Annotated in this window: 101 protein-coding genes and 3 pseudogenes (2 of these 104 cut by a window edge); 60 read left to right on the forward strand and 44 right to left on the reverse strand. The window is 72.3% G+C overall.

Annotated features, from left to right (window positions below; genetic code table 11):
- On the forward strand, positions 1 to 43 hold the 3' portion of the coding sequence (locus ACP7TJ_RS16900; RefSeq protein WP_167741242.1) for a phosphoribosyltransferase. The gene continues 455 nt to the left of window position 1, outside the view; 43 of the gene's 498 nt are visible here — the last part of the coding sequence; its start codon lies off the left edge, out of view; it ends in the stop codon at positions 41 to 43.
- 79 nt (positions 44 to 122) lie between these two features.
- Here the strand turns inward: ACP7TJ_RS16900 and ACP7TJ_RS16905 are convergent, their stop codons facing one another.
- The 14 genes from ACP7TJ_RS16905 to ACP7TJ_RS16970 form a co-directional block, all read right to left on the reverse strand.
- On the reverse strand, positions 123 to 3,362 hold the full coding sequence (locus ACP7TJ_RS16905) for an FG-GAP-like repeat-containing protein (RefSeq protein WP_427763696.1): 3,240 nt from the start codon (positions 3,360 to 3,362) through the stop codon (positions 123 to 125).
- A 155-nt stretch (positions 3,363 to 3,517) separates the two neighbouring features.
- On the reverse strand, positions 3,518 to 4,525 hold the full coding sequence (locus tag ACP7TJ_RS16910) for a Yip1 family protein (protein ID WP_367549016.1): 1,008 nt from the start codon (positions 4,523 to 4,525) through the stop codon (positions 3,518 to 3,520).
- 75 nt (positions 4,526 to 4,600) lie between these two features.
- Positions 4,601 to 5,551, reverse strand: a complete 951-nt coding sequence (locus ACP7TJ_RS16915) for an NADase-type glycan-binding domain-containing protein (protein ID WP_427763698.1) — start codon at positions 5,549 to 5,551, stop codon at positions 4,601 to 4,603.
- A gap of 581 nt (positions 5,552 to 6,132) precedes the next feature.
- The gene (locus tag ACP7TJ_RS16920; RefSeq protein WP_093764432.1) at positions 6,133 to 6,729 is read right to left on the reverse strand and encodes a phage tail protein; all 597 of its coding nucleotides are present in this window, start codon (positions 6,727 to 6,729) and stop codon (positions 6,133 to 6,135) included.
- Positions 6,726 to 8,684 (reverse strand): putative baseplate assembly protein, encoded by a 1,959-nt coding sequence (locus ACP7TJ_RS16925; protein WP_193457782.1) that lies wholly within the window; start codon positions 8,682 to 8,684, stop codon positions 6,726 to 6,728. The genes ACP7TJ_RS16920 and ACP7TJ_RS16925 overlap by 4 nt, the downstream gene beginning before the upstream one ends.
- Positions 8,684 to 9,142, reverse strand: coding sequence for a GPW/gp25 family protein (locus ACP7TJ_RS16930; protein WP_093764434.1), 459 nt, complete (start codon positions 9,140 to 9,142; stop codon positions 8,684 to 8,686). The genes ACP7TJ_RS16925 and ACP7TJ_RS16930 overlap by 1 nt, the downstream gene beginning before the upstream one ends.
- On the reverse strand, positions 9,142 to 11,052 hold the full coding sequence (locus tag ACP7TJ_RS16935) for a VgrG-related protein (RefSeq protein WP_189910144.1): 1,911 nt from the start codon (positions 11,050 to 11,052) through the stop codon (positions 9,142 to 9,144). Before ACP7TJ_RS16935 ends, ACP7TJ_RS16930 begins: the two co-directional genes overlap by 1 nt.
- Positions 11,052 to 11,789 carry a LysM peptidoglycan-binding domain-containing protein gene (locus ACP7TJ_RS16940; RefSeq protein ID WP_093764436.1) on the reverse strand — a complete coding sequence of 246 codons (738 nt, stop codon included), beginning with the start codon at positions 11,787 to 11,789 and terminating at the stop codon, positions 11,052 to 11,054. Before ACP7TJ_RS16940 ends, ACP7TJ_RS16935 begins: the two co-directional genes overlap by 1 nt.
- A gap of 58 nt (positions 11,790 to 11,847) precedes the next feature.
- A complete protein-coding gene (locus ACP7TJ_RS16945; protein WP_024886434.1) occupies positions 11,848 to 12,273 on the reverse strand; it encodes a phage tail protein in 426 nt (141 codons plus the stop codon).
- Positions 12,274 to 12,311: 38 nt separating this feature from the next.
- A complete protein-coding gene (locus ACP7TJ_RS16950; protein WP_427763702.1) occupies positions 12,312 to 13,073 on the reverse strand; it encodes an extensin in 762 nt (253 codons plus the stop codon).
- Positions 13,074 to 15,533: 2,460 nt separating this feature from the next.
- Positions 15,534 to 15,692: a DUF6760 family protein gene (locus ACP7TJ_RS16955; RefSeq protein ID WP_093764438.1), complete on the reverse strand. Its 159-nt coding sequence runs from the start codon at positions 15,690 to 15,692 to the stop codon at positions 15,534 to 15,536.
- Complete coding sequence (locus ACP7TJ_RS16960; protein ID WP_427763704.1) at positions 15,689 to 16,189, reverse strand: hypothetical protein; 501 nt, start codon at positions 16,187 to 16,189, stop codon at positions 15,689 to 15,691. The genes ACP7TJ_RS16955 and ACP7TJ_RS16960 overlap by 4 nt, the downstream gene beginning before the upstream one ends.
- On the reverse strand, positions 16,189 to 16,632 hold the full coding sequence (locus ACP7TJ_RS16965; protein ID WP_093764440.1) for a phage tail protein: 444 nt from the start codon (positions 16,630 to 16,632) through the stop codon (positions 16,189 to 16,191). The genes ACP7TJ_RS16960 and ACP7TJ_RS16965 overlap by 1 nt, the downstream gene beginning before the upstream one ends.
- Positions 16,633 to 16,707: 75 nt before the next feature.
- Positions 16,708 to 18,303 (reverse strand): phage tail sheath subtilisin-like domain-containing protein, encoded by a 1,596-nt coding sequence (locus ACP7TJ_RS16970; RefSeq protein WP_167741231.1) that lies wholly within the window; start codon positions 18,301 to 18,303, stop codon positions 16,708 to 16,710.
- Between the two features lie 311 nt (positions 18,304 to 18,614).
- On the opposite strand from ACP7TJ_RS16970, the gene ACP7TJ_RS16975 reads away from it, so the two are divergent.
- Positions 18,615 to 20,009 (forward strand): RICIN domain-containing protein, encoded by a 1,395-nt coding sequence (locus ACP7TJ_RS16975; protein ID WP_093764442.1) that lies wholly within the window; start codon positions 18,615 to 18,617, stop codon positions 20,007 to 20,009.
- Positions 20,010 to 20,027: 18 nt separating this feature from the next.
- Here ACP7TJ_RS16975 and ACP7TJ_RS16980 read toward each other — a convergent pair whose 3' ends face one another.
- The 3 genes from ACP7TJ_RS16980 to ACP7TJ_RS16990 all read right to left on the reverse strand — a co-directional run bounded on the left by ACP7TJ_RS16980 (position 20,028) and on the right by ACP7TJ_RS16990 (position 23,531).
- Positions 20,028 to 22,046, reverse strand: coding sequence for an ATP-binding protein (locus ACP7TJ_RS16980; protein WP_427763707.1), 2,019 nt, complete (start codon positions 22,044 to 22,046; stop codon positions 20,028 to 20,030).
- Positions 22,043 to 22,687, reverse strand: coding sequence for a DUF4255 domain-containing protein (locus ACP7TJ_RS16985; RefSeq protein ID WP_093764444.1), 645 nt, complete (start codon positions 22,685 to 22,687; stop codon positions 22,043 to 22,045). The genes ACP7TJ_RS16980 and ACP7TJ_RS16985 overlap by 4 nt, the downstream gene beginning before the upstream one ends.
- A 157-nt stretch (positions 22,688 to 22,844) precedes the next feature.
- Positions 22,845 to 23,531 (reverse strand): helix-turn-helix transcriptional regulator, encoded by a 687-nt coding sequence (locus tag ACP7TJ_RS16990; RefSeq protein WP_093764445.1) that lies wholly within the window; start codon positions 23,529 to 23,531, stop codon positions 22,845 to 22,847.
- Positions 23,532 to 23,890: 359 nt separating this feature from the next.
- Here ACP7TJ_RS16990 and ACP7TJ_RS16995 point away from each other — a divergent pair, with 359 nt between their 5' ends.
- Positions 23,891 to 26,779, forward strand: coding sequence for an AAA family ATPase (locus ACP7TJ_RS16995; protein WP_427763709.1), 2,889 nt, complete (start codon positions 23,891 to 23,893; stop codon positions 26,777 to 26,779).
- 51 nt (positions 26,780 to 26,830) lie between these two features.
- On the opposite strand, the gene ACP7TJ_RS17000 is transcribed toward ACP7TJ_RS16995, so the two are convergent.
- Positions 26,831 to 29,113 carry a (Fe-S)-binding protein gene (locus tag ACP7TJ_RS17000; RefSeq protein WP_093764446.1) on the reverse strand — a complete coding sequence of 761 codons (2,283 nt, stop codon included), beginning with the start codon at positions 29,111 to 29,113 and terminating at the stop codon, positions 26,831 to 26,833.
- Between the two features lie 283 nt (positions 29,114 to 29,396).
- Here ACP7TJ_RS17000 and ACP7TJ_RS17005 point away from each other — a divergent pair, with 283 nt between their 5' ends.
- The 7 genes from ACP7TJ_RS17005 to ACP7TJ_RS17035 all read left to right on the forward strand — a co-directional run bounded on the left by ACP7TJ_RS17005 (position 29,397) and on the right by ACP7TJ_RS17035 (position 37,256).
- Positions 29,397 to 30,434 (forward strand): undecaprenyl/decaprenyl-phosphate alpha-N-acetylglucosaminyl 1-phosphate transferase, encoded by a 1,038-nt coding sequence (locus ACP7TJ_RS17005; RefSeq protein ID WP_427763711.1) that lies wholly within the window; start codon positions 29,397 to 29,399, stop codon positions 30,432 to 30,434.
- 93 nt (positions 30,435 to 30,527) lie between these two features.
- Entirely contained in the window at positions 30,528 to 32,372 is a 1,845-nt protein-coding gene (gene dnaK / locus ACP7TJ_RS17010; protein WP_006134637.1) for a molecular chaperone DnaK, read from the forward strand.
- Positions 32,369 to 33,040 (forward strand): nucleotide exchange factor GrpE, encoded by a 672-nt coding sequence (grpE, locus tag ACP7TJ_RS17015; protein ID WP_093764448.1) that lies wholly within the window; start codon positions 32,369 to 32,371, stop codon positions 33,038 to 33,040. Before dnaK ends, grpE begins: the two co-directional genes overlap by 4 nt.
- Positions 33,041 to 33,076: 36 nt before the next feature.
- Entirely contained in the window at positions 33,077 to 34,249 is a 1,173-nt protein-coding gene (gene dnaJ / locus ACP7TJ_RS17020) for a molecular chaperone DnaJ (protein WP_093764449.1), read from the forward strand.
- Between the two features lie 4 nt (positions 34,250 to 34,253).
- The gene (locus ACP7TJ_RS17025) at positions 34,254 to 34,706 is read left to right on the forward strand and encodes a heat shock protein transcriptional repressor HspR (RefSeq protein WP_006134641.1); all 453 of its coding nucleotides are present in this window, start codon (positions 34,254 to 34,256) and stop codon (positions 34,704 to 34,706) included.
- A 283-nt stretch (positions 34,707 to 34,989) separates the two neighbouring features.
- The gene (locus ACP7TJ_RS17030; RefSeq protein WP_427763715.1) at positions 34,990 to 36,096 is read left to right on the forward strand and encodes a sugar ABC transporter substrate-binding protein; all 1,107 of its coding nucleotides are present in this window, start codon (positions 34,990 to 34,992) and stop codon (positions 36,094 to 36,096) included.
- 128 nt (positions 36,097 to 36,224) lie between these two features.
- Positions 36,225 to 37,256: a helix-turn-helix transcriptional regulator gene (locus ACP7TJ_RS17035; protein ID WP_093764451.1), complete on the forward strand. Its 1,032-nt coding sequence runs from the start codon at positions 36,225 to 36,227 to the stop codon at positions 37,254 to 37,256.
- On the opposite strand, the gene ACP7TJ_RS17040 is transcribed toward ACP7TJ_RS17035, so the two are convergent.
- The gene (locus tag ACP7TJ_RS17040) at positions 37,219 to 38,217 is read right to left on the reverse strand and encodes a helix-turn-helix domain-containing protein (protein WP_093764452.1); all 999 of its coding nucleotides are present in this window, start codon (positions 38,215 to 38,217) and stop codon (positions 37,219 to 37,221) included. The two genes, ACP7TJ_RS17035 and ACP7TJ_RS17040, sit on opposite strands and share 38 nt — an antisense overlap.
- Entirely contained in the window at positions 38,214 to 39,233 is a 1,020-nt protein-coding gene (locus ACP7TJ_RS17045) for a helix-turn-helix domain-containing protein (RefSeq protein ID WP_246532103.1), read from the reverse strand. The genes ACP7TJ_RS17040 and ACP7TJ_RS17045 overlap by 4 nt, the downstream gene beginning before the upstream one ends.
- Positions 39,234 to 39,546: 313 nt before the next feature.
- On the opposite strand from ACP7TJ_RS17045, the gene ACP7TJ_RS17050 reads away from it, so the two are divergent.
- Positions 39,547 to 39,882 (forward strand): hypothetical protein, encoded by a 336-nt coding sequence (locus tag ACP7TJ_RS17050; RefSeq protein ID WP_093764454.1) that lies wholly within the window; start codon positions 39,547 to 39,549, stop codon positions 39,880 to 39,882.
- A 189-nt stretch (positions 39,883 to 40,071) separates the two neighbouring features.
- On the opposite strand, the gene ACP7TJ_RS17055 is transcribed toward ACP7TJ_RS17050, so the two are convergent.
- The gene (locus tag ACP7TJ_RS17055; RefSeq protein WP_093764455.1) at positions 40,072 to 40,488 is read right to left on the reverse strand and encodes a pyridoxamine 5'-phosphate oxidase family protein; all 417 of its coding nucleotides are present in this window, start codon (positions 40,486 to 40,488) and stop codon (positions 40,072 to 40,074) included.
- A 132-nt stretch (positions 40,489 to 40,620) separates the two neighbouring features.
- Here ACP7TJ_RS17055 and clpB point away from each other — a divergent pair, with 132 nt between their 5' ends.
- From clpB to ACP7TJ_RS17070, 3 genes are all read left to right on the forward strand, one after another.
- Positions 40,621 to 43,218 (forward strand): ATP-dependent chaperone ClpB, encoded by a 2,598-nt coding sequence (gene clpB / locus ACP7TJ_RS17060; protein WP_189911133.1) that lies wholly within the window; start codon positions 40,621 to 40,623, stop codon positions 43,216 to 43,218.
- A gap of 190 nt (positions 43,219 to 43,408) precedes the next feature.
- Complete coding sequence (locus ACP7TJ_RS17065) at positions 43,409 to 43,939, forward strand: YbjN domain-containing protein (protein WP_048457056.1); 531 nt, start codon at positions 43,409 to 43,411, stop codon at positions 43,937 to 43,939.
- Positions 43,940 to 44,087: 148 nt separating this feature from the next.
- On the forward strand, positions 44,088 to 44,696 hold the full coding sequence (locus ACP7TJ_RS17070; RefSeq protein WP_189911132.1) for a DUF1707 SHOCT-like domain-containing protein: 609 nt from the start codon (positions 44,088 to 44,090) through the stop codon (positions 44,694 to 44,696).
- Here ACP7TJ_RS17070 and ACP7TJ_RS17075 read toward each other — a convergent pair.
- Positions 44,693 to 45,343: an SCO4225 family membrane protein gene (locus ACP7TJ_RS17075; protein WP_367495625.1), complete on the reverse strand. Its 651-nt coding sequence runs from the start codon at positions 45,341 to 45,343 to the stop codon at positions 44,693 to 44,695. The two genes, ACP7TJ_RS17070 and ACP7TJ_RS17075, sit on opposite strands and share 4 nt — an antisense overlap.
- 139 nt (positions 45,344 to 45,482) lie before the next feature.
- Positions 45,483 to 45,950, reverse strand: a complete 468-nt coding sequence (locus ACP7TJ_RS17080; RefSeq protein WP_427763719.1) for an ATP-binding protein — start codon at positions 45,948 to 45,950, stop codon at positions 45,483 to 45,485.
- Positions 45,951 to 46,104: 154 nt separating this feature from the next.
- Here ACP7TJ_RS17080 and ACP7TJ_RS17085 point away from each other — a divergent pair, with 154 nt between their 5' ends.
- Both ACP7TJ_RS17085 and ACP7TJ_RS17090 read left to right on the forward strand, forming a co-directional pair.
- Complete coding sequence (locus tag ACP7TJ_RS17085) at positions 46,105 to 47,019, forward strand: helix-turn-helix domain-containing protein (protein ID WP_167741221.1); 915 nt, start codon at positions 46,105 to 46,107, stop codon at positions 47,017 to 47,019.
- Entirely contained in the window at positions 46,982 to 47,107 is a 126-nt protein-coding gene (locus tag ACP7TJ_RS17090) for a DUF397 domain-containing protein (RefSeq protein ID WP_255303707.1), read from the forward strand. The genes ACP7TJ_RS17085 and ACP7TJ_RS17090 overlap by 38 nt, the downstream gene beginning before the upstream one ends.
- Before the next feature lie 73 nt (positions 47,108 to 47,180).
- Here ACP7TJ_RS17090 and ACP7TJ_RS17095 read toward each other — a convergent pair whose 3' ends face one another.
- Entirely contained in the window at positions 47,181 to 48,374 is a 1,194-nt protein-coding gene (locus ACP7TJ_RS17095; protein ID WP_093764461.1) for a pyridoxal phosphate-dependent aminotransferase, read from the reverse strand.
- Positions 48,375 to 49,187: 813 nt separating this feature from the next.
- Between ACP7TJ_RS17095 and ACP7TJ_RS17100 the strand changes: the two genes are divergently transcribed.
- The 19 genes from ACP7TJ_RS17100 (at position 49,188) to ACP7TJ_RS17190 (ending at position 68,509) form a co-directional block, all read left to right on the forward strand.
- Complete coding sequence (locus ACP7TJ_RS17100) at positions 49,188 to 49,721, forward strand: DUF2617 family protein (protein ID WP_167741218.1); 534 nt, start codon at positions 49,188 to 49,190, stop codon at positions 49,719 to 49,721.
- A 59-nt stretch (positions 49,722 to 49,780) separates the two neighbouring features.
- Positions 49,781 to 51,481 carry a polyamine aminopropyltransferase gene (locus tag ACP7TJ_RS17105; RefSeq protein ID WP_266399063.1) on the forward strand — a complete coding sequence of 567 codons (1,701 nt, stop codon included), beginning with the start codon at positions 49,781 to 49,783 and terminating at the stop codon, positions 51,479 to 51,481.
- Positions 51,482 to 51,543: 62 nt separating this feature from the next.
- Positions 51,544 to 52,464: an SRPBCC domain-containing protein gene (locus ACP7TJ_RS17110; RefSeq protein ID WP_387584170.1), complete on the forward strand. Its 921-nt coding sequence runs from the start codon at positions 51,544 to 51,546 to the stop codon at positions 52,462 to 52,464.
- A 47-nt stretch (positions 52,465 to 52,511) separates the two neighbouring features.
- Positions 52,512 to 53,300: an aldose 1-epimerase gene (locus ACP7TJ_RS17115; RefSeq protein ID WP_425935322.1), complete on the forward strand. Its 789-nt coding sequence runs from the start codon at positions 52,512 to 52,514 to the stop codon at positions 53,298 to 53,300.
- Between the two features lie 10 nt (positions 53,301 to 53,310).
- The gene (gene pyrE, locus ACP7TJ_RS17120) at positions 53,311 to 53,859 is read left to right on the forward strand and encodes an orotate phosphoribosyltransferase (RefSeq protein ID WP_093764466.1); all 549 of its coding nucleotides are present in this window, start codon (positions 53,311 to 53,313) and stop codon (positions 53,857 to 53,859) included.
- Positions 53,860 to 54,007: 148 nt separating this feature from the next.
- On the forward strand, positions 54,008 to 55,039 hold the full coding sequence (gene fbaA, locus ACP7TJ_RS17125; protein WP_093764467.1) for a class II fructose-bisphosphate aldolase: 1,032 nt from the start codon (positions 54,008 to 54,010) through the stop codon (positions 55,037 to 55,039).
- Between the two features lie 72 nt (positions 55,040 to 55,111).
- On the forward strand, positions 55,112 to 56,581 hold the full coding sequence (locus ACP7TJ_RS17130) for an MFS transporter (RefSeq protein ID WP_167741216.1): 1,470 nt from the start codon (positions 55,112 to 55,114) through the stop codon (positions 56,579 to 56,581).
- Between the two features lie 17 nt (positions 56,582 to 56,598).
- Positions 56,599 to 57,012, forward strand: coding sequence for a DUF3151 domain-containing protein (locus tag ACP7TJ_RS17135; protein WP_086704046.1), 414 nt, complete (start codon positions 56,599 to 56,601; stop codon positions 57,010 to 57,012).
- 165 nt (positions 57,013 to 57,177) lie between these two features.
- A complete protein-coding gene (locus tag ACP7TJ_RS17140) occupies positions 57,178 to 58,008 on the forward strand; it encodes a tryptophan 2,3-dioxygenase family protein (RefSeq protein WP_266399074.1) in 831 nt (276 codons plus the stop codon).
- Positions 58,001 to 59,230, forward strand: a complete 1,230-nt coding sequence (kynU, locus tag ACP7TJ_RS17145) for a kynureninase (RefSeq protein WP_367490682.1) — start codon at positions 58,001 to 58,003, stop codon at positions 59,228 to 59,230. Before ACP7TJ_RS17140 ends, kynU begins: the two co-directional genes overlap by 8 nt.
- Positions 59,231 to 59,391: 161 nt before the next feature.
- Positions 59,392 to 60,261 (forward strand): alpha/beta hydrolase, encoded by an 870-nt coding sequence (locus ACP7TJ_RS17150; RefSeq protein ID WP_093764471.1) that lies wholly within the window; start codon positions 59,392 to 59,394, stop codon positions 60,259 to 60,261.
- A 167-nt stretch (positions 60,262 to 60,428) separates the two neighbouring features.
- Positions 60,429 to 61,445 carry an alpha/beta hydrolase gene (locus ACP7TJ_RS17155; RefSeq protein WP_266547795.1) on the forward strand — a complete coding sequence of 339 codons (1,017 nt, stop codon included), beginning with the start codon at positions 60,429 to 60,431 and terminating at the stop codon, positions 61,443 to 61,445.
- Positions 61,442 to 62,635, forward strand: a complete 1,194-nt coding sequence (locus ACP7TJ_RS17160; protein ID WP_425822472.1) for an acyltransferase family protein — start codon at positions 61,442 to 61,444, stop codon at positions 62,633 to 62,635. Before ACP7TJ_RS17155 ends, ACP7TJ_RS17160 begins: the two co-directional genes overlap by 4 nt.
- Positions 62,628 to 63,968 (forward strand): sensor histidine kinase, encoded by a 1,341-nt coding sequence (locus tag ACP7TJ_RS17165; protein ID WP_367448899.1) that lies wholly within the window; start codon positions 62,628 to 62,630, stop codon positions 63,966 to 63,968. Before ACP7TJ_RS17160 ends, ACP7TJ_RS17165 begins: the two co-directional genes overlap by 8 nt.
- Positions 63,965 to 64,627: a response regulator gene (locus tag ACP7TJ_RS17170; RefSeq protein ID WP_266399086.1), complete on the forward strand. Its 663-nt coding sequence runs from the start codon at positions 63,965 to 63,967 to the stop codon at positions 64,625 to 64,627. Before ACP7TJ_RS17165 ends, ACP7TJ_RS17170 begins: the two co-directional genes overlap by 4 nt.
- A 116-nt stretch (positions 64,628 to 64,743) precedes the next feature.
- Entirely contained in the window at positions 64,744 to 66,099 is a 1,356-nt protein-coding gene (locus ACP7TJ_RS17175) for a sensor histidine kinase (protein WP_427763727.1), read from the forward strand.
- Entirely contained in the window at positions 66,096 to 66,761 is a 666-nt protein-coding gene (locus ACP7TJ_RS17180) for a response regulator (RefSeq protein WP_093764477.1), read from the forward strand. The genes ACP7TJ_RS17175 and ACP7TJ_RS17180 overlap by 4 nt, the downstream gene beginning before the upstream one ends.
- Positions 66,762 to 66,800: 39 nt before the next feature.
- Positions 66,801 to 67,235: a VOC family protein gene (locus ACP7TJ_RS17185; RefSeq protein WP_401627683.1), complete on the forward strand. Its 435-nt coding sequence runs from the start codon at positions 66,801 to 66,803 to the stop codon at positions 67,233 to 67,235.
- A gap of 53 nt (positions 67,236 to 67,288) precedes the next feature.
- Positions 67,289 to 68,509, forward strand: coding sequence for a cytochrome P450 (locus ACP7TJ_RS17190; protein WP_189911115.1), 1,221 nt, complete (start codon positions 67,289 to 67,291; stop codon positions 68,507 to 68,509).
- A gap of 31 nt (positions 68,510 to 68,540) precedes the next feature.
- Here the strand turns inward: ACP7TJ_RS17190 and ACP7TJ_RS17195 are convergent, their stop codons facing one another.
- Together ACP7TJ_RS17195 and ACP7TJ_RS17200 are read right to left on the reverse strand one after the other, a co-directional pair.
- Positions 68,541 to 70,202, reverse strand: coding sequence for an ABC transporter permease (locus ACP7TJ_RS17195; RefSeq protein ID WP_401627687.1), 1,662 nt, complete (start codon positions 70,200 to 70,202; stop codon positions 68,541 to 68,543).
- Entirely contained in the window at positions 70,199 to 71,164 is a 966-nt protein-coding gene (locus ACP7TJ_RS17200) for an ATP-binding cassette domain-containing protein (protein WP_427763729.1), read from the reverse strand. The genes ACP7TJ_RS17195 and ACP7TJ_RS17200 overlap by 4 nt, the downstream gene beginning before the upstream one ends.
- Before the next feature lie 103 nt (positions 71,165 to 71,267).
- On the opposite strand from ACP7TJ_RS17200, the gene ACP7TJ_RS17205 reads away from it, so the two are divergent.
- Complete coding sequence (locus ACP7TJ_RS17205; RefSeq protein WP_167741206.1) at positions 71,268 to 71,795, forward strand: GbsR/MarR family transcriptional regulator; 528 nt, start codon at positions 71,268 to 71,270, stop codon at positions 71,793 to 71,795.
- Between the two features lie 35 nt (positions 71,796 to 71,830).
- On the opposite strand, the gene ACP7TJ_RS17210 is transcribed toward ACP7TJ_RS17205, so the two are convergent.
- A complete protein-coding gene (locus ACP7TJ_RS17210; protein WP_093764483.1) occupies positions 71,831 to 72,691 on the reverse strand; it encodes a diacylglycerol kinase in 861 nt (286 codons plus the stop codon).
- 186 nt (positions 72,692 to 72,877) lie between these two features.
- On the opposite strand from ACP7TJ_RS17210, the gene ACP7TJ_RS17215 reads away from it, so the two are divergent.
- Positions 72,878 to 74,161, forward strand: coding sequence for an adenylosuccinate synthase (locus ACP7TJ_RS17215; protein ID WP_093764484.1), 1,284 nt, complete (start codon positions 72,878 to 72,880; stop codon positions 74,159 to 74,161).
- Between the two features lie 68 nt (positions 74,162 to 74,229).
- On the opposite strand, the gene ACP7TJ_RS17220 is transcribed toward ACP7TJ_RS17215, so the two are convergent.
- The 3 genes from ACP7TJ_RS17220 to ACP7TJ_RS17230 all read right to left on the reverse strand — a co-directional run bounded on the left by ACP7TJ_RS17220 (position 74,230) and on the right by ACP7TJ_RS17230 (position 77,161).
- Positions 74,230 to 74,880 (reverse strand): hypothetical protein, encoded by a 651-nt coding sequence (locus tag ACP7TJ_RS17220; protein ID WP_093764485.1) that lies wholly within the window; start codon positions 74,878 to 74,880, stop codon positions 74,230 to 74,232.
- 71 nt (positions 74,881 to 74,951) lie between these two features.
- Complete coding sequence (locus tag ACP7TJ_RS17225; protein ID WP_093764486.1) at positions 74,952 to 75,722, reverse strand: GntR family transcriptional regulator; 771 nt, start codon at positions 75,720 to 75,722, stop codon at positions 74,952 to 74,954.
- Positions 75,723 to 75,805: 83 nt separating this feature from the next.
- Positions 75,806 to 77,161, reverse strand: a complete 1,356-nt coding sequence (locus ACP7TJ_RS17230; RefSeq protein ID WP_266399112.1) for an aspartate aminotransferase family protein — start codon at positions 77,159 to 77,161, stop codon at positions 75,806 to 75,808.
- Between the two features lie 184 nt (positions 77,162 to 77,345).
- Here ACP7TJ_RS17230 and ACP7TJ_RS17235 point away from each other — a divergent pair, with 184 nt between their 5' ends.
- The 3 genes from ACP7TJ_RS17235 (at position 77,346) to ACP7TJ_RS17245 (ending at position 80,398) form a co-directional block, all read left to right on the forward strand.
- Positions 77,346 to 77,951, forward strand: coding sequence for a DJ-1/PfpI family protein (locus ACP7TJ_RS17235; protein WP_266547819.1), 606 nt, complete (start codon positions 77,346 to 77,348; stop codon positions 77,949 to 77,951).
- Complete coding sequence (locus tag ACP7TJ_RS17240) at positions 77,948 to 78,418, forward strand: MarR family winged helix-turn-helix transcriptional regulator (protein WP_093764660.1); 471 nt, start codon at positions 77,948 to 77,950, stop codon at positions 78,416 to 78,418. Before ACP7TJ_RS17235 ends, ACP7TJ_RS17240 begins: the two co-directional genes overlap by 4 nt.
- Before the next feature lie 78 nt (positions 78,419 to 78,496).
- Complete coding sequence (locus ACP7TJ_RS17245; protein WP_427763734.1) at positions 78,497 to 80,398, forward strand: serine/threonine-protein kinase; 1,902 nt, start codon at positions 78,497 to 78,499, stop codon at positions 80,396 to 80,398.
- A 39-nt stretch (positions 80,399 to 80,437) separates the two neighbouring features.
- Here the strand turns inward: ACP7TJ_RS17245 and ACP7TJ_RS17250 are convergent, their stop codons facing one another.
- A complete protein-coding gene (locus tag ACP7TJ_RS17250) occupies positions 80,438 to 81,184 on the reverse strand; it encodes an SLATT domain-containing protein (protein ID WP_093764490.1) in 747 nt (248 codons plus the stop codon).
- Positions 81,185 to 81,487: 303 nt separating this feature from the next.
- Between ACP7TJ_RS17250 and ACP7TJ_RS17255 the strand changes: the two genes are divergently transcribed.
- The 3 genes from ACP7TJ_RS17255 to ACP7TJ_RS17265 are packed head-to-tail and all read left to right on the forward strand — an operon-like array spanning position 81,488 to position 83,141.
- Entirely contained in the window at positions 81,488 to 81,829 is a 342-nt protein-coding gene (locus ACP7TJ_RS17255) for a YbaB/EbfC family nucleoid-associated protein (protein ID WP_078492938.1), read from the forward strand.
- 60 nt (positions 81,830 to 81,889) lie between these two features.
- Positions 81,890 to 82,489, forward strand: a complete 600-nt coding sequence (recR, locus tag ACP7TJ_RS17260) for a recombination mediator RecR (protein ID WP_093764491.1) — start codon at positions 81,890 to 81,892, stop codon at positions 82,487 to 82,489.
- Entirely contained in the window at positions 82,482 to 83,141 is a 660-nt protein-coding gene (locus ACP7TJ_RS17265) for a DUF5063 domain-containing protein (protein ID WP_093764492.1), read from the forward strand. The genes recR and ACP7TJ_RS17265 overlap by 8 nt, the downstream gene beginning before the upstream one ends.
- A 6-nt stretch (positions 83,142 to 83,147) precedes the next feature.
- Here the strand turns inward: ACP7TJ_RS17265 and ACP7TJ_RS17270 are convergent, their stop codons facing one another.
- Both ACP7TJ_RS17270 and ACP7TJ_RS17275 read right to left on the reverse strand, forming a co-directional pair.
- Complete coding sequence (locus tag ACP7TJ_RS17270) at positions 83,148 to 83,420, reverse strand: hypothetical protein (RefSeq protein WP_093764493.1); 273 nt, start codon at positions 83,418 to 83,420, stop codon at positions 83,148 to 83,150.
- A 67-nt stretch (positions 83,421 to 83,487) separates the two neighbouring features.
- Positions 83,488 to 83,940: a hypothetical protein gene (locus ACP7TJ_RS17275; RefSeq protein ID WP_367548974.1), complete on the reverse strand. Its 453-nt coding sequence runs from the start codon at positions 83,938 to 83,940 to the stop codon at positions 83,488 to 83,490.
- Between the two features lie 261 nt (positions 83,941 to 84,201).
- On the opposite strand from ACP7TJ_RS17275, the gene ACP7TJ_RS17280 reads away from it, so the two are divergent.
- The 7 genes from ACP7TJ_RS17280 to ACP7TJ_RS17310 all read left to right on the forward strand — a co-directional run bounded on the left by ACP7TJ_RS17280 (position 84,202) and on the right by ACP7TJ_RS17310 (position 90,982).
- Positions 84,202 to 84,438: a Scr1 family TA system antitoxin-like transcriptional regulator gene (locus ACP7TJ_RS17280; protein WP_266547834.1), complete on the forward strand. Its 237-nt coding sequence runs from the start codon at positions 84,202 to 84,204 to the stop codon at positions 84,436 to 84,438.
- Between the two features lie 227 nt (positions 84,439 to 84,665).
- Positions 84,666 to 85,640, forward strand: coding sequence for a hypothetical protein (locus ACP7TJ_RS17285; RefSeq protein WP_427763736.1), 975 nt, complete (start codon positions 84,666 to 84,668; stop codon positions 85,638 to 85,640).
- Positions 85,625 to 85,882: a Uma2 family endonuclease gene (locus ACP7TJ_RS17290; RefSeq protein WP_427763738.1), complete on the forward strand. Its 258-nt coding sequence runs from the start codon at positions 85,625 to 85,627 to the stop codon at positions 85,880 to 85,882. Before ACP7TJ_RS17285 ends, ACP7TJ_RS17290 begins: the two co-directional genes overlap by 16 nt.
- 196 nt (positions 85,883 to 86,078) lie before the next feature.
- On the forward strand, positions 86,079 to 87,356 hold the full coding sequence (locus ACP7TJ_RS17295) for an aspartate kinase (protein WP_093764498.1): 1,278 nt from the start codon (positions 86,079 to 86,081) through the stop codon (positions 87,354 to 87,356).
- Entirely contained in the window at positions 87,356 to 88,438 is a 1,083-nt protein-coding gene (locus ACP7TJ_RS17300) for an aspartate-semialdehyde dehydrogenase (protein ID WP_376725358.1), read from the forward strand. The genes ACP7TJ_RS17295 and ACP7TJ_RS17300 overlap by 1 nt, the downstream gene beginning before the upstream one ends.
- A gap of 544 nt (positions 88,439 to 88,982) precedes the next feature.
- The gene (locus ACP7TJ_RS17305) at positions 88,983 to 89,558 is read left to right on the forward strand and encodes a SigE family RNA polymerase sigma factor (RefSeq protein ID WP_093764500.1); all 576 of its coding nucleotides are present in this window, start codon (positions 88,983 to 88,985) and stop codon (positions 89,556 to 89,558) included.
- On the forward strand, positions 89,555 to 90,982 hold the full coding sequence (locus ACP7TJ_RS17310; RefSeq protein ID WP_380883124.1) for a hypothetical protein: 1,428 nt from the start codon (positions 89,555 to 89,557) through the stop codon (positions 90,980 to 90,982). Before ACP7TJ_RS17305 ends, ACP7TJ_RS17310 begins: the two co-directional genes overlap by 4 nt.
- Here ACP7TJ_RS17310 and ACP7TJ_RS17315 read toward each other — a convergent pair.
- The gene (locus tag ACP7TJ_RS17315) at positions 90,949 to 91,791 is read right to left on the reverse strand and encodes an SURF1 family protein (RefSeq protein ID WP_387792174.1); all 843 of its coding nucleotides are present in this window, start codon (positions 91,789 to 91,791) and stop codon (positions 90,949 to 90,951) included. The genes ACP7TJ_RS17310 and ACP7TJ_RS17315 overlap by 34 nt on opposite strands.
- A 180-nt stretch (positions 91,792 to 91,971) precedes the next feature.
- On the opposite strand from ACP7TJ_RS17315, the gene ACP7TJ_RS17320 reads away from it, so the two are divergent.
- Positions 91,972 to 93,819, forward strand: a complete 1,848-nt coding sequence (locus ACP7TJ_RS17320) for a S9 family peptidase (protein ID WP_093764502.1) — start codon at positions 91,972 to 91,974, stop codon at positions 93,817 to 93,819.
- Positions 93,820 to 93,900: 81 nt separating this feature from the next.
- Here ACP7TJ_RS17320 and ACP7TJ_RS17325 read toward each other — a convergent pair whose 3' ends face one another.
- Positions 93,901 to 95,787 carry an NAD-binding protein gene (locus tag ACP7TJ_RS17325; protein ID WP_093764662.1) on the reverse strand — a complete coding sequence of 629 codons (1,887 nt, stop codon included), beginning with the start codon at positions 95,785 to 95,787 and terminating at the stop codon, positions 93,901 to 93,903.
- Between the two features lie 240 nt (positions 95,788 to 96,027).
- On the opposite strand from ACP7TJ_RS17325, the pseudogene ACP7TJ_RS17330 reads away from it, so the two are divergent.
- Both ACP7TJ_RS17330 and ACP7TJ_RS17335 read left to right on the forward strand, forming a co-directional pair.
- Positions 96,028 to 96,180: pseudogene (locus tag ACP7TJ_RS17330) on the forward strand (TetR/AcrR family transcriptional regulator); the annotation flags it as partial.
- Between the two features lie 573 nt (positions 96,181 to 96,753).
- Complete coding sequence (locus ACP7TJ_RS17335) at positions 96,754 to 97,956, forward strand: cation:proton antiporter (RefSeq protein ID WP_367448848.1); 1,203 nt, start codon at positions 96,754 to 96,756, stop codon at positions 97,954 to 97,956.
- Between the two features lie 18 nt (positions 97,957 to 97,974).
- Here ACP7TJ_RS17335 and ACP7TJ_RS17340 read toward each other — a convergent pair whose 3' ends face one another.
- On the reverse strand, positions 97,975 to 98,463 hold the full coding sequence (locus ACP7TJ_RS17340) for a cation:proton antiporter regulatory subunit (protein ID WP_093764504.1): 489 nt from the start codon (positions 98,461 to 98,463) through the stop codon (positions 97,975 to 97,977).
- Positions 98,464 to 98,757: 294 nt separating this feature from the next.
- Here ACP7TJ_RS17340 and ACP7TJ_RS17345 point away from each other — a divergent pair, with 294 nt between their 5' ends.
- Positions 98,758 to 99,192 (forward strand): hypothetical protein, encoded by a 435-nt coding sequence (locus ACP7TJ_RS17345; protein ID WP_193457737.1) that lies wholly within the window; start codon positions 98,758 to 98,760, stop codon positions 99,190 to 99,192.
- 60 nt (positions 99,193 to 99,252) lie between these two features.
- Here ACP7TJ_RS17345 and ACP7TJ_RS17350 read toward each other — a convergent pair whose 3' ends face one another.
- From ACP7TJ_RS17350 to ACP7TJ_RS17365, 4 genes and pseudogenes are all read right to left on the reverse strand, one after another.
- A complete protein-coding gene (locus ACP7TJ_RS17350) occupies positions 99,253 to 99,831 on the reverse strand; it encodes a DM13 domain-containing protein (protein WP_427763741.1) in 579 nt (192 codons plus the stop codon).
- Positions 99,832 to 99,998: 167 nt separating this feature from the next.
- The gene (locus ACP7TJ_RS17355) at positions 99,999 to 100,424 is read right to left on the reverse strand and encodes a PIN domain-containing protein (RefSeq protein ID WP_427763742.1); all 426 of its coding nucleotides are present in this window, start codon (positions 100,422 to 100,424) and stop codon (positions 99,999 to 100,001) included.
- Complete coding sequence (locus tag ACP7TJ_RS17360) at positions 100,421 to 100,699, reverse strand: CopG family transcriptional regulator (RefSeq protein ID WP_093764508.1); 279 nt, start codon at positions 100,697 to 100,699, stop codon at positions 100,421 to 100,423. The genes ACP7TJ_RS17355 and ACP7TJ_RS17360 overlap by 4 nt, the downstream gene beginning before the upstream one ends.
- Positions 100,700 to 100,777: 78 nt before the next feature.
- Positions 100,778 to 101,251: pseudogene (locus ACP7TJ_RS17365) on the reverse strand (HNH endonuclease); the annotation flags it as partial.
- Here ACP7TJ_RS17365 and ACP7TJ_RS17370 point away from each other — a divergent pair.
- A pseudogene (locus ACP7TJ_RS17370) lies at positions 101,252 to 101,941 on the forward strand (LacI family DNA-binding transcriptional regulator); the annotation flags it as partial.
- A 104-nt stretch (positions 101,942 to 102,045) separates the two neighbouring features.
- Here ACP7TJ_RS17370 and ACP7TJ_RS17375 read toward each other — a convergent pair.
- Together ACP7TJ_RS17375 and ACP7TJ_RS17380 are read right to left on the reverse strand one after the other, a co-directional pair.
- Positions 102,046 to 104,697 (reverse strand): tyrosine-protein kinase family protein, encoded by a 2,652-nt coding sequence (locus ACP7TJ_RS17375; protein WP_427763744.1) that lies wholly within the window; start codon positions 104,695 to 104,697, stop codon positions 102,046 to 102,048.
- Positions 104,694 to 105,092, reverse strand: coding sequence for a hypothetical protein (locus ACP7TJ_RS17380; RefSeq protein WP_367490641.1), 399 nt, complete (start codon positions 105,090 to 105,092; stop codon positions 104,694 to 104,696). Before ACP7TJ_RS17380 ends, ACP7TJ_RS17375 begins: the two co-directional genes overlap by 4 nt.
- Before the next feature lie 565 nt (positions 105,093 to 105,657).
- Between ACP7TJ_RS17380 and ACP7TJ_RS17385 the strand changes: the two genes are divergently transcribed.
- Together ACP7TJ_RS17385 and ACP7TJ_RS17390 are read left to right on the forward strand one after the other, a co-directional pair.
- Complete coding sequence (locus tag ACP7TJ_RS17385) at positions 105,658 to 106,035, forward strand: DUF5958 family protein (RefSeq protein WP_427763746.1); 378 nt, start codon at positions 105,658 to 105,660, stop codon at positions 106,033 to 106,035.
- A gap of 576 nt (positions 106,036 to 106,611) precedes the next feature.
- Positions 106,612 to 108,336, forward strand: a complete 1,725-nt coding sequence (locus tag ACP7TJ_RS17390; RefSeq protein ID WP_427763748.1) for an AIPR family protein — start codon at positions 106,612 to 106,614, stop codon at positions 108,334 to 108,336.
- A 230-nt stretch (positions 108,337 to 108,566) separates the two neighbouring features.
- On the opposite strand, the gene ACP7TJ_RS17395 is transcribed toward ACP7TJ_RS17390, so the two are convergent.
- Positions 108,567 to 109,340 (reverse strand): hypothetical protein, encoded by a 774-nt coding sequence (locus tag ACP7TJ_RS17395; protein ID WP_427763749.1) that lies wholly within the window; start codon positions 109,338 to 109,340, stop codon positions 108,567 to 108,569.
- On the reverse strand, positions 109,337 to 110,422 hold the full coding sequence (locus ACP7TJ_RS17400) for a DUF1152 domain-containing protein (protein WP_078504672.1): 1,086 nt from the start codon (positions 110,420 to 110,422) through the stop codon (positions 109,337 to 109,339). Before ACP7TJ_RS17400 ends, ACP7TJ_RS17395 begins: the two co-directional genes overlap by 4 nt.
- An 85-nt stretch (positions 110,423 to 110,507) precedes the next feature.
- Between ACP7TJ_RS17400 and ACP7TJ_RS17405 the strand changes: the two genes are divergently transcribed.
- From ACP7TJ_RS17405 to ACP7TJ_RS17415, 3 genes are all read left to right on the forward strand, one after another.
- A complete protein-coding gene (locus tag ACP7TJ_RS17405) occupies positions 110,508 to 111,248 on the forward strand; it encodes a GntR family transcriptional regulator (protein ID WP_427763751.1) in 741 nt (246 codons plus the stop codon).
- Between the two features lie 280 nt (positions 111,249 to 111,528).
- Positions 111,529 to 111,966: an ATP-binding protein gene (locus ACP7TJ_RS17410; RefSeq protein ID WP_019527048.1), complete on the forward strand. Its 438-nt coding sequence runs from the start codon at positions 111,529 to 111,531 to the stop codon at positions 111,964 to 111,966.
- Positions 111,967 to 112,055: 89 nt separating this feature from the next.
- A protein-coding gene (locus ACP7TJ_RS17415) for a UTRA domain-containing protein (RefSeq protein ID WP_020700213.1) crosses the window boundary here: on the forward strand, positions 112,056 to 112,500 show its 5' portion. The gene runs 284 nt beyond the window's last position; only the first 445 of its 729 coding nucleotides appear in the window; it begins with the start codon at positions 112,056 to 112,058; its stop codon lies beyond the right edge, outside the window.

A 112,500-nucleotide genomic window follows, 5' to 3' on the forward strand; every position in this document is an offset into this window, starting at 1 on the left:
GCCGCCCGTCGTGCGCCGGGACGGGCAGGTGCTCGACGCCTGAGGTGTGAGGCGGCGGGAACAGGGGTGGCCCCCGGCGTGATGTGCACGCCGGGGGCCACCCCCGTCTTTCCGCGCTCGGGTCAGTGCAGGCCCTTGAACGTGTTCCAGCCGCCCGAGCCGACCAGCACCCGGCTGCTGTACGTGCCGGTTCCCGTGGACGCGTACCGCCACAGCCTCCCGGCGGTGTCGCGGGCCAGCAGGTCGGTGCGGCCGTCGCCGGAGAGGTCGCCGGTGCCGACGAGGGCGGAGTAGGCGTTCCAGCCGCTGCCGACCTTCTCCCGCCTGGTCACGCTGCCGGCGGCGGTGCCGTAGTACCGCCACAGGACACCGGCGGAGTCCTGGCCGAGCAGGTCGCCGCGTCCGTCGCCGTTCAGGTCACCGGCGCCGGTGATCCACTTGTACAGCTTCCAGTTCGCCTGGATCCGCACCCGGGTCTTCAGGCGGTGGTCCGCCGTGCCCGCGTAGAAGTAGATGTCGCCGGTCGTGGTCTGGCGGGCGATCAGGTCGACGCGGCCGTCGCCGTTGAGGTCGCCGGGTGACGTCAGCTGGTCGTACTGGCCCCAGCCCTGGCCGATCACCGTGTACGGCGACGAGGCGCCGACGACCTTGCCGCAGCCGGGGCGGTAGGCCCGCAGCTCGTTGCCCACCCGGACCAGTACGTCGGCGCACCGGTCGCCGTCCACGTCGCCGACGGGCACGAGCACCGAGCCGGCGGGAAACGCCCCGGCGGTCCCGGCGGTGCGGGAGTTCACTCCGCCGGTCCCGGTACCCCGGTACATCCACACGGCCCCGGCGGAGTCCGTCGCCAGCAGGTCGCCGAAGCCGTCGTCGCCCGCCATGTCCCGCCACACGGCGGCGCCTCCGGTGACCGGCACGGTCCCGGAGACCGACAGGTCGGCGCCGGCGCCGTCGGCGGGCTTCGCGGTCAGGGTCCAGGTGTAGGCGCCGTTCGGGACGTACCGCCCGGCCGCGTCCTTGCCGTCCCAGGAGGCCGGCAGGAGGCCGCGGGCCTCGCCGCCGGACAGGGTGCGCACGGCCTTGCCGCTCGCCTTGTTCCTCAGGGTCAGCGTCCAGGAGGCGGCGGGCTTGGACAGCCACCAGCGCGACGTCCAGGTCTTCCCGGCCCTGATGTCCAGGGCGGTCGACGTCTCGGCGTCGATGACGGCGATGCGGGAGGCCGGGACGCCCGAGGGGACGATCCGCACCCGGCGGTCCGCGCCCGCGTAGGCGACGTGTCCGCCGAAGCGGTCCACGGTCCATCCGGCCCGGGGCACGGTCCGGTCGCCCAGCTCCGCCGCGGTGACGATGACGCGCTGGGGCAGGTCCGCCTCGGTGGCGCCGGCCTGGAGGCCCTCGTGCAGGTCGACGAGGGTGAGGCCGGTCGTGTCCGACTGGCGGACCAGGTAGCCGTCCCCGAGGAGCGCCTTGCCGGTGCCGACCTTCAGGGAGCGCTTGGCCTGCCGGTCGTAGACGCCGCCGCCCCGGTAGTTGGGCCAGGAGTCGTCGCACTGCCAGTACACCCAGCGCCCCACGGCCTGGAGTTCGCGGGGGACGCACCCGGCGTCGAAGGTCTCGCCCGCGGCGCCCGTCGACAGGTTCTTCGCCGTCACCGTGGTCGGGAGGTTCTGATCGGGGTCGTCCCAGCTGCTGGTGGCGCTCCACAGCTGGTTGCCCCAGACGGCCGACGCGACGACCTCCCGCTTCTCGAGGACGCTGCCGGTGTCGCCGTCCCCGAAGCGCAGGACGGCCTGCGAGCCGCCCCAGGCCTGGTCGACCACGCCGTACCGGCCGGACAGGTCGACGAGTTCGGGGCTGCCGAGTCCGGAGGTCACCCGCGGGCCCCAGGCGGAGTCGCCGTTGCGGTAGAGCATGGTGACGTCCTGCTCGGTCCCGGCCTCGCGGCCGTGGTGCCCGTCGCCGGAGGCGAACATGGTCACGCAGGGGCCGCTCTCGGAGTCGCCGCAGTCGATGTCACGGCCGCTGACGAGGCCGTCGACGGTCGAGTTCAGCTCCTCGGGGCGCCCGGCGGTCTTCAGCCAGGTGCTGCGGTAGCCGCCGACGTAGGTGCCCGGCATGTACAGCTTGGAGTCGTCGGCGGTGGTGAGGATGCCGCTGCCCAGCGAGATGCCGAACGGTTCGGCCTCCCGGTCCTCGATGTCCGCGACGCGCTTGCGGGTGACGGTGCCGTCGGCGGCGGGCGTGAGGAGGTAGTACCCCCAGTCGAGCGGGCCGTAGTCGGTGTCCTTCTCGGCGCCGGTCACCAGCAGGGAGCCGTCGGGCGTGCGGTGCAGCGAGGGGGAGGCGACGGTCAGCAGGGTCGTCGAGCGGCCCTCGGCGTCCCTGAGGGACAGCGGGTTGCCGCGGTACTGGTTGTTGCCGGGGTTGGGCGGGGACACGGTGGCGAAGCCGTCGGCGAAGGGCAGGATCGTGTCGTCGTACGCGCCGACGTCCCGCAGGTCGAGGGTGACCGGCTCCGCGTCCAGGTCGTCGCGGCGGTACACCTGGGCGGCGTAGGACTCCGGGGCGCCGAGGTGGAAGACGGTGTCCTGGTCGAAGGTGACGCTCTCGCCGTGGGGGGAGAGCGTCTTCACCTTGCCGGTGGCGAGGTCGACGACCCACCACCCCTGGTACATCGTGGTGTCCTCCCACTTGATCGCGCGGACGGCCACGGACCGGGAGTCGCCGGTGCTGATGGTGAGGTTCCAGCCTTCCGGCAGGCCCTCCAGCTTCTGGTCCCGCACCTGGCCGTTCTCCGTGCGCAGCAGGTGCAGGCTCGTTTCGGCGTTCTCGGCGCCGGTGCGGGTGATGACGGTGTCGCCGTAGGTGGCGACGTAGGACTGGCCCTCCGGGATCGGGACCGTGACCGTGACCGTCGGTCCGTCGCCCGCCCGCTGCTGGAGCGTCACGTGTGGGGACGGGGACGCCGCGTAGAGGGCGACGGTGTCGGAGCCGTGACCGAAGTCCCCGGGGTGCTGCGCGAAGCGGAAGTCGTCCACGTCGTAGGCGAGTGGCTTGGGCAGCCGGTGGTCGAGGACGGTCGTGGCGCCGGTGGCGTAGTCGATCCAGCGCAGGCGGTCGTCGCCCTCCTGCGCGGTGAGGAAGCCGGTCTCGCCGGTGTTGAGGACGAGGGTGGCGCGGGGCACGAAGCGGGCGCCGGGGCTGATGACGACGGGTTCGGCGGACGCCGTGGCCGGGTCGGCGGCGGTGGCCGTCCCCGTGGCGGCGCCGAGGCCGGCGGTCACGGCGAGCGTGACGGTGAGAGCTGTACGGCCGAGCGCACGCCGACGGCGCACGGCCCGCTTGTCCAGCGGACGATTCACGTGTGAAGTCCCTCCCCAGGGCGCTGCGCAGGGGGGCGTATCACGATGTCGCCGCTCGTCCTGCGCGAGCAGGGCGACAGTAGCAGGAGGTGATCACGGCGCGGCAGAGGCGGGCCCCCGGCGTGACGTGCACACCGGGGGCCGGCCGGGCAGGTCTAGAACGTGCCGAGCTTCACGATCGACAGCAGCGCGATCAGCTGGATGGACGACGCGCCCAGGGCCTTCGGCCAGGGCAGGTCGTGGGAGCGGCTCACCATTGCGGTGAGCAGCGCGCCGCCCGCCACCCAGGTGGCCCAGCCGAGGAGCTGCACGAACGTCGCGTCGCCGCCCGCGAACGTGGCGAACACCAGACGCGGGGCGTCGCTGATGGACATGATCAGCATGGACAGGCCGACCGTGGGCTGCCAGGCGCCGTTGCCGCCGAGCTGGCGGGCCAGCGTGTGGGTGACCACGCCGAGGACGAACGCGCTGAGCACCATCGCCACGGCCGTCGTCAGCACGATCGGGATCGCGTTGGACAGCGTCGCGTTGATGGCGTCCTCGCGGGCGCCGTCGAAGCCGAAGACGGCGAGCAGGCCGTAGAGGAAGGTCACGACGAGGGCGGGGCCCCACATCGTGTAGTCGCGCATCCGCAGGAACGTCTGCGGCGGCGACAGGACGATGCCCTTCAGCAGGGCCTTCCAGTGCAGCCGGGGGCCGACCGGGCCGGCGGGCGGCTGGTAGGCGTCGTCCTGCTGGTACGGGTCGTCGATGGAGAAGGCCTGGGTGTGACCGGGGTTGTTGGCCGCGTACGGGTCGTGCGGGGCGCCGTGCGGTCCGGCGGGGTAGCCGCCGTCGCCAAAGTACTCCGGCTCGCCGTGACCGCCGTGACCGCCGTAGCCGCCCGGGCCGCCCTGGCCGGCGTGCGGCTGCGGCCACGGGCTTGTGCCGCCCGCGCCCTGCCCGTAGGCGGGCGGCTGCGGCGCCGGGGGGTAGCCGTACGACGGCGCCGGCGGTGTCCGCCGCCCGTGCGGGGGGTGGGGCGGTCGCCCCTGGGGCGCACCGTCGTTGTTCCGTCCGCGTCCGATCCTGAATCCAGCCACGTCCTCGAACGTACCTGGTCCCGGGCGGCCGTGTGCCGGGCCCCGGCCACGCGGACGGGCATTGCTGCCGAGCTGTGACATCACCTAGGGGGAGTACCCGGAGCCGTGCCCGGGTCCGGCCCCGGACCCACCCCGAGGCGGGTCCGGGCGGGGGTGTCAGGAGGTGGTGTTCGACCGGCCGAAGAACTCGATCTCGGCGATCGCCACCTGCTTCTCCGGGCCCGCGTTGTAGGCCGACCGCAGGACGAAGCGCACGGTCGTCACCTCGCCGACCCGGAACGGGCGGCGCTGGCCGCCCGCGCTCTGGTCCAGGGTGAGGGTACGGGTGATCTTCTCGCCGTCGGCGAGGGTGATCTGCGCGTCGATACGGCGCGGGAGGGCCGACTCCGACAGCTGGTCCGCGCGGGTGGAGGTGCCGGGGGTGATCACCAGGTCCAGCAGGCGGGTCGGCTGGTCGAAGGTGACCTCCAGCCACTCGCCCTCGGCCGCCTGCGAGATGCCGGGCCCCCACCAGGTGTTGTTCAGCTTGTCGAAGGCGAGACCCGCGCCGTGCCCGGTGTACGAGCGGGACGCCTTCACGGCGGACGGGCCGACGGGGGCGCGCTTGGCGAAGTGGTCGCGGGTGGCCTGGATCATCGTGCTGAGGTTCATCACCAGGGCGACGACCAGACCGATCACCACGGCGCCGACCACCCAGTTCCACACCCGGCCGAACCCCCGGCGCAGGCGCGGGCGTTCGCCCGCCCACGCCGACTCGGCGCTGCGGTCGGCGAACATACGGCGCCACCACGGGAGGCGCCCCGGGGCGTCCTCGCCGCGCGTCATCGACATGGCGCAGCGCGCGCAGAAGTGCCGTTCGGGGCGGTTGGGGGTGGAGCACCAGGGGCACGGGACGCCGCCCTCCGCGTCCGCCTGCGGGCCCACGGCGCGGACCTGGGGGCGGCGGGCGGCCGTGCGGCCGGGAAGGACGGGGGCGACGGCGGGGTCCTCGGGGCCTTCGCGGGGTTCGCTGTCGGCGACGGGGACGAGGAGGGAGCGGGCCCGCTCGGACGCGTCGCTGTCGGCATCCCCCTGGGCGCGCGGCGGTTCGGCGGCTGCGGACGGCACGGAGGGAAGGGGTTCCGTGTCGTCCTCGGGGGCCGTGACCTGGTCCCGGTCGTCCCGGTGACCGGCGGCCGAGGCCCGGCCCCGGTCGTCCGCGGAGGGGACGGCGCCTCCCGGCGCCGCGCCGGCCGCGGCGACCGAGGCGGCTTCGGCGTCACCGATGGCCGCTCCGGGCGCACCGGGCGCACCGGGCGCACCGGCCCTTCCGGCCGCACCGGTCGCCCCGGTTGTACCGGCGTCACCGGAGGCTCCGGCCGACCCGGAGGCCCTGGCTGGCCCGTCGGCACCGGACGCTCCGGCCGACCCGGAGCCTCCCGTGGAACCGGAGCCTCCCCTGGAACCGGAGCCCCCCGTGGAACCGGAGCCCCCGGTCGCCGCGGTCCGGGCCGCGGGCTCCGTCGTCCGGGCCGCGGGCTCCGGCCGCGCCGGCTCCGTGCGGGTCCGCTCGGAGCGGCCCGCGCGACCCCCGTCGGCCCACCCCAGCACCGCTCCGCAGGAGTCGCAGAAGGACTGGCCGGGCTCCGCCGGGGTGCCGCACTCGGCGCAGCGGGAGGCGGTCCGGCCGGGGCCGGAGGACGGGCTGGTCATCGGTCGGTGGTCCTTTCGGCGACGGTCGCGGCGATGACCTCGACCGTGTACGGCATGTGGGCGGGGCGGGCGGCCGCGACGAGTGCGTCCAGCCGGTGGTGGTCGGCGGGGGTCGGGTCGGGCAGCCTGAGGGAGACGTGCAGGTGCGGGCGGCGGTCGCCGGGGACCGGGCCGAGCGGGCGGGCGTGCCAGGCGGCGCCGCCGCTCTCCCGGATCTCGGGCGGTACGCCGAAGACCAGGCGTACGGCCTCGGACAGGCCGCGCCGGGTGCCCCGTACGCGGTGCAGGCGGGCGGCGGCGGCGACGGCGGCCCGCAGGCGGAGTTCCGCCGAGGGGGCGCCCGCCGGGCCGGTGTCGTGTTCGATGCCGTCGGTCTCGGCGCCCACCCAGTCGGCCAGCCAGCGGGTGAAGTCCAGCGGGGCGAGCGCCGGGTCGAAGTACGCGTCCAGGTTGTCGAGGACGACCAGGAAGGGCGCGAGGACCTCGTCCAGGCCGGCGACGAAACGCTGGGCCAGGTCGTCGTCGGCGAAGATCGCGGGCAGCATCGCGCCGATCGGCGCGGACGAGCCCAGCCCGTCGACGGAGCCCCTCATACGGTGTCCCCGATCACGCGGACCCGGTGGTCGAAGGAGAACACCAGGGACGGGGCGGACAGGTCGATGCGGTCGGTGGCCTCGCCGCGCTTGCCGGTGATCGGGTCGGCGGGGTGCAGGAGGACCTGGTCGACGAGTTCGACGCCGGGGACGCGCTGGAGCACGGCGAAGATCTCCCCGGCCTGCACGGGCCGCCCGAAGGGCCAGCCGGTGCCCTCGGCGCCCCCGGTGAGCGGGTCGAGGTGGCGGTAGAGGGCGTCGTGGGCCTGGCGGCGGACCCGGTCGGTGTCGGTGCCGCGGAAGGCGTGCACGGTGGCGACGACGGTGACGCCCTGGTAGTACGGCGGGCCGACGGCCAGCCGGGTGCCGATCAGGCGGCGTTCGTCGAGGTGGCGGGTGATGCGGGAGAGCAGCGCGTCGCCGGGGACCAGTTGCTCGAACCGCAGCCGCCCGCCCGGGTCGGGGACGGCCTGGGGGACCACCAGCACCCGGACCGCGTAGGCGCCGTGCTCGCTCTCGTCGCCCTCCAGGCAGGTGATGCGGGCGGTGTCGGGGGCGGCGCGGCGGGCGAGCTCCTCGTAGTCGCGCAGGGTCACCGCGCGTTCCTGGGCGCGCAGGGTGACGGGCGCCCGGGTCTTCGCCTCCTCGACGGTCTCGCCGTCGACGCCGCCGCGCGCGGCCTCCCGGTTGACGACCTCGGAGACGTACGGCACGGAGCGGCGCAGGACGCGGACGGCGCCGCGGGCGACGTTGCCGGCCCTGCCGCCGCCGGTGCGGTAGCGGCGGGCGCGGATGACGGCGCCCTTCGGGGGGACGGCGCCGTACTGGCGGAGGGTGCCGTCGGGTTCGCGGACGGCGGGGCCGAAGGCGATCTCGCCGGTGGTGGCGTCCAGGGTGATGTGCCGGTCGTGCGGGCGGGAGCCGGCGAAGTGCGGGACGACCTCCCAGTCGGTCCAGCCGCCGTGCTCGGCGGTCTGCAGCAGGAGGGGCGGGGTGTCGCCGACGACCGGCGCGTGCGCGAGACGCAGCCGCTGCCCGGGCAGGCCGGTGGACTCGCCGAGCGCCTCGTCGTGGACGGTCTCGGCGTGCACGGCGGAGGCGGTGCCGCCGAGGGTGTACGCCTCGGCGGCCCGCACGGACGGGGAGGTGGTGTAGAAGGGCTGGCCGGGGAGGGGTTCGGTGACCCGGCAGCGCAGCCAGCCGCCTTCGTGGCCGCCGCTGCGGGACAGCACGTGGCCGCCGGGGACGTGCAGGACGACCTCGCCGGGCCGGTTGAGACCGCCGGTGACGTCCCGTTCGACCTCGCACTCCGCCCAGCCGTCCTCGGTCCACGCCTCCCACACCAGCGGCGGCTGGCGCGGGTCGACGCCGACGCCGTCGACGCGGCTGTCGAGCTCCAGGGCGACGGCGCAGTGCGGGACGGCGGCGCTCAGCCCGAACAGCATGCAGTCGCCGGGCCTCGGCGCCTCGGAGAAGCACAGCACGTCCTTGCCCTCGGCGAGGTCGTCGGTGCGGTCGGCGACCGGCTCCCCCTGCTGCTGCACGGCGATCCTGCCCAGCGAGCACGGCACGAGGACGAGGTCGCGTTCGGTGGCGAAGACCACGGCCTCCTCCCGCTCGGTGCGGGTGGTGGCCGCCTCGGTGCCCTCGGGCAGCACGACGGGGTCGTCCTGCGGCGCGGACAGCCAGAAGGTGACGTCGGTGCGCGCGGCGGTGGGCGGGAACCGGGTGATGCCGACGAGGTCGAGGAAGGCCAGGTGGTTCTTCTCGGGCACCCGGTTGAGGCGGTACACGATCTGGTCGGCCATGTGCGCGACCGCCTCGATCAGGGTGACTCCCGGGTCGGAGACGTTGTGGTCGGTCCACTCCGGGGCGCGCTGCTGGATGTAGCGCTTGGCGTCATCGACGAACTGCTGGAAGCGGCGGTCGTCGAGGTTCGGGGAGGGGAGGGCCATCAGCGGTCGCTTTCGGGGTGGGGGCCGGACTCGCCCGCGCCGGCCGTGCCGCTCGTGCCGGGCTCGTCGTGGGAGGGGATGACGTAGAAGGGGAAGACGAGGCTGCGCGGGTTGTTGGTGCCGCGGATCGAGTAGCGGACGTCGATGTGCAGCACGCCCTCGCCGGGACCGGCGGTGACCCGCACCTCCTCGACCTCGATCCGCGGCTCCCAGCGGTCGAGGCTCGTGTACACCTCGTGCTGGATGCGGCCGGCGGTGGCCTCGTTGACGGGGGCGAAGACCAGCTCGTGGATGGCGCAGCCGAACTCCGGGCGCATCGGCCGCTCACCCGGCGCGGTGGCCAGGACGAGCCGGATGGCCTCCTCGATCTCCTTCTCGCCGCTGACCAGGGCGATGCCGCCGGTGGGTCCGATGCGCATCGGGAACGCCCAGCCGGAGCCGACGAACTGCTCGGCCATCAGATCACCGGCTTTCCGTTGGCGGTGAGCAGCCCCATGACGGGCACGGTGGCCGCGCGGATGCCCACACTGGCCGCCGCGTTGATCTGGACGCTGCCCATCGCGGTGAGGCTGGCCAGTCCGGCGGCCTTCAGTGACAGCGCGCCCTTCGCGTCCACGTTCACGGCGCCGACGGACGAGCTGAGGCTGACCGCGCCGCGCCCCTGGAGGGTGAGCGGTCCGCCGCTCCTGATGGTCACCGACCGCTTCCCGTCGAGGGTGAGATCGGTCCCGGCCTCGACGGACACGGACCGTCCGCCCTTGATGACGACGGTGCCCTCGCTGTCGACGGTGATCTCCGTCTTGGTGCGGTCCAGGTTGATGACCAGCTTGTCGTCGCCGGAGACGACCCGGACGCCCTGCTTGCGGGCGCCGGTGGTCTGGCTGAGCAGGTCGACGCGGTTGGCGTCGCGGTCGGACAGGGTGTGCCGGATCGCCCGCCGCTTCACGCCGTCGTGCAGCGGCACGTCCCGCACCGGGGAGGGCTTGTCCACGCCGTTGTAGAGCCCGCCGACGACGAACGGGTGGTCCAGCGCGCCCCGGTCGAACGCCACCAGCACCTCGTCGCCCACGTCCAGCGGGAAGATCCCCCCGCCGCGCTTCCCGCCGAGCTGCACGGTCCGCGTCCAGTCGGAGACGTACGTGTCGTCCAGCCACGGGAACCGCAGCTTGACCCGGCCCTGCTTGAGCGGGTCCTGCACATCGGTGACCAGGGCGTTGGCGACGCTCGGCAGCCGGGGCGCGGCAGCCGCGGCGCCGCTGCCCGCGCCGCCCGAGGTGAGCCCGAACAGGGAGCGCCACTGCCGTCCGCTGACGGTGATCCAGGTCTCGTAGTGCTTGCCGTCGCCGAACACGTGCCGCGCGGACGTCACCGTGTACTTGCCCTCGAAGGGGGCGCCGACGTCGGTGAGGGTGACCGGCACGCCCGGCCGCAGCTTGGGGTTGCCGCGTACGACGACCTCCAGTTCGGCGAAGGACGAGGTGACGTCGTCGGCGAGGGAGTCGGCGGCGTACTTCACCTCGTTCTGCCGGTCGTACGGCTTCTCCGTCTCGACGAGGGTGACGGTGCCGAAGGCGGAGGCGGCCTTCCGCGGGGTGGTGCCGATGTCGATGCCGGGATGGGCGGCGGTCGGGGCGGTCGCGGTCAGCTCCTTCTTCGCGACGACGTCCCAGCCGCGCGCCTCGACCCGCCCGAACTGGTCGGCGGCGGTCACCGCGGCCCGGCAGCGCAGCACGTCGGCGCCGGCCTGGAGGACGTACGGGCTCTTCTCGCCCGGGGTGCTGGTCGGGGGCGCGCCGGAGGCGGGGTCGGGGCCGGTGAACTGGAAGCGGCCCTTGGCGTCCAGGGACATCACCCGGTCGTTCTCGTCGGCGAGCCGGGACAGGAAGTCCCAGTCGGAGACGTTGGCCTGGCTGATGAACTCGTAGACCGTCCTGGTGCCCTGCACGGTGCCGACGGTCAGGCCGTCCTGGGCGGCGAGCGTGCGGGCGATGTCGGACGCGGTCTGGTTGCGGTAGGCGGCGACGCGGCGGCGGCGCATCATCCGGTGCCCGCGGTCGTAGCCGCGGATCACGGTGAAGGTGCCGGTGCCGTCGTAGTCGGTCTCCATGCCGGTGACCTCGCCGGTCAGCAGCGGCTCGCCGGCGCCCTTGCCGTGGGCGACGGGCGCGATCACCACCTCGGTGCCGAACCGGATGCCGAGCTTGCCGAGCACCAGCCCGTGCGCGTCCCGGAACGTCACCCGGAACGCGCCCGGCACCCCGGCGCCCAGGTCCACCCAGCCGCCGACCAGCAGCGGCGCGAAGTACGGCGGTACGGGCTTCCCGTCGAAGGTGACGTCGACGATGTTGGAGAAAGAGGGCTTGACCATCAGGACGCGACCTCCCCGGCCGCCGGAAGGATCAGTTCGGTGCCGCCCGGCAGCCGGGACGGGTCGTCGATGTCGTTGGCCTCGGCGATCGCCCGCCAGGCCGCCGCGTCCCCGTACTCCCGCCAGGCCAGCGACTGGAGCGTGTCGCCCGCGACGACCCGGTGCACGCGCCGCGCGGTGAGGGCGCCCGAGGTCGGGTTCTGGCCCTTGGTCTGCCCGGGGATCTCGTTCAGCTCCACCTGACAGGCCGCCCGGACCGGCACCCCCGTCGTGCCGAAGAGCGTGTACGTCGCCTGCACGCTCCCGATGTACGCCGTGAACCGCGCCGTCGAGAACGACCCCCACTCGAACACCACCCACGGCGTCGACGGCTGGTCCGCCGCGATGGACTTCGCGGTCACCTCGCAGCAGGAGAACAGCGCCTCGACCTTCTTCAGCACGCTGCTGTCGCCCGGGTCGCCGGAGGAGTCCAGGAAGATCTCCATCGACAGGCTCCGGCCCTCCGCGCCCATGAACTCGGGCAGCGGGCCGTCGCGCAGGGCGGCGGACGGGGTGCTCTTCCACTGGGCGCGGCGCGTCAGCGTCAGCTGCGCCGGGTTGAAGTCGAAGTCGAAGGTCCTGATCAGACCGCCCGGTGTGGTGCTGTCGCCGATGGGGGGCTCGTGGATGGCGAGCGTGGCGCGCACCAGGCTCTTGCCCGCGCCACCCGTGGAGCCCTTGCCTCCCTTGCCTGCCATGTCCTTCGTCTCCGTCCTCGGTACGTGTGCCGTGTGCTGGGGGTGTCGTCCGTCTCGGTCAGTCCGTGAAGCCGTGGTGGGCGATCTCCAGGACCTCCGTGGCCACGCCCGGGTTCGCGGGGTCCAGGGACGGCCCCTGCCAGCTCACCGGCAGGACGTCGATCAGCCCCCAGCGCGCCACCTCGGACCCGTCCGCGCGCAGTGCCGAGATCTGGGCGGTGGGCCGGGTGACGCCGGTCGTCACGGACGAGATCCACGCGGCGACCTTCGACGTGTCCGGGGTCAGCGGGCGGGTCAGCCGGATCGTGGAGAAGGTGACCCGGGTCGGCAGCTGCCACACGAACCCGTTGTTGCCGCCCTCCTGGTACTGCTCCACCTCGACCGTCGACGCGAGCCCCTCACAGCCGTTGAAGGCGCCGAGGCTCTCGCCGTCGATGGTGAGGGTGAAGAAGATCGTGGATCCCGGATCGAGATCGCTGGGCATCGCGGGGCCTTTCAACAGGGGCAGAGGGCGGTTTCAGGTCAGGCGCGCGGGTCGCGGAGCCGGCCGATGCGTTCCCGGTCCATGCGCAGTTCGGTGCGCAGGAGCCGGGTGAGCGGGCCGATCAGCCGGTGCGTCAGCTCGTCGAGCTGACCGTCGGTCAGGGAACGGGGGTCGAACGGGGGCCCGCCGGGCGCCCCGCCCGGCCCCGGGTGCGGGTCATGGGCGCTGTACGGCGGGGGCGGCCCGGGGTCGTACGGCGGGGGCGGGGGCGGTGTGGTGGACGCGGGAGTGCGCTGGACCGGGGGTGAGGGGGGCGACGGGCGTGCCGCAGGGGCCGGCGCCGGGGCGGGAACGGCGGGTGTCGCGCGCCGCACGGGGGGAGCGGGGAGCGCGGACGCCGTGGCCGGCGCCGGGAGGACCGGGACGGCGGTGGCGGGGGCGCGGAGCGGGACGGACCGCGTGACCTCGGCGCGCGCGGACGCCGACGCGGGCGCGGGAGCGGGCCGTTGGGCGGCCGGTGCGGCGGCGCGCTGGACGGCGGCGCCCCGGACGGGCGTGGTGCCCGGCCCGGTGGCGGCGGGGCCCTGTGGGGTCGGTGGCGGGAGCTGCCGGGGGGAGGTGCCGGCCGGCGGCGGTACGGACGGGGCCTGGGGAGCGGGCAGAGGGGTGACCGGGGCGGGTGTGCCGGCGCGCTGAAGGGGGGCGCCGAGGCCGGGGCGTGCGGCGGGGGCGGGGCGGTGCTGTGCGGGGGCGGCCGGGCGGGTGGGCGTCGGCGCGTCGGGCCGCGTGAGGGGCTGCACGGGAGTGCTCGCCGTCCCGTCGCGGGGGGTCCGCGCGGAGGCGGGCGCGGAGGGCTGAACCACGGGCGCGGTGGGCGCGGACGGAACTGCCGGAGACGCGGGACGTCCTGCCGCGAGCCGCTGGATGGGGGGCCCGACAGGCGTGGCCGCGGGGGCGGGCGCGACGGGCGATGGGACGGCGGCGCCCGGCCTCGGTACGGGGACGGAGGTGGAGCTGAGCGGCGGCAGCCCGGTACGGCCGCTCGCAGGCCCCGGCGCTTCCCCGGAGGGCGTACGGCGCTGAAGGGCGGGGGCGTCGAGGGGAGCCGCGGGCACGGAAGCGGCCCGGGGCCGGGTTGCGGGAACTGCTTGCTCGCCCGCGGGGGGCGCGGTGGTTCGGGGTGGGGTCGTGGAGGGAGCCGTCTTGGGCGCGTCGGTCCGCTGGACGGGGGGTGTGTCGGGGGCGGGGGCCGTGGCGGTTCGGGCCGGGACGTCGGTCAGGCCGGGCGCGGTGGTTCGGGGTGGGGTCGTGGAGGGAGCCGTCTTGGGCGCGTCGGTCCGCTGGACGGGGGGTGCGCCGGGGGCGGGGGCCGTGGAGGGCCGGGCAGCGACGTCGGTCAGGCCGGGCGCGGGGGCCGGGGCGGGTCGGGACGGGACGTCGGTCACCGGGGGAACGGCGGGAACGGAGGGCGTCGGCGTGGCACCCGGAGTCGCGGGGACGTTCACGGCCCGGCGTGCCGGTGCCGTCGGAAACCGCCGCAGTGGTGCGACGGGAACGGCGGAGCCGGTCCGGGCACGGCGCTGAACGGGGGTCACCGGAGCAGCGGCCGGCGCGGGCGTGGCTGTGCCGCCTGCGGCGCTCGCGGTCTTCACGGGCGTCTCCACCGGCGCGCGTCGCGGGGCCGTCGGCACACTGGGCGGCCCCGGCGTGACCGCCGGACGCGCCGAGTGCACCGGTCCGTCGGAGGCCGTGGGCACGGCAGCCGCCGCTCCTGGGCCGCCGGACGGACCGGAGGGCTCGGGCTGCCGTGCGCCCGGGGCGCCCCCGCCGGACCGGGCCGCCCGTCGCTGCACGGCGGGCGCGGTCCGCCGCAGAGGTACGGCCGCGGGTGCGGGACGGAGGTGCGGGGCCACCGGCGACAGCGCGGACGGGGCGGAGGGAGCCAGCGCACGGGTCGGCGTCAGGGGCCGGACGGGAGGCGCCGCGGTGGGGGACACCGGTGCCGGAGCCGCTTCCTCCGGTGTGTCCGGGACGGCCCGCTGAAGCACAGGCGCGCTGCCCGAGTCCCGGGCACCGGACTTCACCGGGACGCCCTGGCGCACCGGAGCCTGCACGGCCGCACGAGACACCGTGGGAACCGACGCCTTGGAGGAGGCCGAGGAGGCCGAGGAGGCCGCGGAAGTCGAGGACGCCGTGGGCACCGACGAGCCGGACCGCATCGGGGACCCCAGGGGCACGGAAGCGCCGGGCGGTGTCGCCGAGTTCGACGGGGCCGATGAGGCTGACGGAACCGACGAGCCGGACGGTGTAGACGAACCCGGTGGCATCCCTGAGCCGGCCGGCACAGACGAACCCGATGGCATCCCCGAACCCGACGGCACAGACGAACCCGACGACACAGACGGACCCAGCGGCACAGACGGACCCAACGGCACCGACGAAACCGCGGACACCGGAGCCCCCGTGCCCCCCGAAGCCCCCGGGCCGCCGGGAGCCGCCGTGCGCGGTTCGGGCGACGACCCCGACGGCGGAGCCGTCAACGGCGCCCCGAGCAACGGCCGTCGACGCGGCGTGGACGTACCGCCTCCGCCGGACCGGGCGGCCGGCGCCTCGGCCGGTCCGGCCTCGGAGACCGCCGGGACACCGGCGGAACCCGCGCCGGAGCCCCGTGGGCCGACCGTCTCCGTCGTGACCGGCAGCGCCCGCCGCTGCACGGCTCCCGCCACCTCCGGCGTCCGGGTCAGGGACGCGGCCCGGCGCGGACGGGACACCGGAGTGACCCGCGTCCCCGCGGGGCGGGTCGCTGCCGCGCGCTGCACCGCCGGCGGCTCCTCGCCCGCGCCCGGCCGGCCGGCGCCGTCCGCACCCGCGGGCGCCGCGACCGGCAGGTCGAACGCGGGCAGGTCCAGCCCCGGCGACGGCCGTGCCGACGCGGTGAGGACACCCTCGACCAGCCCTCCGGGCGCGCCGTCCAGCACGGCGTGCGAGAGCGTGCCGGTGAAGGACGGGTTCTGCCAGGTGCTCAGCCTGCCGCCGAACCCCGCGTCGGCGACCGGCCACGACGGCCGTGAGGTCGCCCGCTGGATCGGCGGCAGCGCGGACCACGCGGCCGTACGCACAGGCGCCCCGGGGACGGACGTACCGCCCCCGGCGTCCGCGGGACCCGCGTCCGCAATACCCGCGTCCGCAGGACCCGGCTCCGCAGGAGCCGCGGGCGCCGCGCCCTTCCGGCGCAACCGGTCGAGGAATCCCATGCCGCGTCAGCCCTCCGCCGGGGCGCGGGTGACGAGCGCGGTGATCTGCTCCGCGTACCGGCGGCGGTCACCGTGTTCGAGGTCCAGGATGTCCTCCAGGCTCCAGTGGAAGTGGTAGGCGATGTACGCGATCTCCTCGTGCAGCCGGTCGGTCGCGTACGTCACGATTCCCCCAGGCGGCTCCCGCCGAGTTCGACCTCGAACGTCTGCTCGCAGTGGGGGCAGGTCACGCCGGCCCGGGTGTGGCCCTCGGCGTTGACCTGCCGGTAGAAGTCCTGGAGGAACGCCAGGTCGGAGGCGAACATGTTCTCCACGACCCCGTCGTGCACCATCGGGAGCGTCCCCAGCCGGGTGATGACCCGGCCGAGCAGCACCACCGACAGGTAGGCGGGGTTCTCCTGCACCCGGACGTCGCGCAGCGGGACCAGCTCGTCCCGGGCGGTCGCGAGCCGCATCACCCCGTGCTTGTGCACGGTGCCGGCCTCGTCGACGTAGCCGCGCGGCAGCTCGAAGGGGAACTCGGTGCGCAGCGTCCCGCCGCCGCTGGGGGAGGCGGGCCCGCCGGACACGGCCTCCTCCGGCTCCGCGACGGCGGCCGGAGCCGCCTCCGCGAGGTCCGGGCCGGCCGGGAGGGTCCCCGGCCGGGCGGTGGTGCGTCGCATTACTCGATGACCAGTTCTTCGAACGTGATGGTCACCGTCTCGGTCAGCGCGGAGGCCTCACCGGCCTTCACGGTGCTGGTGTCGATCTTGCTGCACCAGGCGTTGCGCATGTTGTACCGCTTGACCGGATTGTTCTGGTAGTCCATCACCATGATGGTCGCGTTCTTGCGGGCCGTGGCCATCGCGCCGTTGACCGACTCGTTGATCCACTGGTTGAACGCGGCGGACTGGGTCATGCCGCGCACGACCGTGCAGGTGCCGGCCTTCTTCACGCCCGGCATCTTCTTGGTGACGGGCTTGCCCTGGGCCGAGACCTGCTGGTACTCGATCACGTCCTGCTCGATGCTGAGGCCGCTGACCTCGGCGAGGTACTCGACCATCACGCCGTCGATCTGGAGGCCGAAGTTGTGTGACGTGAGGGCGTCACCGGGCTGCAGACTCATCTGTCGTTTCTTTCCTTCGCGAAGAGGAGGAGGAGGGGGGAGCGAAGCTCACCGGAGGCGGGAGAAGGGGTGGCCCTACTCCTCCAGCTCCCCGCTCCCGCTGGAGAACTGCGCCAGCCGGAAGATCACGAACTCGGCGGGCTTGACCGGCGCGATGCCGATCTCGCAGACGACGCGGCCGAGGTCGACGGACTCCGGCGGGTTGGTCTCCTCGTCGCACTTGACGTAGAACGCCTCCTCCGGCCGGGCGCCGAACAGGGCGCCGGAGCGCCACTCGTTGACGAGGAAGGCGGAGACGTTGCGCCGGATCCGGGCCCACAGCTGGTGGTCGTTGGGCTCGAACACCACCCACTGGGTGCCGATCAGGATCGACTCCTCCAGGTAGTTGAAGTACCGGCGGACGTTCAGGTAGCGCCAGGCCGGGTCGGAGGAGAGGGTGCGGGCGCCCCAGACGCGGATGCCGCGGCCGGGGAAGGCGCGGATGCAGTTGACGCCGATCGGGTTGAGCAGGTCCTGCTCGCCGCGGGTGATCTGGAGCTCCAGGTCGACGGCGCCGCGGACCACCTCGTTGGCGGGCGCCTTGTGCACGCCGCGCTCGAAGTCGTTGCGGGCCCAGACGCCGGCGATGTGGCCGCTCGGCGGGACGATCCGGCTCTGGCCGCCGGCCGGGTCGAACACCTTGATCCACGGGTAGTACAGCGCCGCGTACTTGGAGTCGTAGCCGGCGGTCTCCTGGCGCCAGACGCGGATGTCGCGGGCGTTGAGGCCCGGCGGCGGGTCGATGACGGCGACCCGGTCGCCCATCAGCTCGCAGTGCGCGATCAGGCCGAGCTGGACGGCCTTGACCGCCTCCAGGTCGATGTCGCCGCGCTGGTAGGCGGCCATCAGGTCGGGGACGGCGACCATGGAGATCTCGTCCACGGCCTCCAGGCCGCCGAAGCCGGTGCGGTCCGCGGAGTCGCCGACGTACTCGGCCGGGCCCGGGCGGGCGGCGCCGTCGTCGGCGGCGGCCGGGACGGCGGGCGCGGCGGCGGGCGGCGGCACGAGGGCGACGGTCTGGTTGTCGGGGCGGGCGAGCTGGGCCGCGGGCGCCGCCTCCTGCACGGTGATGAGCTTGGAGCGCTCCTTCACCTGCGTGACGACGTAAGTGCGGCTGCTCTTCTTGGCGCTGACGTCGAACGTCTCGACGGGGCGGTCGCCGTCCTTGACGGTGAGCCGGAACCGTTCGGCGGGACCCTCGCCCTCGGGGTCGGAGACCTCGACGCTGAGCGGGCCCGACCCGGCGGCCACGGCGGTGACCGTGAAGGTGCCGAGCTGCGCGGGCGTCCCGGCGGGCAGGGCGGCCGGCGCGGGGGCGCCCGTCACCTCGGCGGGCGTGCCGGACGCCTCGCCCGCGACGCCGCCCGGGGCGCCGCCGACCCGCACCACGTAGGCCGCGCTGCCGCCGTTGTTGAAAAAGCCGTAGACGGAGTGCGCCAGGTAGTACCCGTCCGTGAAGGAGCCGAAGGCGGCGACGAACTGGGTCCAGTTGGTGACCAGGATCGGCTCGTTGAGCGGGCCGGAGGGGGCGAGGCCGACGAAGGCCGCCACCGATGTGCCCACTCCTTCGATGGGGCGCGAGCCGCTGGCCACCTCCTCGACGTAGACGCCCGGCGACAGGTAGGACGGCATGCTCTGCTCTCCTCGGGGTACGAGTCAGGTCTGTACGCACCCTCGCGCGCGCGGCGCGCCCGCCGGAACGGCTGGGAGTGCCGTGTCCGGGGCATCGCCGTTGCCCGGAAAGGCAGCACGCGTGCCGTGACGGGCCCCGCGCGGGCGGGAGTTCCCCGGCCGGTGAGGGGCGCGGGACGCTCCTCGCGCCCCGGCGTACGCGCCCCGCGGGACGCCTCGGAACCGGGCCGGGCAAGCGGGTGCCTTTCCGGGCAGCCGGCCCTGCCTCGCAGCCTCCTGACCGTCCGGGGCGGCTCGACTAGCGTCGACGCGTGAGCCTTTGGACTTCTCTTGAGCCGGCGTCGGCGACGGTCGACCCCGGTGGCCGTACGACGGTGCGGCTGCGGGTGCGCAACACCGGTGACGTGGTGGACGAGTACCGGTTCGAGCCGGTGGGCGACCTCGCGCCGTACGCGCGGGTGGAGCCGCCGTCGCTGCGCCTGTACCCCGGGACCACGGGGACCGTCGAGGTGTCCTTCGACGTGCCGCGCACCCCGGACGCGGCCGCGGGACCGCATCCGTACGCGGTCCGGATCACGCCGACGGAACACCCCGAGGCGACCACGGTCCCCGAGGGGAACGTGACGGTCACCCCGTTCACCGAGGTGCGGGCCGAGCTGGTGCCGCCGGTGGTGAAGGGGCGGCTGCGGGGCAAGCCGGTGCTCGCGGTCGACAACCTCGGCAACACCAAGGTGACCGCCTCGCTGGGCGGCAGCGACAACGGCGACCAGCTCTCCTTCGACCTGGACCCGGGCAACGTCCAGATCGAGCCGGGGCGCGCGGCCTTCGTCAAGGCGCGGCTGAAGCCCCGGGAGATCATCTGGTTCGGCTCCAAGCAGGAGCGGCCCTACACGCTCACGGTGCAGCGCTCCGGGGTCGATCCACTCGGTGTGGACGGGACGTTCGTGCAGCGGGGCTTCCTGCCCGGCTGGCTCGCCACGGTGCTGGCGACGACGGTGGCGCTGGCGATCGCGTTCGCCGTCATCTGGCTGACGTACAAGCCGGACGTGCGGTCGCTGGCCACGGAGAAGACGGCGCAGGCGGCGCCGGGGGCGATCCCCGCGCCCAGCGCCTCGGCGTCCGCGCCCCTCACCCTGCCGAGCGCCGGGCCGTCGCAGGAGCAGAAGCCGCCCGAGCAGGAGGCGCCCGGCGGCTCCGGCGGGGGCGAGGCCGACGCGGGCTCCGGCGAGAAGGAGGAGAAGCCGGCCTCCGGCGACGGGGGCGGCGGCGGAGGCGGCGAGGAGCAGCAGGCCGAGTCCGAGCCGCTGGTCGGCGACTTCATCGTGGGCACCGGCTCCGACCGGTGCGTCACCGTCCCGCTGAAGAAGGGCAAGGCGCAGGACGGCACCGGCCTGGTGATCCAGGACTGCGACGCGAAGGCCGCCAACCAGCGCTGGGAGTTCCGGGGCGACGGCACCGTCCGCTCCATGGGCATGTGCATGGACGTGGCGTGGGGGTCGCGGGACGACGGCGCGCTGATCCAGCTCGCCCGGTGCAGCGGCAACCCCGCCCAGTCCTTCGTGATGAGCGGCGCGGCCGACCTGGTCAACCCGCAGGCCGACAAGTGCGTGGACGCCATGTGGAGCGGCACCGCCAACGGGACCGGGCTGCACCTGTGGACGTGCGGGGGCACCCCCAACCAGAAGTGGACGGTCCGCACGCCCTGACCCCGGCCGCAGGGGCGGCTACCAGGAGCCCTCGCCCGGCACCAGCCGCCCCGCCTTGCGGTACTCCCGCCGCGCCCCCTCCAGCAGGTCGCCCGTGCTGACCCGGCCGTCCCGGTCCGCCGCCGCGTAGGCGGCGGTGACCACGGCGCTGCGGATGGATCCGCCGGCCAGCTCGAAGTCCCGCGCCGGCCGCGACACGTCCACGTCGTCCGCGCACGGCACCCGGGACAGGCAGTGCTCCCACAGCGCGCGCCGCTGCCCGGCGTCCGGGAACGGGAAGTCGACCACCAAATCGAGTCTGCGGGTGAACGCCTCGTCGATGTTGGCGCGCAGGTTGGTGGTGAGCAGCGCGATGCCGTCGAAGGACTCGAGACGCTGGAGCAGATAGGCGCTCTCCATGTTGGCGTACCGGTCGTGGGCGTCCTTGACCTCGGAGCGCTTGCCGAACACCGCGTCCGCCTCGTCGAAGAGCAGCACGGCGTCGGTGCGGTCCGCCTCGGAGAAGACCCGCTCCAGGTTCTTCTCGGTCTCCCCGACGTACTTGTCCACGACGGAGGAGAGCCGTACGACGTAGAGGTCCAGGCCCAGTTCGGCGGCGACGACCTCGGCGGACAGGGTCTTGCCGGTGCCCGACTCGCCCGCGAACAGACCGAGCACGCCCCGGCCCCGGCCGCCTCCGGCGCTGAGCCGCCAGTCGCCGAGCACCCGGTCCCGCAGCCGCGCCCGCCGCGCCAGTTCACGCAGCTGCGTCAGGGGCGCCTCGGGCAGCACCAGGTCGTCCCAGGTCACCGCCGGCCGGATGCGGCGGGCGTGCTGCTCCAGTCCGGAGGTGGACTGCTGGCGGGCGGCGAGCCGCAGATGGTCGGGGGCGAGGGGGGCGCCGTCGAACGCGGCGAGGGCCCGCGCGGCCCGGACCGCCCGCGTCACCCGGTCGGCGCCCAGGTGGTACGGGGCCACGGTGGCGGCCAGGTCGAAGCCGAGGTCCGCCTCCGGTGTGCCCGTCCGGGCCGCGGGGTCCGGTGTGCCGGTTTCCTCGCGCAGGGCGGCGGCCCAGGCGCGCACGGCGTCCGTGCCCAGCCTCGGGGCGTCCAGCACCAGCGGGTCGTCGTCGCACCACTGCGGGTCGTACGGCCGGGGTCCGGTGAACACCACGGGCACATCGGGCACCGACAGTGCCCGCACGAGTGCCCCCGGGTCGTCCGGGGGCAGGGTGACGACCAGAGGGCGGCCGAGCAGCCGGGCCTCGCGCACCAGGGCGGCCGGCGGCTCCTGGCCGTGCGGGCCGCGGGGCGTGTAGTGCAGGGCGCCGCCGGGCAGTGCCCGGGCCGCGTGCGCCAGGCCCTCGCCCTCGCGGTGCTCGCGCAGATAGACGGTGAGCGGCTCCTCCTTCAGCCGGGCGGCGAGCCGTCCGGTGAAGCCGTCCTCCGCGGGAAGCTCGGACGGCACGGTGAGCGGGCGGACCCGTCCGGCCAGCGACGGGTCGGGGGTGTCGTCGCCGAGCAGATGGGCGACCACCCGGTCCGGCACCCGCAACGAGCGGCTGAGGAACGGGCGTTCCGGCTCCTCGACGTCCAGCAGGGCGAAGGCCCGCAGCGGTGCGGAGGGGTGGAGGACCGCGCGCGCCTCGGGCCGGTGCACGGGCGCGCCGGACACGTCGAGCGCGAGGCCGGCGGTGGCGCGGCGGCGGCCCACGTCGTCGTTGAGATAGCCGTACAGCGGCTCGAAGGAGCGGTCGAGGTCCGGGGCGAGCGCCGCCAGCAGCACCGTGACCTCCAGCGGGCGCAGGCCGAGCCGCCGCGCGAGCGGGCCGAGCCGGTCGCCGGGGGGCTCCTCGTCGTCCGGGGGGTCCGGCAGGGGCGCGGGGCCGGTGTGCAGGTGGTGGCGTACGGCCGCCTCGGAGAGGTACAGGCCGCGCAGGGGGTCGTCGGCGGTGGGGTCGTCCGCGGAGCGGTGCTCCACCAGCCGGGCGACTTGGGCGCGGAGCCGGGTGAGGCGGGCGAGGAGGGCGTCGGCGGGGTCGGGGTGCGGGTGGTTCACCGGGTGCGCCGTCCGCGCTCGACGTGGTGCGGGCGGTGGGCGCGGCCGGGCGTGCCGTCCTGGGCGCCGTCGACGGAGCGGACCCGGACGACCGCGCCCTCGGTGACCGGCGGGCCCGCGTCGTACTCGGGGTACGACGGGAACGGGACCAGCGCCACCAGGTCCAGGGAGGGCCTGAGTTCGTTGCCGAGCGCCGACCAGATCTCGGCCGGCGACCGCGACTCGGTCCGCGTCCCGGCCACGGACAGCGTCACCGACAGGCCCAGCGCGGCGAGTCCGGGCGGAAGGTCCGCGGGCGGGAGGATCTCGCGGGGCAGCAGGGTGGCCAGCGCGGCCGACAACAGGCGGTGCTCGTCCTGAGGCTGCCGCGTCCACGCGGTGACCAGGTACGACAGGCGGAACCAGCGCGGCGGCACCCGGCGCCGCACCACCTGGCCGGTGTCGTCGGTGACCGCGACCGTGCCGCGCTCCCGCCGGGACACCTCCTCGCAGATGTCGTACAGATAGGCGTTGAGGGCGGGCGCGTTGCGGCGGGCCGCCCAGTCCCGGGTCGGGGCGTCCAGCGACACCTCGACGCCCGAGCCGGCCAGGGCGCCGCTCTTGAGAAGCCCCTTGAGGACCTCGTCCACCTCGTGGATCACCGTCGTACTCCTGCTCTGCCGTCGCGCGGTCCGCCTGACGCGTCACCGCCGGGCCCCGTCGATGGTGCCGGGGGCGTGCCGCGCGGGGCCCGGCGGCGGGGCGGGCGCGCGGGCACGAGAGGGTGCCCGCGGGGCCCCAACTCAGGTGCCCGGGAGGTCAGATGTAACCTTCCCGAAGGGCGTACGCGACGGCGTGCGCCCTGTTGCGGAGGTGCAGCCGCGTGGTGATTCCGTGCAACACGTTCTTGACCGTCCGCTCGGAGTACGAGAGCTTCCCTGCGATCTCTCCCGTGTCCAGTCCCTCGGACACGAGCCGCAGGACGTCGACCTCGCGGGCCGTCAGCCCGCTCGCGGGGGCGCCGGCGTGACCGGCGGACGTGCGGTGCAGCGTGCCCACCCGGTTGATGAGCCGGCCCAGCAGGTCCCCGGGGAGGTCCCCGTCGCCCCGCGAGGCCGCGACGACCGCGCGCACCAGCCGCTGCGCGGTGGCCTCGTGGCGCCAGACGATCGCGCCGACGCCGCACTCGACGACGTCGAGCAGCTCGCTCTCCCGGATCGCGCCGACCACGAGCACGGCGCGGCTGCCGTCGCTGCGGACCAGCTTGCGCATCCGCGCCAGCAGCCCCTCGTCCAGCTGGTCGTTGACCAGGAGGGCAACGGTGCCGGGGCCGGGCCGCCCGTCCTCCACCAGGTCGATGACCGGGTGGCGGCGCAGTTCGCTGGCCGCGCCGGCCCGGGAGATCGGGTCCGGGGCCTCGACCACCACGGGGATACGGCTTCCCGGCCCGGCGGGCGCGGCCGTCTCCGGGCCTGTCAACGACGAGTTGTGCAACCGATTCCCCATACCCGACCGTGCGGCCGCCGCCGGGGCGGCCGCGTCCGACGCTGCGGTTCCACACTCCTGTGGCGGGTGGGGCGCGGGCAATCGTGGAGAACCACGAGACGCACCACGAGATCGGGGCGCGCGGACGCGCACCCCTCGGTGGCCCGGTCACGGTTCTGCGCGCATGGAACACGACCCGCCGCCCCGCGTCCATACCCGCGGCACGGATTCACACCTCAGCTCCACGTTCTGCCTCAACAGGCCGTTCCCGTACGCCCGTCGGGGCACCCGTACGCCCTTTTCCGCGTCCTTCAGACCGGGGCCGGTGTCCGTGGCGACGCCGTCCCCCGCCCACGATCCGCCCGGCCCAGGAGGAACCCGTGCCGTTAGCAGAGCCCCTGAGCGAACGGGACGACGCCCTGCGCCTGCTGGCCGCGCAGGGCGAACGCGCCCGTGCCGGCGCGGTCCGGCTCGTCCTGCTGCGCGGCGCCACCGGCACCGGACGCACCGCGCTGCTGAGCGCCGCCGCCGAGCAGGCGGCCGGGCAGGGGATGCGGGTGCTGCGGGCGCGCGGCGTCCCGGAGGACGGCGGCGCCGACTGGGCCGTCGTCCGGCAGCTCTTCGGCGCCGACGCGGACTTCCTCCAGAAGCCCCCGGCGCCCGGCGCGTCCCCCGCCGAGCACCGCAGGACGCAGGGCGCGCTGCTGTGGCGGCTGCTGGAGACGTACGCGCGACGGGGCCCGCTGTTCGTCGCGGTCGACGACGTGCACGCCGCCGACGCGTCCTCGCGCCGCTGGCTCACGGAGGCGGCCCGGTTCGTCGACGGCCTGCCGGTGCTCCTCGTGGTCACCGAGCGCAGCCAGTACGACATCGACCCGGCCGGCCACGGGCTGGCCCACGGGCTGTCCCCCGCCCTCGTCCACACCCACACCCTCGCCCCGCTGAGCGACGGCGCCGCCGCGGACCTCGTGCGGGCCGCGTTCCCGGACGCCGAGCCCGGACGGGTGGCGGACTGCGTGCGCGCGGGGGCGGGCAACCCGCTGCTGCTGCGGGCCCTGCTGCACGACCTGTCGTCGTGGACGGAGTCCTCGCCGGCCGCGCTGCCCGACACCTGCGCGGCGCTGTACCCGGGCGCCTACCCGGACGTCGTCTCGTGGTGGCTGGCCGGCGCGGGCGGGGCCACGGCGCGGGTCGCCCGCTGCCTGGCCGTGCTGGAGAGCGGGGAGGCGGACCAGGCGGCCGCCGCCCGCACCCCGGAGCCGGCCGGGGACGGCGCCGGGCCCCGGCGGGACCGGTACCCGGGGTACTGCCCCGACGAGCGCCGCGGCGCCCAGGCGCGGACCGTCGCCCGCATGGCGCAGGCCGACCCGGACCGGGTCACCGGCTGGCTCACCGCGATGACCCGCCTCGGCCTGCTGCGCCGGGACACGGACGGACTGCACCGGTACGCCCACCCGCTGCTGCGGGACGCCGTGCTCAGCGGCTGGACGAGCGGGCGCCGCAGGGAGGCGCACCGGGCCGCCGCCGAGGAGCTGATGCGCGAGGGCGCCCCGGTCGGTGCGGTGGCCCGGCACCTGCACCACGGCGCCGCGGTGGCCGAGCCGTGGGCCGTGGACGTGCTGCTCGACGCGGCGGCCGAGGAGGTCCGCGCCGGCCGGCCGCGCTGCGCCGTGGCGTTCCTGCGGCGCGCCCTGGACGAGCCGATGGAGCCCGTCCGCCGGGCCACCGTCCTGATCCAGCTCGGCTCCCTGGAGTGCGCCGCCCACCCGTCCGGCGGGCTGCCCCGGCTTGCCCAGGCCGTACGGCTGCCCGGCGGCTCGCGGGACCGGGTGCGGGCGACGGTCGCCCTGGCCACGGCGCTGGCCCGCAGCGGGGACGTCGTGGCGGCGAGGCGGATGCTGCGGGAGGAGGAGCGGCGGCTGGCGGGGCGTCCCGGTCTGGTGCGGACGCTGCGCGCGGTCACCGTGCTGCTGTCCGACGCCACCCCGCACACGGCGCGCGCCGGCCACGAGCCGGTCCCGCCCGCGCCGGACGACGACGGGCCCGACCTGCTGGACGCGGCGTACCGCTTGCTGGCCGTGCGGCACGGGGCGACGGCGGGGCTGATCTCCTCGCGGGAGGCGATGGAGCGGGTCCGGGCGCTCACCGGGAGCCCGGCCGACCCGCTCGCCGTGCCGTTCCTGTACGGCATGGCCGCGCTCGTGGCGCACTGGGCGGACGAGCTGGACGAGGCCGAGCAGCTGGTCCGGCGGGCGCTCGACCCGCTGGCGTCGTTCCTGCTGCACCCGATGCACCACATCCTCACCGACATGCGGGTGGACGTCGCGGCGGCCCGCGCCGACTACGACGCCGTCCTGGCCGAACCGCGCACCCGCGCCTCGGGGATCCTGTCGTCCGGACCCGGCCCCACCAGCGCGCACACCCAGGCCGTGATCGCGCTGGTGGAGACGGGCCGGCGGGAGGAGGCCGCCCGGCTGGTGGACGGCTTCGACCTGCTGACCGCCCCGGACTCCTGGCGCACCCACCGCTTCCTGTACGCGCGGGCGGTGCTGCGGGCGGCCTCCGGGCAGCCGGCCGAGGCGCTGGAGGACTTCCTGGAGTGCGGGCGGCGCCAGGCGTCCCGCGAGGCGCACCTGTCCGTGCAGTCGCCGTGGCGGGTGGGCGCCGCCGAGTGCCTGCTCGCGCTGGGCAGGCCGCGCGAGGCGCTGGAGCTGGCGGAGGAGGAGACACGGCTCGCCGAGGCGTGGGGCACCGCGCGGGTGCGGGGCCGGGCGCTGCGGATGCTGGGCGAGGCGACGGGCGGCCGGCGGGGCCTGCGGCTCACGGCGCGGGCGGTCGGACTGCTGCGGGGGACGCCGGGCGGGGCCGAGCTGATCGCCGCGCTGATCGCGCACGGCAGGCTGCTGCTCGCCTTTCGGGAGCGCTCCCAAGCGCGGGAGGTGCTGCACGAGGCGGTGGAACACGCGGAGCGGCTCGGCGCGGTGCGGCTGCGCGGCGTGGCGGAGGACCTCCTCCACGAGGGCGGCGCCCGTCGCCCCGGCGCTCCCCGCACGGGTCCGGCCGCCCTGACGGACAGCGAACGCCGCATAGCCGGCCTGGCGGCCGAGGGCCGTACCAACGCGGAGATCGCGGCGTCCCTCCACCTGGCCCGCCGCACGGTGGAGACCCACCTGACGGCGGCCTACCGCAAACTCGGCATCACCCGCCGCACGGAACTCTCGGCCGCCCTCCCCCCGGTCCCGTACGGGCCCGAGGCCCGCGCCGGCTGAGGAACGCCGAAGGGGCCGCCCCTCGGGGCGGCCCCTTCGACCCGCTGCGTCCTACTTCACGGGCTCCGGCTCAGGAGCCGGTTCCTGCTCCTCCTCGCCCGCCGGGTCGATCGGCGTCTTGACCGACTCCAGGAGGAGCTGGGCGACGTCGACGACCTGGGTCGACTCCTTGGCCTTGCCTTCGTTCTTCTTGCCGTTGACCGAGTCGGTCAGCATGACCAGGCAGAACGGGCAGGCGGTGGAGATGATGTCCGGGTTCAGGGACAGGGCCTCGTCGACGCGCTCGTTGTTGATGCGCTTGCCGATCCGCTCCTCCATCCACATCCGGGCGCCGCCGGCGCCGCAGCAGAAGCCGCGCTCCTTGTGGCGGTGCATCTCCTCGTTGCGCAGGCCCGGGACCTTGCCGATGATCTCGCGCGGAGGCGTGTAGATCTTGTTGTGGCGGCCCAGGTAGCACGGGTCGTGGTAGGTGATGAGCCCCTCGACCGGGGTGACCGGGATCAGCTTGCCCTCGTCCACCAGGTGCTGCAGCAGCTGCGTGTGGTGGATGACCTCGTAGTCGCCGCCGAGCTGCGGGTACTCGTTGCCGAGGGTGTTGAGGCAGTGCGGGCAGGTGGCGACGATCTTCTTCGCCGACTTCGGCTTCCGCGACTCCTCGGTCACCTTGCCGTCGTCGTCCATCTCCTCGCCGAAGGCGGCGTTGAGGGACATGACGTTCTCCATGCCGAGCTCCTGGAACAGGGGCTCGTTGCCGAGGCGGCGGGCGGAGTCACCGGTGCACTTCTCGTCGCCGCCCATGATCGCGAACTTGACGCCCGCGATGTGCAGCAGCTCCGCGAAGGCCTTGGTGGTCTTCTTGGCGCGGTCCTCCAGGGCGCCGGCGCAGCCGACCCAGTACAGGTACTCGACCTCGGACAGGTCCTCGATGTCCTTGCCGACGACCGGGACCTCGAAGTCGACCTCCTTGAGCCACTCCAGGCGCTGCTTCTTCGCCAGGCCCCAGGGGTTGCCCTTCTTCTCCAGGTTCTTGAGCATCGTGCCCGCCTCGGACGGGAACGCCGACTCGATCATCACCTGGTAGCGGCGCATGTCGACGATGTGGTCGACGTGCTCGATGTCCACCGGGCACTGCTCGACGCAGGCGCCGCAGGTGGTGCAGGACCACAGGACGTCCGGGTCGATGACGCCGTTCTCCTCGGCGGTGCCGATCAGCGGCCGCTCGGCCTCGGCGAGGGCGGCGGCGGGCACGTCCTTGAGCTGCTCCTCGGAGGCCTTCTCCTCGCCCTCCATGGTCTTGCCGCCGCCGGCCAGCAGGTACGGGGCCTTGGCGTGCGCGTGGTCGCGCAGCGACATGATCAGCAGCTTCGGGGAGAGCGGCTTGCCGGTGTTCCAGGCGGGGCACTGCGACTGGCAGCGGCCGCACTCGGTGCAGGTGGAGAAGTCGAGCAGGCCCTTCCAGGAGAACTGCTCGACCTGGGAGACGCCGAAGACGTCGTCGTCACCGGGGTCGGTGAAGTCGATCGGCTTGCCGCCGGAGGTCATCGGCTGCAGGGCGCCGAGGGCGGTCTCACCGCGGGCGTCGCGCTTGAACCAGATGTTCGGGAAGGCGAGGAAGCGGTGCCAGGCCACACCCATGTTGGTGTTGAGCGAGACGACGATCATCCAGACGAACGACGTCCCGATCTTGATCATGGCGGCCAGGTAGACCAGGTTCTGCAGCGTCCCGACGGACAGCCCGTCGAAGGCCTGCACCAGCGGGTACGACGCGAAGTACGCCGCCTCGTAGCTGTCGACGTGGTGCAGGGCGCCCTCGAGGCCGCGCAGCACGTAGATGGCGAGGCCGATGGTGAGGATCACGTACTCGACGAAGTACGCCTGGCCGGCCTTGGAGCCGGCGAAGCGGGACTTGCGGCCGGGCCGGGACGGCAGGCTGAGCAGACGGATCACGATCAGCACCGCGATGCCCAGGACCGTCATGACGCCGATGAACTCGATGTACATCTCGAACGGCAGGAAGCCGCCGATGACCGGCAGCACCCAGTCGGCCTGGAAGAGCTGGCCGAAGGCCTGGGCGAGCGTCGGCGGCAGGGTCAGGAAGCCGACGGCGACGAACCAGTGGGCGATGCCGACGACGCCCCACCTGTTCATGCGGGTGTGGCCGAGGAACTCCCGCACCAGGGTCACACTGCGCTGGTAGGGGTTGTCGGTCCGGGTGCCGGCCGGGACCGGCTGGCCCAGCTTGAAGTACCGGACGAACTGGCCGATCGCGCGTGCGAGCAGCGCGACGCCGACCACGGTCAGGACCAGCGACACGATGATCGCGGCGAGTTGCATGGGGGCTCCTCGGGCCTGCGAGGGGTTCAGGGGGCGGTTTGTCGGGGGGTTCACCGGGGTGTGCCGTCCGGCTCCCGTCCGGCTTCCCCGAGATTACTAAGCGGTAACTTATGCAGTCCGTCTGAGACTACCCCCATCTCAGGCCGCACTGTAGCCGGGCGCGGGGTGATCTGAATCGCTGAGGGTTGCCTATGCGGGCGGCGTGTGGCACGCCCCGGATGGCGTCCGGGATCCGATCGTGTTATTCGCGCCAAATCGGTCGATACGCCCCTAACTTATATCCGTGCTCTACGGGATCGCCGCCGCCGCCGCCACACTGCTGCTCTCCGCCCTCCTCACCGGGGTGCTGCGGGTCCCCGCCCTGCGTCTCGGGATCACCGACCGCAGGCGGCGCCGGCCCCTGCCGCTGTCCGGGGGAACGGCCGTCGCGCTCGCCACCGTCCTGGTCGCGACAGGCGCCGACGCCGCCGGTCTGCTGCCCCTCGGCGCCGGGGTGGGCCGGATGGCCGTGGCCGCCGGCTGTGTCGCCCTGCTCGGGCTGGCCGCCGACCTCCGGCGGCTGCGGTGGTGGGTCACGCCGGCCGGTACGGCGGTCGCCGCGGCCTTCGTCGTGCCGTACGAGGAGACCGGCGTGGCCGCGGGGGTGGCGGCCGTGGGCTGGATCGTCGTCGCGACCGCCGCCTTCCGGGCGCTGGACCACGCCGACGGGCTGGCCGGCACGGTCGGCGCGGTGGGCGCGTTCGGGGCCGCCGCGTGCGCCACGGCCGAGCTGATGGACGGCCTGGCCGCGCTGCTGGGCGTGCTGGCCGCCGCCCTCGCCGGGTTCCTGCTGCACAACTGGTTCCCCGCACGGGCGGGCCTGGGGGCGGCCGGCGCGCTGTTCACCGGCTTCGTGCTGGCCTCGTCGGCGGTGTTCGTGCGGGCCGGGCAGGGAATCGGCGCGGGAGCGGCCGTGCTGTACGCGCTGGCGGCGATCGGGTGTGCGGACGCCGCCCTGGTGGTACTCGGGCGGCGGCTCGACCGCCGGGCGGTGACCCGTGGGCGCCCCGACCACCTCGGGCACCGGCTGCGGCGGCTGGGCCTCGCGCCCCGCGCGGTGCCCGTGCTGCTGGGCGCCGGGTCCGCGGGAGGGGCGCTGGTCGCGGTGTGCGTGCACACCGGCAGGCTGTCCCCGGGGGCGGCATGGTGGGTCGCGGCGGCCGCCGCGGTGCTCGTCCTGGTGCTGGTGCGGCGTCCCGTCACCCCTGTTTTCCGTCCGCGTCAACGTGTCGCCAGTGCGTCGTCGCAGGTCAGCGAGCGGTTGCGTGTAAGGAGCGGATAAGAGTTGAGCCTGCTCGACTCAGCTCTGTTGACCCGGCGGCGGCCGTCATGCATGCTTGAGTCTGTTCCACTCAAGTCAGCTGGAGGAATCGAAATGGCACGTGCGGTCGGCATCGACCTGGGCACGACTAACTCCGTCGTCAGCGTTCTGGAGGGCGGCGAGCCCACCGTCATCACCAACGCCGAGGGCGCCAGGACCACGCCTTCCGTCGTCGCCTTCGCCAAGAACGGTGAGGTGCTGGTCGGTGAGGTGGCCAAGCGCCAGGCCGTGACCAACGTCGACAGGACCATCCGGTCGGTCAAGCGCCACATGGGCACCGACTGGAAGATCAACCTGGACGGCAAGGACTTCAACCCGCAGCAGATCAGCGCCTTCGTGCTGCAGAAGCTGAAGCGGGACGCCGAGGCCTACCTGGGCGAGAAGGTGACCGACGCGGTCATCACCGTCCCGGCGTACTTCAACGACGCCGAGCGCCAGGCGACCAAGGAGGCCGGCGAGATCGCCGGTCTGAACGTGCTGCGCATCGTCAACGAGCCGACGGCCGCCGCCCTGGCGTACGGCCTCGACAAGGACGACCAGACGATCCTCGTCTTCGACCTCGGTGGCGGTACCTTCGACGTCTCCCTCCTGGAGATCGGCGACGGTGTCGTCGAGGTGAAGGCCACCAACGGTGACAACAACCTCGGTGGTGACGACTGGGACCAGCGCGTCGTCGACTACCTGGTCAAGCAGTTCCAGGCCGGTCACGGCGTGGACCTGGCCAAGGACAAGATGGCGCTTCAGCGTCTGCGCGAGGCCGCCGAGAAGGCGAAGATCGAGCTGTCCTCGTCCACCGAGACCTCGATCAACCTCCCCTACATCACCGCCTCCGCCGAGGGCCCCCTGCACCTCGACGAGAAGCTGACCCGCGCCCAGTTCCAGCAGCTGACCGCGGACCTGCTCGAGCGCTGCAAGACCCCGTTCAACAACGTGATCAAGGACGCCGGCATCTCCGTCAGCGAGATCGACCACGTCGTCCTGGTCGGCGGTTCGACCCGTATGCCCGCCGTCGCCGAACTGGTCAAGGACCTGACCGGCGGCAAGGAGGCCAACAAGGGCGTCAACCCGGACGAGGTCGTCTCCATCGGCGCCGCGCTCCAGGCCGGTGTCCTCAAGGGCGAGGTCAAGGACGTCCTCCTGCTCGACGTCACCCCGCTGTCCCTCGGCATCGAGACCAAGGGCGGCATCATGACCAAGCTGATCGAGCGCAACACCACGATCCCGACCAAGCGCTCCGAGATCTTCACGACGGCCGAGGACAACCAGCCGTCGGTGCAGATCCAGGTCTACCAGGGCGAGCGCGAGATCGCGGCCTACAACAAGAAGCTCGGCATGTTCGAGCTGACCGGTCTGCCGCCGGCGCCGCGTGGCGTCCCGCAGATCGAGGTCTCCTTCGACATCGACGCCAACGGCATCATGCACGTCACGGCGAAGGACCTCGGCACCGGCAAGGAGCAGAAGATGACCGTCACCGGCGGTTCGTCGCTCCCGAAGGACGAGGTCGAGCGGATGCGCCAGGAGGCCGAGAAGTACGCGGAGGAGGACCACGCCCGCCGCGAGGCCGCCGAGACCCGCAACCAGGGCGAGCAGCTCGTCTACCAGACCGAGAAGTTCCTCACGGACAACGCGGACAAGGTGCCCGGCGAGATCAAGACCGAGGTCGAGGCCGCCGTCGCCGAGCTGAAGGAGAAGCTCAAGGGCGAGGACACCGCCGAGATCCGCACGGCCACCGAGAAGGTCGCCGCCGTCTCGCAGAAGCTGGGCCAGGCGATGTACGCCGACGCCCAGGGCGCGCAGGCCGCGGGCGGCGCCTCCGCCGGCGCCGGTGAGGCCAAGGCCGACGACGACGTCGTCGACGCCGAGATCGTCGACGAGGACCGGAAGGACGGTGCGGCGTGACGGAAGAGACCCCGGGCTTCGACGAGCAGCAGCCCGATGTCCCTTCCGGCGCACCGTCCGACGACGCCGAGCCGCAGGCCGCCGCTCCCTCCCCGGAGGAAGAGGCGGCCCCGGCCGGGGACACCGAGCAGAACGCGGCTCTGGTGGCCCAGCTGGACCAGGCCCGCAGCGCGCTCAGCGAGCGCACGGGGGACCTCCAGCGCCTCCAGGCCGAGTTCCAGAACTACCGCCGCCGTGTCGAGCGGGACCGGGCAGCCGTGAAGGAGACCGCCGTGGCGAATCTCCTGACCGAACTGCTCCCGGTGCTCGACGACATCGGCCGGGCCCGTGAGCACGGCGAGCTGGTGGGCGGCTTCAAGTCGGTCGCCGAGTCGCTGGAGACCACGGCGGCCAAGCTGGGCCTCCAGCAGTTCGGCAAGGAGGGCGAGCCCTTCGACCCGACGATCCACGAGGCCCTGATGCACTCCTACGCGCCGGACGTCACCGAGACGACGTGCGTGGCGATTCTGCAGCCGGGGTACCGCATCGGCGAGCGCACCATCCGCCCCGCGCGGGTGGCCGTCGCCGAGCCGCAGCCCGGCGCGCAGACGGCCAAGCCGGCCGAGGAGGGCGCCGAGGCGCAGGCCGACGGGGAGAACAAGGAGAACGGTGGCCCGGAGGAGGGCTGACGTTACAGCTGACGCAGGGAAGGAGGGACGTCGGGGATGAGCACCAAGGACTTCATCGAGAAGGACTACTACAAGGTCCTCGGCGTCCCCAAGGACGCCACCGAGGCCGAGATCAAGAAGGCGTACCGGAAGCTCGCCCGCGAGTACCACCCGGACGCCAACAAGGGGAACGCCAAGGCGGAGGAGCGGTTCAAGGAGATCTCCGAGGCGAACGACGTCCTCGGCGACCCCAAGAAGCGCAAGGAGTACGACGAGGCGCGCGCCCTCTTCGGCAACGGAGGGTTCCGTCCGGGGCCGGGCGCGGGCGGCGGCACCTTCAACTTCGACCTCGGCGACCTCTTCGGGGGTCAGGCCGGCGGCCAGGCGGGCGGCTTCGGCGGCGGGCTCGGTGACGTCTTCGGGGGCCTGTTCAACCGGGGCGGCCCGGGGACCACACGGACCCAGCCGCGCCGGGGCCAGGACATCGAGTCCGAGGTGACGCTCAGCTTCACCGAGGCGATCGAGGGCGCGACCGTCCCGCTGCGGATGTCGTCGCAGTCGCCCTGCAAGGCCTGTTCGGGCACCGGCGACAAGAACGGCACACCGCGCGTGTGCCCGACCTGCGTCGGCACCGGACAGGTGGCGCGGGGCTCCGGCGGCGGCTTCTCGCTGACCGACCCCTGCCCGGACTGCAAGGGCCGCGGCCTGATCGCGGAGGAGCCCTGCGAGGTCTGCAAGGGCAGCGGGCGGGCCAAGTCCTCGCGGACGATGCAGGTGCGCATCCCCGCGGGGGTCAGCGACGGCCAGCGGATCCGGCTGCGCGGCAAGGGGGCGCCCGGCGAGCGGGGCGGCCCCGCGGGCGACCTGTATGTCGTCGTGCACGTCGGCGCCCACCCGGTGTTCGGCCGCAAGGACGACAACCTGACGGTCACGGTGCCGGTGACGTACCCCGAGGCGGCCCTCGGGGGCGAGATCCGGGTCCCGACGCTGGGCGGTCCGCCGGTCACGCTGAAGCTGCCGCCGGGCACGCCCAACGGGCGCACCCTGCGCGCCCGCGGCAAGGGAGCGGTCCGCAAGGACGGCACCCGCGGTGATCTGCTGGTCACCGTCGAGGTGAGTGTTCCCAAGGACCTGTCGGGGAAGGCTCGTGACGCCCTTGAGGCGTATCGCGAGGCAACCGCGGACCAGGATCCGCGGGCGGAGCTGTTCCAGGCCGCGAAGGGAGCTTGATGCGATGGACGGCCGTCGACGCAACCCGTACGAACTGACCCAGGACACCCCGGTCTACGTCATCTCGGTGGCGGCCCAGCTCTCCGGGCTGCACCCGCAGACGCTGCGTCAGTACGACCGTCTGGGACTCGTGTCGCCGGACCGTACGGCCGGCCGGGGCCGTCGCTACTCGGCCCGTGACATCGAACTGCTCCGTCAGGTGCAGCAGTTGTCGCAGGACGAGGGCATCAACCTGGCCGGAATCAAGCGCATCATCGAACTGGAGAACCAGGTCGCCGCCCTCCAGGCCCGTGTGGCCGAACTGGAGGACGCGCTCGACGGCGCGGCGGCGGCCATGCGTCAGCGCGAGGCCGCCGTGCACGCCTCGTACCGCCGTGACCTGGTGCCCTACCAGGAGGTGCAGCAGACCAGCGCGCTGGTGGTCTGGCGCCCCAAGCGCCAGCAGCAGTCCGACTGACGCGCGCGCGAGGCCGACTTCGCCGAGAAGGGGCCCGTGGGTTCGCCGAACCCTCGGGCCCCTTCTCTTATGCACGACCACACCTGTGGCTATGGTATGCCTGCGTGTCCAGGTGATCCTCGCGGTCCGTCCGCAGGACTTTCACGAGTTCAGCGCCCCGTGTCGTGTCCATCTCGTTAAGTGGCTGCCTCTTGACGCGATGGACGCCGAAGCGTTGGCTTTTCAGTCACATGGGCCGCAAAGCTGTGCCCACGTCCAAAACGCACCTGAAGTGAGCCCTCGCATGCGTCGTATCGCCATATCCGTGGCCGCCGTCTCCATGTCCGTCACGCTCGCAGGCTGCGGCATGCTCGACGCGACGGGCAGCAGCGACGACGCCAGCCCCGCCAAGGGCGACGACATCACGGTGGGCCTGCTCCTCCCGGAGAAGGCCAACACGCGCTACGAGCAGTTCGACTACCCCATCTTCAAGAAGAAGGTGGAGGCGCTCACGGACAACAAGGGCAAGGTCCAGTACGCCAACGCCGAGGCGGACGCCGACAAGCAGGCCTCCCAGATGCAGCGCATGATCGACAAGCAGGTCGACGTCATCGTGCTGGACGCGGTGGACTCGCACGGCATCGCGGAGAGCGTCACCAAGGCCAAGGAGGCCGGCATCCCGGTCATCGCCTACGACCGGCTCGCCGAGGGCCCGATCGACGCCTACATCTCCTTCGACAACGCCCTGGTCGGCGAGGTGCAGGGACGCTCCCTGCTGGAGGCGCTCGGCGGCGACCTGTCCATCACCGACAAGGTCGTGATGATGAACGGCTCGTCCACCGACCCCAACGCCAAGCAGTTCAAGGCCGGCGCGCTGTCCGAGCTCAAGGGCAAGGTCACCATCGCCAAGTCCTTCGACACCAAGGACTGGGACCCCAAGAACGCCGAGAAGAACATGGCCGAGGCGATCGGCGAGATCGGTGTGGAGAACATCGAGGGCGTCTACTCCGCCAACGACGGCATGGCGGGCGGCATCGTCAAGGCGCTGCGCGCCGCCGGCGTCACCAAGCTGCCGCCCATCACCGGCCAGGACGCGGAACTCGCCGCCGTGCAGCGCATCGTGACCGGTGAGCAGTACATGAGCGTCTACAAGTCCTACCCCGAAGAGGCCGAGAACGCCGCGGAGATGGCCGTGGCGAAGGTCCAGGGCCGGGACATCCAGTTCGACGCGCTCACCCGCGACCGCGTCGACAGCCCCACCGACCAGGACATCCCGGCGCAGCTGGTGCCGGTGGTCGCGCTGACCCAGGACAACCTCGAGGACACCGTCCTCGCCGACGGCTTCTACGAGGTGTCCGACATCTGCACCGGCGAGTTCAAGGACGCGTGCGCGGAGATCGGGCTCAAGTAACCCCCGTACGAATCCGGCCACCGGCCGGTCCCCGGCCCGGCACGGCGGCCTGTCCCGTGTTGCACAGCAGGTTCCGGCCGCGCATAGTTGCGCTGCGGAAAGACGCTGAACCGGGGGTGGGATGGGCGATGGCCGGGCACGGGGCCGACGAGCATCCGCACGGTGCTGACCGACTGTGCGAGGCCGGGGACCGCGTGTACTCCCGGGCCGTACGGCGCGGACGGCTGCCGCGCCGGGAGGCCGAGCGGGTGCCCTGCCTGCTGGAGCTGGCCCTGCTGCACCCCGACCCGGACGACATGGACTGGCTGGTCCCCACCTCCCCGCAGGAGGTCATGACCCGGCTGCTGCGCGGCATGTACGACGAGGTGAGGGCGAGTCAGCGCCGGGTCGGCTCGGCGGTCGCCGCCTTCGAGTGGTACGCCGGTCTCGGCCGCCAGGTGCCGGCCGCGGGCGGATCGTCGGAGGGCCCCGCGATCCGTGTGCTGGACGGGCTGGCCCGTATCCAGGCCGCGATGGACGAGGCGACGCAGGCGTGCACCACCGAGGTGCTCACCGTCCAGCCCGGCGGCATCCGGCGTGAGGCGGAGCTGTCGGAGGGCCTGCACCGGGCGATGGCGCTGCGCGGGCGGGGCGTGCGGATGCGGGACCTGTACACCCATGTCGCCCGGCACGGGCACGGGCTGCTCAGCTATCTGGAGCTGATGGGCGACGCGGTGGAGGCGCGCACGCTGGACGAGGTCATCGAGCGGCTCATCCTCTTCGACCGCACGGTCGCCTTCATCCCCGCCAACGCCGAGCGCACGATGGCGCTGGAGCTGCGCCATCCGGCGCTGGTGGAGTATCTGGGCACCGTCTTCGAGCGGCTGTGGCGGCTCGCCATCCCGCTGACCGCGCCGCTCCCCGACACGGGCATCGAGGGCATCTCGCACCGCGAGCAGTCCATCGCCGCGCTCCTCGCGGAGGGCCACCAGGACGCGGTCATCGCCGAACGCCTCGGCATCAGCGTCCGCACCTGCCGGGCGCACATCGCCCGCCTCTCGGAGACGCTGGGGGCCGCGAGCCGCACGCAGTTGGGGGTGCGGATCGCACAGGCGGGTCTGGACAAGCCCCGGGGCCCCGCGGTCACTCTGTCCGGTCGAGAATCCCGGACTGCCCGATGAGGTAGCCGAGCTGGGCCCGGCTCTGGCTGCCCAGGGTGGCGGCGAGCTTGGCGATGTGGACGCGCGCGGTGCGGATGTTCATGCCCAGCCGGTCGGCGATGACGGCGTCGGTGTGCCCCTCGACCAGCAGCCGCGCGATGGCCCGCTGCCGGGCCGTGACACCGCCCAGGGAGGGCGGCTGGACGGTCTGGGGGTGCATGGGGGTGGCGAGGCGCCAGAAGCGGTCGAACATGTTCACCAGGTAGTCGACGACCGCCGGGTGCCGGATCTCCAGCGCGATGTCGGAGTGCCCCTCGTCGTCACCGGGGATGAAGGCGACCGTCCGGTCCACGATGATCATGCGGCCGGTGACCTCGTCCATGGTGCGGGCCTGGGCGTCGCCCCTCAGCCGCTCGTACCGGGCGACGACCAGGGGGATGTGCCGCTGCGTGTGCGGGTAGATCACCCGGATCCTGCCGCCGCGGTCGAGGAACTGCTGGTCGCGGACCATGGCCGCGGCCTGGGCCGTCCTCGCGTACTCGGACGTCTGGTAGTGGTTCGGCGGCTGGACGCAGAGGACTTCCCGGGTGCCTTCCGCCAGCGCCTGCGCGATGGCGCCGTTGATCCGGTCCAGGCCGCTGAGCAGCGAGAGCATGGGCGTGCTCGCCTCGCCGTGCGGCCCGTCACCGGTGCGCATGAGCGCGTGGAAGGTCTCGGCCAGCCATTCCTCGCGGCGCCGTTCCGCCGCGATGCGCTCCCCGGAGCGGCGCAGCAGCCGTTGCAGGGCGACCGCCGGGGGCAGCGGCTCCAGGGTGTCCCGGTCGTCCACGGCGGGCCGCAGCAGGCCCAGGTCGACCGCGCAGGGGGCCGCCTGGGCCTCGCCCGCGTCCAGCCGGCCCTCACGCAGGGCCCGCTCGTACAGCCCGGTCCCCTCCGGGCACAGCTCGTCCGCTCCGTGCTCCGCGTGCGGCGCGCCGGTCACCGGGGGCCGCCGTCCTCGTCGAGGATCCCGGACTGGGCGATGAGGTAGCCCAGCTGGGCCCGGCTGCCGCTGCCCAGGGTGGCGGCCAGCTTGGCTATGTGGGCCCGGCAGGTGCGGACGTTCATGCCGAGCCGGCGGGCGATGGCCTCGTCCACGTGGCCCTCCACGAGGAGCTTGGCGATGGAGTGCTGCACCTCCGTGAGACCGTCCGGCGCCGGCTCGTAGGGGGCGCCCGCGTCGAGCGAGACCGCTCGGGTCCACATGAACTCGAAGACCTTGATGAGGTAGCGCACCAGGCCCGGGTGGCGCAGCTCCAGGGCCACCTGCCGGTCCTCGCGGATGGGGATGAAGGCGACGGTCTCGTCGCAGATGATCAGCCGCTCCACCAGTTCGTCGATGGTGCGGTACTCCACCTTCGCGGTGTCGAACCGCGCCACGTAGGCGAGCGTCTCGGGGCTGTGCCGGGCGGTGTGCTGGTAAAGGGTCCGGATGCGCACCCCCCGCTCGGTCATCTGCCGGTCGCGCTCCAGCGCCTGGGCCAGGGTGTGCTCCAGGCGGCGGCCGCCGGGCTGCACGGTCAGCATCTCGGAGCGGCACTGGGAGGTGGCCAGGTCGAGAGCGGCGTTGATCCGGTCGAACCCCTCCAGCACGGTCATCGACTCGGTGCTCATGGTCGCCTGGGCGCTGAGGGCCATGAACGGCTCGAACGCGTCGGCGAGTTCGATCGACATCCGCCGGCGTTCCGTGATTTCCCGCTCCAGGGGATTGAGCCGCTGGGCGAGTGCCACGGCCGGCGACACCGGCCGCAGCCAGTTCGGGTCGTCCGGATCGGGGTGCAGCAGGGCCAGTTCCATGAGGCAGGGAGCGGGTTCCACGTCCGCGCGCGGGATGCGGCCCGCGCGGAGGGCGTCGCCGTACAACCTGCTCCCGGCCTCGCACAATTCGGTCACCGCATGGGGATGTGCGCCGTTGGTCCGATTTGTAGTCAAATCTCCACCCCCCAGGGTCCTGAACATGCAGGAACATGATGCACCGATTGTGTGGCCATGACGTGCCCGAATGAGCCATCGTCTTATGTGACGGGGGAAGGGTGACTTTCGAGTGAGGACGAAGCCGACCATGCACAAGAGAACGCTTCGCTCGGTACTTGTCGCCGCCTTCTCCGCCGTCATGGCCTTCGGAGTGCTGAGTGGCCTGGCCGGCGCGGAGGGTGACGTCCGGGCTGACAGCAGCTGGGGAGCGATCGCGACGGGGACGGCCCTGCCCCCGGACAGCAGCTGGGGTCCTGTGGCTCCCCGCACCACTGACGACAGCAGTTGGGGCTGAGAGATGACCACGCCACCCGACGATCGTTCCTTCCGGCGCGAGATGGCGACCGCCTACCGGTCCGGATGGCACTTCATCGACCTGGTCACCGCCATCCCCCACAGCGGTGACTCGTTGATGGTGACCGTCTTCGGTGAGCCCGTGGTCGTCACCCGCGAGGAGGACGACGACGTGCGGGCGTACCGGTGCCTGCGCCGGCCCAGGGGAGCGCCGAAGCCCGTCCGGTGTGCCATCCGGTACGGCATGATCTTTGTGAACCTGGACCAGCGGGACCACCGGCAGGTGGAGCCCGACTCCCAGCCCCCCCGGACCATCTCGGCCACCCCCCGCAGTGCCTGACGCGATTCCCCCGTCGTAAAAGATCGCGCAGGTGCTTCCCCCCGCAGCGGCGTCACCGTGACCTGAACACGGTGACGCCGCTGCAGCTTTGGGGGACATTTCCGGGTATCGGCGGGATCGGGTGATGGCCGGAAGCCGTCGCTGCGCGGTGCGCGTCAAGGCGCCCTCAGGCGCCCTCAGGCACACGTGTCAGCCGCGCCCCATCGCCCGCGTGAGCGCGATCTCGATGACCACCCGGTCCGGGTTGGGCCCCGGCGTCCGCCCGTACCGCTCCGCGTACCGCCGCACCGCGTCCTGGACGCGCTCCGGCTCCGTGCGCACCCGCGCGCGTCCCTCCAGCGTCGCCCACCGTCTGCCGTCCACCTGGCAGACCGCGACGGGCGCGCCCTCGTCCCCCGCCGCCCGGATGTGGCGGACCTTCGCGCTGGTCCGGTTGGTGATCACCCGGGCGAGCAGCTGTTCCGGGTCGTAGGTGACCCCGACGGGTACCAGATGCGGCGTGCCGTCCGGACGGAGCGTGGTCAGCGTGCACAGGTGCCGCTCGCGCCAGAAGCTGAGATACGAAGCGTCCGGATCGCCCGGATCCACCGAATACGTGAGGGTCATGCCCCGGAACTTAGCCCTGGGACACTCGCGGGAAGCACCTTGAGTGGAATAGACTCAAGTTTGTGGACGTTGGCAGAGTCAGCCACGAACACGCCGAGGGTCACGAAGGGCACCAAGGAGGAGAACGGACACGTGGACGCCGAGCTGACCAACCGGAGCCGGGACGCACTGGCCGCCGCCGGCAACCGGGCCGTGACCGAGGGGCACCCCGACCTCACCCCCGCGCACCTGCTGCTTGCCCTGCTCGCCGGGCAGGAGAACGAGAACATCACGGACCTGCTCGCCGCGGTCGACGCCGACCAGGCCGCCGTACGCGCCGGGGCCGAGCGCGTCCTCGCCGGGCTGCCCAGCGTCACCGGATCCACGGTGGCGCCGCCCCAGCCGAGCCGTGAGCTGCTCGCCGTCGTCGCGGACGCCCAGTCCCGCGCCCAGGACCTCGGCGACGAGTACCTGTCCACCGAACACCTGCTGATCGGCATCGCCGCCAAGGGCGGGGCCACCGGGGAGGTACTGTCCCGGCAGGGCGCCACCGCGGACAAGCTGCAGGAGGCCTTCCAGAAGGCGAGGGGAGCGCGCCGGGTGACCACTCCCGACCCGGAGGGCCAGTACAAGGCCCTCGAGAAGTTCGGCACCGACCTGACCGCCGCCGCCCGCGAGGGCAGGCTGGACCCCGTCATCGGACGGGACCAGGAGATCCGGCGGGTGGTGCAGGTGCTGAGCCGCCGTACCAAGAACAACCCCGTGCTGATCGGTGAGCCGGGCGTCGGCAAGACCGCCGTCGTCGAGGGCCTCGCCCAGCGGATCGTCAAGGGCGACGTGCCCGAGTCGCTGAAGAACAAGCGGCTGGTCGCGCTCGACCTGGGCGCGATGGTCGCGGGCGCCAAGTACCGCGGCGAGTTCGAGGAGCGGCTGAAGACCGTGCTCGCGGAGATCAAGGATTCCGACGGGCAGATCATCACGTTCATCGACGAGCTGCACACCGTCGTGGGCGCGGGCGCCGGCGGCGACTCCGCCATGGACGCCGGCAACATGCTGAAGCCGATGCTCGCCCGCGGCGAGCTGCGCATGGTCGGCGCGACCACGCTGGACGAGTACCGCGAGCGGATCGAGAAGGACCCGGCGCTGGAGCGGCGCTTCCAGCAGGTGCTGGTCGCCGAGCCGTCCGTCGAGGACTCCATCGCGATCCTGCGCGGCCTCAAGGGCCGTTACGAGGCGCACCACAAGGTGCAGATCGCCGACAGCGCCCTGGTCGCCGCGGCCACCCTCTCCGACCGGTACATCACCTCCCGCTTCCTGCCGGACAAGGCCATCGACCTGGTCGACGAGGCCGCCTCCCGGCTGCGCATGGAGATCGACTCCTCGCCCGTCGAGATCGACGAGCTCCAGCGCGCCGTGGACCGGCTGCGGATGGAGGAGCTGGCGCTGAGCAAGGAGACGGACCAGGCGTCCAAGGAGCGTCTGGAGAAGCTGCGCCGCGACCTCGCCGACAAGGAGGAGGAGCTGCGCGGCCTCACCGCCCGCTGGGAGAAGGAGAAGCAGTCCCTCAACCGCGTCGGTGAGCTGAAGGAGAAGCTGGACGAGCTGCGCGGCCAGGCCGAACGCGCCCAGCGCGACGGCGACTTCGACACCGCGTCCAAGCTGCTCTACGGCGAGATCCCGGCCGTCGAACGCGACCTGGAGGCCGCCTCCGAGGCCGAGGAAGAGGTCGCCAAGGACACCATGGTCAAGGAGGAGGTCGGCGCCGACGACATCGCCGACGTCGTCGCCTCCTGGACCGGTATCCCGGCCGGCCGTCTGATGGAGGGCGAGACGCAGAAGCTGCTGCGCATGGAGGACGAGATCGGCAAGCGGCTGATCGGGCAGACCGAGGCCGTGCGCGCCGTCTCCGACGCCGTGCGGCGCTCGCGGGCCGGGGTGTCCGACCCGGACCGGCCCACCGGCTCCTTCCTGTTCCTCGGCCCGACCGGTGTCGGCAAGACCGAGCTGGCCAAGGCGCTCGCGGACTTCCTCTTCGACGACGAGCGGGCGATGGTCCGCATCGACATGTCGGAGTACAGCGAGAAGCACAGCGTCGCCCGGCTGGTCGGCGCGCCCCCCGGCTACGTCGGCTACGAGGAGGGCGGCCAGCTCACCGAGGCGGTGCGGCGCCGGCCGTACAGCGTGGTGCTGCTCGACGAGGTGGAGAAGGCGCACCCGGAGGTCTTCGACATCCTGCTCCAGGTGCTCGACGACGGCCGTCTCACCGACGGCCAGGGCCGCACGGTGGACTTCCGCAACACCATCCTGGTGCTGACGTCCAACCTGGGCAGCCAGTACCTGGTCGACCCGCTCAGCTCCGAGGAGGAGAAGCGGGAGCAGGTGCTGGAGGTGGTCCGGGCGTCGTTCAAGCCGGAGTTCCTCAACCGCCTGGACGACCTGGTCGTCTTCTCCGCGCTCACCAAGGCCGAGCTGGAGCGGATCGCAGCGCTCCAGATCAAGGCGCTCGGCCGGCGGCTCGCCGAGCGGCGGCTCGCCCTGGACATCACGCCCGAGGCGCTTCAGTGGCTGGCCGAGGAGGGCCTGGACCCGGCGTACGGCGCGCGGCCGCTGCGCCGCCTGGTGCAGACCTCGATCGGCGACCGGCTCGCCAAGGAGATCCTGTCCGGCGAGATCAAGGACGGCGACACGGTCCGGGTGGACCGGGTCGGCGACGGGCTGATCGTCGGCCCCGCCACGGGCAAGACACTCTGAGTTCCGGTTCCGGTTCCCGGGCCCGGCGTGACGTGCGGATCTTCCGCGCGCACGTTGGGCCCGGAGCCTTTACGGGTACCCAGGACCTGACCGGATCGAGTCAGCCCTCGGCTGACAGGCCCGTCGGGGCTTGCCACCCCCCTCCCCGCATGGGGGAGGATGGCGGGATCCGTACGAAGGGAAATTCACGGTGACCATCGACCCGTCCTCGATTCCGAATTTCGGGGGCCAGCAGCCCGAGCCGCAGCCCCAAGGACCGGCGGGCCCCGTCGTCCCGGATCAGGACCTCGTGAAGCAGCTCCTCGACCAGATGGAGCTCAAGTACGTCGTCGACGACGAGGGTGACCTCGCGGCGCCGTGGGAGCAGTTCCGCACGTACTTCATGTTCCGTGGGGAAGGCGACCAGCAGATCTTCTCCGTCCGGACGTTCTACGACCGGCCGCACCAGATCGACGAGAAGCCCCAGCTGCTCGAGTCCGTCGACGACTGGAACCGGCGCACGCTGTGGCCCAAGGTGTACACGCACACCCATGACGACGGCACGGTCCGTCTCATCGGTGAGGCGCAGATGCTGATCGGCATGGGCGTCAGCCTCGAGCACTTCGTCTCCTCGACGGTCAGCTGGGTGCGGGCCGCCATCGAGTTCGACAAGTGGCTCGTCGAGCAGCTCGGCCTGGAGCAGGAGATCAACGACGCGGACAAGCCCGACGACGACGCGTAGGCGTCCTCGCGCGCGAGCGGCGGCGCCGGCCGGGCGCACGCCGTAAGGGAGCCCAGCCCGGCCCGGAGGCCGGCCCGTGCGGCCGGTCGCGGGGCCGGGCTCTCTCATGTCCGCCTCCGCCCCGCCGGGCCCGCCTATTCTTGGGGACATGACAGCCGAGCCGGCCCCCCGTGACGACGACCGAGGCGGCCTGCGCGCCTCCCACGACGACCGCGAGGCGGTGGTGGAGCAGCTGCGCGACGCGGCCGCCGAGGGGCGCATCGACCTCGACGAGCTGGACGAGCGGCTGGAGCGGGCGCTGACCGCGAAGACCTACGCCGAGCTGGACGCCCTCACCGCGGACCTGCCGAGGCCGCCGGCGCCCGCCGACCTGCCGTCGCTGGAGGTCAAGGGCGGCCTCCAGGGAGCGTCCCGCGGCCCCGGCCGCTGGGACGTCCCCGCGCATGTGATCGCCCGCGGCGGGCTGGGCGGCGTGAAGCTCGACTTCAGCCGCGCCGAGTGCCGGCTGCCCGAGGTCACCGTGGAGGCGTACGGCGAGGCGGCCGGCGTCACGCTCGTCGTCCCCGACGGCTGGGCGGCCGACACCGGCGCCCTGGACCCCGGCATCGGCGGCCTGAAGGACACCACCACCCCCGACCGCCTCCCGGGCACCCCCCTGATCCGCGTCACCGGCTCGGGCGGCATGGCGGGCGTGGTCGTCCGCCACCCGAACCGCTGGGAGCGGCGGAGGCTGGCGAACGACCGGGCACGCGGCTAGCCGCGGCTCGGCGGGCCCCCGATCCTGCGGGCGAGGCGTCCGATGAGCACGGCGTTGACCAGCCCGGCCAGGGCCACGCCGACGGAGAAGACCAGCGTGCCCAGCCAGGGGAGCGAGTACTCGGCGGGCGCCGACACCGCCACGGCGAGGAAGCTGAGCGGTGCCGCCGCGATGAGGGGCCAGATGCCCGCGAACCCGGGGTCCGGCGACAGCAGCACGGCGTACAGGAAGGTGCCCAGGGCCGCCGCGACCACGGCGACGTAGGCCCGTGCGGGCCAGTTGTCGACGGCGGCCGCGAGCAGCGTCCGCCGCGGGCGCGCCGCGGGCGCCCGGTCCGGCCTGCGGGCGAGCGCGCCGAACGCGGCGGCGTTCACCAGGGCACACAGCAGCAGCCACCCGCCGTACAGCACGGCCGCCGCCACCTCGGCCGCCCCGCCCCCCGCCGTACCGGCCCCGAAGGGCAGGACCACGGGCAGGAAGGAGAGCGGCGCGGTGAGCAGCGCCGGCGCCATGGCGTACGGACTGTCCGGGGCGAGGAAGAGCACCACGACGCCGAGGGCGACGAGGCCGAGGTAGGCACGGGCGGGCAGGCTGTCCGTGGCGAGGGCGAGGAGCCGCCGCGGGCGGAAGCGGGCAGAGGTCGGCATGGGAGGCCCTTCGAGCCGGTACGGATCGGTGATCACCAGAGTGACCGGCAGGGCCGTGCCCCGGCATGAGTACCGGTACTCACCGCCGGCGCGACGGCACTCACCCGCACCTCCGGCCGGTCGTGTGCGCCGGGCTCTCTCACACCCCCTCCCGCAGTGTCCCGGGGCCGCCCAGGGCGCACTCCGCCCATACCGTCTTGCCCACGGGCTCCCGGGGTTCCCAGCCCCAGCGCTCGGCCAGGACGTCCACCAGCAGCAGACCCCGGCCGGACTCTCCCTCGGGCGGCACCACGGGGGTGGCCAGGGGAGGCCGCTTGTCCGCGGCGGCGTCCGCGACCTCGGCGCGGACCAGGCCCGCCGTCTCGTCGAGCACGAGCCGCAGACCGAAGTCCCGGCCGGGGACACGGCCGTGGCACACGGCGTTCGCCGCCAGCTCCCCGACGACGAGGGCGAGCGTGCACGACACGTCCGACGCCGGTGGGTGCCCCCACCCTTCCAGGCTCCGGACGGCGAACCGCCGGGCGAGCCGCGCGCCGTGGGGCGAGGAGGGGAACTGTGCGGTGGCCGTCGGCAGTTCCCGGTCCTGGGCGATCGTTCCTGTGAGCACGGCGTGTTCCGTCCTTCTCCGTAAGCGTTCTGTCACGTTCCGTGGTCAGGATTCGTCATTCCGGCCTACGCTCGACAGGGGGAGCAGGCTTACCTTTCAGGCCATAAGGAACGGAAGTGACGCTTTGGCCAACGGAATTGACCCCAGTGCGTCGATGGCCGCGCTGTTCGGCGCGCGGGTGCGGAGACTGCGGACGGCGGCCGGGCTCACCCAGGCCGAACTCGGCGCGCTGGTCCACGTGGTGAGCACCCGGATCACGCAGATCGAGCGGGCGTCGGGGGCGAAGCCGACGCTGGAACTGGCCCGGGCGCTGGATGCGGCGCTCGGTGCGGACGATCTCCTCGTGGAGCTGTGGCCGTACGTGTACCGGGAGGCCTTTCCGGACTGGTCGCGGACGTTCATGGAGTACTCGGAGCGGGCGGTGGCCATTCGTCAGTACGCGGCCCATGTGGTGCCGGGTCTGTTGCAGACGGAGGACTACGCGCGGGCTGTGCTCAAAGTCGGCCGAACGCTCAGCAGCGAGGACCAGTTGAGGGAGCGGGTCGCCCTCCGTATGGGACGACAGGAACGCCTCAGCACACCGGACCGGCCGGAGCTGTGGGTCGTGCTCGACGAGGCGGTGCTCCGGCGCCCGGTCGGCGGGCTGCCGGTCATGCGCGACCAGTTGACGCGGTTGCTCGCTGCGGGGACCGAACCTCACATCACCGTGCAGGTGCTGCCGTTCGACCAGGGGGAGCACGAAGTCATGGGCGGCTCGTTGACGGTCCTCACCATGCCGGACGGCAGTGAGGTCGCCTACACGGAAGGCGCGCACCACGGCCAACTCGTCGAAGAACCGGACGAGGTCGCGAGTCTCGCGCTGACCTACGATCGGCTGCGGGCGGCAGCTCTGCCCCCGCTCATGTCGCTCGACATGATCCGATCCGTGAGGGAGGACAACCACCGTGGAGCGAACGTCCCGTCCCGATCTGAGCGTCGCCGTGTGGCGCAAGAGCAGCTACAGCAATCAGGAAGGGGGCGACTGCGTGGAGGTGGCCGACGGCCTCCCCGGCCTCGTCCCCGTCCGTGACAGCAAGGCCCCGCAAGGGGACACCCTCTGCTTCCCGGCCGCCTCCTGGACCGCCTTCATAGGCGACCTGAAGTCCCGCCGTCCCTGAGCGGAGCGGCCCACCGGTTCCTCTCGTCCGCGAGGGTCCGGCGGGCCGCTGCTGCACTCGTGCGAGGGAAGGGCTAGCGAGTGCCCGCGCTCTTGAGACGCGCCGCGGCCTCCTCCAGTACCTGACGCCGCTTGCAGAAGGCGAAGCGGACGAACGGCGCTCCCATCTCCTGGTGGTCGTAGAAGACGGCCGTGGGGATGGCGACGACGCCCGCGCGTTCCGGGAGGGCGCGGCAGAAGGCGATGCCGTCCGTCTCGCCCAGGGGGCGGATGTCGGCGGTGATGAAGTAGGTGCCGGACGGGCGGTAGACGGTCAGCCCGGCCTTCTCCAGGCCTGCCGCGAGGACGTCCCGCTTGGCGAGCATGTCCGCGCGGAAGCCGGTGAAGTACGACTCCGGCAGGGCGAGGGCCTCCGCGACCGCGTACTGGAACGGGCCCGCGGAGACGTAGGTGAGGTACTGCTTGGCGGAGCGGACCGCCGTGACGAGCTCGGGGGAGGCGGTGATCCAGCCGACCTTCCAGCCCGTGAACGAGAAGGTCTTCCCCGCGCTGGAGATCGTGACCGTGCGGTCCCGCATGCCGGGGAAGGACGCCAGCGGGATGTGCTCGGCGCCGTCGAACACCAGGTGCTCGTAGACCTCGTCGGTCACGACGAGCAGGTCCCGCTCGACGGCCAGCTCGGCGATCGACGCCAGCTCCTCGCGGGTGAGGACCGTGCCGGTCGGATTGTGCGGGGTGTTGATCAGCAGCAGTCGGGTGCGGTCGGTGACGGCGTCGCGCAGCTCGTCCAGGTCCAGCCGGAAGCGGCCCTCACCCGGCCGCAGCGTGACGGGGACACGGGTGCCGCCCGCCATGGCGATGCAGGCCGCGTAGGAGTCGTAGTACGGCTCCAGCGCGATCACCTCGTCGCCGGGCTCGACGAGCGCCAGCAGCGAGGCGGCGATCGCCTCGGTGGCGCCGGCGGTGACCAGCACCTCGGTGTCGGGGTCGACGGACAGGCCGTACCGGCGCTGCTGGTGGGCGGCGATCGCGGTGCGCAGCTCGGGAATGCCGGGCCCCGGCGGGTACTGGTTGCCGCGCCCGTCGCGCAGCGCCCGCACGGCGGCCTCCCGGACCTCCTCCGGGCCGTCCGTGTCGGGGAACCCCTGCCCGAGGTTGATGGCCCCGGTGCGCAGGGCCAGCGCCGACATCTCGGCGAAGACCGTCGTCCCGAACTCCGCGAGCCGACGGTTGAGAAGAGGACGATCACTGGAGGTCATACGGGCCATCCTCCGCCGGATCGGGGACGTCCTCAACTCATCTTCAGCGGCGCGCCGGGGCGAAACCTCTGGAGTTGCTCAACTCTGCTTTGGCGCGGAATCGGGGAGGGCATGTCCCGGTCACACCGTGAGCCGGGCACCCACGGGGGGATGCCGCGGGGGATCACGGGGGGAACGGGAAGGAGGGTGGCGCCATGATTGTCGGCATCATCCTGGTTGTCGGGTTCGTCCTGCTCGTGACGTTCGCCGTGCGGGCGTCCCGGGGCTCGGGAGCGGGCTCGGGGAGCGGTAGCAGCCAGTCCGGCAGCAGCTCCGGAGGCTGGTGGGCCGGAGACAGCGGGGGCGGCGCGGGGTGTGGAACGTCCTCCGGTGGAGGCTCGTCCTGCGGAGGCGGGTCGTCCTGCGGAGGGGGCGGATGCGGCGGTGGAGGCGGCTGACACGGGGCAGCGCGGCTCCACTTCGGGAGAACGCATCCGCGGCAGCGGGGTCCGCACCTGGGGCGGGCCCCGCTGTGGTGTGTCCGGGGTGGTGAACGTCCCATCAAAGCCGCTGTGTTGTGCGCCGTAATGAGCCGAAACCGGGAGCGTACGCCGTAGTTGAACAGGTGAGCTGGGGAGCCCCCCAGGGATGGAAAGCCCACGAAGTTGGGTAAAAACGCTGTGGTGGCGGCACAGTTCATGATTCCCTATAAATCAACCAGCGCAGCCATCGGATCTCCCCGCGGACCTCTTCCGGCCGGGCGACCGGGCTGACGGGCCGAGTCCCCGGTCCCCGGGGTGTGCGGACCCGTATCTCTCTCCTGTGTGCTTGCGGAGCCGATCCATGCTCACGACCCTGAACACCGCCTATTCAGATACGCGCGCGTCCGATCTCGCCTGGGCCCTGGGCCGCGAGCCGCTTCCGGCGCTGGCCTCCCTCGACTTGGAACTCCAGGGCGTGAGGCTGCAGTTGAGACTGCTCGGCGCCTCCCACCAGGTGCTGCTGGAGGAGGACCGGGGCCTCTGCTCGGAGACGGTGGCGTGCATCCCGGGCAGCAGCACGCCCCTCCCGCTGGGCGTGGCCAAGCGGGTGGACGACTGGGAGTACGAGTTCGCCGCCCGGGTGGAAGTCCTCCCTCCGGTCGCCTTCGCCGGCCGGGCGCAGGAGCTGCTCGCCCTGGTCTCCGACCACCCGCAGGGGCTCGCCGGCGTCTTCCCCGGCAGCCCGCACGCCTTCACGGCGATGCTCGCCCGCTGTCACGAGGGCCAGTTCCACTGGCGCACCTGGCACGCCTACCCGCAGGACGGCCAGCTCGTGGCCACCCGCACCCGGGTCGGAGCGCGTGTCGCCGCGCACGCCGGTGCCGTGCGGGCGTAAACAAACTTCACGCGTGTGGGTGACGTTGTGCGATGAGTGCGTGACGTAACGTCCCTCGGGTGATCGATCCGCAGGCCCCCGCTCCTCCCTCCGGCTCCCCTCAGGACCGGGGCGGGCCGGACGGTCCCCGGCGGAAGGGCGCGGACGGTGCGGGCGACGCCGGGAGCGCGATCCCGCTGCCCGTGCGCCAGGGCACGGGACGGTGGCTGGTCCTCGCGGGAGTGTTCGTCTGCGCGGCGTGCGGACTGGTGTACGAACTGGAACTCGTCGCGCTCGCCGCGTACTTGATGGGCGACTCGGTCGCCCAGACCTCCGTCGTGCTGTCCGTCATGGTCTTCGCGATGGGCATCGGCTCGCTCGCCGCCAAACGCCTGCGGCGGCACGCGGCGGCCGGGTTCGGCGCGGTCGAGGCGGCGCTCGCCCTCGTCGGCGGGGGCAGCGCGATGGCGCTGTACGCGGTGTTCGCCTGGACCGGCGACTGGGGCGGGGTGTGGGCGAGCGGCCCGCGCTGTCTGCTCGTCGCCTTCTCCCTCGCCACCGGGCTGCTCATCGGGGCCGAGGTGCCGCTGCTGATGGAGCTGATCCAGCGGATCCGGCGGCAGGACGCGGGCGGCGCGGTGGCCGACCTGTCCGCCGCGGACTACGTGGGCGCGCTGGTCGGCGGGCTCGCCTTCCCCTTTCTCCTCCTCCCCGTCCTCGGCCAGTTGACGGGCGCGCTCATCACCGGCTCGGTCAACGCGGTCGTCGGCGGCGCGCTCGTCCTCGGCCTGTTCCGGCACGACCTCACCCGGCGCGCCCGCCGTCTCCTCCTCACCGCCAACGTCTGCGTGCTCGCCCTGCTCGCCTCGGCGGCCGTCCTCGTCGACGACTTCGAACGGGCCGCCCGGCACGCCCTCTACGGCGCGGACGTCCGGGTCGCCGTGCACACCGACGTGCAGGAGGTCCTGCTCACCGGCGGGCGCGACGGACGGCCGCTCAACCTGTTCCTCGACGGGCGGCTGCGGGTCAGCGGCCGGGACGAACTCCGGTACCACGAAGCCCTCGTGCACCCCGCGATGACCGGACACCACGCGCGCGTGCTGGTGCTCGGCGGCGGCGACGGGCTTGCCGTCCGCGAGGTGCTGCGCCATCCCGGCGTACGGCGGGTGGACGTCGTCGAGCTCGACGCGGGCGTGGTGCGGCTGGCCCGCCACGATCCCGCCCTGTCCCGGCTCAACGCGCACTCCCTCGACGACCCGCGCGTCCACGTCGTCACCGCCGACGCCTTCGACTGGCTGCGGACGGCGCCCGCCGCCGCGTACGACGTCGTGGTGTCGGACCTGCCGCACCCCGGCATCACCGCCAGCACCAAGCTGTACGCACAGGAGTTCTACGGGCTGGCCCGGCAGGCGCTCGCGCCGGGCGGGCGGCTCGTGGTGCACGGGGGCGCGGTCGCCTCCCGGCCCCGCGACTTCTGGACCCTCGACGCCACCCTGTGCGCGGCCGGTCTGCGCACCACCGCGTACCGGGTGCGCGGACGGCAGGCCGGGTTCGCCGCCGGACCCGACCGGGGGCCCGCGGACCCGGCCCGCGCCCACCGCGACTGGGGGTTCGTGCTGGCCGCCGACCGGCACACCCCGCGGCCCCGCCTCGACCCGGCCGGACCCCGGCCCCGGACGCTCACCGACGCCTCCCTCGCCGCAGACGTCCGAGCGGCGGAACGCACCCGCGTCGCCGGACTCCCGCCGTCCACCCTGGTCCACCCCCGGTACGGCGACTGACGCGCCGCGACTTCTCGCGGACGGGGGTGCGGTACGGCGTCGCGTGGGTAGGCTCCGCACTCATGGAGCACGAGGTGTTCGTTCCGGTCGAGGCGCAGCGGCTCAGGGAAGTGCTGGACGACCCCGCGCGGGTCGCCCGGGCGGTGCCCGGGCTCCAGCACGACGCCGGTGCGGAACCCGTCACCGGACGGCTGAAGGTACGGATCGGCGGCTCCTCCATCACCTACCGCGGATCGGTGCGGGTGTCCCGGGCGGACGACGGCTCCTACGTCGTCGAGGGCGAGGCGGCCGAGGCCCGCGGCAACGGGACGGTACGGCTGTCCCTGCGGCTGACCCCGCGCCCCGCCGACGCCGGTACGGCGCTCGTCGTCACGGGGACCGCCACGGCGGACGGCCGCGTCACGGACCTCCCGCAGGACGCGGTGACCTCGGCGGTCACCCGCCTGCTGAACCGCTTCGCGGAGAACCTGGCCGCGGCGGCGGAGGAGACGGCGGAGCCGCCGGGCCCCCTCGGATCTCCGGAACACCTGGCGGCCGGCGACTTCGAACCCCGGGCCACGACGGACTTCGAGACCACCCCCGACGCGGAGGACGCGGCTCCGCCACCACCGCAACGGGCGAGCGCGTCCCCGTCGGACGCCGCTCCGGAAACCGGGCCCGAGACGGAAGCGGCGCCCCCGGCGGACGACGGAGCCGCCCCCGAGCCGGAGGCCCCGGACGCGGGACTCCCGGGCGGGATCGACGGGCGCCCGCTCCGCGACGACGATGACGACTCCCTCGCCGAAGCCGCACACGCGCGGCGCACGATGATCGGCCGCAGCGCCGAGGAGGTCGACCACGCACCCCCGCGCGGCCGCTACGCCCCCGTCCCCGCACCCCAGACGGTCACGTCCCCGACCCCCCTCCGCTGGGCGGCCCCCGCGGCCGCCCTGGCGGTCGCCTCGGCGGTCGTCGCGATCCGAGCCCTGCGCCGCCGCCGCTGACGCCCGCTCCCGCCCCACGTGGGTGATCGCCCCAGTAGGGTCGAGGCGTGAGTGACGAACACATCACGCTGACCGCGGGTGACGCGGAGGTGGACGTGCTGCCGGGGAACGGCGGGCGGGTCGGCGGGCTGCGGCTCGGGGGTGTGGAGCTGCTGCGGCAGGGGGAGCGGTACGGCTGCTTCCCGATGGTCCCCTGGTGCGGGCGGCTGCGCGACGGGCGGTTCCGGGACGGCGCCGCCGTGCGGCAGATGCCGCTCAACGCGCCTCCGCACGCCATCCACGGCACCGCGCGCAACGCCCCCTGGCGCACCGCCCGCACCAGCACGGACGAGGCCGTGCTGACGTACGACCTCACGGATCCGTGGCCGTACCCGGGGCGGGTCACCCAGCAGGTGGCGCTCACCGAGGATTCGCTGACGCTGACGATGAGCGTCGAGACGCACGGCTCGTCGTTCCCCGCGCAGCTCGGCTGGCACCCGTGGTTCCTGCGCAACCTCGGCGGTGAGGACGTGACCCTCGGCTTCGAGCCCGCCTGGCAGGAGGAGCGCGGGGAGGACCACCTGCCCACCGGGCGGCGCGTCGACCCCCGGCCGGGCCCGTGGGACGACTGCTTCGGGATGCCCGGCGGCGTGGACGTCACCCTCACCTGGCCGGGGCAGCTCCGGCTGAAGGTGACCAGCCGCGAGGAGTGGGTCGTGGTCTACGACGAGCAGGCCGAGGCCGTCTGCGTGGAGCCGCAGACCGGGCCGCCGGACGGGCTGAACACCCACCCGCGCCTGGTCACGCCGCTGGAGCCGCTGGAGGCCTCCACGACCTGGACCTGGACCCGGCTTTAAGCTGACAGGCATGACGGACACGCGCGGCGCGCTGCTGCAGCAGATCAAGGACAAGGCCGTGGTACACGGCAAGGTGACCCTCTCCTCCGGTCTGGAGGCCGACTACTACGTCGACCTGCGCCGCATCACCCTCGACGGCGAGGCCGCCCCGCTGGTCGGGCAGGTGCTGCTGGACCTGACCGAGGAGCTGGAGTTCGACGCGGTGGGCGGGCTGACCATGGGCGCCGACCCCGTCGCCGCCGCCATGCTGCACGCCGCCGCCGCGCGCGGCCGCACGCTGGACGCGTTCGTGGTGCGCAAGGCCGCCAAGGCGCACGGTCTGCAGCGTCGTGTGGAGGGCCCGGACATCAAGGGCCGCCGCGTGCTGGTGGTGGAGGACACCTCCACCACCGGCGGCTCCCCGCTCACCGCCGTGGAGGCCGTGCGCGAGGCCGGCGCCGAGGTCGTGGGCGTGGCGACGATCGTCGACCGGGCCACCGGCGCCGCCGAGAAGATCCGCGAGGGCGCCGGGGTGCCGTACCTGTTCGCCTTCTCCAAGGACGAGCTCGGCCTGGACTGACCGGCCCCGCCGACCACAGGGCGGACGGCGGCATGGACGTTCCGGCCGAGTCTGGAAGGATGTGACCGACAATGACGTCGCATCCAAGGTTCCAGGTCAGGGCCGACAGTACGCAGCACCCCACACCGCACTCTTAAGGAGCGGACAGATGCCCATCGCAACTCCCGAGGTCTACAACGAGATGCTCGACCGGGCGAAGGCAGGCAAGTTCGCCTACCCGGCCATCAACGTCACCTCGTCCCAGACCCTGCACGCGGCTCTGCGCGGCTTCGCCGAGGCGGAGAGCGACGGCATCGTGCAGATCTCCACGGGCGGTGCCGAGTTCCTGGGCGGCCAGCACAGCAAGGACATGGTGACCGGCGCCGTCGCGCTCGCCGAGTTCGCGCACATCGTCGCCGAGAAGTACGACGTCAGCATCGCCCTGCACACGGACCACTGCCCGAAGGACAAGCTCGACGGCTATGTACGCCCGCTGCTCGCGGTGTCCGAGGAGCGCGTCAAGGCCGGCCGCAACCCGCTGTTCCAGTCCCACATGTGGGACGGCTCCGCGGAGACCCTGGCCGACAACCTGTCCATCGCGCAGGAGCTGCTGGAGCGCGCCCAGGCCGCCAGGATCATCCTCGAGGTCGAGATCACCCCGACCGGCGGCGAGGAGGACGGCGTCTCCCACGAGATCAACGACTCCCTCTACACCACGGTCGACGACGCGATCCGCACCGCCGAGGCGCTGGGCCTGGGCGACAAGGGCCGCTACCTGCTCGCCGCGTCCTTCGGCAACGTGCACGGCGTGTACAAGCCGGGCAACGTCGTCCTCCGTCCCGAGCTGCTGAAGGAGCTCAACGAGGGCGTCGCCGCCAAGTACGGCAAGCCGGCCGGCGCGCAGCCGTTCGACTTCGTGTTCCACGGCGGTTCGGGCTCCACCGAGGAGGAGATCCGCACCGCGCTGGAGAACGGCGTCGTCAAGATGAACATCGACACCGACACCCAGTACGCGTTCACGCGTCCGGTCGCGGACCACATGTTCCGCAACTACGACGGCGTCCTGAAGGTCGACGGCGAGGTCGGCAACAAGAAGACCTACGACCCGCGCACCTGGGGCAAGCTGGCCGAGGCGTCGATGGCCGCCCGCGTCGTGGAGGCCTGCACGCACCTGCGCTCGACGGGCACCCGCATCAAGTAACCCGCGCGCCCGACCCGCACGCGTCGAGCCCGGCACCTGCCCAGGTGCCGGGCTCTTCCGTATGCTCCGGGTATGCCCGATGTCCGGCTGGCGTCCCCGCAGGGCAGGTGGATCCTGTTCACCACGGTCCTCGGCTCCGGCATGGCCCTGCTCGACTCGACCGTCGTCAACGTCGCCCTGCCGCGCATCGGCGAGGACCTCGACGCCGACCTCGCCGCGCTCCAGTGGACCGTCAACGCCTATCTGGTCACGCTGGCCGGGCTGATCCTGCTGGGCGGGGCGCTCGGCGACCGGTTCGGGCGGCGCCGGGTGTTCGTCGTCGGCGTGCTGTGGTTCGCCGCCGCCTCCCTGCTGTGCGGGATCGCGCCGGACGAGGGCGTGCTCATCGCGGCCCGGGCGCTCCAGGGCGCGGGCGGGGCGCTGCTGACCCCCGGCTCGCTCGCGCTGATCCAGGCGTCCTTCCACCCCGACGACCGGGGCCGCGCGGTCGGCCTGTGGTCCGGCTTCGGCGGCATCGGGGCGGCCGTGGGACCGTTCCTCGGCGGCTGGCTGGTGGACGGGCCCGGCTGGCGCTGGGTGTTCCTGATCAACGTGCCGCTCGCCCTGCTGTGCGCGCCGGTGGCCGTGCGCCATGTGCCCGAGTCGTCGGGCGGCACGGCGGAGGGGCGCTTCGACGTGTTCGGCGCGGCGCTCGGCGCGGTCGCCCTCGCGCTGGTGACGTACGCGCTGATCGGGGCCGGTGACGGGTCGCCGCTGGTCGTGGTGTCCGCGGTGGCGGGGCTCGCCGCCGCCGTCGGGTTCGTGCTGGTGGAGAAGCGGCGGCCGGGCCCGATGATGCCGCTGGAGATCTTCGCGTCCCGCCAGTTCTCGGCGATCAACGGCGTCACCCTGTGCGTGTACGCGGCGTTCGGCGGGTTCTTCTTCCTCGCCGCGCTGCAGCTCCAGGTGGTCGTCGGCTGGTCCGCCCTCGCCGCCGGCACCGCGCTGCTCCCGACGACCGCCCTGATGCTGCTGCTCTCCGCCCGCTCGGGCGAGCTGGCCGACCGGATCGGGCCGCGCCTGCCCCTCACCGTCGGCCCGCTGCTGTGCGCGGCCGGGGTGCTGCTGATGCTGCGGGTCGGGCCGGACGCCTCGTACGCCGCCGACGTGCTGCCCGCGCTGCTGGTGCTGGGCCTCGGCATGGTCACCCTGGTCGCGCCGCTCACGGCGTCCGTGCTGGCGTCCGTGGACACCGCGCGGGCGGGCCTGGCCAGCGGGGTCAACAACGCGGCCGCCCGGGCCGCCGGACTGCTGGCGGTGGCCGCGCTGCCGCTGCTCGCCGGGATGGGTCCGGAGGCGTTCCGGCAGCCGGCGCAGTTCGACGCCGCGTTCGACCGGGCGATGCTGCTGTGCGCGGGCGTCCTGGTGATCGGCGCGGTCCTGGCCGCGGCGACCGTGCGCCGTCCCGCGCCGGGCTGCCGGCGTCCCGAGTGCCGTACCCACGGCAGTGTGGCCGTGCCCCCGCTGGAGGCGGACCCGCGCCGGGGGAGCCGCGCCGTCTGATGTACGAGACTGGACCCATGTCCATTCACGAGAACCTCCTCGGGGGCCCGCCCCCGACCCACCTCCCCGACGACCCGGAGCCGCGCGAGCTGCTGGCGTCCGGCGCCACCGCCGCCGAGGTCGCGGGCCGCTACCCGACCTCCTCGCTGGCCTGGGCGCGGCTCGCCGACGAGGCGTTCGAGCGGGACAGCGTCGTCGAGTCCTACGCGTACGCCCGCACGGGTTACCACCGCGGCCTGGACGCGCTGCGCCGCAACGGCTGGAAGGGCCACGGCCCGGTGCCGTGGGAGCACGAGCCGAACCGCGGCTTCCTGCGCGCCCTGCACGCCCTCGCCCGCGCCGCGCAGGCGATCGGCGAGCAGGAGGAGTACGAGCGCTGCTCCCAGTTCCTGAAGGACTCCTCGCCGACGGCGGCCCAGGTCCTGGGCTGAACCGGCCGGAAAACGGAATGTGATCACCACGGGGCCCGCCCGCTCGGCGGGCGGGCCTTGCGGTGGTGGGGGACGATTGCGCAGGATGCACCGTGGGGACCGGGGCCCCCGTGCCGGTAACGGCAGGGGCGGACCGCTACCCGGAGTACATTTCAGGAGACAGCGATGTCCCACGAGGCTCACGAGCCCGAGACCCCGCATCTCGACTTCCAGGGCACGACCCCGTACGAGGACTACGTCAAGGCGGACGTCCTCACCCACCTCCAGCACACCCTCTCGGACGATCCCGGAGAGATGGTCTTCCTGGTCACCACCCAGGTGATGGAGCTGTGGTTCACCGTCATCGTGCACGAGTGGGAGACCGCGGCGCAGGCGCTGCGCCGGGACGACGTGCCGACCGCGCTCGACGCGCTGCGCCGCTCACGGCGCGAACTGGAGGCGCTGAACGCCTCCTGGCGGCCGCTGGCCGGGCTCACCCCGGCGCAGTTCAACTCCTACCGGGGCGCCCTCGGCGAGGGGTCCGGGTTCCAGTCGGCGATGTACCGGCGCATGGAGTTCCTGCTCGGCGACAAGTCCGCGTCGATGCTGGTCCCGCACCGGGGAGCGCCGCGGGTGCACGCCGAGCTGGAGAAGGCCCTGCACGAGCCCAGCCTGTACGACGAGGTGCTGCGGTTCCTCGCCCGGCGCGGCCACCCCGTGCCGAAGGAGGTGCTGGAGCGCGACGTGTCCCGGAAGTACGAGCCGTCGCGTGCGGTCGAGGAGATCTGGACGGCCGTCTACGCGGGCGACGAGCGGGACGAGGTGGCACGGCTCGGCGAGGCGCTGACCGACGTCGCCGAACTGGTGTGGCGCTGGCGCAACGACCATCTGGTCGCCACCCGCCGGGCCATGGGCGCCAAGACCGGAACAGGAGGGTCCGCCGGAGTGGCGTGGCTGGAGAAGCGGGCGCAGAAGAGCGTCTTCCCCGAGCTGTGGACGGCGCGGTCCTATGTCTGAGCCGATGGAGAAGGCGGAGAAGGCGGAGCTGACGGAGAAGGCGGAGAAGCTGGACGCCGGGGACGAACTCGCCGCCAAGCGCGCGGAGTTCGTCCTCGACGGGCCCGACGGCGCGGTCTACCTGGACGGCAACTCGCTGGGCGCGCTGCCCGTCGCGGTGCCCGGCCGGGTCGCGGACGTGGTCGGCCGCCAGTGGGGCGAGATGCGCATCCGCTCCTGGACGGAGAGCGGCTGGTGGACGGCGCCGGAGCGGATCGGCGACCGGATCGCCCCGCTGGTCGGCGCGGCGGCCGGGCAGATCGTGGTGGGCGACTCCACCAGCGTCAACGTGTTCAAGGCGCTGGTCGGCGCGGTGCGGCTGGCCCAGGAGACCGGCCCGGGCCGGGACGAGATCCTGGTCGACGCGACCACGTTCCCCACGGACGGCTACATCGCCGGGTCGGCGGCCCGCATGACCGGCTGCACGCTGCGGCCCGTGGAACCGTCGCAGGTGCCGGGCGCGCTCGGGGAGCGCACGGCGGCCGTGCTGCTCAACCACGTGGACTACCGCACCGGGCGGCTGCACGACCTGCCGTCGCTCACGGCGGCCGTGCACGCGGCGGGCGCGTACGCCGTCTGGGACCTGTGCCACAGCGCGGGCGCGCTGCCGGTCGGCCTGGACGCGCACGGCGTGGACCTGGCCGTCGGCTGCACCTACAAGTACCTGAACGGCGGCCCCGGTTCGCCCGCGTACCTGTATGTGCGGGCGGACCTCCAGGACCGCTTCGACTCTCCGCTGCCCGGCTGGAACTCGCACGCGGAGCCCTTCGGGATGCGCTCCGACTACGCGCCGGCGGAGGGCGCGGTGCGGGGGCGGGTCGGCACCCCGGACATCCTCTCCATGCTCGCCCTGGAGGCGGCGCTCGAGGTGTGGGACGGGGTGACGGTCGAGGCGGTGCGCGCCAAGTCCCTCGCCCTGACCGACTTCTTCCTGGAGTGCGTCGGGGAGTACGTCCCCGAGGGCAGGGTGGAGTGCCTCACCCCGCTGCCGCACGCGGAGCGGGGCAGCCAGGTCGCCCTGCGCTGCGCCGACGCCGGTCCTGTGATGCGGCGGCTGATCGACCGGGGCGTGGTCGGCGACTTCCGCCACCCGGACGTGCTCCGCTTCGGATTCACCCCGCTCTATGTCGGTTTCGCCGACGTGGAACGGGCCGCGCGGGTGCTCGCCGAGGAGCTGCGCTAGGCCGGCCGGGGCCGGGACGGGACCGTCCCGGCCCCGTTCCCGCCGGTCAGGCGGGGCCTCCCGGTGAGGAGGGCGGGCGGAGTGCTGGTACCGTCCCGCCCGAACGGCCGCGTACACGCCCGGTCCGGTCGAACCACGTTGTATCGCTGAGAGGTTGGAGCATGACGGACGACGTCGCAGCCGCCCGGGCCGCCGCCGAGGAGAAGTCGGCCTTCTCCCACCCGCCGGTCGATCCGGACGCCACGGCGGCCTACGGCGACGACCCCGATCACGTCATCGACCTCTACGCGCCGCGCGGCGGGAGCGGACCCGCGCCGGTGGTCGTCGTGCTGCACGGCGGCGCCTGGCGCACCCCCTACGACCGGCGTCATGTCAGCCCGTTCGCCGCGTTCCTGGCGCACCGCGGCTTCGCCGTGGCCAGTGTCGAGTACCGGCGCGGTGCGACGCGGGCGGACGGCGGCGACGCGGTGGCCGGGCGGTGGCCCGACACCTTCGACGACGTCGCCGCCGCGCTGGACGCCCTGCCGGGGCTGATACGTGAGCTGCTCCCGGCGGGCGATCCGCGCCGCATCGTCCTCACCGGCCACTCCGCGGGCGGACACCTGGCCCTGTGGGCCGCCGCCCGGCACCTCCTGCCCGCCGGCTCGCCCTGGCGCACCGACGCCCCGGCGCCCCTGCGCGGGGTCGTCGCCCTCGCCCCCATCGCGGACCTCGAGGTCGCCGACAAGCTGGGCGTGTGCGACGGCGCGGTCCGCGAACTGCTGGGCGGCGACGACCACTTCGCCGAACGCAGGCCGCACGCCGACCCGGCGCTGCTGCTGCCCACCGGCATCGCCACCACCCTCGTCCAGGGCCGCGCCGACATCGACGTCCCGCTCGCGGTCGCCGAGGCGTACGCGGACGCGGCGGCGAAGGCCGGTGAGGTGGTCGGGGTGACCCTGCTGCCGGACGTCGGCCACTTCCCGCTCATCGATCCCGCGGCGGACGCCTGCGCGATCGTCGCGGAGGAGATCGCCCAGCTCGCGTGGTGAGGGCGGCGCCTGCAACTCCCCCTCACCGGGGGCCCGGTCATACCCCTAGTACCTGAGAGCTACCCCGCGGATGAGTCCCCCGGTGGGACGCGGGTTACGGACCACGCTCCGTAACTTCCCTTCCTGGCACGCCCGATGGCCGGGCGGACGGGAAGGAAGCGGCGACGATGGAGCAGGGGCGCGAGCGGGGGACTCCGGACACGGGACCGGACGGACCGGAGGGCCCGGCACACCGGCCGGCCGGCCGGACGCGGCGCGGGCTGCTCGCCCTGCTGGTCGCCGCCGCCGTGGCCGTGCCCCTCGCCGGGGCCGCGCGCCCGCAGGCGCCCGCGCCGCCGCCCGCCCAGGTCCCGCCCCCGGCCGTCGCCGGACTCGACGCGACCTACGCCGCCCACCGGGCCAACGCGGCCGAGGCGGCCCGCACGGCGGCGGACCACGGGTACCGCAAGCGAGCCACAGCCGAACGACGGATCGCCCGGGGCCAGTTGCTGCACTTCGACGGACGGGGGGCCGGGCTGGTCACCGAGGTGCTCGGCGACCTCGCGCACGCCGACCGCGTCGCCGTGCTCGTCCCCGGCTCCGACACCGGCATCGACACCTACGGCCGCTTCCGCGCCACCGCCCTCGCCCTGCACCAGCGGCTGACACGGGAAGCGCCCACGGGGGTGCGCACAGCGGTCGTCGCGTGGCTCGGTTACGAGACGCCCGGCACGCTCAGCCCCTCGGTCACCACGACCGGCCGCGCGGAGGAGGCCGCTCCCGAACTGCGCACGTTCATAGGAGACGTGCGGGCAGTCGCCGCCCCTCGCGCACGCGTCTCCCTGCTGTGCCACTCCTACGGCTCCGTCGTCTGCGCGCGGGCCGCCGCCGGACTCGACGTCGACGACCTGGTGTTCCTCGGCAGCCCCGGCACCGGCGCCGACACGGCCGCCGGCCTGCGCACCCGCGCCCGGGTGTGGGCCGCGCGCGGCGCCGACGACTGGGTCGAGCACGTCCCGCACCTCGACGCCGGCCTGTTCGGCACGACCGTCGGCTTCGGCACCGACCCCGTGTCCGAGGAGTACGGCGCCCGGGTCTTCGCGGCCGGCGACGGCGGACACAGCGACTACTTCGCCCCCGGCTCCCCGTCCCTGGCCAACCTGACCCGGATCGTCCTCGGCGACACCCAGGAGGTGACCCGATGACCCGCCTCGTCGTCGCGATGCGGGACACCGCCGCCCGCGTCGACACGGCCACCCCCGCCCACCGCGACCGCGCCGTGGACGCCTTACGCGCCTTCGCCGTCCTCGGTGTGGTCCTCGGGCACTGGCTGGTCACCGCGCTGGTCGCGGACGGCCGCACCCTGCGCACCGCCAGCCCGCTGCAGCACATGCCCTGGCTGGCCCCGGTGTCCTGGACCTTCCAGACCCTCGCCGTGTTCTTCCTGGTCGGCGGGCACGTCGCGACCCGCTCGTACGCCTCGGCGCGGGGGCGGGGGACGCCGTACCACCGCTGGCTGCACGCCCGGCTGGCGCGGCTGTTCGGGCCGGTCGTCGCCGTCCTCGGCCTGTGGACGGTCGTGACGCTCGCGCTGCTGCTGTCCGACGCCGAGTACGCGACCGTGCGGACGCTGGTGAAGCTGGCGCTGTCCCCGATGTGGTTCCTGCTGGTCTTCGCCGCCCTCACCGCCGTGACCCCGCTGGTCGCCCGGCTGCATCCGCTGTGGCCGCTGGCCGTCGTCCTCCACGTCGACGTGCTCCGCTTCGGCCTCGGCGCGTCCGACGGGCTGGGATGGCTGAACCTCGCCGCGGGCTGGCTGGTGCCGTACACGCTGGGCGCGGCCTGGACCCGGGGCGAGCTGGAGGGCCGTACGTCCGGGTGGGTGCTGCTGGGCGGCGGCACGGCGGCGACGGCGGCGCTGGTCGCGTGGGCGGGCTATCCGGCCGCGATGGTCGGGGTGCCGGGCGCGGAGGTGTCCAACCTCGATCCGCCGACCTTGGCCGCCGTCACCTTCGGCCTCGCCCAGTGCGGGCTCGCGCTGCTGCTGCGGGACCGGCTGCGGCGCGCGATGCGGCGGCCCCTGGCGTGGGCGGCGGTGGCGCTGGTCAACCTGTCCGCGATGACGGTGTTCCTGTGGCATCAGACCGCCCTGATGGCCGCCACCGCCGCCCTTCTCCCCGCCGGCCCGCTGCCCGGTCTGCACACCGTCCCGGACGGTCTCGGCTGGGTCGCCGCCCGGCTGCCCTGGCTGGCGGCGTTCGCCCTCGCCCTCGCGGTGTGCGGGGCGGCTTTCCGCACCTGGGAGCGGGGCGGGGGCCGTCCGCTCAGGCGGGTACGGCCGTCGAGGGTGGTCCGCGCGCACCGCCCGACGACCGAGCGGGCCCCTCATGTCTAGGCTGAACGGTGTGGTGGACACGGGGGTGGAGCACATACGGCGGTGGCTGGGCGTCCTGCGCGACGACCTGATGACCGCGCGGGCCGACCCCATGCCGCCGTCGACATGGCTGCGGTGGCTGCCGCACGGGGTCGTCTGGCTGGCCGCCCTCGGTGTGCTGCTCGGTGACGCGGCCCAGCTGAGCGACAACGGCGGGCTCGATGCCGGGTTCGCTTTCCTGGTCGCCCTGGGCCAGGCCGGCGCGATGGTGTGCGCGTTGTGGCGCCCGGTGCTCGCCTGGTGGATGTCGCTGGCGGCCATGCTGGTGGCGGCGTTCGCCGTGCGGGCGGTGATGACCGTGGACGGCGAGACGTTCACCTGGCCCTGGTCGGCCGCGGGGCTGATCGCGCACCTGTTGGTGCTCCTGCTGCTGGCCCTGCGGGTGCCCACCCGGGTCTCGGCGGAGGCGCTGGCCCTGACCGCACTCGCCACCTACGTCGTGCAGGGGCTGGTGGGCGCGGTGGAGTACCAGCCGACCGGCCAGCTCGCCGCCGTGCTCTTCACCGTCGCCGTCGTCCTCGGCGCCGCTCTGCGCGGGCGTCGCGAGGCCCGCGCGGAACTGGGCCGGCAGACCACGCTCACCGCCGAGGAACGCGCCCGCCGCACGCTCCTGGAGGAACGCAACCGCATCGCACGGGAGTTGCACGACGTGGTGGCCCACCACATGTCGGTGATCTCCATTCAGGCGCAGGTCGCCCCGCACCTCGTGCGGGACCCGTCCGACGAGCTGAAGGAGAACCTCGCCGGCATCCGGCAGAACGCCGTCGAGGCGCTCACCGAACTGCGCCGGGTCCTCGACGTGCTGCGCTCCGAGCACCCCGCCGCCGCCGACCCGGCCGACGGGTCGGGGCGTGCCCCGCACGCCCCGCAGCCCACCCTCGGCCGGCTGGAGGCGCTCGTGGAGAACACCCGCGCCGCCGGACTCACCGTGACCACCGAGGTCACCGGCGCGCGCCGTCCGCTGCCGCCCGGTGTGGAGCTGTCGGCGTACCGGATCGTGCAGGAGGCGCTGAGCAACGTGCTGCGGCACGCGCCCGGCGCCACCGCGCACGTCACCCTCGCCTACGGGCCGGGCGCCCTGCGGGTGGAGGTCGCGAACACCGCCCCCACCCGGGAGCCGCCGCCCTCCGCCGGGGCCGGGCACGGGCTGCTCGGCATGCGGGAGCGGGCGGTCATGCTGGGCGGCACCCTCACCGCCGGCCCCTGGTCCGGGCGCGGTTACCGCGTCGAGGCCCGCCTCCCCGTGTCCGCACCGCCCGCCACCGACCCCCTCCCCCAGGACGGCACCGCATGATCCGCGTACTGATCGCCGACGACCAGCAGATGGTGCGGCAGGGCTTCACCGTGCTGCTGAACACCCAGCCCGACATCGAGGTCGTCGGCCAGGCGGTGAACGGGATCGAGGCGGTCGGGCAGGTCGGCGAACTCGTCCCGGACGTCGTCCTGATGGACATCCGCATGCCCGAACTCGGCGGCATCGAGGCCACCGCCCGCATCACCGCCGTCCACCCCGAGGTGAAGGTGCTGGTGCTGACCACCTTCGACCTCGACGAGTACGTGTACGAGGCGCTGCGCGCGGGCGCCTCCGGCTTCCTCCTCAAGGACGCCTCCGCCGAGCAGCTCGCCGAGGCGGTCCGGGTGGTGGCGGCCGGGGACGCGCTGCTCGCGCCGGGCGTCACCCGCCGGCTGATCGCCGAGTTCTCCCGCCTGGACCCGCGGCCCCGCACGCCCCTGCGCCGGAAGGTGGGCGACCTCACCGAGCGGGAGACGGAGGTGCTGTCGCTGATCGCGCAGGGCCTGTCCAACGCGGAGATCGCCGTACGGCTCGTGGTGGCCGAGCAGACGGTGAAGACGCACGTCGGCCGGATCCTGGTGAAGCTGGGCCTGCGCGACCGCACCCAGGCGGCGGTCTTCGCCTACGAGTCGGGGCTGGTGCGTCCCTCCGGTTACTGAGGCCCGCGAGTACCGTCGGGTAACGCCGCGCGGCCTGCGTAGTACCTGAGACGGACGCCCCGGAATGCGTCTCCACGGTGACGACCGCCACCACCCGGTCGGCCTACCGTGTGAGCGTGACCGAGACGACGCACCAGCAGCCCGCCGGAGCCCCGCGCACCGGGGACGGGTACCGCAGCCCGGAGTACCGGCTGGCGCAGAACGCCCTGCAGGGGCTGCGCCAGGACCTGTTCCACGACCCTTTCGCCTACCGCCCGATGGAGCCCAGGCCGACGACCGGCCCGCTCCTGCGCCGGCTGCCCACGCGGATACGCACCGCCGCGGAACGGCTGCCGCACGCGGTGGTGGGGGCGATCGCCCTGCTCACCCTGCTGATCGGCGCAGTCTCCGGCAGCGAACCCGGCGGGGACGCCAGGGCCCTGCTGACCGGTCTGCTGTGCGCGCTCCCCGTGGTCGCCACGCTGACCCGGCCGGTCGGCGCGTTCTGGCTGTCCATCGCGGTGAGCCCGGTGACCGCGCTGCTCAACGGCGGCGGCTCCGACTGGCCGTGGATGCCCGGCGCGTTCGTCAGTCACCTCACCGTGCTCGTGGTGACCGCGCTGCGCACCCGGCCCCGCACCGCCGTCTGGATGTGGGTCGTCACCGCCGCGTACGCGATCCTCTCGGACATCTTCATCGGCGGGTCGTACTACTACACCAACGGCGGGCCGATGCTGGTCACGTCGGCGTTCGCGCTGCTCGTGGTCTGTCTGTGGCACGTCCGGCACACCGCCCAGCAGGAGGTGACCGCGCAGCAGACGGTCACCGCGCAGGAGCGGTCCCGGCGCACCCTGCTGGAGGAGCGCACCACCATCGCCCGTGAGCTGCACGACGTGGTGGCCCACCACATGTCGGTGGTCGCCATCCAGGCCGAGGCCGCGCCGTACCGGGTGGAGAACCCGCCGGAGGAGCTGGAGCGCGCCTTCGCCACCATCCGGGAGAACGCCGTCGCCGCCCTCACCGAGCTGCGCCGCATCCTCGGCGTGGTCCGCGCCGAGGACTACGAGGCCCCCGACGCCCCGCAGCCCACCCTCGCCGACCTGGACGCCCTGCTGGTCAACGTGCGGGACGCCGGGCTGACCGTGGAGAAGGTGGTCACCGGCGCGGTGCGGGAGCTGCCGCCCGGCGTGGAGCTGTCGGCGTACCGGATCGTGCAGGAGGCGCTGAGCAACAGCCTGCGGCACGCGCCCGGCGCAAGCGCCCGGGTGGAGATCGGGTACGTTCTCGGCGGTCTCGGCGTCCGGGTCGTCAACGGCCCGATGCCCGGGCCGAGCCTGGTGAAGCCGTCGCCCGGGGCCGGTCACGGCATCACGGGCATGCGGGAGCGGGTCGCCATGCTGAACGGCGAGATGACCGCCGGGCCGACCGAGGACGGCGGCTACGAGGTCGCGGTGTTCCTGCCGGTCACCATGGTGAACGAGGATGACGCATGACCATTCGCGTGCTGATCGCGGACGACCAGATGATGGTGCGCGAGGGCTTCTCGGTGCTGCTCAACGCGATGCCGGACATGGAGGTCGTCGGCGAGGCCGTCAATGGCCGGCAGGCGGTCGAGAAGGTCCGCGAACTCGCCCCCGACGTCGTGCTGATGGACATCCGCATGCCGGAGCTGAACGGCATCGAGGCGACCCGGGAGATCGTCGCGGCGGACGGCGCGGCGAAGGTGCTGGTGCTCACCACCTTCGACCTGGACGAGTACGTCTACCAGGCGCTGCGCGCGGGCGCCTCGGGCTTCCTCCTCAAGGACGCCTCCGCGCGTCAGCTCGCCGACGGTGTGCGGGTCGTCGCGGCCGGAGAGGCGCTACTCGCCCCGTCGGTCACCCGGCGGCTGATCACCGAGTTCTCCAAGCTGTCCGACGCGCCCCGGGTGCTGCCGTCCGTGCAGGCCGCGTACGGGGACCTCACCGAGCGGGAGACGGAGGTGCTGGTGCTGATCGCCCAGGGCCTGTCGAACGCGGAGATCGCCGAGCGGCTGGTGGTCGCCGAGTCGACCATCAAGACCCACGTCAGCCGCATCCTGGTGAAGCTGGGCCTGCGCGACCGCACCCAGGCGGCGGTCTTCGCGTACGAGGCGCGTCTGGTCACGCCGGGCTGAGCCGGGCCCGGCCCGGGCGCGCGGCCTAGGGTGGGGCGCATGGAACAGCGCATCACCCTGATCACGCTGGGGGTCACCGACCTCGCCCGCGCGAAGGCCTTCTACGAGGCCCTGGGCTGGCGGGGCCAGGAGGTCCAGGAGACCGTCTTCTTCCAGGCGGGCGGTCTCGGCCTGGTCCTGTGGAGCCGGGAGAAGCTGGCGCGTGACTCCGGCCTCGAACCCGGCACGCCGGGCGGGTTCGGCGGCATCGTCCTCGCGCACAACGTCCGCTCCGACGCCGAGGTCGACGCGGTGCTCGCGGCGGCGGACCGCGCCGGCGGGACGGTCACCAAGCCGGCCGTTCTCAACGAGATCGGCTTCTACTCGGGCGCCTTCACCGACCCCGACGGCCACGCCTGGGAGGTCGCCCACAACCCCGGCCTCCCGCTCGCCGAGGACGGCACGGTCACCCTCCCCGACTTCGGCGCCGTCTGACGGACACCCGGCACCCCTGGTCAGAGGGCGGGGCGGCGGTCTACCGTCCGTCCATGGCAGCTCCTTCCGACCTCGCTTTCGACCCGTGGGACCCCGCGTTCGTCGCCGACCCGTACCCCGCCTACGCGTGGCTGCGGGAACAGGGCAGGGTGCGGTACTTCGAGCCGACGGACCAGTGGCTCGTCGCGCACCACGCGGACGTCTCGGCGCTGCTGCGCGACCGGCGCCTGGGACGGACCTACCTGCACCGGTTCAGCCACGAGGAGTTCGGCCGCACGCCGCCCCCGCCGGAGCACGAGCCGTTCCACACGCTCAACGACCACGGCATGCTCGACCTGGAACCGCCGGACCACACGCGCATCCGCCGCCTGGTGTCCAAGGCGTTCACCCCGCGCACGGTCGACCGTCTGCGGCCGTACGTGCGCGAGCTCGCGGACGAGCTGGTGGCGGGGCTGGTCGCGGCGGGCGGCGGCGACCTGCTGCGGGACGTCGCCGAGCCGCTGCCGGTCGCGGTGATCGCGGAGATGCTGGGCATCCCGGAGTCCGACCGTGCGCCGCTGCGCCCCTGGTCGGCGGACATCTGCGGGATGTACGAGCTGAACCCGTCCGAGGAGGCGGCGGCGAAGGCGGTCCGCGCGTCGGTCGAGTTCTCGGACTACCTGCGCGACCTGATCGCCGAACGCCGCAAGAACCCCGGCGACGACCTGATCTCCGGTCTGATCGCCGCCCACGACGAGGGCGACCGGCTGACCGAGCAGGAGATGATCGCCACCTGTGTGCTGCTGCTGAACGCGGGCCACGAGGCGACGGTGAACTCCACGGTCAACGGCTGGTGGGCGCTGTTCCGCCACCCCGGCCAGCTCGCCGCCCTGCGCGCCGACCACTCCCTCGTCCCCACCGCGGTCGAGGAACTGCTCCGCTACGACACCCCGCTCCAGCTCTTCGAGCGCTGGGTGCTGGACGAGATCGAGATCGACGGCCAGGTGATCCCGCGCGGCGCGGAGATCGCGATGCTGTTCGGCTCCGCCAACCACGACCCGGCGGTCTTCGCCGACCCGTCGCGCCTGGACCTCACCCGCCGCGACAACCCGCACATCTCCTTCAGCGCCGGCATCCACTACTGCATCGGCGCCCCCTTGGCCCGCATCGAACTGGCCGCCTCGATGACGTCCCTCCTGGAGCGGGCCCCCACCCTCCGCCTGGCCGCGGAACCCGTCCGCAAGCCGAACTTCGTGATCAGGGGACTGGAGGGGCTGGCCGTGGAAGTGGGCTGATCACCCGCTCGGCCGATCAGCACCCTGACGGCTACTTCGTCTCCAGGTCCCGGCGGCGGAACCCGGTCAGGCCCAGCCACACCAGGGCGGCGGCGACGAGGGTCAGCAGGAACAGCGGGGTCCAGTTCATGCCGGCGGCGGGCAGGCGAGGGATGTGGCCGAAGGGGGAGAGGTTGTTCATCCAGTCCGGGAACTGGAGGATCTGGCCGAGATAGCCGACCACGAACGCATACACCGGCACGACCCAGGCCGCCTGGCTCGCCCGGGGGAACCAGCCGAAGAGGACCACCGCCACGCCGACCGTGACCCACAGGGCCGGTGCGTACGCGAGGGCCGCGCCCGTCAGGTCGGGCACCAGCCCGGCGTCACCGGTCGAGGCAGCCCCGGCCAGGCCGAAGCCGAGCCCGGCCAGCAGCAGGACGACCGTGCCGCCGCCCATGGCCACGGCCAGATGGCCGCCGACCCAGCGGGAGCGTGAGAGGCCGGTGGCGAGCAGGGGCTCGGCGCGGCCCGCCGTCTCCTCGGAGCGGGGCCGCAGGGCCGCCATCACGACGTACACCGACGCCACGACCGTCAGGACGACCATGACCATCGAGGCGAAGGACTCGGCGACGCTCGCCCCGCCGATGCGCTCCAGGGCCTGCTCGATCTCGTCGATGCCCGCCAGCATGTCCTCGGCGTCCCCGAGGATCGACCCGTACATCGCGCCCATCAGGAACAGGCCGGCGCCGAAGCCGGCCAGCAGGCCCCGGTGCAGGCGCAGGGCGAAGCCGACCGGTGTGGTGAGCGCGGCGGAGGCGGTGGGACTGCCCGGTTTCTGCGGACGCAGTCCCGCGCCCACGTCCCGGCGGGTGGAGAGCCAGAACCCCGCCGCCGCGCACCCCGTCGCGCACAGCAGGCACAGCAGCAGCGGCCACCAGCGGTTGTCGACGTACGGGTAGCTGCGCTGCACCCAGCCGATCGGGGACAGCCAGGACAGGGTGTCGTTCGTGCCGCTGTCGCCGGCGGCGCGCAGCACGTAGGCGATGCCGATGACGGCGAGCGCCGTCCCGGACGCCCCGCGGGTGTGCGCGGTGACCTGGACGGTGACCGCGGCGACGGCGGCGAAGACGAGGCCGGCGGCGGCGTGGGCGAAGCCGTAGACCAGCGAGCCCGCGGTGTCGATGCCCTCCATCCCGAGGCCGGCCAGGCCGAGGGCCAACAGCAGGGCGAGCGCGAGGTTGGCCAGGACGGCGACGGCCAGGGCGGCGGCGAGGTGGGCGTGCCGGCCGACGACGGTCGAGCGCACCAGTTCGGCGCGGCCCGTCTCCTCCTCGGCGCGGGTGTGCCGCGTGACGATCAGCACGCTCATGAGGCCGACGAGGACGGCCGTGAAGCCGATCATCTGGTGGCTGAGGATGGAGCCGAAGCCGTCGTCGGTGAGGTAGTGGCGGGGGCCGGACATGGCCAGGCCGGCCGGGCTGTCCACGCTTCTGACGGCGTTCGCCCGGTCCTCCGGGTCGCTGTAGAGCGTCCTGAAGCTGTTCGCCGTCATGAGGGTGGAGAGGAACAGGGCCAGGATCCACACCGGGAGCCGGATCCGGTCCCGGCGCAGGGCGAAGCGGATCAGGGTCCGGGTGCCGGCCAGCGCGTTGCCGCCCGCGACCGGTGCGGCGGGCGCCCGGGTGCCGGGGCCGACGGTGACGGAGGTCATCGCGGCTCTCCGTTCGTGCCCTGTCCGGTGGTGCGCCCGTCGGCGCCGGCGCCGTGCCCGTTGGCGGCCAGTTCGTCGCCGTAGTGGCGCAGCATCAGCTCCTCCAGGGTGGGCGGGTGGCTGACCAGGCTGCGGACGCCGAGGTCGCTGAGCGCGCGGACGGCGGCGCCGACGTGGGCGCCGTCGACGGTGAAGTGGATCCGGCCGGTGGCCTCGTCGACGGTCCGCAGGTCGTGGACGCCGGGCAGGCGGGCGAGGTCCGCGGCGGGCCGTTCGGTCTCCGCCTCGACGGTGGTGCGGGTCAGGTGGCGCAGCTCGCCGAGGGTGCCGGACTGGACGGTCCGGCCCTGGCGGACGATGCTCACGCGGTCGGCGAGCTTCTCCACCTGGGCCAGGATGTGGCTGGAGAGCAGCACGGTCCGTCCGGCCGCCTTGGCCTCGGCGATGACGTCCTGGAAGACGACTTCCATCAGCGGGTCGAGCCCCGCGGTCGGCTCGTCGAGCAGCAGCAGTTCGGCGTCGGAGGCGAGCGCGGCGACGATGGCGACCTTCTGCCGGTTGCCCTTGGAGTAGGCGCGGCCCTTCTTGGTCGGGTCGAGGTCGAACCGCTCGACGAGTTCGGCGCGGCGCCGCTCGTCGAGCCCGCCGCGCAGCCGGGCCAGCAGGTCGATGGCCTCGCCGCCGGTCAGCCCCGGCCACAGCTCCACGTCGCCGGGGACGTAGGCGAGACGGCGGTGCAGCGCCACGGCGTCGCGCCACGGATCGTGCCCCAGCACCTCGGCGGTGCCGGAGTCGGCGCGCAGCAGACCGAGCAGTACACGGAGGGTGGTCGACTTGCCGGCGCCGTTGGGGCCGAGGAAGCCGTGGACCTCGCCGGTCTCGACGCTCAGGTCGAGCCCGTCCAGCGCTTGGGTCCGGCCGAACGACTTGCGCAGCCCGGACACGGAGATGGCCTTCGTCATGCCTGGGAACGTACGCTTCGTTCACAGATTTGTGAAGTTAAGGAAGCGTATAAACGCTGACTAGACTGAACCGGTGGCGCCTGAGCAGGGGAGAGGGTCGGACATGGCGGAACCGGGCGGGACGGTCCGGGACCCGGAGGCGGTCTCGCGGTTCGTCGAGCACTTCGCGGCGCAGCTGGTGGAGGCCGGGCTGCCGCGGATGCCCGCCCGCGTCTTCGCGGCCCTGCTCGCGTCCGACACCGGGGTCATGACCTCCGCCGAACTGGGCGAGCGGCTCAGGATCTCACCGGCCGCGGTGTCGGGGGCGGTGCGCTACCTGGCGCGCCAGCACATGGTGTCCCGCGAGCGTGAACCGGGCTCCCGCCGGGAGCGCTACCGGGTCCACGGCGACCAGTGGTACGAGGCCCTCACCAATCGCGAGGCCGTCATCAGGCGCTGGGAGGGGGCCCTGAGGGACGGCATCGCCAGTCTGGGAGGGGACACCCCGGCGGGCCGACGGCTGGCGGAGACGCTGGCCTTCTTCGAGTTCGTGGAGAAGGAGGTCGAGGCGATGATGGAGCGCTGGCACGGGCACCGGCAGAAGCTGTTCGGCGGTGCCGGGGAGGACCCGGGAGCGGCCCCCGGGCTGTAGTCGGTCCGACGCGGCGAGTGCCGTCCAGAGGCGGCTCACGCCGGCACCGTCAGCCCCCAGGCCCCCTCCCGCACCTCCCAGGTCCGCGTCCGCACCGGTCCCGACACCACCGCGTCCGCCCGGTAGCGGAAATGCGCGCCCGACACGGTGATCGTGCTGCCCTCCGCCGAGAGGGGGGACGCCTCCGCGCCGACGGAGGCCGGGCGGACCTCCACGCGGGCCGTGCCCGAGGCGCCGGGGACGACCGAGACGGCCTCCACCGACTGGTGCAGGTCGACAAGGGTCTCCCCGTCCACCTCCACCCGCAGCCGCGTCGGCCCCGACCCGGGTGCGGCGGGCGGCCGGGCGGGCGCGAGCGTGCGGACCAGGGAGCGGCAGGTCCGCAGCCAGGGGTGGGTCACCCCGTCGGGGGAGTGCCGCAAGGGGGACGGGGAGCCGAGCGGCGGGATCCGCAGCGCGCCGAGCACCACGCCGTCGCGGTCGTCGACCAGCAGGTCCATCCGCCGCTCCGCCCCGTCCAGCACCGCCCGCGCCGCGGCCACCGCCCCGCACGGCACGCCCAGCGCCCGGGCGAGCGACACCGAGCCGCCCACCGGCACCAGGGACAGCGCGCACCCGGCCAGCTCCCGCCGCCGGTGCAGCAGCTCCACCGCGCGCACCAGCGCCCGGTCGTCGCCCACCACCACCGGACGCCGCGAGCCGCGCCGGGAGAGCGCCCGGGCGAATTCCTCGGGGCCGTCCGGCAGGCACACCTTCGCGCCCGCCGCACCCGCGCGGAGCACGTCCCGTGCGATCCGGACCGACTCGCCGTCCGCCCGCCGGGCGACCGGATCGATGACCACCAGGAGCTGATCGGACGTCGCGGAAGAAGTCCCGGAAGTCGCCACCTCGGCCATGCCTCGCTTCCTCGGGTAGCATCTTTGTGCAAGAGCCCCTTTGCGCTATTGCGCCAGGGGCTTCGTCTATTCCGGGGCATCCGGTCCGACGGTTGGCGGCCAACGGTGGTCGCGGTGCACGCGGCGGAGATCCTCCGTGTGCGCCCCTGACCTTGGACATGCCCCGCCCGGAAGGGGTGTACGCGCGTGCCCGCACTTGTGCTGCTCGGTGCTCAGTGGGGTGACGAAGGCAAGGGAAAGGCGACGGACCTGCTCGGTGGTTCCGTCGACTATGTGGTGCGCTACCAGGGCGGCAACAACGCCGGCCACACGGTGGTCGTGGGCGATCAGAAGTACGCCCTTCACCTGCTCCCTTCCGGGATCCTCTCCCCCGGCTGCACGCCGGTCATCGGTAACGGCGTCGTCGTCGACCCGTCGGTCCTGCTCTCCGAGCTGAGCGGTCTGAACGAGCGCGGCGTCGACACGTCGAAGCTCCTGATCAGCGGAAACGCGCACATCATCACGCCGTACAACGTGACGGTGGACAAGGTGACCGAGCGCTTCCTCGGCAAGCGCAAGATCGGCACCACCGGCCGCGGCATCGGCCCGACCTACGCCGACAAGATCAACCGCGTCGGCATCCGGGTGCAGGACCTCTACGACGAGTCGATCCTCACCCAGAAGGTCGAGGCGGCCCTCGACGTCAAGAACCAGATGCTCACGAAGCTCTACAACCGGCGCGCGATCGCCGTGGAGCAGGTGGTCGAGGAGCTGCTGGGCTACGCGGACAAGCTGGCGCCGTACGTCGCCGACACCGTGCTGGTGCTGAACGAGGCGCTGGAGCAGGACAAGGTGGTCCTCTTCGAGGGCGGCCAGGGCACCCTGCTCGACATCGACCACGGCACGTACCCCTTCGTCACCTCGTCGAACCCGACCGCGGGCGGCGCCTGCACGGGCGCGGGCGTGGGCCCGACGAAGATCAGCCGGGTCATCGGCATCCTCAAGGCGTACACCACCCGTGTCGGCGCGGGACCGTTCCCGACGGAGCTGTTCGACGAGGACGGCGAGGCGCTGCGCCGCATCGGCGGCGAGCGGGGCGTCACCACCGGCCGTGACCGCCGCTGCGGCTGGTTCGACGCGGTGATCGCCCGCTACGCGACCCGGGTGAACGGCCTGACGGACTTCTTCCTCACCAAGCTCGACGTGCTCACCGGCTGGGAGCAGATCCCGGTCTGCGTGGCCTACGAGATCGACGGCCGGCGCGTCGAGGAGCTGCCGTACTCGCAGACGGACTTCCACCACGCGAAGCCGGTCTACGAGATGCTGCCGGGCTGGAACGAGGACATCAGCAAGGCGAAGTCCTTCTCCGACCTGCCGAAGAACGCCCAGGCGTACGTGAAGGCCCTGGAGGAGATGTCCGGCGCCCCGATCTCCGCGATCGGCGTGGGCCCGGGCCGTACCGAGACGATCGAGATCAACTCGTTCCTCTAGGAGCACCCGCCGCGACCGGCCACCGGCGTCCCCGGGAGGGGGCGCCGGTGGCCGGCGCGTGTCCGGGCTCAGCTGAAGACGATCATCGAGCCCTGCGCCAGGCTCCGGGTCGCCGCCGCGTGCAGGCCCAGCCACACATGGCGCTCGCGGGCGAAGGGACTGGGGTCGTACGGGGCCGGGACGGCCGGCTCCTCCAGCTCGGTGGGGGCCCCCGGAGGCTCGGGCGCGGCCGGCGGGTTCGCCGGGTCGATGCCGATCGACGGGGCGACCAGCTCCAGTTCGCGCAGCAGCGCGTGCGAGGAGCCCAACGGGCCGCCTCCGGCGAGGAGTTCGTCGCTGGACAGCGGACTCGGGAAGTCGACGGGCACGTACGCGCCCGCGTGGTCGTAGTGCCACACCAGGTGCGACTGCTGGGCCGTGGCCTCGAACATCTCCAGCAACTGCTCGTAGTCGCCGCCCAGTTCGTCCACCGGGGTGACCGGGAGCCCGCAGACCTGGAGCAGGTACACGCGTCGCAGGAAGTGCAGTGCGTCGTAGTCGAACCCGGCGACCGGGGCGACGTCGCCGGTCAGTCCCGGCATGTACTGGTACACCGGCACCGGCGGCAGTCCCGCGTCGGCGAGCACCGTGTTGTACTGCGCGAGTTCCTCGGCGAAGGGGTTGTCGGGCGTGTGGCACAACACGTCGACGAGCGGTACCAGCCACAGGTCACAGGCCAAAAGAGGACTCCTCGCATCGCGCGGTCGTCGGGTGGGACGTCCGGGTCCGGGAAGACGGTTCGGGACAGGCGTCAGGGAAGCGTATCGGCGTCCCGGGCGGGCGGATCCCCCTGTGCGGGCCGCCGTACAGGTCCCTTACCCGCCGCGTCGGACGTCAGGCCCTCGACGAGGGACAGGGAGTACGCGGTGTACGCCTCGAGGATGGCGCGCGCGGTGGCGGTGTCGCCCTCGGCCAGGGCGTCCACCAGCTCGGTGTGACCCGCCCAGAGCCGGCCCCGCGGATCGGGCAGCTGCCGCAGGTGCTGCACCACGTACACCCACATCTGCACCCGCAGCCGGTGCAGGAAGTCGGTGAGGTACGGGTTGCCGAACGCGGACGCCAGCTCCCGCCAGAACCGCAGGTCGTAGCCGATCAGCACGGTGACCTCGCCGGCCAGGGCCGCGCGCCGGGCCTCCTCGCCGCGCCGCCGCACCCCCGCGAGGAGCGCCGCCAGCCGGGGCTCGTCGGGCCGCGGACGCGGAGCGCCGCCGTGGGTGAGCGCGTGGAACATCCCGTCGGTGACCAGGCTGCGCGCCTCGATCATGCCGCGGAAGTCGTCGGCGGAGTACTCGTGGACCCGGAAGCCCCGGTGCTGGTCGGCGTCCAGCAGCCCCTGCGCCGACAGATCGACCAGCGCCTCCCGCACGGGCGTCGCGGACACCCCGTACTGGTCGGCGATCTCCTTGACGGTGAACTCCTGCCCCGGCTGGAGCCGCCCGGCCAGCACCTCGTCACGGAGCGCGTCGGCGATCTGCTGCCGCAGGGTGCTGCGGGTCACGGCGACGTTGCCGAGGCGGGGCATGGTCGGGGCGTCTCCCTCATCGCGTTCGAGTGGCGTGCTCGCGGAAGTCCACGGGCACGCCACCTTACGCGGTCCTCCGCCGGCTACCTCACGTACTCGTCGGCCACCGACAGGGCCGCGTCCAGGGCCGCCAGGCCCTCCTTCAGCTCGGCCTCGCCCGTGTTGAGCGGCGGCACCACATGGGTGCGGTTCATGTTCACGAAGGGCCACAGGCCGGCCTTCTTCGCGGCGGCGGCGAACGCGGCCATCGGGGCGTTCGCCTCGCCGGACGCGTTGTACGGCACCAGCGGCTCCCGGGTCTCCCGGTCCCGCACCAGTTCCACCGCCCAGAACATGCCGGTGCCGCGCACCTCGCCCACGCTCGGGTGACGCTCGGCCAGCTCCCGCAGACCGGGGCCGACGACGGACGCGCCGAGGGAGGCCGCGTTCTGGACGAGGTTCTCCTCCTCCATCACGTTGATCGTCGCGACGGCCGCGGCGCAGGCCAGGGGGTGCCCGGAGTAGGTCAGGCCGCCCGGGTAGGCGCGGGTGGCGAAGGTGGCGGCGATCTCCGGGGAGATGGCGACACCGCCCAGCGGGACGTAGCCGGAGTTCACGCCCTTGGCGAAGGTCATCAGGTCCGGCACGACGTCGTACAGGTCGGCCGCGAACCAGGTGCCGGTCCGGCCGAACCCGGCCATCACCTCGTCCAGCACCAGGACGATGCCGTGCTTGTCGCACAGCTCGCGGACGCCCGCGAGGTAGCCGGGCGGGGGCGGCATGATGCCGGCGGTGCCCGGGATGGTCTCCAGGATGATCGCGGCGATCGTCGACGGCCCCTCGAAGGCGATCGTCGTCTCCAGGTGCTCCAGCGCCCGCGCGCACTCCTGCTCCTCGGTCTCGGCGTAGAAGCGCGAGCGGTAGAGGAACGGCGCCCAGAAGTGCACGACTCCGGCGGTGCCGCTGTCGGAGGCCCAGCGGCGCGGGTCGCCGGTGACGTTCACGGCCTGCTGGGTGCCGCCGTGGTACGAGCGGTACGCGGAGAGCACCTTGGGGCGGCCGGTGTGCAGCCGGGCCATGCGCAGGGCGTGCTCCACGGCGTCGGCGCCGCCGTTGGTGAAGAAGATCTTGTCCAGGTCGCCGGGGGTGCGCTCGGCTATCAGCCGGGCCGCCTCGGAGCGCGCCTCGACGGCGAACGCGGGCGCGAACGTCGTCATCCGCGCCGCCTGCTCCTGGATCGCGGCGACGACCTTGGGGTGCTGGTAGCCGATGTTGGTGTAGACGAGGCCGCTGGTGAAGTCGAGGTAGCGGCGGCCGTCGTAGTCCCAGAAGTACGACCCCTCCGCCCCGGCGACGGCGAGCGGGTCGATGAGCTCCTGCGCGGACCAGGAGTGGAACACATGCGCACGGTCGGCGGCCTTGACGGCGGCGCCGGCCTCGGGGTTGGGCTGAGGGGTCATGCGCCCGAGCGTAGGCGGGGGCGGCGGGCGGGCGACATCGGCGGGGTGTCTGCGGTGCGGGGGTTTCCGCGACAGGTTGTCGACAAGGGAGGCGGATCGGGGGCGGATCCTGGTTGACAGCCTGCTGTCATGAGGACAGGATGTTGTCATAGCTCGGCAGAGGAATCGACCCCAGGGAGCGGTCATGACCCGCAGGCCCGTGCATCTCGCCCTCTACGACACCTGGGCCGACTGGGAGACCGGTCATGCCACCGCGCATCTCGCCCTCGCGGGCTTCGAGGTCCGCACCGCGACCCCCGGCGGCCGGCCCGTCACCAGCATGGGCGGCCTCCGCGCCCTGCCCGACCTCGCGCTGGAGGAGCTGCGCCCCGAGGACAGCTCCCTGCTGATCCTCCCCGGCGCCACCGCCTGGGACGAGGGCGACGACCTCGCCCCCGCCGCCCGCACCGCCCGCGCCTTCCTCGACGCGGGGGTGCCGGTCGCCGCGATCTGCGGCGCCACCGCCGGGCTCGCCCGCGAAGGCCTGCTCGACGACCGGGCGCACACCGGCGCCGCCGCCCCCTACCTCGCGGCGACCGGATACGCGGGCGCCGGGCGGTACGTGGAGGCCGACGCCGTCACCGACGGCCCGCTCGTCACCGCCGGACCGACCGAACCGGTCGCCTTCGCCCGCGAGATCCTCACGCTGATCGGCGCCTACGACGACAAGGCGGCCGACGCCTGGTACCGGCTGTTCCACGACTCCGACCCGGCCGCGTACGCGGAGTGGACGGAGGCGGCGAGCAGGTGAGCCGCGAGGAGCAGGACCTGCTCAGCCGGGGCGCGCTCGGCGCCTTCCGGCTGAACGGCCAGTTCCTCGCGGTCGCCGAGGAGCTGGCCCGGCCCGCCGGGCTCACCGCCGCACGGTGGCAGGTGCTGGGCGCGGTGCTCAGGGAGCCGCTGCCGGTGTCCGGGATCGCCCGCGCCATGGGCATCACCCGGCAGAGCGTGCAGCGCGTCGCCGACCTGCTGGTGGAACAGGGGCTCGCCGAGTACCGGCCCAACCCGGCCCACCGCCGGGCCAAACTCCTCGCCCCGACCGAGGAGGGCCGCGCCGCCGTCCGCCGTATCGACCCCGGGCACGCGGCCTTCGCCGCACGGCTCGCGAAGGCGTACCGGGAGGCGCACGGGGAGGAGGGGCTCGCCGAGGCGGTGCGGGCGCTGGAACACCTGTCCACGGTGCTCGACGGCCTGGGCCCGCCTGTTACGGAACCGTAGACGTGACCCGGCTCACCGGGCACCGGCCCGCCACTATCCTCGATCCGTTGCTCACTGCGGGGGGAAGGCGGCGCAGCGATGGACCAGCTCGGGATCGGGGATCCGCAGACCATCGGGGGCTACCGGCTGCTCGCACGGCTGGGCGCCGGCGGCATGGGCCAGGTCTACCTCGCCCGCTCCGACCGGGGACGCACCGTCGCCGTGAAACTGGTCCGCGAGGAGCTGGCCCGGCAGGAGGAGTTCCGCGCCCGCTTCCGCCAGGAGGTGCGGGCCGCCCGGCAGGTCGGCGGCGACTGGACCGCGCCCGTGCTGGACGCCGACACCGAGGCGGCCGTGCCGTGGGTGGCCACCGGGTACGTCGCCGGGCCGAGCCTCCAGCAGGTGGTGGGCCACGACCACGGGGCGCTGCCCGAGCGGTCGGTGCGCATCCTCGGCGCCGGTCTCGCGCACGCCCTCAAGGACATCCACGCGGCCGGGATCATCCACCGCGACCTCAAGCCGTCCAATGTGCTCGTCACCATCGACGGGCCGCGCGTCATCGACTTCGGCATCGCCCGCGCGCTGGAGACGGTGACCGACGGCGGGCTCACCCTCCCCCACAGCCCGAAAGGCGTGGGAGGTGCCCCCATCGGCGCGCTCGTCGGCTCGCCCGGCTTCATGGCGCCCGAGCAGGTGCGCGGCGACCGCATCACGCCCGCCTGCGACGTGTTCTGCCTCGGCTCGGTGCTCGCCTACGCGGCGACCGGCGCGCTGCCGTTCGGCACCGCCAACAGCGGGGTGCACGCGCTGATGTTCCGCATCGCGCAGGAGGAGCCCGATCTGACACAGGTGCCCGAGGGGCTCGCCGACCTGGTGCGGGCGTGCCTGCGCAAGGACCCGGCGGCACGGCCCACGCTCGACGAGGTGCTGGCCCGCACGGGTGCGGAGGACACGGTCGCCGACGGGCGTTCCCGCGACCCGTGGCTGCCCAGCGCGCTGGTCGCCCAGCTGGGCCGGCACGCGGTACGGCTGCTCGACGCGGAGGACCCGGAGGCGCCGGGGCCGGGGGAGCCGGGAGGGGACGCGTCCGCCGAGCACGCGCGCGCCGCCGACGACGGGGCCGCGCCGCCCCCGGACGCGCCCGCCCCGCCCCCGCCCGGGCAGCCCGGGGTGAACCACCTGCCCACAGTCGTGGTCGGCCAGGGCGGCGACCCCGCCCCGCCGCCGGGACCGGCGCCGGGGGGAGACGGGTACGGAGCAGGGCCGTACGGGGCAGGCGCGTACGGCGGGGGCGCCTACGGCCACCCCCAGCAGCACCCGCAGCCGCCCGCGTACGGCTACCCGTACGGCGGCCACGGCGCGAGCGGCACCCCGCCCTACGGCCCGCCGCCGTACGTTCCGCCACCGCAGGAGCCGCGCCGCGACAACCGCTCCACCGCGCTGCTCGTGGTGATCGCCCTGGTGGTGGCGCTCGCCGCGGGCGGCAGCGTGTACGCGCTGATGAGCGGCGCCCGGGGCGACGACCGCGCGGGCGGCGACCCGTCGACGCCCGCCGCGCCGGCCGGCACTCCGCGGAGCACCGGCGACGCGGCCACCACCGACGACGTGCCGCCCACGGAGTCAGGCTCGCCGAGCAGCGGCGCGCCCGCGGACGGGACGGTCCCGGAGGAGTTCCTGGGCCGCTGGTCCGCCACCATCGACAACGACAGCGGCTCGCACAGCCGCCGCCTCACCGTGCAGCAGGGCGAGGCCGGCGACACGGTGATGTCCCTGGTGGCCGAAGGACCCACCGGCAACGGCACCTACCACTGCGTCTTCGAGGCCCGCCTCACCGGCGCCTCCGGCGGCCGGCTCCAGCTCGGCCCGTCCACGGTCACGGCCGGGGAACCCCGCAGCGCCTGCACCCCCGGCTCCGCGAGCGACATCGTCCTGCTCCCGGACGGCACCCTGCGCCGCACGAGCACGGGCACGGGCGAACAACTGACGTACACCCGCGACTAAGAGAACGCGCCGCGCAGGGGAAACGCCCCCGGCAAAACCTCACCGCGGCTCCGGCGGCCGCTGCCGGGGCATGTTCGGCCGCGCCCCGTTGGCCGGAGCAGCGAACCGCCCCGCCGGAAGCACCACCTCCGACCGCCCCCCGCCGCCCAGCGCCCCCCGCACGCCCAGCGGCGCACCCCCGCCCCGGAACTCCATCATCCAGTCCGCCGTCTCCACCCGGACCAGCTCCGTCACGTCCTCCGTGAACCGCCGCAGCACCGTCAGACACCGCTCCGCCGCCTCACTCGCCGTGCCCTCGGCGGGACCCAGCACCTCCCGCACGCACTCCGACGCCCAGTCGAACTGGAACGCCTGCAGCCGCCGCTGCACGGCCTGCGCGGTCGCCACGTCCCGCATCCACCCGGACGTCATCCCGAAGAACCGGTCGCCCGCCACGCACGCCACGGCGAGCAGCAGCGCGAGGTACCCCCAGGGCGTGACGCCGTCCGCCGCCCCGGTCAGGTCCAGCAGCGGCAGCCCGGCCCCGGCGAGCGCGCCCAGTGCCGTGCCGGTCCGCAGGCCCCACGCGCAGCGCCGCTTCCACATCCGGTCCTCGAGGTACCACGCGGCGGTGTCCAGCGCCCCGCGCTCCACCCACCGGTACAGCTCGTCCAGCCGCGCGGCCGGCTCACCCCAGTCCCCGAGCGGGAACGCGCGGCCGACGGAGTCGCCCGGGCTCAGCCCCGCCGCGCCTTCGCCCCGCCCGTCGTGAGGCCGACCTTCGGGCTGCATCTCCGGCTGACCCACCCGGTATCTCCCCTCCTGAACCGACCTGACCGACCCCGCGCACACACACCGCACGCGGTCGGCCGGTCACGCGTGGTGCTCGCGCGCCGGGCCCTTCCTACCGCCCAACGGGTGGGCGCGTCGGGAGTTCGCGCGCTTTTACGCCCGGAAGGGGGCCGTGATCAGGTATAGGGCCCCGGAGGGAACTCACCCGAAAGAGTGCCGGGGCGACGGCCGTCCCGAGCACGTAGGCTCGTGCCGAGGGTGCGACCGTCGCACCCGGACCGACGTAGCGATCCGACGTACCGACCTAGGAGCTGAATCGTGATCCCCGGTGGTGGCCAGCCCAACATGCAGCAGCTGCTCCAGCAGGCCCAGAAGATGCAGCAGGACCTGGCCAAGGCCCAGGAGGAACTGGCGCGCACGGAGGTCGAGGGCCAGGCGGGCGGCGGTCTCGTGCGGGCCACCGTCACCGGCTCCGGCGAGCTGCGGGCGCTGAAGATCGACCCGAAGGCGGTGGACCCCGAGGACACCGAGACCCTCGCGGACCTGGTCGTCGCGGCGGTCCAGGCGGCGAACGAGAACGCGCAGACGCTGCAGCAGCAGAAGCTCGGCCCGCTGGCCCAGGGCCTCGGCGGGGGCGGTATCCCCGGCCTCCCCTTCTAAGCGGGGCCGCGGCCCTCTACCGTACGTAGTGAAGGAACATCAGGAAGGGACGGCAGTCCGTTGTACGAAGGCGTGGTCCAGGACCTCATCGACGAGCTGGGACGGCTGCCCGGCGTCGGTCCCAAGAGCGCGCAGCGGATCGCCTTCCACATCCTGCAGGCGGAACCGGCGGACGTACGGCGTCTGGCGCAGGCGCTGACGGAGGTCAAGGCGAGGGTCCGCTTCTGCGCGGTCTGCGGGAACGTCGCGCAGGAGGAGCGGTGCGGCATCTGCCGCGACACCCGGCGCGACCCCGCGGTCATCTGCGTCGTGGAGGAGCCGAAGGACGTCGTCGCGATCGAGCGCACGCGTGAGTTCCGCGGCCGCTACCACGTGCTGGGCGGCGCGATCAGCCCGATCGACGGGGTGGGCCCCGACGACCTGCGCATACGGGAACTCCTGGCCCGGCTGGCGGACGGCACGGTCACCGAGCTGATCCTCGCCACGGACCCCAATCTCGAAGGCGAGGCCACAGCCACGTACCTCGCCCGCATGATCAAGCCCATGGGCCTGAAGGTCACCCGCCTGGCCAGCGGCCTCCCGGTGGGCGGCGACCTGGAATACGCGGACGAGGTCACGCTCGGCCGCGCCTTCGAGGGGAGACGACTCCTAGATGTCTGACGCCACGCTGCACGCGACCGACCGGAACCCGGACGACTTCGCGGTCCAGATCGCCGATCAGATCGAGAGCTTCCTGGTGGCCGTCACGGAGGTCGCGAAGGGCGACGAGCCGGACTCGGCGGTGCCCTTCCTCCTCCTCGAGGTCTCCCAGCTGCTCCTGGCCGGCGGCCGTCTCGGCGCCCACGAGGACATCGTCCCCGAGGAGCGCTACGAGCCGGACATGGGCCCCGAGCCGGACGTGGACGAGCTGCGCGAGAACCTGGCGCGGCTGCTCGACCCGATCGACGTCTACTCCGAGGTCTTCGACCCGTACGAGCCGCGCAAGGCCCCGGTCCCGGCCCGCATCTCCGACGACCTCACCGACGTCATCACCGACCTGCGCCACGGCATGGCCCACTACAAGGCGGGCCGCACGTCGGAGGCGCTGTGGTGGTGGCAGTTCTCCTACTTCTCCAACTGGGGCTCCACGGCGTCGGCGTCCCTGCGCGCCCTGCAGTCGGTCGTCGCCCACGTCCGCCTGAACCAGCCCCTCGCCGAACTCGACGGCCTGGACACCGACCAGGGCCTGGGCGACGACACCCTCGAGGCCGAGGCCGGCAAGGTCATGGCCGAGGAGATCGGCACCCCCCTGGGCATGCGCCCGGTCCAGTAGGACGGCTCAGGACCAGGGGAAGCCCTCGTTGATGCCGAACAGCACCGTCATCAGCGCCATCAGCGCCAGCGGGACGACGACGAACGCCGCCTCCGGACGTTCGCGCCGGAGCGCCTGCCAGCCGAGGGCGACGGCGGGGCCGGACAGTCCCCCGGCCATCAGCACCCAGCCTGCTTCGGCGCTGCCCACGACGTTGAACGCGACGAACGCCGCGAGGACGAACAGCGCGGGGGAGGCCCACAGGTGCCTCAGCGCCCGCGGGGCTTCGGAGTTGGCCATCGGTGTGTTCCCTTCCGCGGTACGGGGCGGCGCGTCGGCGCGCCGCCCCGCGTGACGTTCCGGTCCCTCAGACGAGGCTGCGGATGTACGTGTACAGCTGGTACTGGGCCTCGGCGCCGGCGGCGACCCAGGCGATGCGGACCGGGTGGTACCAGGGCAGGCCGTCCATGTACGAGCGGAACTTGCCCCAGTTGCCCTTGGCGGTCTTGACCGCGCCGCTGTAGATCTTGCCGCCGTGCTTCTTCAGCAGGTTGTACAGGGCCTTGGCGGCGCCGCCGACGGCACCTCGCGCCTGGACGTCGGTGGCCGTGCCGGCCGCCACGGCACGCAGCGACGTGGTGTCCTGCGCCTTCAGCTCGGCCGACACGGCCGGGTCGGCGAGCAGGGCGCGGGCCTGGGCCGCGGTCAGCGTTGCCTCCGACGAGGCCGCCGGACGGGCCGGAGCGGCGGCCTCGGCCGCCTGCGCCAGGGTCGCGCCGGCCCCGACGGAGACGGCCGCCACGGCCGAAACAGCGGCCAAAAGGGCGACCTGGACTGGCGTGGAAACCGAAATGGTCCCCCCGCGGACTTCTTCCCCCGATTAACTCTCTCGCCTCAACTGGGCTGGTCAGGCCCGGTTTTCGACGCGGCAGGAACATAACACGGTGGATGATCATCTCGCCACTGGCCATTTTCGTTCGCCCGCTCGCGAAGCCCACATGTGATTCGATTTTGAATTCAACGACCCCGGTACGGGGAATTCGCGCGGATCGGTGAATCCCCTTGTCCCGGTCAGGCAGCGGTGCCCGGCGGTCTACACCAAAATCTGGAGCAGCTCCAGCCGTTGCTGGAGGTGTCCCGGCTGCGCAACGTGGTGTTGCAGGTCCTGCCGTTCGAGCAGGCGTTCAGTGACGCGTCGAGGGGCCCCATGGTGCTGGTGGAGGGCCGTGACTCCAAGGCCGCCCCCTCGGGCCCCGAACTCCGTATCGCCACCCCCGCCTGGGCGGCGGTCGTTTCCGCAGTTCGGCCCGAAGCTTGAGCCTCGGGAATCGAGCTCTTCCCTTGGGTCTTCCGGTCTGGTTGAAATACCCAAGGTTCGCAGCAAACGACCAGCAAATGAGTCGGCCCCGGCGGTGCGCCAACACCAATCCGGGGCCTGACCTACGGATCGAAGACAGAGGTTCGACCGTGGCTTACGCCCACCCTAGTCCCGCCCTGCCGTCCCCGTCCCACCCCATGGCCACAACGGGGTACGGAAAGCGCCCCGTGGGTGACGAAGACCCGCACGCGGACGCGGACTTCGCACACCTGCTCCCGCGTGACGCCGAAGTCGCCGTCTTCATCGACCACCTCGACACCGGCCACGCGATGGGCCACAAGGTGCTCGCGGCCGAGCACCCCCGCTACGGCCAGCAGGCGATGCGCACCTCGCTGACCCGGATCACCGAGGCCGGCCACCTGCGCTGGATCAGGGAGCACATCACCGTCGAGGACAACACCATGCGGTGGGTCACGCGCACGTACTGGTCGCGTACCCGCAGGTCACCGGAGTGGTGGGCGCAGTTCGCGCGGGAGCGCCACGGCATGGACGTGACCCGGGACCACCAGCCGGGCCTCGCCCGGGTCGCGGAGCAGCCTCCCGCCGAGCAGCCCGCCGTACCGGATGCGCCCGAGCCCGCGCCCGAGCCCGAGCCGGAGAGCGCCGCGTACCGCGCTCTCGCGAGCCTGCGTACCGCCGACGCCCGTATGGCGCTCCCCGAGGGCGACTGTCGTTCCCTCGAAGCGCTTGCCGAGGAGTGGCTGTCCCGTGGGGCGACCCCCAGGGACATCACCCGAGCCCTGACCGAAGGGCTCCCGCCCACTGTCAGCAACCCGGGCGGACTCGCCCGACGACGACTGGAGTCGAAGATGCCTCCGCAGAAGAAGGAACCGCGCGCGAAGGTGACCCGCGTGATCATGGCCTGCGCCACCTGTGACCAGGACGAACGCACGGTGAAGATCGACCGGGGCATCTGCGAGGACTGCCGCAGGGAGAACGAGGCCAATCCGGTGTCCGACGAGGACATCGTCAAGGGCTTCGAGGAGATCGCCCACCTGGGCACCGCGTCGGCGTACTTCCTCCGGAAGAAGCTGGAGCGGAGCACGGGAGGCCCCGTGCCCGACACGTTCCGCCCGGTGCCCATCGAGGACCGCGTCTTCTACCACTACCGCGACAACCTGTACTCATGGTCGTGGAAGTGACGTCGCACGACTCCGACACGGACCGGCGCGACCGGGTCGAGAAGCCCGGTGGCTACGCCGCCGCCGGCATTCCCGTCTATCTGCTCATCGACCGTGACGACTGCTCGGTCGTCGTGTTCAACCAGCCGGAGGGCGGGCGTTACCGGCACCAGGAGAAGCTGCCCTTCGGAGCGTCCGTGAAGCTTCCCGATCCCGTGAACGTCACCCTCGACACGGAGCCCCTCAAGGATCTTGTCGACTGAGGGCGCGTGTGACGCGGGGCACTTTTCCGAGTGGTCCGCGTCGGGATGGGCATGAGCCCCCCTGCGAGAGCGCCGGGGAGTCTCACCATGCGGTACCCCGGAGGGGATTTTCGGACGCTCGATAGACTGAACCGACCGTGGCGCACACATATGTGTGCGAACCGTGGGACAACGACGGACTGAGCGAGGAGCGCACGTGGGCCTTGTCGTGCAGAAGTACGGAGGCTCCTCCGTAGCCGATGCCGAAGGCATCAAGCGCGTCGCCAAGAGGATCGTGGAAGCCAAGAAGAACGGCCACCAGGTGGTCGCCGTGGTTTCCGCGATGGGCGACACGACGGACGAGCTGATCGATCTCGCCGAGCAGGTTTCCCCGATCCCTGCCGGCCGCGAGCTCGACATGCTGCTGACCGCCGGAGAGCGGATCTCCATGGCCCTGCTGGCCATGGCGATCAAGAACCTGGGCCACAACGCCCAGAGCTTCACCGGCAGCCAGGCAGGTGTCATCACCGACTCGGTCCACAACAAAGCCCGCATCATCGATGTCACACCGGGCCGGATCAAGGCCTCGGTGGACGAGGGCAACATCGCCATCGTCGCCGGGTTCCAGGGCGTCAGCCAGGACACCAAGGACATCACCACGCTCGGCCGCGGCGGCTCCGACACCACCGCCGTCGCCCTCGCCGCGGCGCTCGACGCCGAGGTGTGCGAGATCTACACGGACGTCGACGGCGTGTTCACCGCCGACCCCCGCGTGGTGACGAAGGCCAGGAAGATCGACTGGATCTCGTTCGAGGACATGCTCGAACTGGCCGCCTCCGGTTCCAAGGTGCTGCTCCACCGCTGCGTGGAGTACGCCCGCCGGTACAACATCCCGATCCACGTCCGCTCGTCCTTCAGCGGACTGCAGGGCACGTGGGTCAGCAGCGAGCCGATCGAGCAAGGGGACAAGCAGGTGGAGCAGGCTCTCATCTCCGGTGTCGCACACGACACCTCCGAGGCCAAGATCACGGTCGTCGGCGTGCCCGACAAGCCCGGCGAGGCCGCGTCGATCTTCCGCACCATCGCGGACGCCGAGATCAACATCGACATGGTCGTGCAGAACGTGTCCGCCGCCTCCACCGGTCTGACGGACATCTCCTTCACCCTGCCGAAGGCCGAGGGCCGCAAGGCCATCGACGCCCTGGAGAAGAACAAGGGCGCCATCGGCTTCGACTCCCTGCGCTACGACGACCAGATCGGCAAGATCTCCCTGGTCGGCGCGGGCATGAAGACCAACCCCGGGGTCACCGCCGACTTCTTCACCGCGCTCAGCGACGCCGGTGTGAACATCGAGCTGATCTCGACCTCCGAGATCCGCATCTCGGTCGTCACCCGCAAGGACGACGTGCCGGAGGCCGTGCGCGCCGTGCACACCGCCTTCGGACTGGACTCCGACAGCGACGAGGCCGTGGTCTACGGAGGCACCGGCCGCTGATGACCGGGACCGCAGGACCCGGACGTTCCGGGCGGCCGACGCTCGCGGTCGTGGGGGCGACCGGGGCCGTCGGCACGGTCCTGCTCCAGATCCTGTCCCAGCGCGCGGACATCTGGGGCGAGATCAGGCTCATCGCCTCCCCGCGCTCGGCCGGCCGCAAGCTGGCCGTGCGCGGCGAGGAGGTCGAGGTGGTGGCGCTCACCGAGGACGCCTTCGACGGGGTCGACGTCGCCATGTTCGACGTGCCCGACGAGGTCTCCGCCGCGTGGGCGCCCGTCGCCGCCGCGCGCGGCGCGGTCGTCGTCGACAACTCCGGCGCCTTCCGCATGGACCCGGACGTGCCGCTGGTCGTCCCGGAGGTCAACCCGCACGCGGTACGCAACCGCCCGCGCGGCATCGTCGCCAACCCCAACTGCACCACCCTGACGATGATCGTCGCGCTGGGCGCGCTGCACGCCGAGTTCGGCCTGCGCGAGCTGGTCGTCTCGTCGTACCAGGCGGTCAGCGGCGCCGGCCAGGCCGGCGTGCGGACACTGCGCGAGCAGCTCTCCCTGGTCGCCGGCACGGAGCTGGGCACGAACCCCGGCGACGTACGGCGGGCCGTGGGGGACAACACCGGGCCCTTCCCCGAGCCGGTCGCGCTGAACGTCGTGCCGTGGGCCGGCTCGCTGCGCGAGGACGGCTGGTCGTCCGAGGAGATGAAGGTACGGGACGAGTCCCGCAAGATCCTCGGCCTGCCCGCCCTCCCGGTCGCCGTCACCTGCGTCCGCGTCCCCGTGGTCACCGTGCACTCCCTCACCGTGCACGCCCGCTTCGAGGGCGAGGTCACCGTCGACAAGGCACGCGAGATCCTCGCGACCGCCCCCGGCGTCGTCCTCTTCGACAACCCGGCCGCCGGGGAGTTCCCGACGCCCGCCGACGTCGTCGGCACCGACCCCACCTGGGTCGGCCGGGTGCGCCGGGCCCTGGACGACCCCACGGCGCTGGAGCTGTTCGTGTGCGGGGACAACCTGCGCAAGGGCGCCGCGCTCAACACCGCGCAGATCGCCGAGCTGGTGGCGGCGGAGCGCAAGGCCGCCTGACGCGAGGCGGGCGCCCCGGTCCTGCCGGGTGACCTGGTGGCGGACGTAAAAGGTCTGGATCACAGAGGATTAATTTGTAGGATCTGTGAGGGACTTGTGGCTCGGACCGGTCGGCCCGAGCCACTTGAACATGCAACTTCCTGGGCCGAGGATTGCAGACGAGGATTCACCTCCCCGCCAGCCGCAACCGAGCGGAGGGCGGGGAGCGTCTTTGCGGTCACCCTTATCCGGGACGTGGGGACGCTGCTTCCCAGACGTGGGGACGTCTGGAGCCGGGCGCGGGGACGTCCGTTCATATGAAACACAGGGGAAGAGCGGGACGCATGAGGGCATTCGATGCGCTGTCGGTGGTGCTGCCTGACGCGGGTGGGCGGTGGACGGTACCGGACGGCGCAGACGTGACGCCCGGCACGTACAACCCTTACGGGGGGAAGCGTGTCCAACTGGCGTGGCAGAGGTACTCGACTTCACAGCGCCCCGTGGCACGGCGTTCCGGCCGCCTCGCGGCACGCTCCGGCCCCGCGTGGCCGGTGCGTCCGGTGGCATGCCGGTGATCGCGCCCATGCCCGCAGCGCGCCCCGCCCGCATCCCCGGTCAGCGTGACGGCGCCGACGAGACGGTGGCGGCCGGCACCACGGTCGACCACCTCACCGAGACCTACCGCGCGCACTACCGCTCGCTGCTGGGACTCGCGGCGCTGCTCCTCGACGACACGGCCTCCTGCGAGGACGTCGTCCAGGAGGCGTTCATCCGCGTCCACTCCGCCCGCAAACGCGTCCGCGACCCGGAGAAGACCCTGGCCTATCTGCGCCAGACGGTCGTCAACCTGTCCCGTTCCGCGCTGCGCCGCCGCATCCTCGGCCTGAAGCTGCTGTCCAAGCCCATGCCCGACATGGCGAGCGCGGAGGAGGGCGCGTACGACCAGCTCGAACGCGACTCCCTCATCAAGGCGATGAAGGGCCTTCAGCGCCGTCAGCGCGAGGTGCTGGTGCTGCGCTACTTCGCCGACATGACGGAGGCCCAGGTCGCCGAGACGCTCGGCATCTCGCTCGGCTCGGTCAAGGCGTACGGCTCACGCGGCATCGCCGCGCTGCGGCTGGCCATGGAGGCGTCGGCATGATCGACGGCCAGGACGCGCGGGACCCGCGCCCCGAGGAACGCGAGCCGGAGGGCTCGCGGGCCTCCTCCGGCGGCGCGGCGGACGCCGCGACGGGCGGCCCGGAGGGCTCGGACAGCCGTACGGCCGACGCCGGCGAGGACTCCGGCGACGGCCGGCACGAGGACGGCCGGCCACCGGCCGGACCGGGACGGACCGCGCACGCGGCGGGGGAGGACCCCGCGCCGGAGCCGCAGACCGAGGACGGACCGAAGCCCGCACCGGAGCCGGAGCCGGTCGCCGCGGACCGCGGGGGCGTGCCCGAGGGGGACGGGCTCGCACGGCTGCGCGCGCTCGTGACACCGCACGGGCAGAACCCGACACACACGCACGCTGGGAACGGAACTGTGAACGACGGCCGGGACGAACAGAGCCTCGAAGGGCTCGACTCGGACGAGCTGCAACTGCGCACCCTGCTGCACCAGGCCGTCCAGGACGTGGAGCCGAGCGACGGCACCCTGGACTACCTGCGCCGGGCGGTCCCCGCCCGCCGTGCGCGCAAACGCCAGGCACTCGTCGGCGCGGCCGCGGCCGCGCTCCTCCTCGGCACGGCCGTCCCCGCGCTGGTCCACGTCTCCACCACCTCCGGCTCGGACGCCCACCCGTCCGCCGTCGGCCACGCCTCGCAGGCCCAGGGCGGCACCGGACAGGGCAAGGACCCCGGCAGCGGCGAGACCACCGCCGGCGGCGCCTCCGACGAGGTCGGCGACGACGAGAAGGACCCCGCGAAGGAGGGCGACAAGGCCGGCGCGAGCACCGGCGCGAGCACGGGCGCCTCCGAGGGCGGCGACCCCTCGGCCGGCACCACGGCGGACGCCCCGGCCTGCACCGCAGGGCAGCTCGGCCCGGCCACCGCGAGCAGCGCCGCCCCCGACTCGGCGGGCGCGGTCTACGGCTCCTTCCAGGTCACCAACGTCTCCGGCGAGGCATGCGTCGTCGAGGGCGCCGGAACCGTGAATGCGACCCCCCAGGGCGCGGCGGACGCGGCGAAGATCGGGACGGCCCGGCATGTCGCGGGCGACGCGGCGGCCGCCCTGCCCGACCCGTCGCTGGAGGCGGCGACGGTGGTCCTCGAGCCGGGCGAGGCGTACGAGGTGCAGTTCGCCTGGGTGCCCTCGGAGACCTGTCCGGTCCCCGGCGACACCGCGGGCGGCGGCACCGGCGGCCCCTCGGCGGACCCGACCCCGACCGGCGAGCCGACGAACTCGACCGACGCGTCCATGGGCACCGGCACGACGACGCAGCTGCTGCGCCAGGACGGCGGGACCGAGGGCAGCGTGACGGTGACCTACACGGCGGCCACCGGCTCCGGCGCGGCCACCGCGACGGTCGGCAACGCCTGCGCCGGGACGGTCTACTGGACGGGGCTGCTCACGCCGGACGCCTGACGCGCGACGCCGTCACCGTCGGCGGCGTCTGCGGTGTCCGCGGTGTCCGCGGCGGGCCCCAGGCCCAGCTCCGCGTCCCGCGCGAGTTCCACCTCGCGGCGGAACAGCCGGAACCACATGAAGATCACGAAGCCGACGAAGGCGAACCACTCGGCGGTGTAGCCGAGGTTCTGGAACGCCTTCAGGTCGAGGCCGGTGCCGCCCGGCGCGGACGCCGGGACCGCGCGCATGCCCGAGTCGCCGCGGTTCAGCGTGACCCAGGCGTCGTAGACGTCGTACGGGACGAGGTTGATCAGGGAGGCCGCGCTGATCGCGGCGGTCTGGCCCTCCGGGAGGCCGCTGCGGGCGCTGACGCCGTTGCTGCCGGGGGTCTCGGAGGCCTGGAGCGCTCCGGTGACGGTGACCTCGCCGGCGGGCGGCGCGGGCGCCTTCGCCGGGTCGGGCTCGCCGGGCAGCCAGCCGCGTACGACGGGCAGGGCGCGGCCGGTGCCGGTGCGCAGCAGGGTCAGGACGTAGTAGCCGTCCTTGTCGTCCAGCGTGCGGCCGGGGACCAGGAGCTGGGTGTCGTACCGGCCGGTCGCGGTGGCCTGCTTGCCGGAGGTGGCCTTGGTCACGGGCAGCAGGTCGTCCAGCGGCCGGGGCTTGTCCTTCTTGGCGTCGGCGACCTGCGCCTCCGCCTCGCGGTGGTTGTCCACCCGGTCCTCGAACCGGCCCAGCTGCCAGGACCCCATGAACACGCAGAAGGGGATCGAGAGCAGCAGGAAGACGTTGATCGCCCACCAGCGGGGGGTCAGCAGAAACCGGTACACGCCCTCAACGGTACGGGCCCGCGGAGGGTTCCCGTCCCGCGGGGTCACGTCCTCCGCGGCCCGCGCCGGGCTCTCGGTCGTCACCTCGTGTGAAGGGTCAGGTGGAAGTTCCGGAGGAAGTTGTCCACAGGCTGGGGACCGAGGACGCGCGATGCCCGTCCGGACGGGCAGTATGGGGTCATGACTGAGAGCAACGGGTCCGACGCGCCGGACCGGGCGGACCACCAGACCGAGCGAGTGCAGCAGACCGGGGAGATGCCGGACTGGGAGAAGCGCTTCCGCGCGCCCCGGGTGTCCCTTCCCGACTGGGCGGAGGACGCCCCCGACCGTTCCCTGTTCGTGTCGAACGCGACAGGGACGTACGAGCTGTACGCCTGGGACCGGGCGACCGGTGAGCAGCGCCAGGTGACGGAGCGGCCGAACGGCACGACGGACGGGGTGCTCTCGCCGGACGGCGAGTGGATCTGGTGGTTCGACGACAAGGACGGCGACGAGTTCGGCGTCTGGCGCCGGCAGCGGTTCTCCGGCGGCGAGGACGAGCTGGCCGCCCCGGGCCTGGACCCCTCGTACCCGGCGGGCCTCGCGCTGGGCCGCGACGGCAGCACGGCGGTCGTCGGCCGCTCCACCGACGAGGACGGTACGACGATCCACCTGGTGCGCACGGGCGAGGCGCCGGTGGAGCTGTACCGGCACCGCGAGTCGGCGGGCGTCGGCGACCTCTCCTACGACGGCTCGCTGATCGCCGTGGAGCACACGGAGCACGGGGACGCGATGCACTCCGCGCTGCGCGTGATGCGCCCCGACGGCACGACGGTCGCCGAGCTGGACGACACCCGCGGCGGCACCGAGGAACTGGGCCTGGAGGTGCTGGGCTTCGCGCCCGTGGCGGGCGACACCCGGCTGCTCGTCGGCCACCAGCGGCGCGGTCGCTGGGAGCCGATGGTGTGGGACGTGGCGACGGGCGAGCAGACCGACCTGGAGCTGGACCTGCCCGGCGACGTGAGCGCCGAGTGGTACCCGGACGGCAGCGCCCTGCTCATCGCGCACGGCTTCGAGGCCCGCGGCGAGCTGTTCCGCTACGACCTCGCCGGGCGCCGGCTGGAGAAGATCCCCACGCCGCGCGGCGCGGTCTCCGGTGCGACGGCCCGGCCCGACGGCAGCGTGGAGTACCTGTGGTCGTCGGCCGCGCAGCCGCCGGTGGTCCGCTCCACGACCGGCGGTGTGGTCCTGGACCCGCCCGGCATGAAGTCGCCCGGGTCGGTGCCGGTGGAGGACGTGTGGGTGGAGGGCCCGGGCGGCCGCATCCACGCGCTCGTGCAGAAGCCGGCCGGCGCGACCGGCCCCCTGCCGACCGTCTTCGACATCCACGGCGGCCCGACGTGGCACGACAGCGACTCCTTCGCGGCGGGCCCGGCCGCCTGGGTCGACCACGGCTACGCGGTGGTCCGCGTCAACTACCGCGGCTCCACCGGGTACGGCCGCGCCTGGACGGACGCCCTGAAGCACCGCGTGGGCCTGATCGAGCTGGAGGACATCGCGGCGGTCCGCGAGTGGGCCATCTCCTCCGGACTGGCGGACCCCGGCCGGCTGATCCTCACCGGCGGCTCCTGGGGCGGCTATCTGACGCTGCTGGGCCTCGGCACGCAGCCGGACCACTGGGCGCTGGGCATCGCGGCGGTCCCGGTCGCCGACTACGTCACGGCGTACCACGACGAGATGGAAGCGCTGAAGGCCATGGACCGCACCCTGCTGGGCGGCACGCCCGAGGAGGTCCCCGAGCGCTTCGAGGCGTCGTCCCCGATCACCTACGTCGACCAGGTGAAGGCCCCGGTCTACATCTCGGCGGGGGTGAACGACCCGCGCTGCCCGATCCAGCAGATCGAGAACTACGTGAAGCGGCTGGAGTCGCGTCACGCGGTCCACGAGGTCTACCGCTACGACGCGGGCCACGGCTCGCTGGTGGTCGACGAGCGGATCAAGCAGATCCGTCTGGAGCTCGACTTCGCGGCGCGGCACCTGCCGGCCTGACGGGCGCGATCGCGCGCGCCGGGGGAGAGCCGGGCTCAGCCCTCGGCGCGCGGCGGCCCCGGCAGGGGGAAGGGGCCGCGATCACCGTGAACTGCGCGTCCGCCGCCCCAGCAGCTCCGCCAGCCCCCGGCGGGTCGCCGCCAGGACCACCCGGTCGCCGGCGCGCAGGACGTACGTGTCCGGCAGGTCCCACACCAGACCGGAGCCCGGCGCTTCGCCCCGCGCGTCGGCGCCCCGGGCGGCCGTGTCCAGGGCCAGCACCCGCCAGGCCCCCGGCCGGAACGCCTCCGCGACCGTGCGCCCCTCCAGCTGTGGATGCCCGTTGACGACGAACGCCGCGAACAGCAGCACCCGCCGCTCCACGGGGATCGCGCCCAGGATCTGGCGCCCCATCATCGCCCCGGCGAAGGCGGGCGCGGCCAGATGGGACACGGACCGGCTCCGGGTCAGCGCGGCCGGGTGCGCGGTGCGCAGCGTCCGGTACACGGCCTTGGCGAAGTCGTCGTCGTACAGCCGCAGCACCGCCCGCAGGTCGGGGCGTACCGACCGGGCGTAGAGGACGGCCTCCAGGTTGGTGGTGTCGACGCTGGTCAGCGCGAGCAGCGCGTCCGCGCGGTGGATCTTCGCCGACTCCAGGACGCCCTCCTGGGTGACGTCCCCGACCACGACCGGTACGCGTAACCGCCGGGCGACGGCCATGCCCCGCGCCTCCGGGTCGGCCTCGACGCACACCACGGGGATGTGCAGTTCACGCAGCCGGGTCAGCACCCGGGTGCCGATCTTGCCGAGCCCCAGCAGCACCACGTGCCCGCTCAGTCCGCGCGGCGGTCTCCGCAGCGCGGACGCGGTGCGGAAGGTGCCCAGCGCCTCCAGCACCGCGGCCAGCAGCACCGGCAGCAGCAGCAACCCGACCAGCCCGGACAGCAGTTGCAGCACCTGCTGCCCGGTCGGCGCGCCGAGCGCGGGCTCGTTGATGGCGAACAGGTCGAGCAGCGTGATGTAGATGGCGTGCAGCGGGTGGTCGTCGGTCACCACGATCAGCGCCACCGCGAGCGCGACCACCGCGGCCACCAGCCCCGCCAGCGACCAGCGCAGCCGCGCCGAGAACAGCGAGGCGAACGGCATCACCCCGGCGCGCCGGGCCGGCAGCGGGGGACCGGAGTACGACACCTGCTCCAGCACCACCGTGCCACGCCCGGTCGCCGCCGCCACCGCCTCCGCGTCCGGGAGCAGCCGAGGCCCGTCGCCGCTGTCCTCCGAACCCTCCGCGCCCGCGGGGTCGTTGCTGGTCGCGGACAGCAGCGCCAGTGTGCACAGTCCCGGGTCGGCCACCTCGCCGGGCCGCGGCGGCCGGCGCTCCACCGCCCGCAGCAGCAGCCCCTCCGCGTCGACGACCTTGCTGGTGCCGACGAGGGCGGTGGCGACCAGCGCGGGCGCGGTCGTGTCGGCGTCGGACAGCACGGTGGTGGTGATGTCGGCGCCATGGCCCGCGTGACCTCCGTGGCCGCCACGGCCCGCGGCGGCGGCCAGTTCGGCGGCCTGGTCGAGCAGCTCCTCGATGTGCTGGCCGAGCCGCCGGTTGTAGAGCCGCAGGACGAGGCGCAGCCGGGGGTTGAGTCGGCGGGCGGTGAGTGCGGCGCGGATGTTGGTCTCGTCGTCGTCGTACACCAGGGCGAGCGCGGCGGCCCGGTCCACGCCCGCGTCGGCGAGCACGGCCTCGGTGGGGTCGGCGGCCTCCATCACCCGCTCGTCGGGGACCAGGGTGTCGTCGGAGTCGCCGGTGCCGCGGTTGACGGCGGTCACCATCCGGCCGAACAGCGCCGCGGAGGCGGCCCGGGCCCGGCCGGCCATCGGCTGGGGCGGGGTGCGCCTCGCGGGCGGCACCACGAGCACCACCTGTTCCCGGTACACGCCGCGCAGTTCGGCGGCGAGGCGGTGCGCCAGTCCGTCGTCGCCGCACACCACCATGTGGGCGGACGGATCGCTGGGCGGGGCGGGGTTGGGCAGGAGGCTCACCACAGGGCAGAAGACTGCCTGATCATGGCCCGTGGTTCCAGGGCGCACGACGAGCATGACGTGCGCACGCCTGGGATGGACGCCGTACACCGGGGTGTCCGGTACATGCGAGACACGTGGGAGAGGGGTGGCGGTGATGCCCGGTCAGGCCGGAGCGGTCCGTCGGCCCGCACGCCCTTGAGCAGACAGCGGGTGCTGTCCGCCGCCGTCACCCTCGCGGACGAGGGCGGGGCCGACGCGCCGAACTAGGACGAGCTGCTCGACGGAATGATCGACACCGTCGTCGGGGAGATCGACCCGCCGGTCGAGGGCGCGGACTGGAGGACCACCGTCCGGCTGCGGGTGCGCGCTCGGCAAGACGGTCCTCGTCGTGCGGTGACCCGGGGCGCGCCCGCGTGCGGCGGCGCGCGTAGCCTGGACGCCGTACGCGCTGTCAGGTGTTTTACCCACCTCGTACGTGTATGCGACATACACGAAATTTGTCGTACGGTAAACTTTACCTCGCCTTGGCGCTCTGTTGAGCTGCCGAACGCTCAGTCCGCGGGAAGCGGACCCGGATGCGAGGGGGGACGTGACATGAATCGACGCGCAGTGCGGCGTGACACGAACCGGCCCGTACGCATCGACATCACCCCCCGCGACAGCGTTCCCGAACCCGGCGCCGCCGTCTCCGGCGCCTGACCCGCCCGGCCGCCCGCCCCTCCGTCAGAGGGTGCGGCAGCCCGCCCGCACGCCACCGTCCGCCCGCTCCGGGCCTCCCGGCGTCGCGCCGTACGCGGACCAGGACCACGCCGTCACCCCTCACCGCACCCCGCGGATCATCGCGCGCGACCCGGCGCCCCCGCCGACCGTCCGCACGCCACCTCAGCCCCTTGCAGGCACTGACGCCGCCGTCGCCGACCCGGAGGACCGACGCCCGTGCACAACACCGCCACCATGCTCATCGAACTGGGCGCGATCATCCTCGCCCTAGGCCTGCTGGGCCGCCTCGCCGGGCGCGTGGGCTTCTCGCCCATCCCGCTCTACCTGCTGGCCGGACTGGCCTTCGGCAACGGTGGCATCCTGGCGCTGCAGGCCAGCGAGGAGTTCATTGCCGTCGGCGCCGAGATCGGCGTCATTCTGCTGCTGCTGATGCTGGGTCTGGAGTACAGCGCGTCCGAGCTGGTCACCAACCTCAGGACGCAGTACCCGTCCGGCGCGGTGGACTTCGTCCTCAACGCGGTGCCGGGCGCGGTGGCGGCGCTGATTTTGGGCTGGGGCCCGGTCGCGGCCGTGGCGCTGGCCGGCGTCACCTGGATCTCCTCGTCCGGCGTGATCGCGAAGGTGCTCGGCGACCTGCGCCGGCTCGGCAACCGTGAGACACCGGTGGTGCTCGGCGTCCTCGTGATCGAAGACCTGGCGATGGCGGTCTACCTGCCGATCCTCATCACGGTACTGGCGGGCGCCGGCCTGGCGGGCGGCTCGGTCACCCTGCTGATCGCGCTCGGCACCGTCGGCGCCGTCCTGTACCTGGCGCTGCGCCACGGACGGCTGATCAGCCGCGCGGTGTCCTCGGACAACCCGGAGATGCTGCTGCTGGTCGTCCTGGGCCTGACGCTCCTCGTCGCGGGCCTGACGCAGGAACTGCAGGTGTCGGCGGCCGTCGGCGCGTTCCTCGTGGGCATCGCCCTGTCCGGCGAGGTCGCCGAGGGCGCGAGCAACCTGCTCACCCCGCTGCGGGACCTGTTCGCCGCCGTCTTCTTCGTCTTCTTCGGCCTGTCCACCGACCCGGCCGACATCCCGCCGGTCCTGGTCCCGGCGCTGCTCCTGGCGTTCGTCACCGCGCTGACGAAGATCGCGACGGGCTGGTACGCGGCCCGGCGGGCGGGCATCAAGGGCGCGGGCCGCTGGAGGGCGGGCGGCACGCTGGTGGCGCGCGGCGAGTTCTCGATCGTCATCGCGGGTCTCGCGGTCGGCGTGGAGCCCCGCATCGGCCCGCTGGCCACGGCGTACGTCCTGATCCTGGTCGTCGTGGGCCCGCTGACCGCCCGCTGGACCGAGCCGCTGGCCCGCAGGCTCACCGGCCGTCGGAAGACGCCGGTGGGTCCGGAGCGGGCGGCGCCGGAACCGGCGAAGGTGTGAGGACCTCGGGGGTGCGGGTCACTCCCGGCCGAGAATGCCGGCGGCGACACCGACACCCTCCCGGGTGCCGATGACGATGAGGGTGTCACCGCCGGCCAGCCGGAAGTCCGGCCCGGGGGAGGGAATGGCCTCGGCGCGGCGCAGCACGGCGACGACGGACACGCCGGTCTCGGTGCGCATCCGGGTGTCGCCGAGCACGCGCCCGTTCCAGTACGAGGTCGACGACAGCTCGATCCGCTCGGCGACCAGCCCCAGTTCGGCCGTCGCCAGCAAGTTCGGGCTGTGGTGCGCGGGAAGCAGCGCGTCGACGACGGCGGCGGCCTCCTCGGCGTTCAGCTTCAGGCTCACCGCGGTGTCGTCCGGGTCGTCCCTGCGGTAGACGTTCAGCGTCCGGGAACCGTCGAGATGGGCGATCACCGACAACCGCCGCCGCTCCCGCGTGACGAGGTCGTACCGCACCCCTATCCCCGGCAGCGGAGTGTGCCCCACGCGCCCGGCGCCGCCCATGACCGTCCCCCTACACCCTGTCAGTTGTCCTACGGGCCATGACCGACGGCACCCTACGGCACGGGGGGTGGAGGGCGACATCCGGGCGGGACGTGCGCTGCCGCACCACGACCGCGACGTCGGAACGGTCGCGCGCACCTGAAGCGGACGGGCGAAGGGGTGGGCCGTCGGCGAAGCCCCAGCGTAGGGCCGCCCCACGCACTCGGTTACTCTGCGGCAACGCCCGGAGGGAGCCGGGATCCCGCACGCCGGGCCGGGAGGTTCCGGCCGGCCCGACCCTCAGGAGTACCGCCCGTGAACGGACCGCGCCGCCGCGCGCTGCTGGCCTCCGTCAACCCGATGCTCGAGCCCGGGGAGCGGATCGAGGCGGTGACCATCGTGACCACGAGCCCTGTCTCGCTCGGCAGGACCGCGGCGTTCGCCCTGGCGTCGGCGATCGTGAGCGGCGGCACCACGACCATGGCTCCGGCGCCGGCAGCGATGCACCTGGTCATGACCGACCGCCGCTTCTTCCTCTTCCGTGCGGAGCCGCTGGTCGTCTGGCCGCGCGAACTGGTGATGACGTTCCCGCGCGCCGGCCTGGTCCGCTCGGAGATCGACGACCGCAGGGTCAACTCGTCCTTCGTCCTGTCCTACCCGGGCTACGAGCAGAGCCTCCAGCTCACGTTCTCGGCGTTCGGCCGCAGGAAGCGGGACCGGATAGCGGCGGCGGTGCCGGTCGCGGGCTGACGGCAGGGGCGGCTCGTGGCGCGCCCTGGTCCGCACGGGCGAAGCGCGCCGCACCGGACGTCAGGTGCGGCCCAGCTCCGCGGCGCCGAAGGACACGTCGAAGCGGTCGCACCAGATGCTCACGCTGGTGAAACGGGACGGGTCGACATCGTTGGGCACGGCGTAGTTCTGGCTTCCCTTGTTGCCCTTGAGCTTGCCGAGACTGACGTACTCGCCGTCGTCGAACACGTGCCAGCCGGCCTGTCCCTCCTTCACCGGCGCGTCGGTCAGCCACACCCGCAGGTCCGGTCCGTTGCTCGTGTCGAGGTTCTCCAGCCGGACGACATGCGAGCCGTCGTCCAGCCGTACGAGTTTCACCGTGCCCGAGGTCGCGTGCTCATGGCTGATCAGCTCACCGGCGGCCAGCGTCCGGGGCCCGGCCGGAGAGGAGGGCGCCCCGGACGGCTCCGTCTCGACGGCCTGCTCCTCCTCGGCGGGCCCAGGGGTCGCCTGGGCCGTGGGCAGGGCCTCCTCCACGGTCTGGTCCTGCCACAGCTTCCACGGCTGGAACCAGTACAACCCGAAGCCGGCCGTGGCGACCGCCACCAGCAGCACCCCGATGCCCAACGGCCTGCCCAGCAGCTCCCGTACGCGCGCCATGCCCGCCTCTCCTCTTCGTAGTCGGTCTTCCGCCACCCCATACAACTGGCTGGGCGGACGTTCCTGTACCGGAGGGAGATGACGAAACCCTTACGGCGCTCATGCGCGAACGGCCGGGGCGGGTGCTCACCAGCGTGGGTGCGGGCGCTGGAGGTGTGCGGGCCGGGTCACACCTTCTTGACGACGACCGTGTCCGGGACCAGCTTCACCAGGTCGTCGACGTCCGAGGTGAAGACGGTGACCTGTCCCTTCTGCTGTCGGGCGATGACAGCGAGCACGGCGTCGATCGCGTACTTGTGGCCGTGCAACGTGGTGTCGGCCAGAAGCCGGCGGGCTTGGCGGGCCTCGTCCTTCCCGATGTCGACGACCTGGAGTCGGGACAGTACCCAGTCCCAGCGCTGTTCGGTCGTTCTGCCGTCGTACGCCTCGACCAGTGTCATGGGGGACGTCACCACCTCGGCTTCCCCTCGTGCCGCGAGGTCGAGCCAGGCGATCATCTTCCGGTCGCCGCGCACCGCAAGGGACAGGGCTTCACAGTCCAGCACGAAGACACGAAGGAGCCGCTGTCCGTGCTCACCGGATCGCTTCTTCACGCAGCCTCTCCGGCGTTGCGCTTTCCGGTGGTTCGACGCCGCTCGTGTTCGGCGTCGAGTTCGTCCAGCTCGGCGAGCGCTGCCGCATGCTCGTCCTCGGTGACGGGGCCGTGTTCCTCCTGCAGCCAGTCGACCAGTTCTCGGAGTCGATCCCGGTCACGCTTGAAGCGCAGCGCGTCGGTGACGTACGCCGACAGGCCCCGCTCTGCCGCGTCCGCGCGGATCTCGTCCAGAAGATCCTCCGGAATCGTCACGGTTACCTTCTTTGTCGCCATACAAGCGACCATACTCCTGGTATCAGACTCCTTACCAGTGGCCTCCGTGATCGACGCTCGACGCGCGACGCGCGGTGATCAGGCGGCTGGGGCGGGGCGTGGGCCGCATTGAAAGAGCCGGCTGGTGCGCCAGGAGTGGTGGGTGGCCGCGACGGGACGGGCACCCGGTTGAGGCCCGACGAGCGGGCGGTCGGCGAGCGCTATGACGTGCTCGCGGGCGGCAGGACTGTGGCCGACGAAGCGCTGCGAGACCAGGATGTGGTGACTGTCACTGATGCCGATGACGCCTTTGTCGAAGAGCTTGTGGTGCAGCGAGCACAGGCACAGGCCGTTGTCGACGTCGTCCGAGCCGTCGAAAGCCCATCAGCGCACATGTGCGGCCTCGAGCCCGACCGGCACCGCGCCGATCCCGCCGTCGTAGCCACGGAAGGCGCACTGGTACTCGTATGCCGTCAGGACCTGCTCCCGCATCCGGGGATCCCGCCGCCTGCGCGCGACCGAGAACTGTTCGCTCCCCGCCGGCTCCGGCTCCAGGCCGACGGTCTCGCACAGCCGTGCCCCTGTCACGGCAAGACCTACGTCTTCCGAGGGCAGGGCTCGGCCCGTACCGGGGGCCACCAGGGCGCGAAGCTCGTCGACGTCTCCCGTCGTGCTGGCGTCTCGACCGGCACGGTGTCCAACGTCCTCAACCACCCCGAACGCGTCACCGAGGCCACGCGAGAGAAGGTCGAGCAGGCTATCGCGGACCTCCGGTTCGTCCGGGGCGGCGTCGTACCGGAGCATGCCGCCCACTGGCGCAGGAACGGTTTCGCGACCTGGCTGTTCACGCCGGCGGTCTCCGGCTGGTACCCGAAGAAGGCACCACAGGAGCCACGGCCGGTGCCCCTACTCGGACAGCCTTGGCCCGGCGTCCCGGCCCGGGGGCGGGGTGCCAGCGAACGGGCCGACGCCTGCTGGCTCCCGATAGCCAAGGGACTCACGCCCCACGGCCTTCGCCACACCCACCGGACGATGATGGAGGACCTGGGAACCGAGAAGGTGCTCATGGACGAACGCATGGGCCACATCGACGGCTCGGTCTCGGCACGCTACGCCCACGTCACCCCAGGCATGCGCAAGCGCCTCATGCTGGGGCTGACCGCGCAGTGGCGGAGCGCACTCGACGCCCGCTTGGTGATGCATCCCACCTCGCCTGTGCGGGTCCTTGACGGCCTCCTGCGCACCCGAGTTGTTTCCGTGTGAAGGTTCTTCGCAGAGTCGATCCTGAGGGAGGGCATGGCAAGCGGGCTTGGACTGTGTCTGTAGGGTCGCAGCTACCTGCACTCTGACTGAGCTACCGTGATGCCTTACATCGGCCCCCTGCGCGTGACGCTCAGCGCCCAGCGGTAGAGGTCGGGGACGCGGAACGACCGGGTCTCGTCGTCGGTCTCGTTAAGCGTGATGAGGCCAGCTTCCCTGGCCAGGGTGATCAGGTCCTCGGGAGTCTCGCTGAGGGCGTCGCGAAGCGTGTCCTCACTGATGGGAGTGCGACCGTAGTCCTTTAGGGCGTCAGCTACAGCACGGAGCTCCTGAAACTCCTCATCCAGCAGGGCCGACAGAGCAGGTTCGCTCACCCGCTCCAGGCTGAGAGCGAGGCTTCGGGGACGCAGGACCGAGCGGTCGTAGGCGCTGCGCTTCTCCTCCTCCCGTTCCCAGTCCAGCGCGGCAGCGAACAACTGCAGCAAGGACCGGGGGGAATGGTCACCGTTGCCGTCGGCGAGGCGGTTCCAGACCCAGTTGGATGTGAACGCGGTGCGTTCGCCTCGCATACGCTCGCCAACGAGTGAACTCCAGGCCATATCGACTTGCTGGGGAGTCCATGAGGCGACGTCGGTCTCCACCAGGGACTTGTCGGCGGTGTGGAGGATGGCCCGGAAGGCGGCTGCGTGGACGGCGCGCTTGAGGACGACCTTGAAATATTCGCGCTGATCCTCCCACTGGAGCCTACGGGAGAGACCGTAGAAGTGGCTTTTGTTCTCGAAGCGGAGGCTGCTCCAGATGTCCTGGCGCACGAAGATTTTGAGCCGGATTCTGCTGAACTTGGGTGCAAGGTCAGCCTGCTTGGCCAGGAGGCCGGCGATGGCATGGGAGCGGCGCCTGCGCTGGATGGGTGTGTTGCCGAACGCGGTGTCGAGTCCGTCGAACAGCAGTAGAAGCTGAATCTTTCCGTTGGCATCGACCTTGCGTAGCCAGTCGACACACCGCAGGGCTCCCATCGGGTCCTGCAAGACTTCGAGGACGGCGTGGGTGGCGGCGAAGTCTCCCGGTTCGAGATTCTGCATCGCGGGATGAGGTGCCCCGACGTCGTGTGTTGCGTCTTCGGTGCGATACACGGCCAAGGCAATCAGGATCTGCCAAAAGGTGCCCCAGTCCTGGCCGCTCGTGGCGAGGTGCTGGTCGATGGCGTCGTAGTTGTCCGGGCCGAAGGACCAGTCCGGGCGGTCACGGAAGCTGGGGGTTGTGACAGCGACGGGAGTCCACCCCGGCAACTCGCCAGCGGCTAGCCACCGGAACAGTGCAGTCTTGCCTGTGCCTTTTCGGCCCAGGATGAGGGGAGTATCAGGGTCGGCCGTCTCGCTCACCTGACGAGTGACGACGTAGTCCTGAAGGAATTGGTCGCTGTCCAACTCCTCGGCCGTTCCGGTGGAGAAGGACAGCTGTGCCAGAGCTGTAGCTTTGCTTTCCGAGGTCTGGCTCTGCAAGCTGCGCTTTGGGGCGGGCTCTGGGACGATCTGCAGGATCCAGTCGGCGATGCGGGCATAGGGAGCGAGGCGGACGCTGTCCGAGGTGACTGTGTCCGAGAACGAGACCTCGGCGTTGTAAGGGACGACGTGAGTGATCTCTTCCGCGGTCAGCACGGGAGTGCCGTCCCGGGCTTCGTTAAAGGGCTCCAGCCATTTGTCAATCCAGGACTTTGCCCGGTCTGCGAGCCGGGGGGCGCTCTGGCCCGGGGGCATTGGAGACACTACGAAACGGGGCTCGGGCGTCAAGGGGAGGGGCGTCAGACGGCGCGTGGTGGAGCTGAGTAGCGCGCCGGTCAGCAGTTCGGTGCCGTTCCGTGCCTGGCTGTGGGGGTGGAAGCAGACCACGGCCATGTCGGAGACATCGAAGAGAAGTGGGGCTGCTACAGGGCTGACACCGGTGCGTGAGTCGATCAGTACAACGTCCGGGCGAAGCGTGGAGTCCCGGGCATCGTCGATGAGCCGGTGTAGCGCGTTGACGCGTTCGCGATACCAGATCTCCGGCTCAAGGGAGCGGAGCCGGGCGGCGTACGTGCTGTCAATTCGGCCGGCGGGCATACAAAACAAGCGGCCGTTGTCGTCGATCGGGACAACGTGGTCCAGGATCGAAGGATCCGCTCCAAACTCGTAGGCGAGCAGGGCCGCGACTACGCCGAGATCGGACTGCCTCTCCTGCGAGATCCCGAAGAGGGTGTCGAGGCCGGGAGCTTCGAGGTCCATGTCGATGCAGAGGACCCTCAAACCGTGCTCGGAGGTGAGACGGCGAGCTACAGCCGCCAGAGCAGTACTGCGTCCGACACCACCCTTGAGGCTGTAGAAGGTCACAACCGGGGCGGAATCGAGGTCCTGGTCAAGGTCGCTGGCGAACGTGATCTGTGTCGGCGTGGCCTCATCGTTCTCGATGCGGTCGAGCGCGGTGGACCAAGCGGGGGGAGGAACGGCTGTCGTGGTCAGATTGCCGTACCAGGGAGCTTCGGACTCCGTGAGCAACTCCCAGGTATGGACTTGGCCGGCGATCTGAGGAGGCACATGTTCTTGGAATCGGCTGCGGCGGTCCGCTTCGGGGAGCGAAGCAAAATGTTCGGAGACGACACGCACAATGAAGCCCCCGGCGTCCGGAATGACGCTGATGTCGGCGCCGGGAAGCGCGGCCTGGACGGCGTCTACGACGGCCTGGGTCACATCGTCCTCTGACATGGCCTCTGGCCTCTCATTCACCGCTGTCTCCTTCCGCGGCTCCAGCCCCGGGAGCTTGCCTGTCTGACGCGTGTTGCTACCCAGCCTGCCAGCTGCTGGCCTCCGCGGAGCAGGTCGTCGGCGTCGACACCCGCAGGAAGGCTGACCTTGTACCGGAGTTCCGTGTCCCAGTGATCAATGAACTGCGAAGCGTGGCCATAGGGCTTGGTGAACCCGGCACTTTGCCATAGGCCGCGGAGGTTGTGCCCCTCGCGGCCGCTGCGGGGGAAGGGGATGCCGTTCAGGTGCAAGAAGTGCTTGAGCCGACACTCGACCACGTAACCGGCCAGGTAGACAGCGCCGAGAGTCTTCTTCGACTCGGCGAGCACTTGGGCCTCGGCGGCCCGTAGGTTAGCCACTTCGTTGAAGTTGCTCATCCCGCCCCTCTCCCCCTGGCTACGCTGGGTGATATTACGCGCACCTCTAAGGGGGCGTCACGTGAACGGTCCCCCTGACTCGATTCCCTTGCCTGCAGGAGGCGGGAGTGCTGATGGGGCTACTCTCCTCAGCGCGCCCTGGAACTCGGCCCACTCTTGGGGACGATCCGCGGCGCGCTGCTGATCCGCGCCCTGCACTCGGCTCCCAAATGGCTCCCGAGGGGCAGCAGAAACCGGTCAGGGGCCCGATCCGCTCCTGCGGATCAGGCCCCTGACCTGGTACTTCACCGTCGGGGTGGCGGGATTTGAACCCACGACCTCTTCGTCCCGAAGCAACTTTGATGGGGGTGCTGCCTTGGGCTGACCTGGCTCTCACCTGGTGCAACGGTCCGCAGGCGTCCGCAGTTGTCCGCCGCTGTTCGTCGGCGTTGTCACGCAGTTAGACACGCACTCGGATAGATGGCTGTGCCATCAGGGCGCGGGAAACCGTGCTGCCCACGGGGCGCCGTGCGCGTACCGTCGGTCTGGACCGTGGGGGTGGAAGTCTGTGTTGTACGTACACGAGGTGATCCTGAACGAACTCGCACAGGGGCTCAGACCTGTCGATGAGGGCGTCGAGTGGTTCAAGGGCCTTTCAGAGGGTGACCAACGCAAGGTCGTGCACGCACTGGTGCTGTTCTGCAGGCAGGCACGCGCCCGCGAAGAGGACGTGCCGGAGAGCATCGTGCGTTCCGGTATCCGCCCTACTCACACGCCGGCGGTGATGCTCACGAAGTGGCGCTTTGGAATGGAAGCACTTCCGGCCTACGAACTCACCAAGTCCTTCCGCCTGCTGGTCGCCCTCTTCAGCATTGCCGACACCCGCAGGCGAACGCTGCACTGTGCCGACGGATGCGGTCACGCCTGGCACAATCTGCCGGATCCGCCAGACGACGCAACCTGAGACGTCTGCTTGCCCTGGGTCTTGCCGGGGATCTTGATGAGCTGGGTTCTCGCTGGCCAGGGGCGGTGGGCTCGTGCACTTGGTGGTCGTCGTTTGTCGTCATTGGCCACTGTCGAGCGGCCTCGGACGGCCCAGGGACGGCCCAGCTTCGGCGCGGTCGGCTGACGGGCCGACAACCCTCGATGCGCCCCGAGTGAACCTCAGCCGACGACAGTCAGCCACGGCGGCGGGTGCGCCGACCGATCACGCACGCGTGTGCCTCGCTACACCCCCACGGACCGCAGCCACGTTGCCCATGCCCTCGACGAGATCGAGACGCGACGGCCAGCCTGCCACGACGATGCCTGAGACATCGGCTTGGGAAGGCTCAGGTGGTCTAAGGAACTGAAGCCGTGCCGACCCAGAGGAGCTGCATCGACGCTGCCGCGCGGGAGTTGGTTGCAAACGACCAGGGTCAAAATGCGGGATACCTACCCAAGTTGTAGCCAGCAGCCCTAACATCGTCTGAGCCGAGGTTGGAGCTAGCGGCAGGCCATGCGGACTTTGGCGAACGTTGTCGAGCATTTGGAGCGTCGAATGAACCCCCTCATCAAGGGACTGTTTAAGAAGTTTCGCGAAGAGGAGGAGCTTATCGAGATTAATGATGCTGATGCTTTCGAGCTTTTTGCCGCAAGCCTAATCCTTCCGGAAGATCTCACCAGCCAAGTTCAGAAGTCCGACCTACTTCTCGACCCAGGCGCAATCGGTGTTGATGTGATCGCCCTTGACGTTAACGGGCATCTAGCTTGGGATGTTGATGACGTTAAAGAGATTTGCGATAGTGCCGCCAAGGTAGATGTAAGTTTGCACTTCATCCAGGCCAAGCAGTCTGCCTCTGTATCCAGTACGGATATTCTCAATTTTGGCGACACCGTTCGGAAGTTTCTGCAGGGAGAGAGCTTTTCTGTGCATCCCCGCATGAATGCATTGGCCAAAGCGCTTGGTTCTGTATTCGAAAATTATGCGAGTCGCCTCAAAGGGTCCCCCTCTGTCTATCTGTACTTTGCTACTACGGCACCAAAGCAAGCCATCGCAGCCGACCCGGTGAAAGAAAGGATCGCTACTGCGAGGGAGTATATCGAGAATCTCGGTTTCCTCGGGAAAGTCGCTGTCACGGTCCTCGGTGCCGACGATATTCATGATGCATGGGTTAGGAAGAATCACGCAAACGAGGTGGAGATTCAGTTTGAGAAGCAAGTGAACTTGCCGAAGATGCCTGGAGTTGATCAAGCAATTCTGGGCGTTGTGTCGGTGGCCGAGTTGCTTAAGTTGATCGAAATTGGCGACGCACGGACTCTCGATGAACGGGTCTTCTATGACAACGTGCGAGGGTTCAAAGGGGAAGATAACTCAGTCAACAAGCAGATCATGAAAACCCTCGATTCCCCTGAGCGGAACCTCCTCCCTGTCCTCAATAACGGCGTCACCGTCGTCGCTGCATCATACGCGCCCAAGCCTGGAGATGCGGTTGCGCTATCTGGATACCAGATCGTCAATGGCTGCCAGACCAGTCACTGTCTGCATCTATCCAAGGAGTCGCTTGGTGAGGCACTTTCTGACGTCTATGTGCCAATTAGGCTGGTAGTGACCGGGGATGAAGAGGTCGCAACACAGATCATTCGTGCAACGAACTCTCAGACTGCCGTTCAAGAGAACGACCTTGTGGCGCTAAGCAAGTTCCAGAAGAGGTTGGAAGACTTCTATAAACTCGACGCTTCAGATATCAAGCTGACGTACGAGCGGCGTTCAGGTCAGTTCTACAACAAAGAAGTCACTAAGAATCGGGTTGTCACGATTGGTGATCAGATGCGCGCCGTTTCGTCGATGTTTCTAGATGCCCCACATGTGGCTGCCCGATATGCGAGCAGGCTGTACGAAGACATCGGTGCGGCGATCTTTCGCGAGGATCATAAACTCCTTCCGTACATGGCTAGCGCATTCGCTGCGTACCGGCTGGAAAATGCTTTCAGGTCCGGTGGGCTAGAGGCTGCCTACAAGCCAGCCAGGTATCACATTCTCATGGCCTTTAAGTATCACGTTCTGGGAGGTCAGTCGGCTTCCCTTGAGAAAAACAAGTCTGAGGAGCAGAGTGACCAGATCATTGCCGCCTTGAAACAGCATGATCTAATTTCGACATTTCGTGAACTGGCGCAGTCAGTAATCGCAGCTGGTGGCGGTCAGATGCCGTCGCGGGATCGACTTAAGCGCCAGCAATTCACTCAAGACTTGGTCACTCAATTGATGAAGCAGCGAGCGAGTTAAAACCGTTCAGCCAACCCGCCTCAGCAGCGGTCCCCCCTTCTCTGGCGTCACTTGGCTGATTGCTGTAAGCGCGGCACGGGCGCCGGCCGGGCTGGAGCGGGGCGGAGACAGGAGCGCAGGCCCGGCCGGGGGCCGGGCCGCGCGCGGGGAGCGGAGCGAGCCGCCTTGAACCCGTGAAGAAGGTTGTAACTCACCGGCTGAGAGCCTTGTGGATCTTGATCAAGTACGGGTCAGAACGGCGGGTCCTCGCTGTATCCCTCGTTGGAGCCCGAACCGGCGACTTTGTCTGACAACGGATCTGAGTCGCAGAAAGGGAATGGATTCTGCTGCCGCTCTATGCCGGAGGAGTCCTCGCCCCACGCGTCGAGGGCATCGATGACTCGCTCGCGATGCTGCCAGAGGTCACTGGTGCCTAGCTGCTCCCGAAGTGGGGTCGCCAAGGCTGGTCGATGGTGAAGCAACTGGGGATCATCGAGGAGCGGGATGCATGCCGTCAGGGCTGCCTCACGTACGTGATGATCAGTGTTCCTGATGTAGGGGAGGGTCTTCGAGAACAGGAACGGTCGCATCCCGAGGATGTCGACAGCCGGCGCGTAGTCGCCGAGAGGGAATCCGTACCGTTGGCTTATGGCTCCGGCCTCGTCCGTGACTTCGCTCGCCACTGAGCCGATCCACCGCAGCAGCTCTGCGCGCATACATCCTGGGAGGAAGTGGCGACCCTTGACGACGGTGTTGGTCGTTCGCGGATCCGACAGGATGCTGGCCACGTACAGTGCAGCGGGTGCTGTCGCCTCATAAAGGGTGCTTTGGTGGTGCAGGGTGCCGTACAGGTAGTCAAGCGCCCTGGTTCTGGTGCTTTGGTCTTCGTCGAGCAGCGCGGCTAGCATCTCGGGCGCCTCGGCGGCAGTCCCATACGCATGCTCCAGCGCAGCCCAGTCCGTACCTGTCAGCAAGTCTTCAGGGGTAGACGCGCTCGGTGACGTGAGCCAATTGCTTTTCGTCATGCGATTCGCCAGAGAGGTGCGTCGTACTGCTCCGGTCGGCCGTTGACGAGTAGCTGTCGCAGGTCGTTCCGCTGCAAGCCACTGACGCTCAGGGCCTCGGTGATGCGGCGGAACGTCGTGTGAGTGACTCCGTGGGAGCGGGCTTCAGCCTCGAACCGGTCGAGTCGGGCCCAAACTGCAGCCGATTCCAGCTTTGTAGGTTGCTGCTCCTTAAGCCATAGGGCTTTGTTGCGTTCGTAGTCGATCTCCGAGAAGCCGCAGATCTCGCGGCTGTGTGCCTCGGCCTCGTCCAGGGTGGCGGTCGTCATGATGGCCCGCGCCAGGCTGTTGCGGCTGACCGCGTCGTCCAGGTCGACTTCGTGGACCGTGGGTCCTTCGTCAGTGAGGGGGACGGGAAGGCCGGCGTCGCGCACCTCGCAGATGCCGCGGGCTCCTCGGGCTGTTGCGGCCAGCATGGCGGTGGCCTCTGAGGGGTGCCACTCCAGGATGCTGCCGATCGTCTCCACGTCCTCGGCCGTGAAGGTGTGGACGGGAGTGCCGAACAGAGGGCGCAGGTCGTCGGGGGAGATCTCACCGTCCAGTCCGGGGCCTGCGACCAGGAGCCGGATCGGAGCGTTGACCTGGCAGCAGGCGGCGAGAGTGAGGGCGTCGGCGAGTGGGCTTTTGAGGGTGGGTTCGTCGCCCTGGGCGAGGATGTCGCCGCCGACGTCGAGCAGATCGATCGATGCCGGCGCCAGGTGGGACACCAGCTCTTCGAGCTGGCGGGCGATGCCCTCGGCGCCGTGGTGCGGATCAAGCAAAGCCAGTGTGTGTGGGAGCTCTGCCGCGAGTCGGGGGAGTGTGGAGCCTGCCGGGGCGATCGGCTGGGCCTCGGCCGGCACCGACCGGACGGACTGAGTGACGGGTTCGAGTCCCGTGAAGCTGTCGGCTCCTCGCGGTCCCGGGAGTGGGTCGATCAGGAGGCGGTCCCACGCGTACGTGAGGATCACCGCCTGGTCCTCGTCGCCGTAGAGGGCGGCGTGAAGCATAGCGGCGGCGACTGCGTCGCCCCCTCCTCCTGCTGCGACGATCAACCGCGTCATGCGCTCAGAGTACGGGTTCACGGGTTGGCCACTCACCCTATAGTGGCCAAAGGCCATAGCCACTTGGACGAGGAAGGGAGGGGAGATGCCGCAGATCGAAGAGGCCCAGCCGAAGTATCTCCAGATCGCCCACTACATCCGTGACCAGATCCTTCGGGGTGACCTGCGACCGGGGGACGAGGTTCCCTCGGAACGGCAGCTCGCCGCGGACTGGAAGGTGTCCCGGCCCACTGCCGCGCGGTCGTTGGAGGCGCTGAGTCATCAGGGCTTGGTCGAGAAGCGTCAGGGCTCGGGGACGTATGTGCGCAGCCTCGAAGTGAACCGGCGCGCACGCGAGTTGTACGGACGCGCACGGCAGACCGGGAAGATCTACACGCCCGGAGAGTACGCGGTGATCACCTCGACCGGGTGGCTGGAGGCTCCGGACTACGTCGTCGAGGCGCTGGGACTGGTGAAGGATCGCCGAGCCGTGCACCGCCGGCGGGTGACGAACAACCAGGACGGCCCGATCAACCTGTCCACTTCGTGGTTCGCTGCGGATGTCGGCCAGCGGGCACCCAAGCTCTTGGACCCCGAGCGGATCCAGGAAGGCACGCTCATGTACGTCGAGCGGATGACGGGGCGTCAAGGCAGTTACGCGGAAGACCGGATGTGCGCTCGTGTTGCCACGGATGAGGAGGCGGACGACCTGCGGTTGGAGCCGGGGTCCGCAGTCCTCATCGTCCATCACGTCGTCTTCGACCTCCAGGACCGTCCCCTGGAGTTCGCCGAAGCCACCTACCCGCCGCACCGCTGGGCGTTCGAGCAGGGCTACCCGCTCACCTGACGACGACTCGCCAGTTCCGGCGAACCGCTTGCACCTTTCAAGTGGCCAATGCCACTATCCAGGAAGTGGCTAAGGCCACTTGAGGAGAAGGGGGCACGACGTGACGAGTCGGCGGCCGGTGCAGGGCGCGCGGTTAGCTTGCCGGGGGTGTCGGGGGCGTGGATGGAAGCGCGTCGGCTCCCGAACGGCGCTGGTGCTCTCCACGGCCAACGACCGCGACCGTGCCACGTCGAAGCGGCGCTGCCTCGACTGCGACGGCAGCGGCAAGGAGTGAGCACGCATGGCCTACACGATCGACCGCCACCCCTGTGAGGACTCGCCGCGGCTCGGAGCGATGACCTTGCATCCGGAGCCTGAGTCCGTGTCTCGTGCGCGGCGCTGGTTCCGGAAGTTCATCGCCCCGTACAACCCGGCCTGCTCGATCGACGACTGCACGCTGATGATTTCGGAACTGGTGACCAACGCCATCTGCTATGGGAAGTCGGATGACCCGTGGTTGGTGCGGGTCGAGTGGTACCGCGAGGGAACCTCGCTCCGCGTCGACGTGCACAACCCGGGCTTCCCGGCGAACGTGCGGCTGAGGCATCCGGAGGCGAACGACGCTCACGGACGGGGGCTGCTCCTGGTCGACTCCATCGCGGATTCCTGGCGCTCCGGGCCCAGCCACCTCGGCGGAACGGTCGTCTCCTTCGTGGTCGCTGATGCCTGGCCGGTGTGACGGGATAGCTCACCTCTCCTACTGTCACTGTGAAAGTGTCGCTAGGCTGGTTGACCAGTTGACTTGGCCAATCCCGACAGGCGGCGTTCATGGCGTATGAAGTGGAGCCACCGAAGTACGTGCGCCTCGCGCAGACGCTTCAGCAGCGCATCGAGGACGGCACGTACGCGCCCGGCACCCGCGTACCGAGTGAGAACCAGCTGGTGCAGGCCTTCGGGATGTCCCGCCCGACCGTCGTCCGGGCGCTGGAGCTGCTGAAGCGGGACGGCTGGCTCGAGTCCCGGCAGGGGTACGGCACGATCGTCCGCGGTCGACCGGAAGTCGTCGAGCAGAAGGACCGGCGGGGGCGTGAGGCGCTGGAGCGCGATGAGACGCAGGGTGCGGGGCGGCTGATCGAAGTCGGGCGTGTACCTGTCCCGGCTCGGGTCGCCTCGGCGCTCGGCCTGCCGAAGAAGACCGAAGTCCTCATGCGTCGCTTCCTGGTCGAGGAGGACGGTGAAGCTGTTGAGCTGGTCTCGTCGTACTTCCCCGCCG

Origin of the sequence: Streptomyces sp. DSM 41931, assembly GCF_050271085.1 — a bacterium.
Lineage (GTDB): Bacteria > Actinomycetota > Actinomycetes > Streptomycetales > Streptomycetaceae > Streptomyces > Streptomyces albogriseolus.

What these genes read in the sequence shown, in the direction of transcription:
- ACP7TJ_RS16920 (WP_093764432.1), bottom strand. Translation starts at nt 6,729, where the DNA reads ATGAGGGGCTCCGTCGACGGGCTGGGCTCGTCCGCGCCGATCGGCGCG.
- ACP7TJ_RS17300 (WP_376725358.1), top strand. Translation starts at nt 87,356, where the DNA reads ATGACCGGGACCGCAGGACCCGGACGTTCCGGGCGGCCGACGCTCGCG.
- ACP7TJ_RS17195 (WP_401627687.1), bottom strand. Translation starts at nt 70,202, where the DNA reads ATGACCTCCGTCACCGTCGGCCCCGGCACCCGGGCGCCCGCCGCACCG.
- ACP7TJ_RS17030 (WP_427763715.1), top strand. Translation starts at nt 34,990, where the DNA reads ATGCGTCGTATCGCCATATCCGTGGCCGCCGTCTCCATGTCCGTCACG.
- ACP7TJ_RS17100 (WP_167741218.1), top strand. Translation starts at nt 49,188, where the DNA reads ATGCTCACGACCCTGAACACCGCCTATTCAGATACGCGCGCGTCCGAT.
- ACP7TJ_RS17410 (WP_019527048.1), top strand. Translation starts at nt 111,529, where the DNA reads ATGGCCTACACGATCGACCGCCACCCCTGTGAGGACTCGCCGCGGCTC.
- ACP7TJ_RS17075 (WP_367495625.1), bottom strand. Translation starts at nt 45,343, where the DNA reads ATGCCGACCTCTGCCCGCTTCCGCCCGCGGCGGCTCCTCGCCCTCGCC.
- ACP7TJ_RS17360 (WP_093764508.1), bottom strand. Translation starts at nt 100,699, where the DNA reads ATGGCGACAAAGAAGGTAACCGTGACGATTCCGGAGGATCTTCTGGAC.
- ACP7TJ_RS17270 (WP_093764493.1), bottom strand. Translation starts at nt 83,420, where the DNA reads ATGGCCAACTCCGAAGCCCCGCGGGCGCTGAGGCACCTGTGGGCCTCC.
- ACP7TJ_RS17070 (WP_189911132.1), top strand. Translation starts at nt 44,088, where the DNA reads ATGACAGCCGAGCCGGCCCCCCGTGACGACGACCGAGGCGGCCTGCGC.
- ACP7TJ_RS16940 (WP_093764436.1), bottom strand. Translation starts at nt 11,789, where the DNA reads ATGGCAGGCAAGGGAGGCAAGGGCTCCACGGGTGGCGCGGGCAAGAGC.
- ACP7TJ_RS16970 (WP_167741231.1), bottom strand. Translation starts at nt 18,303, where the DNA reads ATGCCGTCCTACCTGTCGCCGGGCGTCTACGTCGAGGAGGTGGCCAGC.
- ACP7TJ_RS17045 (WP_246532103.1), bottom strand. Translation starts at nt 39,233, where the DNA reads ATGTTCAGGACCCTGGGGGGTGGAGATTTGACTACAAATCGGACCAAC.
- ACP7TJ_RS16935 (WP_189910144.1), bottom strand. Translation starts at nt 11,052, where the DNA reads ATGGTCAAGCCCTCTTTCTCCAACATCGTCGACGTCACCTTCGACGGG.
- ACP7TJ_RS17235 (WP_266547819.1), top strand. Translation starts at nt 77,346, where the DNA reads ATGACCCGCAGGCCCGTGCATCTCGCCCTCTACGACACCTGGGCCGAC.
- ACP7TJ_RS17350 (WP_427763741.1), bottom strand. Translation starts at nt 99,831, where the DNA reads ATGGCGCGCGTACGGGAGCTGCTGGGCAGGCCGTTGGGCATCGGGGTG.
- ACP7TJ_RS17095 (WP_093764461.1), bottom strand. Translation starts at nt 48,374, where the DNA reads ATGGCCCGTATGACCTCCAGTGATCGTCCTCTTCTCAACCGTCGGCTC.
- ACP7TJ_RS17140 (WP_266399074.1), top strand. Translation starts at nt 57,178, where the DNA reads ATGTCCCACGAGGCTCACGAGCCCGAGACCCCGCATCTCGACTTCCAG.
- ACP7TJ_RS17245 (WP_427763734.1), top strand. Translation starts at nt 78,497, where the DNA reads ATGGACCAGCTCGGGATCGGGGATCCGCAGACCATCGGGGGCTACCGG.
- ACP7TJ_RS17380 (WP_367490641.1), bottom strand. Translation starts at nt 105,092, where the DNA reads ATGAGCAACTTCAACGAAGTGGCTAACCTACGGGCCGCCGAGGCCCAA.
- ACP7TJ_RS17110 (WP_387584170.1), top strand. Translation starts at nt 51,544, where the DNA reads ATGGAGCACGAGGTGTTCGTTCCGGTCGAGGCGCAGCGGCTCAGGGAA.
- ACP7TJ_RS16925 (WP_193457782.1), bottom strand. Translation starts at nt 8,684, where the DNA reads ATGGCCCTCCCCTCCCCGAACCTCGACGACCGCCGCTTCCAGCAGTTC.
- dnaJ (WP_093764449.1), top strand. Translation starts at nt 33,077, where the DNA reads ATGAGCACCAAGGACTTCATCGAGAAGGACTACTACAAGGTCCTCGGC.
- ACP7TJ_RS17085 (WP_167741221.1), top strand. Translation starts at nt 46,105, where the DNA reads ATGGCCGCGCTGTTCGGCGCGCGGGTGCGGAGACTGCGGACGGCGGCC.
- ACP7TJ_RS17225 (WP_093764486.1), bottom strand. Translation starts at nt 75,722, where the DNA reads ATGCCCCGCCTCGGCAACGTCGCCGTGACCCGCAGCACCCTGCGGCAG.
- ACP7TJ_RS17395 (WP_427763749.1), bottom strand. Translation starts at nt 109,340, where the DNA reads ATGACGAAAAGCAATTGGCTCACGTCACCGAGCGCGTCTACCCCTGAA.
- ACP7TJ_RS17160 (WP_425822472.1), top strand. Translation starts at nt 61,442, where the DNA reads ATGACCCGCCTCGTCGTCGCGATGCGGGACACCGCCGCCCGCGTCGAC.
- ACP7TJ_RS17320 (WP_093764502.1), top strand. Translation starts at nt 91,972, where the DNA reads ATGACTGAGAGCAACGGGTCCGACGCGCCGGACCGGGCGGACCACCAG.
- ACP7TJ_RS17390 (WP_427763748.1), top strand. Translation starts at nt 106,612, where the DNA reads ATGAACCCCCTCATCAAGGGACTGTTTAAGAAGTTTCGCGAAGAGGAG.
- ACP7TJ_RS17025 (WP_006134641.1), top strand. Translation starts at nt 34,254, where the DNA reads ATGGACGGCCGTCGACGCAACCCGTACGAACTGACCCAGGACACCCCG.
- ACP7TJ_RS17130 (WP_167741216.1), top strand. Translation starts at nt 55,112, where the DNA reads ATGCCCGATGTCCGGCTGGCGTCCCCGCAGGGCAGGTGGATCCTGTTC.
- ACP7TJ_RS16965 (WP_093764440.1), bottom strand. Translation starts at nt 16,632, where the DNA reads ATGAGTCTGCAGCCCGGTGACGCCCTCACGTCACACAACTTCGGCCTC.
- ACP7TJ_RS16990 (WP_093764445.1), bottom strand. Translation starts at nt 23,531, where the DNA reads ATGGGGAATCGGTTGCACAACTCGTCGTTGACAGGCCCGGAGACGGCC.
- ACP7TJ_RS17265 (WP_093764492.1), top strand. Translation starts at nt 82,482, where the DNA reads ATGTCTGACGCCACGCTGCACGCGACCGACCGGAACCCGGACGACTTC.
- ACP7TJ_RS17165 (WP_367448899.1), top strand. Translation starts at nt 62,628, where the DNA reads ATGTCTAGGCTGAACGGTGTGGTGGACACGGGGGTGGAGCACATACGG.
- ACP7TJ_RS17000 (WP_093764446.1), bottom strand. Translation starts at nt 29,113, where the DNA reads ATGCAACTCGCCGCGATCATCGTGTCGCTGGTCCTGACCGTGGTCGGC.
- ACP7TJ_RS17310 (WP_380883124.1), top strand. Translation starts at nt 89,555, where the DNA reads ATGATCGACGGCCAGGACGCGCGGGACCCGCGCCCCGAGGAACGCGAG.
- ACP7TJ_RS17340 (WP_093764504.1), bottom strand. Translation starts at nt 98,463, where the DNA reads ATGGGCGGCGCCGGGCGCGTGGGGCACACTCCGCTGCCGGGGATAGGG.
- ACP7TJ_RS16910 (WP_367549016.1), bottom strand. Translation starts at nt 4,525, where the DNA reads ATGTCACAGCTCGGCAGCAATGCCCGTCCGCGTGGCCGGGGCCCGGCA.
- ACP7TJ_RS16930 (WP_093764434.1), bottom strand. Translation starts at nt 9,142, where the DNA reads ATGGCCGAGCAGTTCGTCGGCTCCGGCTGGGCGTTCCCGATGCGCATC.
- ACP7TJ_RS17230 (WP_266399112.1), bottom strand. Translation starts at nt 77,161, where the DNA reads ATGACCCCTCAGCCCAACCCCGAGGCCGGCGCCGCCGTCAAGGCCGCC.
- fbaA (WP_093764467.1), top strand. Translation starts at nt 54,008, where the DNA reads ATGCCCATCGCAACTCCCGAGGTCTACAACGAGATGCTCGACCGGGCG.
- ACP7TJ_RS17180 (WP_093764477.1), top strand. Translation starts at nt 66,096, where the DNA reads ATGACCATTCGCGTGCTGATCGCGGACGACCAGATGATGGTGCGCGAG.
- ACP7TJ_RS17135 (WP_086704046.1), top strand. Translation starts at nt 56,599, where the DNA reads ATGTCCATTCACGAGAACCTCCTCGGGGGCCCGCCCCCGACCCACCTC.
- ACP7TJ_RS17210 (WP_093764483.1), bottom strand. Translation starts at nt 72,691, where the DNA reads ATGGCCGAGGTGGCGACTTCCGGGACTTCTTCCGCGACGTCCGATCAG.
- ACP7TJ_RS17305 (WP_093764500.1), top strand. Translation starts at nt 88,983, where the DNA reads ATGCCGGTGATCGCGCCCATGCCCGCAGCGCGCCCCGCCCGCATCCCC.
- ACP7TJ_RS16945 (WP_024886434.1), bottom strand. Translation starts at nt 12,273, where the DNA reads ATGCCCAGCGATCTCGATCCGGGATCCACGATCTTCTTCACCCTCACC.
- ACP7TJ_RS16960 (WP_427763704.1), bottom strand. Translation starts at nt 16,189, where the DNA reads ATGCGACGCACCACCGCCCGGCCGGGGACCCTCCCGGCCGGCCCGGAC.
- ACP7TJ_RS17190 (WP_189911115.1), top strand. Translation starts at nt 67,289, where the DNA reads ATGGCAGCTCCTTCCGACCTCGCTTTCGACCCGTGGGACCCCGCGTTC.
- pyrE (WP_093764466.1), top strand. Translation starts at nt 53,311, where the DNA reads ATGACGGACACGCGCGGCGCGCTGCTGCAGCAGATCAAGGACAAGGCC.
- ACP7TJ_RS17035 (WP_093764451.1), top strand. Translation starts at nt 36,225, where the DNA reads ATGGCCGGGCACGGGGCCGACGAGCATCCGCACGGTGCTGACCGACTG.
- ACP7TJ_RS17325 (WP_093764662.1), bottom strand. Translation starts at nt 95,787, where the DNA reads ATGGTGGTGTGCGGCGACGACGGACTGGCGCACCGCCTCGCCGCCGAA.
- ACP7TJ_RS17205 (WP_167741206.1), top strand. Translation starts at nt 71,268, where the DNA reads ATGGCGGAACCGGGCGGGACGGTCCGGGACCCGGAGGCGGTCTCGCGG.
- ACP7TJ_RS17155 (WP_266547795.1), top strand. Translation starts at nt 60,429, where the DNA reads ATGGAGCAGGGGCGCGAGCGGGGGACTCCGGACACGGGACCGGACGGA.
- ACP7TJ_RS17405 (WP_427763751.1), top strand. Translation starts at nt 110,508, where the DNA reads ATGCCGCAGATCGAAGAGGCCCAGCCGAAGTATCTCCAGATCGCCCAC.
- dnaK (WP_006134637.1), top strand. Translation starts at nt 30,528, where the DNA reads ATGGCACGTGCGGTCGGCATCGACCTGGGCACGACTAACTCCGTCGTC.
- ACP7TJ_RS17200 (WP_427763729.1), bottom strand. Translation starts at nt 71,164, where the DNA reads ATGACGAAGGCCATCTCCGTGTCCGGGCTGCGCAAGTCGTTCGGCCGG.
- ACP7TJ_RS17400 (WP_078504672.1), bottom strand. Translation starts at nt 110,422, where the DNA reads ATGACGCGGTTGATCGTCGCAGCAGGAGGAGGGGGCGACGCAGTCGCC.
- kynU (WP_367490682.1), top strand. Translation starts at nt 58,001, where the DNA reads ATGTCTGAGCCGATGGAGAAGGCGGAGAAGGCGGAGCTGACGGAGAAG.
- ACP7TJ_RS17185 (WP_401627683.1), top strand. Translation starts at nt 66,801, where the DNA reads ATGGAACAGCGCATCACCCTGATCACGCTGGGGGTCACCGACCTCGCC.
- ACP7TJ_RS17290 (WP_427763738.1), top strand. Translation starts at nt 85,625, where the DNA reads ATGGTCGTGGAAGTGACGTCGCACGACTCCGACACGGACCGGCGCGAC.
- ACP7TJ_RS17170 (WP_266399086.1), top strand. Translation starts at nt 63,965, where the DNA reads ATGATCCGCGTACTGATCGCCGACGACCAGCAGATGGTGCGGCAGGGC.
- ACP7TJ_RS17050 (WP_093764454.1), top strand. Translation starts at nt 39,547, where the DNA reads ATGACCACGCCACCCGACGATCGTTCCTTCCGGCGCGAGATGGCGACC.
- ACP7TJ_RS17055 (WP_093764455.1), bottom strand. Translation starts at nt 40,488, where the DNA reads ATGACCCTCACGTATTCGGTGGATCCGGGCGATCCGGACGCTTCGTAT.
- ACP7TJ_RS17150 (WP_093764471.1), top strand. Translation starts at nt 59,392, where the DNA reads ATGACGGACGACGTCGCAGCCGCCCGGGCCGCCGCCGAGGAGAAGTCG.